This is a genomic window from Micromonospora sp. HNM0581, assembly GCF_012726175.1.
Taxonomy (GTDB): Bacteria; Actinomycetota; Actinomycetes; order Mycobacteriales; family Micromonosporaceae; genus Micromonospora.
In genome coordinates, this window is sequence record NZ_JAASAD010000002.1 from 288,357 (window position 1) to 403,699 (window position 115,343).

102 protein-coding genes and 1 pseudogene (1 of these 103 only partly in view) are annotated in these 115,343 nt (G+C 69.9%); 66 read left to right on the forward strand and 37 right to left on the reverse strand.

Translation table 11 applies throughout. The features are described from left to right. Window positions 1–153 precede the first annotated feature (153 nt). Together tal and tkt are read right to left on the reverse strand one after the other, a co-directional pair. Entirely contained in the window at window positions 154–1,335 is a 1,182-nt protein-coding gene (gene tal, locus HCA58_RS04205) for a transaldolase (RefSeq protein WP_169596412.1), read from the reverse strand. Between the two features lie 17 nt (window positions 1,336–1,352). Then, window positions 1,353–3,491 (reverse strand): transketolase, encoded by a 2,139-nt coding sequence (gene tkt, locus HCA58_RS04210; RefSeq protein WP_169596413.1) that lies wholly within the window; start codon window positions 3,489–3,491, stop codon window positions 1,353–1,355. Window positions 3,492–3,778: 287 nt separating this feature from the next. On the opposite strand from tkt, the gene HCA58_RS04215 reads away from it, so the two are divergent. Together HCA58_RS04215 and HCA58_RS04220 are read left to right on the forward strand one after the other, a co-directional pair. Then, window positions 3,779–4,735 carry a heme o synthase gene (locus HCA58_RS04215; protein ID WP_169596414.1) on the forward strand — a complete coding sequence of 319 codons (957 nt, stop codon included), beginning with the start codon at window positions 3,779–3,781 and terminating at the stop codon, window positions 4,733–4,735. A gap of 194 nt (window positions 4,736–4,929) precedes the next feature. Then, window positions 4,930–5,265, forward strand: a complete 336-nt coding sequence (locus HCA58_RS04220) for a hypothetical protein (RefSeq protein ID WP_169596415.1) — start codon at window positions 4,930–4,932, stop codon at window positions 5,263–5,265. Between the two features lie 166 nt (window positions 5,266–5,431). Here HCA58_RS04220 and HCA58_RS04225 read toward each other — a convergent pair whose 3' ends face one another. Beyond that, on the reverse strand, window positions 5,432–6,382 hold the full coding sequence (locus HCA58_RS04225; RefSeq protein ID WP_169596416.1) for a COX15/CtaA family protein: 951 nt from the start codon (window positions 6,380–6,382) through the stop codon (window positions 5,432–5,434). Window positions 6,383–6,596: 214 nt separating this feature from the next. Here HCA58_RS04225 and HCA58_RS04230 point away from each other — a divergent pair, with 214 nt between their 5' ends. From HCA58_RS04230 to HCA58_RS04270, 9 genes are all read left to right on the forward strand, one after another. Then, window positions 6,597–7,298 carry a transcriptional regulator gene (locus HCA58_RS04230; RefSeq protein ID WP_240955514.1) on the forward strand — a complete coding sequence of 234 codons (702 nt, stop codon included), beginning with the start codon at window positions 6,597–6,599 and terminating at the stop codon, window positions 7,296–7,298. Next, window positions 7,295–8,725 (forward strand): Fe-S cluster assembly protein SufB, encoded by a 1,431-nt coding sequence (gene sufB / locus HCA58_RS04235; RefSeq protein WP_169596417.1) that lies wholly within the window; start codon window positions 7,295–7,297, stop codon window positions 8,723–8,725. The genes HCA58_RS04230 and sufB overlap by 4 nt, the downstream gene beginning before the upstream one ends. 55 nt (window positions 8,726–8,780) lie before the next feature. Continuing rightward, window positions 8,781–9,923: a Fe-S cluster assembly protein SufD gene (gene sufD / locus HCA58_RS04240; protein ID WP_169596418.1), complete on the forward strand. Its 1,143-nt coding sequence runs from the start codon at window positions 8,781–8,783 to the stop codon at window positions 9,921–9,923. Further along, on the forward strand, window positions 9,923–10,267 hold the full coding sequence (locus HCA58_RS04245; RefSeq protein WP_169596629.1) for a non-heme iron oxygenase ferredoxin subunit: 345 nt from the start codon (window positions 9,923–9,925) through the stop codon (window positions 10,265–10,267). The genes sufD and HCA58_RS04245 overlap by 1 nt, the downstream gene beginning before the upstream one ends. Continuing rightward, window positions 10,267–11,040 (forward strand): Fe-S cluster assembly ATPase SufC, encoded by a 774-nt coding sequence (sufC, locus tag HCA58_RS04250; RefSeq protein WP_169596419.1) that lies wholly within the window; start codon window positions 10,267–10,269, stop codon window positions 11,038–11,040. The genes HCA58_RS04245 and sufC overlap by 1 nt, the downstream gene beginning before the upstream one ends. A gap of 27 nt (window positions 11,041–11,067) precedes the next feature. Then, a complete protein-coding gene (locus HCA58_RS04255; protein ID WP_169596420.1) occupies window positions 11,068–12,372 on the forward strand; it encodes a cysteine desulfurase in 1,305 nt (434 codons plus the stop codon). Further along, window positions 12,372–12,848 (forward strand): Fe-S cluster assembly sulfur transfer protein SufU, encoded by a 477-nt coding sequence (gene sufU, locus HCA58_RS04260; protein WP_169596421.1) that lies wholly within the window; start codon window positions 12,372–12,374, stop codon window positions 12,846–12,848. Before HCA58_RS04255 ends, sufU begins: the two co-directional genes overlap by 1 nt. Next, window positions 12,845–13,198: a metal-sulfur cluster assembly factor gene (locus HCA58_RS04265; RefSeq protein WP_308442425.1), complete on the forward strand. Its 354-nt coding sequence runs from the start codon at window positions 12,845–12,847 to the stop codon at window positions 13,196–13,198. The genes sufU and HCA58_RS04265 overlap by 4 nt, the downstream gene beginning before the upstream one ends. An 80-nt stretch (window positions 13,199–13,278) precedes the next feature. Further along, a complete protein-coding gene (locus tag HCA58_RS04270; RefSeq protein ID WP_169596422.1) occupies window positions 13,279–13,941 on the forward strand; it encodes an acVLRF1 family peptidyl-tRNA hydrolase in 663 nt (220 codons plus the stop codon). A 57-nt stretch (window positions 13,942–13,998) separates the two neighbouring features. Here the strand turns inward: HCA58_RS04270 and HCA58_RS04275 are convergent, their stop codons facing one another. Next, entirely contained in the window at window positions 13,999–14,907 is a 909-nt protein-coding gene (locus HCA58_RS04275) for a neutral zinc metallopeptidase (RefSeq protein WP_169596423.1), read from the reverse strand. A 230-nt stretch (window positions 14,908–15,137) separates the two neighbouring features. On the opposite strand from HCA58_RS04275, the gene HCA58_RS04280 reads away from it, so the two are divergent. The 4 genes from HCA58_RS04280 (at window position 15,138) to HCA58_RS04295 (ending at window position 20,027) form a co-directional block, all read left to right on the forward strand. Further along, the gene (locus HCA58_RS04280) at window positions 15,138–16,742 is read left to right on the forward strand and encodes an ABC-F family ATP-binding cassette domain-containing protein (RefSeq protein ID WP_169596424.1); all 1,605 of its coding nucleotides are present in this window, start codon (window positions 15,138–15,140) and stop codon (window positions 16,740–16,742) included. A 146-nt stretch (window positions 16,743–16,888) separates the two neighbouring features. Further along, a complete protein-coding gene (locus HCA58_RS04285) occupies window positions 16,889–17,116 on the forward strand; it encodes a helix-turn-helix domain-containing protein (RefSeq protein ID WP_007072022.1) in 228 nt (75 codons plus the stop codon). A gap of 58 nt (window positions 17,117–17,174) precedes the next feature. Next, a complete protein-coding gene (locus HCA58_RS04290) occupies window positions 17,175–17,942 on the forward strand; it encodes an enoyl-CoA hydratase/isomerase family protein (RefSeq protein WP_169596630.1) in 768 nt (255 codons plus the stop codon). 108 nt (window positions 17,943–18,050) lie between these two features. Then, the gene (locus tag HCA58_RS04295) at window positions 18,051–20,027 is read left to right on the forward strand and encodes an ABC transporter ATP-binding protein (RefSeq protein WP_169596631.1); all 1,977 of its coding nucleotides are present in this window, start codon (window positions 18,051–18,053) and stop codon (window positions 20,025–20,027) included. 85 nt (window positions 20,028–20,112) lie between these two features. Here HCA58_RS04295 and HCA58_RS04300 read toward each other — a convergent pair whose 3' ends face one another. The 5 genes from HCA58_RS04300 to HCA58_RS04320 all read right to left on the reverse strand — a co-directional run bounded on the left by HCA58_RS04300 (window position 20,113) and on the right by HCA58_RS04320 (window position 23,807). Continuing rightward, window positions 20,113–20,874 (reverse strand): SDR family oxidoreductase, encoded by a 762-nt coding sequence (locus HCA58_RS04300; protein WP_169596425.1) that lies wholly within the window; start codon window positions 20,872–20,874, stop codon window positions 20,113–20,115. 15 nt (window positions 20,875–20,889) lie between these two features. Further along, window positions 20,890–21,411, reverse strand: coding sequence for a hypothetical protein (locus HCA58_RS04305; protein WP_169596426.1), 522 nt, complete (start codon window positions 21,409–21,411; stop codon window positions 20,890–20,892). Beyond that, window positions 21,408–22,226, reverse strand: coding sequence for a DUF692 domain-containing protein (locus HCA58_RS04310; protein ID WP_169596427.1), 819 nt, complete (start codon window positions 22,224–22,226; stop codon window positions 21,408–21,410). Before HCA58_RS04310 ends, HCA58_RS04305 begins: the two co-directional genes overlap by 4 nt. Beyond that, window positions 22,223–23,131: a TIGR04222 domain-containing membrane protein gene (locus tag HCA58_RS04315; RefSeq protein WP_169596428.1), complete on the reverse strand. Its 909-nt coding sequence runs from the start codon at window positions 23,129–23,131 to the stop codon at window positions 22,223–22,225. Before HCA58_RS04315 ends, HCA58_RS04310 begins: the two co-directional genes overlap by 4 nt. Window positions 23,132–23,234: 103 nt before the next feature. Beyond that, window positions 23,235–23,807, reverse strand: coding sequence for a TetR/AcrR family transcriptional regulator (locus HCA58_RS04320; RefSeq protein WP_169596429.1), 573 nt, complete (start codon window positions 23,805–23,807; stop codon window positions 23,235–23,237). A gap of 155 nt (window positions 23,808–23,962) precedes the next feature. Between HCA58_RS04320 and HCA58_RS04325 the strand changes: the two genes are divergently transcribed. Both HCA58_RS04325 and HCA58_RS04330 read left to right on the forward strand, forming a co-directional pair. Beyond that, a complete protein-coding gene (locus HCA58_RS04325; RefSeq protein ID WP_169596430.1) occupies window positions 23,963–24,607 on the forward strand; it encodes an HAD family hydrolase in 645 nt (214 codons plus the stop codon). 199 nt (window positions 24,608–24,806) lie between these two features. Next, entirely contained in the window at window positions 24,807–25,736 is a 930-nt protein-coding gene (locus tag HCA58_RS04330; RefSeq protein ID WP_169596431.1) for an RIO1 family regulatory kinase/ATPase, read from the forward strand. 100 nt (window positions 25,737–25,836) lie between these two features. Here HCA58_RS04330 and HCA58_RS04335 read toward each other — a convergent pair whose 3' ends face one another. Then, entirely contained in the window at window positions 25,837–26,085 is a 249-nt protein-coding gene (locus tag HCA58_RS04335) for a DUF2630 family protein (protein ID WP_169596432.1), read from the reverse strand. 711 nt (window positions 26,086–26,796) lie between these two features. Between HCA58_RS04335 and HCA58_RS04340 the strand changes: the two genes are divergently transcribed. Genes HCA58_RS04340 through HCA58_RS04350 form a run of 3 tightly spaced genes read left to right on the forward strand, consistent with a single transcriptional unit; the run spans window position 26,797 to window position 28,190 of the window. Further along, entirely contained in the window at window positions 26,797–27,219 is a 423-nt protein-coding gene (locus HCA58_RS04340; protein ID WP_169596433.1) for a roadblock/LC7 domain-containing protein, read from the forward strand. 4 nt (window positions 27,220–27,223) lie between these two features. After that, window positions 27,224–27,610: a DUF742 domain-containing protein gene (locus HCA58_RS04345; RefSeq protein WP_169596434.1), complete on the forward strand. Its 387-nt coding sequence runs from the start codon at window positions 27,224–27,226 to the stop codon at window positions 27,608–27,610. Continuing rightward, window positions 27,591–28,190, forward strand: coding sequence for an ATP/GTP-binding protein (locus HCA58_RS04350; protein WP_169596435.1), 600 nt, complete (start codon window positions 27,591–27,593; stop codon window positions 28,188–28,190). The genes HCA58_RS04345 and HCA58_RS04350 overlap by 20 nt, the downstream gene beginning before the upstream one ends. Window positions 28,191–28,248: 58 nt before the next feature. On the opposite strand, the gene HCA58_RS04355 is transcribed toward HCA58_RS04350, so the two are convergent. Both HCA58_RS04355 and HCA58_RS04360 read right to left on the reverse strand, forming a co-directional pair. Beyond that, window positions 28,249–31,104, reverse strand: a complete 2,856-nt coding sequence (locus HCA58_RS04355) for an aconitate hydratase (RefSeq protein WP_169596436.1) — start codon at window positions 31,102–31,104, stop codon at window positions 28,249–28,251. A gap of 266 nt (window positions 31,105–31,370) precedes the next feature. Further along, window positions 31,371–32,027, reverse strand: coding sequence for a C39 family peptidase (locus tag HCA58_RS04360; protein ID WP_169596437.1), 657 nt, complete (start codon window positions 32,025–32,027; stop codon window positions 31,371–31,373). Between the two features lie 377 nt (window positions 32,028–32,404). Between HCA58_RS04360 and HCA58_RS04365 the strand changes: the two genes are divergently transcribed. Further along, on the forward strand, window positions 32,405–34,078 hold the full coding sequence (locus HCA58_RS04365; protein WP_169596438.1) for a right-handed parallel beta-helix repeat-containing protein: 1,674 nt from the start codon (window positions 32,405–32,407) through the stop codon (window positions 34,076–34,078). A gap of 6 nt (window positions 34,079–34,084) precedes the next feature. On the opposite strand, the gene HCA58_RS04370 is transcribed toward HCA58_RS04365, so the two are convergent. Further along, window positions 34,085–34,264 carry a hypothetical protein gene (locus HCA58_RS04370; protein WP_240955472.1) on the reverse strand — a complete coding sequence of 60 codons (180 nt, stop codon included), beginning with the start codon at window positions 34,262–34,264 and terminating at the stop codon, window positions 34,085–34,087. Between the two features lie 19 nt (window positions 34,265–34,283). Here HCA58_RS04370 and HCA58_RS04375 point away from each other — a divergent pair, with 19 nt between their 5' ends. Continuing rightward, window positions 34,284–34,943 (forward strand): hypothetical protein, encoded by a 660-nt coding sequence (locus tag HCA58_RS04375; protein ID WP_169596440.1) that lies wholly within the window; start codon window positions 34,284–34,286, stop codon window positions 34,941–34,943. Between the two features lie 37 nt (window positions 34,944–34,980). Next, window positions 34,981–35,370: a hypothetical protein gene (locus HCA58_RS04380; protein ID WP_169596441.1), complete on the forward strand. Its 390-nt coding sequence runs from the start codon at window positions 34,981–34,983 to the stop codon at window positions 35,368–35,370. A 266-nt stretch (window positions 35,371–35,636) separates the two neighbouring features. On the opposite strand, the gene HCA58_RS04385 is transcribed toward HCA58_RS04380, so the two are convergent. Beyond that, window positions 35,637–35,969 (reverse strand): hypothetical protein, encoded by a 333-nt coding sequence (locus HCA58_RS04385; protein WP_169596442.1) that lies wholly within the window; start codon window positions 35,967–35,969, stop codon window positions 35,637–35,639. Between HCA58_RS04385 and HCA58_RS04390 the strand changes: the two genes are divergently transcribed. Continuing rightward, the gene (locus HCA58_RS04390; RefSeq protein ID WP_169596443.1) at window positions 35,953–36,327 is read left to right on the forward strand and encodes a hypothetical protein; all 375 of its coding nucleotides are present in this window, start codon (window positions 35,953–35,955) and stop codon (window positions 36,325–36,327) included. The two genes, HCA58_RS04385 and HCA58_RS04390, sit on opposite strands and share 17 nt — an antisense overlap. A 144-nt stretch (window positions 36,328–36,471) precedes the next feature. Further along, window positions 36,472–37,164, forward strand: coding sequence for a cellulose binding domain-containing protein (locus tag HCA58_RS04395; protein ID WP_346775861.1), 693 nt, complete (start codon window positions 36,472–36,474; stop codon window positions 37,162–37,164). A 290-nt stretch (window positions 37,165–37,454) separates the two neighbouring features. Here the strand turns inward: HCA58_RS04395 and HCA58_RS23325 are convergent. The 4 genes and pseudogenes from HCA58_RS23325 to HCA58_RS04410 all read right to left on the reverse strand — a co-directional run. Continuing rightward, window positions 37,455–38,066, reverse strand: a pseudogene (locus HCA58_RS23325) (Tn3 family transposase); the annotation flags it as partial. A gap of 233 nt (window positions 38,067–38,299) precedes the next feature. Further along, window positions 38,300–39,982: a hypothetical protein gene (locus tag HCA58_RS04400; RefSeq protein WP_169596445.1), complete on the reverse strand. Its 1,683-nt coding sequence runs from the start codon at window positions 39,980–39,982 to the stop codon at window positions 38,300–38,302. Between the two features lie 324 nt (window positions 39,983–40,306). Continuing rightward, window positions 40,307–41,881 carry a right-handed parallel beta-helix repeat-containing protein gene (locus HCA58_RS04405; protein WP_169596446.1) on the reverse strand — a complete coding sequence of 525 codons (1,575 nt, stop codon included), beginning with the start codon at window positions 41,879–41,881 and terminating at the stop codon, window positions 40,307–40,309. A gap of 365 nt (window positions 41,882–42,246) precedes the next feature. Further along, window positions 42,247–43,728, reverse strand: coding sequence for an aminopeptidase P family protein (locus tag HCA58_RS04410; protein ID WP_169596447.1), 1,482 nt, complete (start codon window positions 43,726–43,728; stop codon window positions 42,247–42,249). A gap of 133 nt (window positions 43,729–43,861) precedes the next feature. On the opposite strand from HCA58_RS04410, the gene asnB reads away from it, so the two are divergent. Then, window positions 43,862–45,823 carry an asparagine synthase (glutamine-hydrolyzing) gene (gene asnB / locus HCA58_RS04415; RefSeq protein ID WP_169596448.1) on the forward strand — a complete coding sequence of 654 codons (1,962 nt, stop codon included), beginning with the start codon at window positions 43,862–43,864 and terminating at the stop codon, window positions 45,821–45,823. 57 nt (window positions 45,824–45,880) lie between these two features. On the opposite strand, the gene HCA58_RS04420 is transcribed toward asnB, so the two are convergent. Then, the gene (locus HCA58_RS04420) at window positions 45,881–46,975 is read right to left on the reverse strand and encodes a lytic polysaccharide monooxygenase (protein ID WP_169596449.1); all 1,095 of its coding nucleotides are present in this window, start codon (window positions 46,973–46,975) and stop codon (window positions 45,881–45,883) included. Window positions 46,976–47,375: 400 nt separating this feature from the next. Here HCA58_RS04420 and HCA58_RS04425 point away from each other — a divergent pair, with 400 nt between their 5' ends. Next, window positions 47,376–48,311, forward strand: a complete 936-nt coding sequence (locus tag HCA58_RS04425) for a PfkB family carbohydrate kinase (RefSeq protein ID WP_169596450.1) — start codon at window positions 47,376–47,378, stop codon at window positions 48,309–48,311. 39 nt (window positions 48,312–48,350) lie between these two features. On the opposite strand, the gene HCA58_RS04430 is transcribed toward HCA58_RS04425, so the two are convergent. Together HCA58_RS04430 and HCA58_RS04435 are read right to left on the reverse strand one after the other, a co-directional pair. Next, complete coding sequence (locus HCA58_RS04430; RefSeq protein ID WP_169596451.1) at window positions 48,351–49,184, reverse strand: MBL fold metallo-hydrolase; 834 nt, start codon at window positions 49,182–49,184, stop codon at window positions 48,351–48,353. Continuing rightward, entirely contained in the window at window positions 49,181–49,585 is a 405-nt protein-coding gene (locus tag HCA58_RS04435; protein WP_169596452.1) for a hotdog domain-containing protein, read from the reverse strand. The genes HCA58_RS04430 and HCA58_RS04435 overlap by 4 nt, the downstream gene beginning before the upstream one ends. Before the next feature lie 108 nt (window positions 49,586–49,693). On the opposite strand from HCA58_RS04435, the gene HCA58_RS04440 reads away from it, so the two are divergent. Then, window positions 49,694–50,740, forward strand: coding sequence for a phosphatase PAP2 family protein (locus tag HCA58_RS04440; RefSeq protein WP_169596453.1), 1,047 nt, complete (start codon window positions 49,694–49,696; stop codon window positions 50,738–50,740). Window positions 50,741–50,837: 97 nt separating this feature from the next. Here HCA58_RS04440 and HCA58_RS04445 read toward each other — a convergent pair whose 3' ends face one another. From HCA58_RS04445 to HCA58_RS04455, 3 genes are all read right to left on the reverse strand, one after another. Then, the gene (locus HCA58_RS04445) at window positions 50,838–52,148 is read right to left on the reverse strand and encodes a PH domain-containing protein (protein ID WP_169596632.1); all 1,311 of its coding nucleotides are present in this window, start codon (window positions 52,146–52,148) and stop codon (window positions 50,838–50,840) included. A gap of 245 nt (window positions 52,149–52,393) precedes the next feature. Beyond that, complete coding sequence (locus tag HCA58_RS04450; protein WP_169596454.1) at window positions 52,394–52,924, reverse strand: PH domain-containing protein; 531 nt, start codon at window positions 52,922–52,924, stop codon at window positions 52,394–52,396. A gap of 108 nt (window positions 52,925–53,032) precedes the next feature. Then, entirely contained in the window at window positions 53,033–53,293 is a 261-nt protein-coding gene (locus HCA58_RS04455) for a hypothetical protein (protein ID WP_169596455.1), read from the reverse strand. A 235-nt stretch (window positions 53,294–53,528) separates the two neighbouring features. On the opposite strand from HCA58_RS04455, the gene HCA58_RS04460 reads away from it, so the two are divergent. The 7 genes from HCA58_RS04460 (at window position 53,529) to HCA58_RS04490 (ending at window position 60,664) form a co-directional block, all read left to right on the forward strand. Further along, window positions 53,529–54,635, forward strand: coding sequence for a MoxR family ATPase (locus tag HCA58_RS04460; protein ID WP_169596456.1), 1,107 nt, complete (start codon window positions 53,529–53,531; stop codon window positions 54,633–54,635). Further along, the gene (locus tag HCA58_RS04465; protein ID WP_169596457.1) at window positions 54,614–55,630 is read left to right on the forward strand and encodes a DUF58 domain-containing protein; all 1,017 of its coding nucleotides are present in this window, start codon (window positions 54,614–54,616) and stop codon (window positions 55,628–55,630) included. The genes HCA58_RS04460 and HCA58_RS04465 overlap by 22 nt, the downstream gene beginning before the upstream one ends. Then, window positions 55,627–56,577, forward strand: a complete 951-nt coding sequence (locus HCA58_RS04470; protein ID WP_169596458.1) for a VWA domain-containing protein — start codon at window positions 55,627–55,629, stop codon at window positions 56,575–56,577. Before HCA58_RS04465 ends, HCA58_RS04470 begins: the two co-directional genes overlap by 4 nt. Window positions 56,578–57,210: 633 nt before the next feature. Beyond that, a complete protein-coding gene (fabG, locus tag HCA58_RS04475; RefSeq protein ID WP_169596459.1) occupies window positions 57,211–57,915 on the forward strand; it encodes a 3-oxoacyl-ACP reductase FabG in 705 nt (234 codons plus the stop codon). Between the two features lie 24 nt (window positions 57,916–57,939). Further along, on the forward strand, window positions 57,940–58,707 hold the full coding sequence (gene fabI, locus HCA58_RS04480; RefSeq protein WP_169596460.1) for an enoyl-ACP reductase FabI: 768 nt from the start codon (window positions 57,940–57,942) through the stop codon (window positions 58,705–58,707). 109 nt (window positions 58,708–58,816) lie between these two features. Continuing rightward, window positions 58,817–59,848, forward strand: a complete 1,032-nt coding sequence (locus HCA58_RS04485; RefSeq protein ID WP_169596461.1) for a ferrochelatase — start codon at window positions 58,817–58,819, stop codon at window positions 59,846–59,848. A gap of 36 nt (window positions 59,849–59,884) precedes the next feature. Beyond that, window positions 59,885–60,664, forward strand: coding sequence for an HAD-IIA family hydrolase (locus tag HCA58_RS04490; protein WP_169596462.1), 780 nt, complete (start codon window positions 59,885–59,887; stop codon window positions 60,662–60,664). 74 nt (window positions 60,665–60,738) lie between these two features. Here HCA58_RS04490 and HCA58_RS04495 read toward each other — a convergent pair whose 3' ends face one another. Next, window positions 60,739–61,533: a hypothetical protein gene (locus HCA58_RS04495; protein ID WP_169596463.1), complete on the reverse strand. Its 795-nt coding sequence runs from the start codon at window positions 61,531–61,533 to the stop codon at window positions 60,739–60,741. A 204-nt stretch (window positions 61,534–61,737) separates the two neighbouring features. On the opposite strand from HCA58_RS04495, the gene HCA58_RS04500 reads away from it, so the two are divergent. From HCA58_RS04500 to HCA58_RS04525, 6 genes are all read left to right on the forward strand, one after another. Further along, the gene (locus HCA58_RS04500; RefSeq protein ID WP_169596464.1) at window positions 61,738–62,550 is read left to right on the forward strand and encodes a DUF3097 domain-containing protein; all 813 of its coding nucleotides are present in this window, start codon (window positions 61,738–61,740) and stop codon (window positions 62,548–62,550) included. Window positions 62,551–62,628: 78 nt separating this feature from the next. After that, a complete protein-coding gene (locus HCA58_RS04505) occupies window positions 62,629–63,891 on the forward strand; it encodes an AI-2E family transporter (protein ID WP_169596465.1) in 1,263 nt (420 codons plus the stop codon). A gap of 137 nt (window positions 63,892–64,028) precedes the next feature. Then, window positions 64,029–64,499, forward strand: a complete 471-nt coding sequence (locus tag HCA58_RS04510) for an NfeD family protein (RefSeq protein ID WP_169596466.1) — start codon at window positions 64,029–64,031, stop codon at window positions 64,497–64,499. A 4-nt stretch (window positions 64,500–64,503) separates the two neighbouring features. After that, on the forward strand, window positions 64,504–65,613 hold the full coding sequence (locus tag HCA58_RS04515) for an SPFH domain-containing protein (RefSeq protein ID WP_169596467.1): 1,110 nt from the start codon (window positions 64,504–64,506) through the stop codon (window positions 65,611–65,613). Window positions 65,614–65,860: 247 nt separating this feature from the next. Next, a complete protein-coding gene (locus tag HCA58_RS04520) occupies window positions 65,861–66,670 on the forward strand; it encodes a hypothetical protein (protein WP_169596468.1) in 810 nt (269 codons plus the stop codon). A 279-nt stretch (window positions 66,671–66,949) separates the two neighbouring features. Further along, window positions 66,950–69,145, forward strand: a complete 2,196-nt coding sequence (locus HCA58_RS04525; protein ID WP_169596633.1) for a transglycosylase domain-containing protein — start codon at window positions 66,950–66,952, stop codon at window positions 69,143–69,145. Window positions 69,146–69,162: 17 nt separating this feature from the next. On the opposite strand, the gene HCA58_RS04530 is transcribed toward HCA58_RS04525, so the two are convergent. After that, entirely contained in the window at window positions 69,163–71,010 is a 1,848-nt protein-coding gene (locus HCA58_RS04530; RefSeq protein ID WP_169596469.1) for a thiamine pyrophosphate-requiring protein, read from the reverse strand. Window positions 71,011–71,182: 172 nt separating this feature from the next. Between HCA58_RS04530 and HCA58_RS04535 the strand changes: the two genes are divergently transcribed. From HCA58_RS04535 to HCA58_RS04550, 4 genes are all read left to right on the forward strand, one after another. Beyond that, a complete protein-coding gene (locus HCA58_RS04535) occupies window positions 71,183–71,485 on the forward strand; it encodes a metalloregulator ArsR/SmtB family transcription factor (RefSeq protein WP_346775862.1) in 303 nt (100 codons plus the stop codon). Next, window positions 71,485–71,871 carry a VOC family protein gene (locus tag HCA58_RS04540; protein ID WP_346775876.1) on the forward strand — a complete coding sequence of 129 codons (387 nt, stop codon included), beginning with the start codon at window positions 71,485–71,487 and terminating at the stop codon, window positions 71,869–71,871. The genes HCA58_RS04535 and HCA58_RS04540 overlap by 1 nt, the downstream gene beginning before the upstream one ends. A 92-nt stretch (window positions 71,872–71,963) precedes the next feature. After that, the gene (locus HCA58_RS04545) at window positions 71,964–72,773 is read left to right on the forward strand and encodes an RNA methyltransferase (protein ID WP_169596472.1); all 810 of its coding nucleotides are present in this window, start codon (window positions 71,964–71,966) and stop codon (window positions 72,771–72,773) included. A gap of 117 nt (window positions 72,774–72,890) precedes the next feature. Beyond that, window positions 72,891–74,753 (forward strand): PucR family transcriptional regulator, encoded by a 1,863-nt coding sequence (locus tag HCA58_RS04550; protein WP_169596473.1) that lies wholly within the window; start codon window positions 72,891–72,893, stop codon window positions 74,751–74,753. Between the two features lie 104 nt (window positions 74,754–74,857). Here HCA58_RS04550 and HCA58_RS04555 read toward each other — a convergent pair whose 3' ends face one another. Further along, the gene (locus HCA58_RS04555) at window positions 74,858–76,213 is read right to left on the reverse strand and encodes a hypothetical protein (RefSeq protein WP_169596474.1); all 1,356 of its coding nucleotides are present in this window, start codon (window positions 76,211–76,213) and stop codon (window positions 74,858–74,860) included. Between the two features lie 83 nt (window positions 76,214–76,296). Here HCA58_RS04555 and murD point away from each other — a divergent pair, with 83 nt between their 5' ends. The 3 genes from murD to HCA58_RS04570 all read left to right on the forward strand — a co-directional run bounded on the left by murD (window position 76,297) and on the right by HCA58_RS04570 (window position 80,688). Next, window positions 76,297–77,646 (forward strand): UDP-N-acetylmuramoyl-L-alanine--D-glutamate ligase, encoded by a 1,350-nt coding sequence (gene murD, locus HCA58_RS04560; RefSeq protein WP_169596475.1) that lies wholly within the window; start codon window positions 76,297–76,299, stop codon window positions 77,644–77,646. 250 nt (window positions 77,647–77,896) lie between these two features. Beyond that, window positions 77,897–79,201, forward strand: a complete 1,305-nt coding sequence (locus tag HCA58_RS04565) for an aspartate aminotransferase family protein (protein WP_169596476.1) — start codon at window positions 77,897–77,899, stop codon at window positions 79,199–79,201. After that, complete coding sequence (locus HCA58_RS04570) at window positions 79,198–80,688, forward strand: CoA-acylating methylmalonate-semialdehyde dehydrogenase (protein ID WP_169596477.1); 1,491 nt, start codon at window positions 79,198–79,200, stop codon at window positions 80,686–80,688. Before HCA58_RS04565 ends, HCA58_RS04570 begins: the two co-directional genes overlap by 4 nt. On the opposite strand, the gene HCA58_RS04575 is transcribed toward HCA58_RS04570, so the two are convergent. Then, window positions 80,660–82,024 (reverse strand): acyltransferase, encoded by a 1,365-nt coding sequence (locus HCA58_RS04575; RefSeq protein WP_169596478.1) that lies wholly within the window; start codon window positions 82,022–82,024, stop codon window positions 80,660–80,662. The two genes, HCA58_RS04570 and HCA58_RS04575, sit on opposite strands and share 29 nt — an antisense overlap. 260 nt (window positions 82,025–82,284) lie before the next feature. On the opposite strand from HCA58_RS04575, the gene HCA58_RS04580 reads away from it, so the two are divergent. From HCA58_RS04580 to HCA58_RS04600, 4 genes are all read left to right on the forward strand, one after another. Further along, entirely contained in the window at window positions 82,285–83,271 is a 987-nt protein-coding gene (locus tag HCA58_RS04580; RefSeq protein WP_169596479.1) for a MurR/RpiR family transcriptional regulator, read from the forward strand. A gap of 337 nt (window positions 83,272–83,608) precedes the next feature. Beyond that, window positions 83,609–85,012 (forward strand): N-acetylglucosamine/diacetylchitobiose ABC transporter substrate-binding protein, encoded by a 1,404-nt coding sequence (gene ngcE, locus HCA58_RS04590; protein ID WP_169596480.1) that lies wholly within the window; start codon window positions 83,609–83,611, stop codon window positions 85,010–85,012. A 23-nt stretch (window positions 85,013–85,035) separates the two neighbouring features. Continuing rightward, window positions 85,036–85,977 carry a sugar ABC transporter permease gene (locus tag HCA58_RS04595; protein WP_169596481.1) on the forward strand — a complete coding sequence of 314 codons (942 nt, stop codon included), beginning with the start codon at window positions 85,036–85,038 and terminating at the stop codon, window positions 85,975–85,977. A 172-nt stretch (window positions 85,978–86,149) separates the two neighbouring features. Continuing rightward, window positions 86,150–86,953 (forward strand): carbohydrate ABC transporter permease, encoded by an 804-nt coding sequence (locus HCA58_RS04600; RefSeq protein ID WP_240955522.1) that lies wholly within the window; start codon window positions 86,150–86,152, stop codon window positions 86,951–86,953. A 33-nt stretch (window positions 86,954–86,986) separates the two neighbouring features. Here the strand turns inward: HCA58_RS04600 and HCA58_RS04605 are convergent, their stop codons facing one another. Beyond that, window positions 86,987–87,955 carry a GNAT family N-acetyltransferase gene (locus HCA58_RS04605; RefSeq protein WP_169596483.1) on the reverse strand — a complete coding sequence of 323 codons (969 nt, stop codon included), beginning with the start codon at window positions 87,953–87,955 and terminating at the stop codon, window positions 86,987–86,989. A gap of 273 nt (window positions 87,956–88,228) precedes the next feature. Here HCA58_RS04605 and rox point away from each other — a divergent pair, with 273 nt between their 5' ends. The 6 genes from rox (at window position 88,229) to HCA58_RS04635 (ending at window position 96,302) form a co-directional block, all read left to right on the forward strand. Next, on the forward strand, window positions 88,229–89,662 hold the full coding sequence (rox, locus tag HCA58_RS04610) for a rifampin monooxygenase (RefSeq protein WP_169596484.1): 1,434 nt from the start codon (window positions 88,229–88,231) through the stop codon (window positions 89,660–89,662). Between the two features lie 78 nt (window positions 89,663–89,740). Next, window positions 89,741–91,444, forward strand: a complete 1,704-nt coding sequence (locus HCA58_RS04615) for a bifunctional 3'-5' exonuclease/DNA polymerase (RefSeq protein WP_169596634.1) — start codon at window positions 89,741–89,743, stop codon at window positions 91,442–91,444. Window positions 91,445–91,647: 203 nt separating this feature from the next. Further along, the gene (locus HCA58_RS04620) at window positions 91,648–92,751 is read left to right on the forward strand and encodes a hypothetical protein (protein WP_169596485.1); all 1,104 of its coding nucleotides are present in this window, start codon (window positions 91,648–91,650) and stop codon (window positions 92,749–92,751) included. 146 nt (window positions 92,752–92,897) lie between these two features. Further along, window positions 92,898–94,319 (forward strand): polyprenol phosphomannose-dependent alpha 1,6 mannosyltransferase MptB, encoded by a 1,422-nt coding sequence (mptB, locus tag HCA58_RS04625; protein WP_169596486.1) that lies wholly within the window; start codon window positions 92,898–92,900, stop codon window positions 94,317–94,319. A 92-nt stretch (window positions 94,320–94,411) separates the two neighbouring features. Next, on the forward strand, window positions 94,412–95,563 hold the full coding sequence (locus tag HCA58_RS04630) for a glycosyltransferase 87 family protein (RefSeq protein WP_205807522.1): 1,152 nt from the start codon (window positions 94,412–94,414) through the stop codon (window positions 95,561–95,563). Between the two features lie 145 nt (window positions 95,564–95,708). Then, a complete protein-coding gene (locus HCA58_RS04635) occupies window positions 95,709–96,302 on the forward strand; it encodes an NTP transferase domain-containing protein (RefSeq protein WP_169596488.1) in 594 nt (197 codons plus the stop codon). A 202-nt stretch (window positions 96,303–96,504) separates the two neighbouring features. Here HCA58_RS04635 and HCA58_RS04640 read toward each other — a convergent pair whose 3' ends face one another. The 3 genes from HCA58_RS04640 to HCA58_RS04650 all read right to left on the reverse strand — a co-directional run bounded on the left by HCA58_RS04640 (window position 96,505) and on the right by HCA58_RS04650 (window position 100,897). Further along, on the reverse strand, window positions 96,505–97,314 hold the full coding sequence (locus tag HCA58_RS04640) for a metal-dependent hydrolase (protein WP_169596489.1): 810 nt from the start codon (window positions 97,312–97,314) through the stop codon (window positions 96,505–96,507). A gap of 181 nt (window positions 97,315–97,495) precedes the next feature. Continuing rightward, window positions 97,496–98,824 (reverse strand): glycosyltransferase family 4 protein, encoded by a 1,329-nt coding sequence (locus HCA58_RS04645; protein ID WP_169596490.1) that lies wholly within the window; start codon window positions 98,822–98,824, stop codon window positions 97,496–97,498. A gap of 141 nt (window positions 98,825–98,965) precedes the next feature. Continuing rightward, window positions 98,966–100,897 (reverse strand): amylo-alpha-1,6-glucosidase, encoded by a 1,932-nt coding sequence (locus HCA58_RS04650; RefSeq protein ID WP_169596491.1) that lies wholly within the window; start codon window positions 100,895–100,897, stop codon window positions 98,966–98,968. 86 nt (window positions 100,898–100,983) lie between these two features. On the opposite strand from HCA58_RS04650, the gene HCA58_RS04655 reads away from it, so the two are divergent. The 3 genes from HCA58_RS04655 (at window position 100,984) to HCA58_RS04665 (ending at window position 105,100) form a co-directional block, all read left to right on the forward strand. Beyond that, a complete protein-coding gene (locus HCA58_RS04655; RefSeq protein ID WP_240955476.1) occupies window positions 100,984–103,641 on the forward strand; it encodes a glucosidase in 2,658 nt (885 codons plus the stop codon). A gap of 73 nt (window positions 103,642–103,714) precedes the next feature. Next, the gene (locus HCA58_RS23965) at window positions 103,715–104,299 is read left to right on the forward strand and encodes a TetR/AcrR family transcriptional regulator (RefSeq protein WP_169596493.1); all 585 of its coding nucleotides are present in this window, start codon (window positions 103,715–103,717) and stop codon (window positions 104,297–104,299) included. Between the two features lie 126 nt (window positions 104,300–104,425). Continuing rightward, window positions 104,426–105,100 carry an HAD family hydrolase gene (locus HCA58_RS04665; protein WP_169596635.1) on the forward strand — a complete coding sequence of 225 codons (675 nt, stop codon included), beginning with the start codon at window positions 104,426–104,428 and terminating at the stop codon, window positions 105,098–105,100. Between the two features lie 318 nt (window positions 105,101–105,418). Here HCA58_RS04665 and HCA58_RS04670 read toward each other — a convergent pair whose 3' ends face one another. Beyond that, window positions 105,419–105,688, reverse strand: a complete 270-nt coding sequence (locus tag HCA58_RS04670; RefSeq protein WP_169596494.1) for a hypothetical protein — start codon at window positions 105,686–105,688, stop codon at window positions 105,419–105,421. 47 nt (window positions 105,689–105,735) lie between these two features. Further along, window positions 105,736–106,167, reverse strand: a complete 432-nt coding sequence (locus tag HCA58_RS04675) for a hypothetical protein (RefSeq protein ID WP_169596636.1) — start codon at window positions 106,165–106,167, stop codon at window positions 105,736–105,738. Window positions 106,168–106,694: 527 nt separating this feature from the next. On the opposite strand from HCA58_RS04675, the gene HCA58_RS04680 reads away from it, so the two are divergent. The 4 genes from HCA58_RS04680 to ugpC are packed head-to-tail and all read left to right on the forward strand — an operon-like array spanning window position 106,695 to window position 111,039. Continuing rightward, entirely contained in the window at window positions 106,695–107,984 is a 1,290-nt protein-coding gene (locus HCA58_RS04680) for an ABC transporter substrate-binding protein (RefSeq protein WP_169596495.1), read from the forward strand. After that, window positions 107,981–108,979: a sugar ABC transporter permease gene (locus tag HCA58_RS04685; protein ID WP_169596496.1), complete on the forward strand. Its 999-nt coding sequence runs from the start codon at window positions 107,981–107,983 to the stop codon at window positions 108,977–108,979. The genes HCA58_RS04680 and HCA58_RS04685 overlap by 4 nt, the downstream gene beginning before the upstream one ends. Window position 108,980: 1 nt before the next feature. After that, window positions 108,981–109,814, forward strand: a complete 834-nt coding sequence (locus HCA58_RS04690) for a carbohydrate ABC transporter permease (RefSeq protein WP_169596497.1) — start codon at window positions 108,981–108,983, stop codon at window positions 109,812–109,814. Window positions 109,815–109,824: 10 nt separating this feature from the next. Next, window positions 109,825–111,039 (forward strand): sn-glycerol-3-phosphate ABC transporter ATP-binding protein UgpC, encoded by a 1,215-nt coding sequence (gene ugpC, locus HCA58_RS04695; protein ID WP_169596498.1) that lies wholly within the window; start codon window positions 109,825–109,827, stop codon window positions 111,037–111,039. A gap of 21 nt (window positions 111,040–111,060) precedes the next feature. Here the strand turns inward: ugpC and HCA58_RS04700 are convergent, their stop codons facing one another. Both HCA58_RS04700 and HCA58_RS04705 read right to left on the reverse strand, forming a co-directional pair. After that, window positions 111,061–112,131, reverse strand: coding sequence for a winged helix DNA-binding domain-containing protein (locus HCA58_RS04700; protein ID WP_169596637.1), 1,071 nt, complete (start codon window positions 112,129–112,131; stop codon window positions 111,061–111,063). Window positions 112,132–112,414: 283 nt separating this feature from the next. Next, window positions 112,415–113,005, reverse strand: coding sequence for an HAD-IA family hydrolase (locus HCA58_RS04705; protein ID WP_169596499.1), 591 nt, complete (start codon window positions 113,003–113,005; stop codon window positions 112,415–112,417). A 216-nt stretch (window positions 113,006–113,221) separates the two neighbouring features. On the opposite strand from HCA58_RS04705, the gene wrbA reads away from it, so the two are divergent. Beyond that, window positions 113,222–113,839, forward strand: a complete 618-nt coding sequence (gene wrbA, locus HCA58_RS04710) for an NAD(P)H:quinone oxidoreductase (RefSeq protein WP_169596500.1) — start codon at window positions 113,222–113,224, stop codon at window positions 113,837–113,839. Between the two features lie 95 nt (window positions 113,840–113,934). Here wrbA and HCA58_RS04715 read toward each other — a convergent pair whose 3' ends face one another. Continuing rightward, window positions 113,935–115,343, reverse strand: partial view of an anthranilate synthase family protein gene (locus HCA58_RS04715; RefSeq protein ID WP_169596501.1) — the 3' portion only. Its footprint extends 502 nt past the window's final position; only the last 1,409 of its 1,911 coding nucleotides appear in the window; the start codon falls outside the window, past its right edge; its stop codon occupies window positions 113,935–113,937.

The window sequence follows — 115,343 nt, forward strand, 5'->3', positions numbered from 1 at the left end:
GTATGAGTACGGGCTTTCGGGTACCGGTAGATCAACGTCGACCGTACCGGTTGTCTGAAGAAAGCTACCCACCCGCGAACCGTTCGCGTAGTACCACCGACCGACGCCGCCACCCGGACCGGGTGGCGGCGTCGGTGCTACCGGACGGCACCGTCACGCATTTCCTCCGGCACGCGCGGCGGCGTCGGCGTTGCCTCGGGCGGCGTCGCCGGGGCTGCTGCTGCCCTGGCCGGCCGCGGCAAGCGACTTGCGGACCCCGTCGAGCAGTTCCTGCCAGCTGGCCTCGAACTTCTCCACGCCCTCCCGCTCCAGGGTGGCGATCACGTCGGCCAGGTCCACGCCCACCGACTCCAGGTCGGCGAAGACCCGCCGGGCGTCGTCGTACGCGCCGGTGACCGTGTCCTGGTGCGTCTCGCCGTGGTCGGCGTAGGCGTGGATGACCGGCTCCGGCATGGTGTTCACCGTGCCCGGCGCGATCAGCTCCTCGACGTAGACGACGTCGCGGTAGTCCGGGTTCTTCGTTGAGGTGGATGCCCAGAGCGGGCGCTGCGGGTGGGCACCGGCACCGGCCAACGCCTGCCACCGGTCGCTGCCGAAGACCTCGCTGTAGCGGTCGTAGGCCAACCGGGCGTTCGCCACCGCCGCCTTACCGCGCAGCCCCTTGGCCTCGGCGGAGCCGATCTTCTCCAACCGGGCGTCGACCTCGCTGTCGACCCGGGAGACGAAGAACGAGGCCACCGAGCCGATCGTGCTCAGGTCGTGACCGTTCGCCTTCGCCTGCTCCAGCCCGGTCAGGAACGCCTCCATCACCTGGGAGTAGCGGTCCAGGCCGAAGATCAGCGTGACGTTGACGCTGATCCCCTCGGCCAGGGCCGCGGTGATCGCCGGTAGACCGGCCTCGGTCGCCGGGATCTTGATGAACAGGTTCGGCCTGTCGACAAGCCACCACAGTGCCCGAGCTTCGGCCACGGTGCGCTGCGAGTCGTGGGCCAGCCGCGGATCCACCTCGATGGAGACCCGACCGTCCACGCCCGCGCTGCCGTCGTACGACGGGCGCATCACGTCGCAGGCCCACCGCACGTCGTACGTGGTGAGCATGCGGACGGCCTCTTCCACGTCGACACCCCGGGCGGCCAGATCCCGTAGCTGCCAGTCGTACTCGTCGGCGTCGCTCAACGCCTTGGCGAAGATGGTCGGGTTGGTGGTGACCCCGGCCACGTGCTTGTCCCGGCGTAGCTGGTCCAGCCCGCCGGAGGAGAGTCGTACCCGCGAAAGATCATCGAGCCAGACCGCCACTCCTGCGGCGGTCAGCTCGCCAAGCCTGTCGGTCGTCATGTGCGCCAACGCCTCCCTCAGTTGCCGGTCGTGGAACCGGTGATGTCGCCGACCCGGGTCTGCGCCGCGTGTGCGGCGGCGACGATCCGGTCCGGGGTGAAGCCGAACTGTTCGAAGAGCACGGAGTGCGGGGCACTCGCGCCGTAGTGCTCCAGGCTGACGCTCTCGCCGCAGTCTCCGACGATTCCGCGCCAGGACATCGCGATGCCCGCCTCCACGCTCACCCGGGCCCTTACCCCGCGCGGCAGCACCGACTCCCGGTAGGCCTCGTCCTGCTCGAAGAACCACTCCTGGCAGGGCATCGACACCACCCGGGTGGGGGTGCCGTCGGCCTCCAACCGGTCCCGGGCGGTGAGGCAGAGCTGCACCTCGGAGCCGGTACCGATGATGATGACCTCGGGCTTGCCGTTGGACGCCTCGGCCAGCACGTAGCCGCCCTTGGTGACGCCCTGCGCGCCGGCCAGCTGCGTGCGGTCCAGGGTCGGCAGTGGCTGCCGGCTCAGCGCCAACGCGGTCGGCCGGTCGGTGTGCTCCAGGGCCTGCCGCCAGGCCCAGGCGGTCTCGTTGGCGTCGGCCGGGCGGACCACGTCGAGGCCGGGGATGGCCCGCAAAGCGGTCAGATGTTCCACCGGCTGGTGGGTCGGGCCGTCCTCGCCGAGACCGATGGAGTCGTGCGTCCAGACGTAGACCACCGGCAGTTTCATGAGTGCGGCCAACCGGACGGAGGGGCGCATGTAGTCGCTGAACACCAGGAAGGTGCCGCCGTAGGGGCGGGTGCCGCCGTGCAGGGCGATGCCGTTGAGGATCGCGCCCATGGCGTGTTCGCGGATACCGAAGTGCAGTGTCCGGCCGTACTCGTGGCCGGGGAACTCCTTGGTGGCGTACTGGCTGGGGACGAAGGAGGGTTCACCCTTCATCGTGGTGTTGTTGCTCTCGGCCAGGTCGGCGGAGCCACCCCACAGCTCGGGCAGTACCGGTGCGAGTGCCGCCAGTACCTTGCCGGAGGCGGCCCGGGTGGCGACGCCCTTGGCGTCGGCGGGGAACTCCGGCAGCGCCTCGGCCCAGCCCTCGGGAAGCGTCCGACCGGCGAGCCGGTCGTAGAGGGCGCGTCGCTCCGGGTTGGCCTGCGACCACGAGTCGAAGGCGGCCGTCCACTCCTGCTGCGTGGCCTCGCCACGCCGCAACGCCGACCGGGTGTGGCCGAGAACCTCCTCGCTCACCTCGAACGTGCCGGCCGGGTCGAAGCCGAGGACCTCCTTGGTGGCGGCCACCTCGTCGGCGCCGAGCGCGGAGCCGTGGATCTTGCCGGTGTTCTGCTTGTTCGGTGCCGGCCAACCGATGATGGTGCGCAGCGCGATGAACGACGGGCGGGTGGTCTCCGCCTTGGCGGCGAGCAGCGCCTGGTACAGATCCTCGACGTTCTCGTGGTAGTCGCCCTGCTCTGCGTCGCCGCGCCGCCAGTCGACGGTCTGCACGTGCCAGCCGTACGCGGCGTAGCGGGCCGCGACGTCCTCGCTCATCGCGATGCGGGTGTCGTCCTCGATCGAGATCTCGTTGTCGTCGTAGACCAGGCAGAGGTTGCCCAGCTGCTGGTGTCCGGCGAGGGCGCTGGCCTCGTGGCTGATGCCTTCCTCGATGTCGCCGTCGGAGGCGATGCACCAGATGTGGTGGTCGAAGGCTGACTCACCGGCTTCGGCCTCCGGGTCGAACAGGCCGCGTTCGCGCCGCGCCGCCATCGCCATGCCCACGGCGTTGCCCAGACCCTGCCCGAGTGGGCCGGTGGTCGTTTCCACACCGGGGGTGTGGCCGTGCTCGGGGTGTCCGGGGGTGAGTGACCCCCACTGCCGCAGTGACTTGAGGTCGTCCAGGCTCAGTGGGTAGCCGGCGAGGAAGAGCTGGATGTACAGCGTCAGGCTGGAGTGCCCGGCGGAGAGCACGAAGCGGTCCCGGCCGGGCCAGTTCGGATCTGCCGGGTTGTGCCGCATCACCCGGTTGAACAGCAGGTACGCCGCGGGGGCGAGACTCATCGCGGTGCCCGGGTGGCCGTTGCCGGATTTCTCCACGGCGTCCATGGCCAGGACGCGGACGGTGTCGACGGCACGGCGGTCGAGGTCGGACCAGTCAAGTGCGGGGTGCTCGGGTCGGTTGGCAGCCACGGTGGTTTGTGCTCCTCGGCGAGTTGGGCGGAACCCTCAGTGGTGACCCTATCGAGCGCGGCTAAACATGCGCCCGAGGATCTCAGCATGCTGGTCTGTACGTTTCCGCGGTGTTCTGCGGTTCACCCCGGTCGTCGGTGCGGCACCAGCCTCCGGTGTGACGGCTGGCACCGTTGCCGGGTCGCCCGGGCAGCTAGAACGACGACGCGTAGTGTGTGGTCGGTGTGTGGATCCGAGCCGGTCCCGCCGCCGTGACATCCCCTCCCGACGCCGGAAGGTGGCAATCCGTGAGCATGATCACCGAGCGCCCCGTCAGTAACCCTGCCGGGCAGACGCCGGTGTGCGCGGGCGGGGAGGCCCCAGCAAGTTCCCGGGACCTGCGGGCGGTTTTCGCGGCGTACCTGACGCTCACCAAGCCGCGGATCGTGGAGCTGTTGCTGGTCACCACGGTGCCGGCGATGATGCTCGCCCACGGTGGCCTGCCGTCGCTGTGGCTGGTCGCGGTGGTGCTGGTCGGCGGCTCGCTCGCGGCGGGCGCGGCCAGCGTGCTCAACTGCTACATCGACCGGGACATCGACCAGTTGATGCGGCGGACGAAGCGCCGCCCGCTGCCGGCGCACACCGTGACTCCCCGCAACGCGTTGGTCTTCGGCCTGGTGCTGTCGATGGTGTCGGTCGCGTTGATGGCGCTCTTCACCAATGTGTTGGCCGCCGCCCTCACGCTTGCCGCGATCGTCTACTACGACGTCGTCTACACCCTGTGGCTCAAGCGCACGACGACGGCGAACACCTTCTGGGGTGGTGCCTGTGGGGCAGCGCCGGTTCTCATCGGTTGGGCGGCGGTCACCGGCTCGCTGTCGCCGGTGGCGTGGGCGCTGTTCGGGGTGGTTTTCTTCTGGCAGATGCCGCATTTCTATCCGTTGGCGATGAAGTACAAGGACGACTACGCCCGTGCCGGTATCCCGATGCTTCCGGTGGTCGCCTCGGTCCGGCGGGTGAACGCCGAGATCGTGCTGTTTGCCTGGCTGACCGTGCTGACCTCGCTGGCGGTCTGGGCGTTGGGGCTGAGTGCGGTCTACGGCGTCCCGACGCTCGTGGTCGGCGCGATCTTCCTGATCGAGGCCCACCGGCTCGCAGGTCGGGCCCGCCGGGGCGATGCGGTCAAGCCGATGCGGCTGTTCCACTGGTCGACGTCGTACCTGACCATCGTCTTCGCGGCCGCGGCCCTCGACGCCCTGCTCTGACGGCTTACCGCGGCGTACGTTCCTCCCGTCGGTTGGTCCGTTTGAAGCGTTCTTGTCGCTTCGATTGGCCCGATTCAGGGCTGATAAATGCGGTCGAAACGCCTGCTGTCCTGCTTAAACCTGCAGGTAATGGGTATCACAAAAGGTTGGTGGTTCTCGCCCGTCCGGGTTCGTCTCTGTTTAGTCTTCACGTTATGGCAGATGGTTCCGATACGACGCTGACGGCTGACCAGACCGCCTCCGGGCAGGCCCCCAACGGCCTGGTCGCGGGCATCAGGTCGTTCGCCGCCGAGCATGACGGGGCGAAGGCGGTCATCGAGTACGTCGGCAAGCGCGGCGCCCGCATCGTCCTGGTGGGCTCCGATGGCGCGTGGGGCGACCAGTTCGCCGAGGACACGGTGACCGCGCGTGAGGCGTGTGCGCAGGCCGGGGTCGCCGTGGAGAACGCCTGGGAACGGGAACTGATGGACCAGATGCGCCCGAGCAACGACCTGTGGCGTTCGATGGCCCGGCGCACCATGGCCCGTTGAGATAAGTTGACCGATCACCACCAACCGGCCCGGGGGGAACCCCCGGGTCGCTCTCATCACCTGCACCGAGCTGGCTGGCCTCGACGACGACGAGCCACCCGTCCTCGCCTATCGTGAGCTTGGCGGCGATTTCGTCCTGCTGACGCCAAGCAGGGGCCGGCGGAGGTCAGGCGGGCGTCGGGGCGTGGGGGTGGGGCTGGACGGGTGGATTGGTGACGGGACCGACCGGGCTCGATGACCGGGTCGACCAGATAACCGCGAGGGTCGCGAGCCAGACCAGGCAGGAACCGAGCATGTGCAGGCCGACGAGCAGTGCCGGCAGGTTGGTGAAGTACTGCACGAAGCCGATCACTCCCTGACCCAGTTCGATCAGGAGCAGGGTCAGCGCTGCGCGTACGGTGCGTGCCGGAGCCTTGACTGCCCGTAGTGCCAGCCACAGTCCCACGGTCAGGCCGACCAGCAGGAAAACCAGGTCGGCATGGATCTGGGAGATCGTCTGGGGGTCCAGCCCGTTGCGTACGGCGTCGGCGTCTCCGGCGTGCGGACCGCTGCCGGTCACCGCCACCCCGACGACGATGACCGCCGCGCTCGCCACCAGGGTGACCCAGGCGAGGGACCGCAACGGCGGCGGCACCACCGCGAGCCGGGGGTCGTCCGCCTCGCTCACCCGGCGCCACAGGGCGTACGCGAGCAGCAGCAGCAGCATCGAGACCACGAAGTGGATGCCCACGATCGAGGGATGCAGCTGGGTGCGGACGGTGATCCCGCCGATCACGGCCTGTGCCACGATGCCGAGTACGACGGCCAGCGCCAGCCGCACCGCACCTCGTCGCCGGGGGCGGTGCACCAGTGCGGCGAGCAGCGTCGCTCCGGCGATCAGCACCAGCACGAAGGTGAGCAGGCGGTTGCCGAACTCGATTGCGCCGTGCATGCCCATCTCGGCCGTGGCGGTGTACGACTCGTCGGTGCACCGGGGCCAGGTGGGGCAGCCCAGTCCGGAGGCGGTCAGCCGCACGGCCCCGCCGGTGACGACGATCGCGGTGTTGGCGACGATGTTGGCGAACGCCAGACGGCGCAGCAGGGAGGTGGAGACCAGGGAGCGGTCGGGGCGCTTCACGGGGCGAATCCTACGCACCGTAGTTGTCGCCGATCCGGTGACTCGGCCCCTGCGGTGGTTCGGATCACCGGGGTCACGTTTGCGGGCCCCGATCGAATTACGTAACGTGGACGTTGTGAAAAAGGCCAGTGCGCTCACCGGGCACCAGTCGACGGTCGGTCCGGCCGCCGGCCGGTCGCTGCCCGTCGCGAGCGGCTCGCCTGCCCGGTCTACCCTGCCCGGCACGCCCGTCGGCGAGTCGTCGACCCGGGACCGGGTCACCCTGCTGCTTCTCGAACGCCGTGCCGCCACCGCAGCCCAGTTGGGCGACGCTATCGGGCTCAGCCCGGCGGCCATCCGTCGCCATCTCGACGCGATGCTCGCCGACGGTGACGTCGTCGCCCGGGAACAGTCGGTCCGCGGTCACCGCGGACGGGGCAGGCCGGCAAGGGTGTTCCTGCTCACCGACGCCGCCCGCAGTCGGTGTGGCACCCACCACTACGACAACATGGCCACCGCCGCGCTGCGCTGGATCGCTCGCACCGGAGGTACGCAGGCGGTGGAGCGGTTCGCCGCCGAGCAGGTGGCAGCCCTGGAGTCGCGCTGTCGGGCCGCTCTGGCCGGCGCCGGCGACGATCCGATGGCTCGTGCCGAGGCACTCGCCGCGGCGCTGACCGCCGAGGGTTACGCTGCCAGTGCTTCCACGATCGCCTCCGGCGGCCAGCTCTGCCAGCATCACTGCCCGGTGGCGCACGTGGCCGCCGAGTTTCCACAACTGTGCGAGGCCGAGACCACGGTGATCTCCCGCCTGGTCGGTACGCACGTGCAGCGCCTGGCCACCATCGCGCACGGCGACGGGGTGTGCACCACGCACATTCCGGGCCCGCCGCACGCCCAGTCCGGTAAGACCGTCACCACTGTGAGGACAGATAGATGACCGAGCAGATCGTCCAGCCCCTGACCCAGGAGGAGCAGCTCGCTGCCCTGGGCAACTACGAATATGGCTGGGCCGACCCGGACGTCGCCGGGGCCTCGGCCCAGCGTGGCCTCAACGAGGCGGTGGTACGGGACATCTCGGCCAAGAAGAACGAGCCGGCCTGGATGCTCGACCTGCGCCTGAAGGGCCTGCGTCTGTTCGAGCGCAAGCCGATGCCGGCGTGGGGCGCCGACCTCACCGGAATCGACTTCGACAACATCAAGTACTTCGTGCGTTCCACCGAGAAGCAGGCCGCCAGCTGGGAGGACCTGCCCGAGGACATCAAGAACACCTACGACAAGCTGGGCATCCCGGAGGCGGAGAAGCAGCGCCTCGTCGCCGGTGTCGCCGCTCAGTACGAGTCCGAAGTGGTCTACCACAAGATCCGAGAAGATCTTGAGGAGCAGGGTGTGGTCTTCCTCGACACCGACACCGCCCTCAAGGAGCACGGGGACCTGTTCCAGGAGTACTTCGGCACGGTGATCCCGGTCGGCGACAACAAGTTCGCCGCGCTGAACACCTCCGTGTGGTCCGGCGGCTCGTTCATCTACGTGCCGAAGGGCGTGCACGTGGAGATCCCGCTGCAGGCGTACTTCCGCATCAACACCGAGAACATGGGCCAGTTCGAGCGGACGCTGATCGTCGTCGACGAGGGTGCGTACGTGCACTATGTCGAGGGCTGCACCGCGCCCATCTACTCCTCGGACTCGCTGCACAGCGCCGTGGTGGAGATCGTCGTCAAGAAGAACGCCCGGTGCCGGTACACGACCATCCAGAACTGGTCGAACAACGTGTACAACCTGGTCACCAAGCGCGCCGTGTGCCACGAGGGCGCGACCATGGAGTGGATCGACGGCAACATCGGTTCCAAGGTCACCATGAAGTACCCGGCGGTCTACATGACCGGCGAGCACGCCAAGGGCGAGGTGCTCTCGGTGGCCATGGCCGGCGAGGGTCAGCACCAGGACGCCGGTGCCAAGATGGTGCACGCGGCTCCGCACACCAGCAGCACCATCGTGTCGAAGTCGATCGCCCGGGGCGGTGGCCGGACCTCGTACCGGGGTCTGGTGCAGGTGCTGGAGGGTTCGCACAGCAGCGCCAGCACGGTCAAGTGCGACGCACTGCTCGTCGACACGATTTCCCGTTCGGACACCTATCCCTACGTCGACATCCGTGAGGACGACGTGTCGATGGGTCACGAGGCGACCGTCTCCAAGGTCAGCGACGACCAGCTCTTCTACCTGATGAGCCGGGGACTGAGCGAGGACGAGGCGATGGCGATGATCGTGCGTGGCTTCATCGAGCCGATCGCCAAGGAACTGCCCATGGAGTACGCCCTGGAGCTCAACCGCCTGATCGAGCTTCAGATGGAAGGCGCGGTCGGCTGACCCTGGCCGCCCCAGATCACCTGACACCGTCGTCGTAGACACAAACAAGGACGAGATGACTACCCAGGCTTCCGCGCCGCCCAGCACCAAGTCGCAGGCGCTGCGTTCGTACGATGTCGCCGACTTCCCGGCCCTGACCGGCCTGGAGGAGGAGTGGCGTTTCACCCCGCTCAAGCGGCTGCGGGGGCTGGCCGGTGACGACCCGACCGCTACCGGCACGGTTCGGCACGAGTATGCCGACCTGCCCGAAGGCGTGACCGTGGAGCGGATCGCTCACGACGATCCGCTGGTCGGCAGTGTGCTCACCCCGTTCGACCGGGTCAGTGCGCTGGCGTACGGCGGGGCCGGGCAGGCGTTGCGGGTGCGGGTCGCACCGGACGCGGTGGTCAGTGGACCGGCTGTCCTGCGGGTGGTCGGCGGCGGAGCCGAAGGCACGGCCTTCGGGCACACCGTGGTCGAGGTGGGCCGCTTCGCCGAGACGGTCGTGGTGCTGGAGCACGTCGGCTCGGCCACCCTCGCCGACAACGTCGAGGTGTCGGTGCAGGACGGGGCGAAGCTCACCCTGGTCACCGTGGCCGACTGGGCCGACGACGCGGTGCAGGCGCAGCACCTGAAGGTGCGGTTGGGTCGCGACGCGCGGGTGCTGCACGTTCAGGTCACCCTCGGAGGCAGCCTGGTCCGGCAGTTCACCACGATCGAATACACCGACCGGGGCGGCGAGGCCGAGCTGTACGGTGTCTACTTCGCCGACTCCGGGCAGCACCAGGAGCACCGGCAGCTGGTCGACCACACCGTGCCGGACTGTCGCAGCTATGTGGGTTACCGGGGCGCGTTGCAGGGGGAGAGCGCGCACACCGTCTGGGTTGGTGACGTGTTGATCCGGGCCGAGGCGACCGGCACCGACACGTACGAAATCAACCGGAACCTCCTGCTCACCGACGGTGCGCGGGCCGACTCCGTGCCGAACCTGGAGATCGAGACCGGCGAGATCGCCGGTGCCGGTCACGCCAGCGCCACCGGCCGCTTCGACGACGAGCAGTTGTTCTACCTGATGGCCCGGGGCATTCCGGAGGCCGAGGCACGTCGGCTCGTGGTGCGTGGCTTCTTCGCCGAACTGCTGAACAAGATTCCGGTGGAGCCGCTGCGCGAGCGCCTGGGGGACGCTATCGAGGCTCGGCTGACCAAGGCTGGCGCATGATGATCCGCATCTGCGCCGCCGAGGACGTGCCGAAGGGCACCGCGATCAGCGCCGACGTCGACGGCAACCAGATCGCCGTTGTGCACGGCGGGGACGACCAGTTCTACGCCGTGTTCGACGAGTGCTCACACGCGGCTGTGGCGCTCTCCGAGGGGGAGGTCGAAGGCTGCACGATCGAGTGTTGGCTGCACGGCTCCCGTTTCGACCTGCGTACCGGTGAGCCCAGCGGTCTGCCCGCCACCGAACCCGTACCCGTCTATTCCGTCGAAGTCCGCGACGGTGACATCTATCTTCCCGTGGACGGCGAGGGCCGTCCGCTGCCGAGCAATGGAGTGACCCGATAATGAGCACCCTGGAGATCCGCGACCTACAGGTGTCGGTGAAGCTGCCCGAGGGTGAGCTCAAGCCGATTCTGCACGGCGTCGACCTGACCGTGAAGTCGGGGGAGACCCACGCGATCATGGGCCCGAACGGCTCTGGCAAGTCGACCCTGGCGTACTCGGTCGCCGGCCACCCGAAGTACGAGATCACCGGTGGTTCGGTGACCCTCGACGGCGAGGACGTCCTGGAGATGTCCGTCGACGAGCGGGCCCGTGCCGGCCTCTTCCTCGCCATGCAGTACCCGGTCGAGGTGCCCGGCGTGTCCGTGGCGAACTTCCTGCGTACCGCCAAGACCGCCATCGACGGGGAGGCGCCGAAGCTGCGTACCTGGGGTGGCGAGCTGCGCGGTGCCATGGAGCGGCTGCACATGGATCCGGCCTTTGCCCAGCGCAACGTCAACGAGGGCTTCTCCGGCGGTGAGAAGAAGCGACACGAGATCGTGCAGCTGGAGCTGCTCAAGCCGAAGATGGCGATTCTCGACGAGACCGACTCGGGCCTCGACGTGGACGCGCTGCGGGTGGTGAGTGAGGGAGTCAACCGGGTGCGCGACACCGGAGACACCGGTCTGCTGTTGATCACCCACTACACCCGGATCCTGCGTTACATCAAGCCGGACCACGTGCACGTGTTCGTCGCCGGTCGGATCGTGGAGCAGGGCGGCCCGGAGCTGGCCGACAAGCTTGAGGAGTCCGGATACGAGCGGTACGTGGCCGGAGCCGGCCCGGCGCGGGTCTGATCTGCGAGGGAAGGGCCGGTCACGACGATGACCACCATCGCGATCCCACCGGGGATGCCGCAGCACGACGACGTGCCCCGCTACGACGTGGCAGCGGTACGCGCCGATTTCCCGATCCTCGATCGGGAGGTCAACGGGCACCCACTGGTCTATCTGGACAGTGCCAACACCTCGCACAAGCCTCGGCAGGTGCTCGACGCGTTGGCCGGGCACTACGCCCAGCACAACGCCAACGTCTCCCGTTCGGTGCACACGTTGGGTACGGAGGCCACCGAGGCGTACGAGGGGGCCCGGGCGAAGGTCGCCGCCTTCGTCAACGCGCCGAGCGTCGACGAGGTGGTCTTCACCAAGAACTCCACCGAGGCGATCAACATCGTGGCGTACGCGTTCTCCAACGCGTCGCTGCGTTCCGATGCCGATCCGCGACTCCAGTTGGGGCCGGGCGACGAGATCGTCATCTCGGAGATGGAACACCACTCGAACATCGTTCCGTGGCAGTTGCTGGCGGAGCGGACCGGCGCGACACTGCGTTGGTTCCCGGTCACCGACAACGGCCGGCTGGACGAGTCGGGCCTGACCGACCTGGTCAACGAGCGGACGAAGATCGTCTCGTTGGTGCACATGTCCAACATCCTCGGGACCGTCAACGCCACCGCGCGGATCACCGCCCGGGTCCGCGAGGTGGGTGCCCTGCTGCTGCTGGACTGTTCCCAGTCGGTGCCGCACATGCCGATCGACGTGGTCGATCTCGGCGCGGACTTCATCGTCTTCACCGGGCACAAGATGTGCGGCCCGACCGGCATCGGAGTCCTCTGGGGTCGCAGCGAGCTGTTGGCGGCGATGCCGCCGGTGTTCGGCGGCGGATCGATGATCGAGACGGTGTCGATGGGCGGATCCACCTACGCCGCTCCGCCGGCCCGTTTCGAGGCCGGCACTCCACCGATCGCCGAGGCGGTCGCGCTCGGTGCGGCCGTGGACTACCTGACCGGCATCGGTATGCGGGCGATCCAGTGGCACGAGAAGCAGCTGACCGCGTACGCCCTTGATGTTCTGGGTGCCGTGCCAGGCCTGCGGATCTTCGGCCCGAAGGTGCCGGTGGGCCGGGGCGGCACCATCTCTTTCGCGCTCGGCGACGTGCATCCGCACGACGTGGGGCAGGTGCTCGACGCCCTCGGCGTGCAGGTGCGGGTCGGCCACCACTGTGCCCGTCCGGTCTGCACCCGGTTCGGTGTGCCGGCCACCACCCGGGCCTCGTTCTACCTCTACACCACCACGGAGGAGATCGACGCGCTGGTGGCGGGCCTGGAGCAGGTGCGGAAGGTGTTCGCCTGATGCAACTTGAGTCCCTTTACCAGGAAATCATCCTGGATCACTACAAGCATCCGCACGGCCGGGGGCTCCGCGCTGCCGCCGACCCGGCCGACCGGGTCGGCGAGGCGCACCACGTCAACCCGACCTGCGGCGACGAGATCACCGTCCGGGTGGCGACCGACGGCGGGACGCTGCACGACGTGTCGTACGACGGGATGGGTTGTTCGATCAGTCAGGCGTCCGCGAGCGTGCTGCACGAGCTGCTGACCGGCCGAGACGCGATGGAGGCGTTCGAGGTGCACGAGGCGTTCGTGGCGCTGCTGTCCGGTCGTGGTCAGGTCACGCCGGACGAGGACGTGCTCGGTGACGGGGTGGCGTTCGAGGGCGTCGCCCGCTACCCCGCCCGGGTCAAGTGCGCGCTGTTGCCGTGGATGGCGTTCAAGGACGCCGCGGCACGCGCCGGTGTGGGCGCGAGCCCGACGGAGGTGAAGGCATGAGCGAGAACACCGCGCCGGCCGGCGGCAAGGCCGCTGTCGCCGACATCGAGGAGGCGATGAAGGACGTCGTGGACCCGGAGCTGGGCATCAACGTGGTCGACCTCGGCCTGGTGTACGGCGTGCACGTCGACGACCAGAACGTGGCCACCCTGGACATGACGCTCACCTCGGCGGCCTGCCCCCTCACCGATGTGATCGAGGACCAGGCCCGTCAGGCGCTGACCACCGGCCCCGGTGGTGGGCTGGTCGACGACATCCGGATCAACTGGGTGTGGCTGCCCCCGTGGGGGCCTGACAAGATCACCGACGAGGGTCGGGACCAGCTCCGCTCCCTCGGCTTCAACGTCTGACGACGCCTCCGCTCTTCGCCATTGGTCGTGCACCGGTGCCACCCGAACCGTCGGCGCCGCCTGTGGCGTACGGTCGGCTGATGACCAGTCGACCCGCCGCCGGGGGTGGCCGGTGGGTGGAGGTCGCTCCGGCCCGTACCGCCCGTTGGGTCGCCGGCTTCACCGACCGGCACGGCCCACCCGTCGCCGGTGTGCGGGCGTACGGCCTGCTGATGTCCGCTCCGGACGGGACAACTGCCGAGCTGCATCTACCTCCCGGGGCGCCGCCCGTCGTGAATCTGGCGGGTTTCGTGGCAACGGTGACGGCGCCGCGCCGGATCGGGCTGCTACTGGTGCGTAAGGGCGCGATGGCGATGGGCATCGCGGAGGGAGAGCGGCTGTCGGTCCACAAGGTGGACACCCACTACGTGCAGGGCCGGACCGCTGCGGGCGGGTGGTCGCAGCAGCGGTTCGCCCGCCGGCGGGACAACCAGACAAGGGCGGCGCTGGCCGACGCGGCGGATCTGGCCGTACGCCTGCTGCTGCCGGAGGCCGGACGGCTCGACGCCCTGGTCGCCGGTGGTGACCGGCGGGCGGTGGACTCCGTGCTGGCCGACAGTCGACTCGCTCCGCTCGCCGCGCGGCGCGCCGACCGGCTGCTCGACGTCCCGGAACCCCGGTACGCGGTGCTCGTCGCCGCTGTCGCCGCCGCCCGTGCCGTGCACATCCTGGTACGCGATCCCGTCCCCGATGCCGCCAGCTGACTGGTCAGGGGACGTGGCCCGGTCGTGGTGACCGGGCTTTCGCCGTGTCACGACTGGTCAGACCGCGCCGCTGAAGGTGTCGCAGGAGGCAGGGTCGCCGCTGTCGTAACCCCGGTTGAACCACTGCCTGCGTTGCTCCGACGAGCCGTGGGTGAACTCGTCGGGGTTCACCGGCCGGTCGGCGCGCCTGGAGATGGCGTCGTCACCGATGGCCTCGGCGGTGTCGATGGCCTCGGCGATGTCCCGCTCGGTGATGCTGGTGAAGATCCTCTGGCCGCTGTCGTCGGCGGTGCCGGTGGCGTTCTTCGCCCACGCACCGGCGTAACAGTCGGCCTGCAACTCCAGGCGTACCGACAGGTCGTTGGCGTTGCCCGGGTCGCGCTGCTGCTGACGGCGTACCTGCTCGTTGGTGCCGAGCAGGTTCTGCACGTGGTGGCCGTACTCGTGGGCCAGTACGTACGGCTGGGCGAATTCCCCCTCCGCCCCCAGTTGCGTGGCGAGTACCTCGTAGAAGGAGAGGTCGATGTAGACGAGCGAGTCGGCCGGGCAGTAGAACGGGCCGACACCGGAGTCGGCCTGGCCGCAGGCGGTGTTGACGGCTCGGCTGAAGAAGACGGTACGGGTCGGCTGGTACTGCTCACCGAGGTCCTGCGGCAGGGCGGTGCGCCAGTACGCCTGGATCGAGTTGACGTAGAGGGTGTTGCGGCAGTCCAGCTGCTCCAGGGCGTCGTCGGCGGCGCAGCGCTGCTCCAGTGCGGTGTTGTCGCCCTGCTCCTCGCCACCGGTCATGGCGTTCAGGCCGAAGCCGCCGCCGACGAGGGCCACGAGCACGGCGATGACGATGCCGACGATGCCGCCGCGTCCGCCACCGATCGGGATGGGGATGCCCAACCCACCGCCTGCGCCGCCGCCTCGGCGGTCCTCGACCTGGCTGGTGTCGATCCGGGCGTTCTCGTTCAGCTCCATGGTGACCCCGATCAGTGAGTGTCTCGTGGCCGGTACCGGTCCGGTCGGCGATCCGGTACCCGACGATCTTGGTCGGTAATCCGCGTGGGTCGACAGCCGGAGCCCGGTACACTTGTCGTCGTGCTGCGCTGCGAAGGCTGAACGCCCCGCGCCGACGGGTCACCGGGATCCGCCGGCGCTTTCGTGTGCCCTGAGTCAGCCCTTCGGATCCCCGGAAGCGAGTACCTGAAATGATCACTGCAACCGGCCTGGAACTACGTGCCGGAGCCCGGATCCTGCTCTCCGACACCACGCTGCGGGTGCAGCCCGGTGACCGGATCGGCCTGGTCGGGCGCAACGGTGCCGGCAAGACCACCACCCTCAAGGTGCTCGCCGGTGAGGGCCAGCCGTACGGGGGGCAGGTCGACCGGCGCAGCGCCGTCGGCTATCTCCCACAGGATCCGCGGACCGGCGACCTCGACGTCACCGGGCGGGACCGGGTCCTCTCCGCCCGTGGCCTGGACGCCCTGATGGCCGGGATGAAGGACCTTGAGGCGCGCCTCGCCGAGGACGCCGACGAGCGCCTGGTCCGCCGTTACGGCGCTCTGGAGGACCAGTTCGCCGCCCTCGGCGGGTACGCGGCGGAAGCCGAGGCGGCCCGCATCTGCGCCAACCTCGGGCTGCCCGATCGTGCTCTCGCGCAGACCATCGGCACCCTCTCCGGCGGTCAGCGTCGGCGAATCGAGTTGGCCCGGATCCTGTTTCGGGACGCGGGTGAGAACGGGGGCGGGATCCTGCTGTTGGACGAACCGACCAACCACCTGGACGCCGACTCGATCACCTGGCTTCGGGGTTTCCTCGCCAACCACAAAGGCGGGCTGATCGTGATTTCGCACGATGGTGATCTGCTCGAGTCGGTGGTCAACAAGGTGTGGTTCCTGGACGCCACCCGCAGCGTGGTCGACGTCTACAACCTGGGTTGGCAGGCGTACCTGGAGGCCCGGGAAACCGACGAGCGTCGTCGTCGGCGGGAACGGGCCAATGCCGAGAAGAAGGCCGGCGCGCTGATGGCCCAGGCCGACAAGATGCGGGCCAAGGCCACCAAGACGGTCGCCGCGCAGAACATGGCCCGCCGGGCCGAGCGGTTGATGTCCGGCCTGGAAGAGGTGCGGGTCGCCGACAAGGTGGCCAAGGTGCGTTTCCCGGCTCCGGCGCCTTGCGGCAAGACGCCGCTGACCGCGACCGGCCTGTCGAAGTCGTACGGCTCGTTGGAGATTTTCACCGACGTGAACGTGGCCGTGGACCGGGGATCGAGGGTCGCCATTCTCGGGCTCAACGGTGCCGGAAAGACCACGTTGTTGCGGATGCTCGGCGGCCTGCTGGAGCCGGACACCGGCGAGGTGCGCTCCGGTCACGGTCTGCGGCTGGGGTACTACGCCCAGGAGCACGAGACGCTCGATGTGGAGCGGACGGTCCTGGAGAACATGCGGGCCGCCTCGGTTGACCAGACCGACACCGAACTGCGCAAAATCCTGGGTGCCTTCCTCTTCTCCGGCGAGGACGTCGACAAGCCTGCCGGGGTGCTCTCCGGCGGGGAGAAGACCCGGCTGGCCCTGTCGACCCTGGTCTGCTCCGGTGCCAACGTGCTGCTGCTCGACGAGCCGACGAACAACCTGGATCCGGTCAGCCGTGAGCAGGTGCTCGACGCCATCGCCCGCTACCCGGGGGCGATCGTGCTCGTCACCCACGACCCGGGCGCGGTCCTCGCGCTCAAGCCGGACCGGGCGATCCTGCTCCCCGACGGCGACGAAGACGCCTGGAGTGACGATCTGCTGGAACTGGTCGAGTTGGCCTGATTCCGTTGCGGCATCACCTATCGGGAAGCTGACATTGCATAGCGTGTCGGTTGGCGAATAGTTGATATCTGGCGCATGATCGTTCGAGACGGTCTAATAGGTGGGACCGTATCCGAACCGCACAGTCTGGGACGTGAGGACACAGCATGGCAGCCACTGGCACAGCCACCAGCACTGAGAAGGGTCGCCGGATCGTCGGAGCCGAGCGTCAGACGCTCGCGAAGGACCTCGTCAAGCGGTACACCGGGGGCGAGAGCATCCGGGCGCTCGCGGCCTCGACCGGGCGATCGTACGGATTCATCCACCGCGTACTCACCGAGTCCGGGGTGCAGCTGCGGCAGCGTGGCGGCGCTCGGCGCCGCAAGAAGGCGTGACCCGCCGGTCAGCGGCGTTCAGCAGCACCGCCACCACCACCGTGACCCGGGCCGCCCGGTGACCGCCGAGGCGACCGGGGTCCGGCTGGAATGCGACGGGCCGGTTGCCACGGTCACCCTGTGCCGGCCCGACGTGCTCAACGCGCAGACACCGGCGACGTGGCGCGCGATGAGCGACTTTTCCCGGGAGCTTCCCGGCGACGTGCGCGTGGTCGTGGTACGCGGCGAGGGGCGGGCCTTCTCCGCCGGCCTCGACCTGTCGGTGGCCGCTGCCTCCGGTCCCGGTTCCTTCGCCGCGCTGGCCACCCTGCCCGAGCAGCAGTGCGCCGACAAGATCGCCGACTATCAGGCCGGGTTCACCTGGCTACACCGGCCGGACATCATTTCGATCGCTGCCGTACAGGGGCACGCGATCGGCGCGGGCTTCCAGCTCGCCCTCGCCTGCGACCTGCGGGTACTGGCCGAGGACGCGAAGTTCTCCATGGCTGAGGTCACGTTGGGCCTGGTCCCCGATCTGGCCGGCACCCGGCGCCTGGTCGAGCTGGTCGGCTACTCCCGCGCCCTGGAGATCTGCGCCACCGGGCGGCGGCTGGACGCCGCCGAAGCGGACCGGATCGGGCTGGCCACCCTCGTGGTTCCCGGCGCCGAGTTGGACGACGCGGTGCGTGACCTGACCGCCGGGCTGCTCGCCCACCACCGAGACGCCGTCATCGAAATCAAGGCGCTGCTGGCCGGAGCCGCCGGGCGTACCCACGCCGCGCAGCAGCGCGCCGAGCGGGAGGCACAGACACGACGGCTGCGGGATCTCGCCGGCCAGGGAGAGTAGTAAGTACCGTTCGGGAAGATTCGCGTCACCCGTGTGGTTGTCTCAGTCGTCGGCGAACTGACCGACGGCGAACGACGTATTGATCCGGAGGTGCGCGTGTCCAACCCGATGTCCGCTGGCGGCATGGGCGGCTGGAGCATGCTCCGGTCGATGCGCAGTCAGGACGACATCTCCGCACACCGCCTCAAACGCGGCGTCGCGCGTCGGATCGTCGCGTTCGCCCAACCCTACCGGCGCGACATCGTCGTCTTCCTGCTCACGGTGATCGTCGCCGCGGTGATCGGGGTGGCGACCCCGCTGCTGGCCGGCGACGTCATCGACGCGATCACCCGGGGCGGTCCCGACGCCGGTGCGTCGGTGATCCGGCTGGCCCTGCTCATCGCCGGGTTGGCGGTCGCCGACGCTGGCCTGTCGCTGGCCCAGCGGTGGTATTCGGCCCGCATCGGCGAAGGCATCATCCTCGACCTGCGTACCCGTGTCTACGGACACGTGCAGCGGATGCCGTTGCAGTTCTTCAGCCGGACCCAGACCGGTGCACTGGTCAGCCGGCTCAACAACGACGTGATGGGCGCCCAGCGGGCATTCACCTCGACGCTGTCCGGCGTGGTCAGCAACGTGATCCAGTTGGTTCTCACCGCCGTGGTGATGCTCACCCTCTCCTGGCAGATCACGGCGCTCTCGCTGGTGCTCCTACCGGTGTTCATCATCCCGGCCCGCCGGGTGGGACGGCGGCTGGCCGAGATCACCCGAGAGTCGTACGACCTCGACGCCAAAATGAACGCGACGATGACCGAACGGTTCGGGGTCGCCGGTGCGCTGCTGGTGAAACTCTTCGGCCGACCCGACGCGGAGGCGGCCCGCTTCGTCGCCCGTGCCGAGCGGGTCCGCGACATCGGCATCACCTCGGCGATGTACTCGCGGACCTTCTTCGTGGCGATGTTGCTGGTGGCCTCGCTGGCCCAGGCCCTGACCTATGGCCTCGGCGGCTGGCTCGCGGTGAGCGGTCAGGTCAGCGCCGGCACCGTCGTCACCCTCGCACTGCTGCTCACCCGCCTCTACGGCCCGCTCACCGCGCTGAGCAACGTCCGGGTGGACGTGATGAGCGCACTGGTCTCGTTCGACCGGGTCTTCGAGGTGCTCGATCTGGAGCCGGGCATCAAGGAACGGTCCGATGCGGTACCAGTTCCTCAGGGTGCCGGGCGCGTCGAGTTCCGCGACGTGAGGTTCCGCTACCCGAGCGCTGCCGAGATCTCACTCGCGTCGTTGGAGGAGGTCGCCGCACTGGAACGTACGGTCAGCGAGCCGGTGCTCAAGGGGGTCTCGTTCACCGTCGAGCCGGGCCAGATGGTGGCGTTGGTCGGGCCCTCCGGTGCCGGCAAGTCCACCCTGTCCATGCTGATCTCCCGAATCTACGACGTGACCGACGGACGGGTGCTGGTCGGTGGCGTCGACGTCCGTGACGCCCGGCTCGACTCGCTGCGCGACGAGATCGGCGTCGTCACCCAGGATTCGCACCTGTTCCACGAAACCATCGCGGAGAACCTGCGGTACGCCAAGCCGGACGCCACCGAAGAGGAACTGTGGGCGGCACTGGCAGGTGCCCAGGTCGCCGGCCTGGTCAGGTCGCTGCCCGACGGGTTGGAGACCACCGTGGGGGAGCGTGGCTACCGCTTCTCCGGTGGTGAGAAGCAGCGCATCGCCATTGCCCGGTTGCTGCTCAAGGCACCGTCGATCGTGATCCTCGACGAGGCGACCGCGCACCTGGATTCGGAGAGCGAAGCGGCGGTGCAGCGGGCGCTCTCCGTGGCGCTGACCGGGCGTACCGCCCTGGTGATCGCCCACCGGCTCTCCACCGTCCGGGACGCCGACCAGATCCTGGTACTCGATGACGGCCGCATCGTGGAGCGGGGCCGTCACGACGAGCTGGTCGCGGTCGGTGGCCTCTACGCCGAGCTGTACCGCACCCAGTTCGCGGTGGTCGACTCGCCCAGTCCGTACGCCGACGCCACCGGTCCAGAACCAGTGGTCATCCCCACCCGGGAGTACGTGGCCGACGAGGCCATGCCGCCTGCCGCCTCGAACTGAGGACACCGAGTTGGTGCTGTGATGGCCCGACGACACCGTCCGACACTCGGATCGGTACCCGGTCGGCGGGGCGACCGGTCGGTGGTCACAGCCCGCGTAGCGCGCCGCCGTCGACGGCGACGGTGACGCCGGTCAGGTAGCTGGCCGCAGGGGAGAGCACGAAGGCAGCGACCCGACCGAACTCGGCTGGTTCACCGATGCGGCGTAGTGGGATGGCGGCCTCCGCCTCGGCCCGCGCCTGTGCGGGGTCGCCGGTGGCGGCGAAGAGCTCCCGGTTGCGGTCGGTCAGGATCCGCCCCGGCAGCAGCCCGACAACTCGGACGCCACGCGGACCGTACTCGTCGGCGACATCCTTGGCGACGCCGGCCAGCCCCGGCCGTAGGCCGTTGGAGATGCCCAGCCCGGGCACCGGACCCCGTGCCGAGGTGGAGAGCACCAGGGCGATGGCGCCGCCCTCGGGCAGCGCGGCGGCGACCGTCCGTACCGTGCGGACGGTACCGAGGAAGACAGTCTCGAAGGACTGTCGCCACTGCTCGTCGTCGACCGACGCGGCACTGCCGGCGGGCGGACCACCGACGGAGACCAGGGCACCGTCGACGCGACCGAAGTGGTCCTGCGCGGCGTGCAGCAGCCGTCCGGGCGTCGCCGGGTCCGCCAGGTCGGCGGTGACGCCGATGGCCCGGTCCGGCCCGCCGAGGCCGGTCACGGCGGCCTCGACCGCGTCGACGTGCCGGGCGCAGAGCACCACCCGGGCACCGTCGGCCACCAGGCACTGTGCGGTGGCGTAGCCGAGCCCACGGGAGGCGCCGGTGAGCACGTACACCCGATCGGTCAGTCCGAGATCCATGCCGAAGATCCTGCATCACTTTGCCCGGCGACGGCCATCCGGTCCCGGTGCGGCGGGACATCGTGGGTGTTTGCAGGGTGCCCGGCGGCGACGGAGCAGGTGTATTCGACCGGCTACCTGGAGGGCGAGCGCGTCACCGGCCCGTCCGAGGGCGGGTAAGCGGCGACGGCGCGGTGCCCGCTGCCCGTCGTAGTAGAGATCAGACTCCCGTACGGCCAGTTCCTCCGCACCCAGCGCGGGCAGGGCGGCGCGGGCGTGCAGCGCGCGGGCCAGATCCCAGCCGTCGCGTAACCCGCCAGCACCTGGCCGGCCGGCCGCCCACTCGATGAACACGGTCGGCCAGGCCGGGCCGAGCCCGGTGGCGAGCAGTGGCCAGTGCCGGGCGACCTCACCGGCGCGCTTACGCAGCAGCGCGGCGCGGGCGGCGGCCAACGGGCCGGGCGCGAAGCCGGACGGCGGCGGTCCACCGGCGACCAGGGACGCGACAAGCGCGGCCTGCCGTGCGGCGAGGGAGGTCGGTTCCCCGGCCGGCGTCACGTCACCTCCGGGAAACCGCAGGCGGTGGCGACGGCGTCCAACTCGGCACGTAGCTCCGCCGCCGGTGGGTAGCGCCCGTCGCGTTCCAGCAGCACCGCGGGTGGACGGTGGCGAGCGCACACCTCGGTGAGCAGCTCCAACACCTCCTGCCCAATCGGGTCGGCGTGCGTGTCGTGGTAGAAACCGCCGCCCTCGGCGCCACCCGCGACGTGCAGGTACGCCACCCGTTCCAGCGGCAGCCGGTCCAGTAGCGCCAGCGGGTCGGTGCCCCGGTTACGGGCGTTGGCGTAGACGTTCGCGACGTCGAGTAGCAGCAACGCCGAGGTACGTTCCAGGATTTCGGTGAGGAACGCCGCCTCGTCGAGGTCGTCGTCCGGCCAGTCGAACAGGGCGGCGATCGGCTCCAGCGCTATCGGCACCGGCAGGTCGGCCTGGGCGCGGGAGATGTTGGCGCAGACCGCGTCGATCGCCTCGTGGGTGCGCGGCAGTGGCAACAGGTGACCCGCCTCCAGACCGCCGGCCCGGACGAAGGCGATGTGCTCGCTGACCAGAGGAGCCGCGAGCAGCTGCGCAACCGCTGCGAGGTGAGCCACGCGGTCCGGGTCGACCGGTTCTGCGCTGCCGAGGGAGAGGCGCACGCCGTGGGGTACGACCGCGACGCCTCGGTCGCGCAACTCGACCAGCTCGTGCGGGGCTGGTCCGGCGGTCGGCACCGACTCGGCGATCACCTCGACGAAGCGCAGGCCGGGCAGCCCGGCCACGAACCCGGAGATCTCCGGGCGCCAGCCGATCCCTACACCGTGCGGGGTGCTCATCCGCCGCATCCGCCGCCGCAGCCTCCTCCTCCGCCACAGCTGGTGTCGCCGGCTCCTGACGTGCTGCCGCCACCGCATCCGCCGGTGGAACTCGCGCCGCCGGCCGCTGCTTGGCGTTGGATCTCGGCCTGCTGGGCGAAGGTCGGATCAAGTGCCCAGAGTGACGCGGGTCCGTAGAGGGCCACCCCCATGGCCGCGCCCGCCGCGCCGTAGGTGGCGTACGCCGGTTTCGAGGCGGGTGCCAGGTGCCGGTTGCGCTGGCGGAGAGTCCGGAGCGCGGCATCGGCTGCCCGGGTACGGCGGGGTACCCGCAGGAGCAGCACCGTGGTCAGCACGCCGAGTGTGAGGACGGTGAGCACCAGATACCAGACCGGGCGGTTGTTGGCGAGCCCGCCGACGATCCGGGCGATCCCGATGGCCAGCAGCGCGGCCAGCAGCAGTGGTGCGCGGCGCAACGACGCCCGTCGGTCCGGCCCGATCGTGAGACCGCGTTGGTCGAGCCCGTCGCGCAGCTCGGTGAGGGCGCGCTGGACCCATTCGGTGCGCCGCACGTCCCGGGCGAGGGTGCGCTGCGCCGCGGAGTAGTGGACGGCCCGGTCGAGTGGGGTGGCGTCAGCCGGCAGTGGACCGTCGACGGTCAGCCGGTGGTCCGGGTCGACACCGAGCGCGCCCTGGCTTCGCAGGGTGCCCAGCGAGGTGCAGACGGCAAGGTCGTCGCCGCCGTTGAGGTAGGCCACCTGCTGTGCGCCGAGTTGGTCGGCCGGTGCAGCGGTCCGGCCGTTCAGCAGCGTCCGGCGGCGGACCAGGACGATGGCGACGGCGACCACCACAGCCGCCAGGTAGAGCGTGATGAAGGTGGGACCGGGAACTCCCCAGGTGTCGTAGTCGGCAGCGAAACCCGTCATGGCCTGCTCCTGTCACGGGAGGGAACGCGGCTTCATTGTCCAGCGGCGATGCCAGCCCCAGGCCGCCCAAACAGTTGAGTCATCTTCTCGTCAGCTGTCGGGGTCAGCGGCGGCGTACGGCCTCCTCGACCAGGTCGAGCACCGCCCCCAGGTCTCCGGCGGGTCGCCCCATGGCCAGGTGCAGCACCAGCCCGTCGTAGGCGAGTTCGAGGAACCGCGCCAGCACGTCGATGGGGATGTCCTCGCGGAGCACGCCGGCCTCGCGTTGGCGGGCCAGCCGGTCCCGGGTCGCCTCGGCGATGGCGGCCGACCGCTGTGCCCAGCGGGTGGCGAAGTCGGGGTCGGTACGCAGTCGTCGTGACACTTCCAGCTGGCTGCCCAGCCATCCGGTGGTGTCCGGGGAGACGGCCCGGGCGAGCAGGTCCCGCATCACCTGGACAAGCCCGTTGCGGGCGACGGTCTCCACCATCGTGGCCGCGTCGTCCTCGGCGACGGCGAGGAAGAGCGAGTCCTTGTCCCGGAAGTGGTGGAAGATGGCGCCGCGGGACAGGCCGGTGGCCTCCTCCAGTCGACGTACGGTCGCGCCCTCGTAGCCGTGCCGGGCGAAGCAGGCTCGCGCGGCGGCGAGGATCTCCTGTCGGCGGGCGTCGAGTTGATCCTGGCTTACTCTTGGCACGAGTCGATCGTGTCAGCTCCCCTCGGCCAGCGCAAACCGTACGTACGGCTTGGGAACCTCCGGCCGGGACACCCGCGCGACACCGCTCCTGACCGACATCACTACGTAACCTTCCGCCCTGTCGGCAAGGTGCCCGGTTCCCGTAAGGTGCCCGAGTGCCGCTGCTCCTGCTGGATCTGGACAACACCCTGCTCGACCGGGCCGGGCCGTTCCGCATCTGGGCGCAGCAGTTCCTCGACGAGATCGGCGCACCACCACACGACATCGAGTGGTTGCTGTCCATCGACGCCGACGGTCTGACGGATCGCTGGGACGTGGCGGACGCCATCCGGGACCGCTACCGGTTGCGGATCCCCTCCATCGACCTGGTGGAGGAACTGCACGACGGGGTCGTGCAGTTCACCCGACTGGACCCGCTCGTGGCGTGCGCCCTGCGAATCGCCGACGATGCCGGCTGGACTCCGGTCGTGGTGAGCAACGGCGCGGTCCGGCAGCAGGACGTCAAGATCCGCCGCACCGGGTTGGACCGGTACATCGCTGACTGGGTGATCTCCGAGGAGGCCGGGGTCAGCAAGCCCAACCCCCGCATCTTCGCGCTCGCCGCGCAGCGGGCCGGGATGCCGCTGCGCGGTGCCTGGGTCGTCGGGGACGGCCCGGAGGTGGACATCGGTGGAGCTACCGCCGTCGGCCTGCCCAGCATCTGGCTGCACCGGGGGCGTCCCTGGACCGACGCCCGCTTCGCGCCCACGGCGACGGTCGACACCGTCATCGCCGCCATCGCCGAGATCATGGGTGCCTGACCGAGAGCGAACCGGCTGGTCCGGCACGTCAGCTCGGCGTGCTGGCGCCAATTCGGTTGACCCCGCCGTGAACTCTCGGCGAGCATGGTCCGCGCATCGCGCACCCGGGCGTCCGCCCGGTCGAGGAGAGGAGGCCGATCATGGCCGTCTTCGCAGGTCACTTCCCACCTGTCCACAACTCGACCGAGGAATCCGCATCATGCGCGACAGCGACTCTGCGAACCCCGAGCGCCGGCCTCGCGGCCGACGCCGTTTCGACGACGACGAACCACACTTCCTGAAGCGGGGCCGACCAAACGGCCCCGCCCCCACCGACGACGGGCCGGACCCGGAGACCGACGACACGTGGTCCACCTGGGACGATGCGCTGCACGGTCCGCAACCACACCCGCACTGGCTGGTCACCGAGCTGGCGGCGAAGGACACCGAACTCGGTGTGCTCAAGACCGGCAAGGAAGCCGACGTCCACCTGGTGCGCCGTGGCCTTCCCGGCACCGACCGGTCCTGCCTGCTGGCGGCGAAACGTTACCGGGATCCTCGGCATCGGCTGTTCCACCGCGACGCGGGCTACCTCGAAGGGCGCCGGGTGCGCCGCTCCCGTGAAATGCGGGCGATGACCGGTCGGACCATGTTCGGCCGGCAGATGATCGCCGGACAGTGGGCGGCGGCGGAGTTCGCCGCCCTGAGCCGGCTCTGGGAGATCGGTCAGCGCTACGGCACCGTCACCGTGCCGTACCCGGTGCAGCTGCGGGGTACCGAGCTCATGCTGGAGTTCCTCGGCGACGCGGAAGAGGGAAGAGCCGCACCCCGGCTGGCTGAACTGCGCCCGTCCCCGACGGAACTACGTGGCCTGTGGGGGCAGTTGGTCGACGCCCTGGTCGTACTGGCCCGGGCCGGGTACGCGCACGGCGACCTGTCGCCGTACAACCTGCTTGTCTGTGCCGACCGGCTGGCGCTGATCGATCTGCCGCAGGTGGTCGACGTGGTGGTCAACCCGCAGGGGCGGGAGTTCCTCGCCCGTGACGTACGGATCGTCGCCACCTGGTTCGCCGCCAGGGGCCTGCCGGCAGACGTGGTGGACCCGACGGCGCTCACCGACATGCTGTGTCGCGAGGCCGGCCTGGCCTGACCAGCGGGCTCCGGGTGGCGGTCACCGCACCCGGAGCCCCTCCCGGTTGCACGACCTCAACGTGGCGGCGCGCACCGCCGGAGATCCGGGGCAGCGGCGATCACTGCAGATACCGTTCGACCTCGGCCACCGGGCGGGCACCCTGAGCCTCGGGATCGCCGTGCGCCTGCCGAGCGGCGCGGCGGCGGCGCAGCAGATCCCAGCACTGGTCGAGGGATTCCTCCAACTCACGCAGACGGGTACGGGCCTCGTCGTCGGTGCCCGCCTCGTGGGCCTGCGCCTGTGCGCGTAGCCGGTGCTCCTCGTCGACCAGATCCGAGATCCGGTTCAGGATGGTCTTGTCGTCCATGTCCCTGAGCCTGGCACAGCGGTACCGGCCGCGGCCCGCGTTCGCGTCGGCGGCGTCCCCCGGAAGACCCGGCGCAGCGAACCGGTGGGCCCGGCATGACGTAGATCACCCGGATGGCGACGGGCGAGCCGGGGTGCCCTAGGCCGACCAGGGCATGATCACCGGCGCTATCACCGGCGCTTGAGTTGCTGCGGTGACGTTGTTAGGTTGCGCCGGTGTCGGCGTGCGGGGTGACGTACTCCCGACTGACCGATAAACCAGTTCAGGGCCAGGGACGGTGTAATGGGTTCCCGCAGTAGGGATCTGCGTGCCAAGGTAGTGGCCCGATTGGCCCCGCCGGTGGCACTCTCGACGGTTACCGCCCGGAGCACCGACCGCGATGGAGCCGGCGTCGATGCAGGTCAAGCCTGCCGATCCGGATACGCCAGGTGAGCCCGGCACCGCGATGGCAGGCCGATCCCGAGACTGTGGACGAGGGCGACGACCTGATCCGCGACCCGAACAGGTTCGACACACGATGAGTTCGTACCAGACCGGCACCCGGCGGGGAGACTCCGACGACACACGGCTGCCCGGTGCTGGTGACAGGCCCGGGCCCGACGACGCCGACGAGCAGGTGCCCTGACCGGGGTGCGGCGGCCCGGTGAACCGGGGGATGACGGTCAGGCCCAAGTGAGCCGGCGACGAGCCGGAGGAGAAGAGGACGACGAAGTGGCGCAGAAGACGGCTTCGAGTGCCGACCTGACGTGGTTGCTGGATGATCTGATCGGTCGGGTCAAGCAGGCCGAGCACGCGGTCGCGCTGTCCGCCGACGGTTTGCTGATGGCATCCTCGCAGGGGCTCGGCCGCGACGACGGCGAGCATCTGGCGGCGATGGCGGCCGGCATCCAGAGTCTGGCCCGTGGTGCTGGCAAGCGATTCGGTGGCGGGCAGGTGCAGCAGACGATCATCGAGATGCAGTCGTCCTTCCTCTTCGTCACCGCCGCTGGCCGCAACGCCTGCCTGGCGGTACTGGCCAGCGCAGGCGCCGACGTCGGTCTGATCGCGTACGAGATGGCCATGCTCGTCACGCGGGTCGGCAGATACGTCGTGTCGCCGTCACGGTCAGCCGAACAGACCGGCGGGGAGCAGTAACCGGATGGCGGCGCAGGGAGAATCCGCGGACCACCAGTGGATGGACGACCACGCTGGCCCGGTCGTTCGCCCGTACGCGGTGACCGGCGGCCGGGGCCGCCCGGTCACCGGTACCTTCGACCTGATCTCCCTGGTGACCGCCACCCGCGATGACGTCCCTCCGAAGGCAGGCCTGGGCCCGGAGCACCTGACGATCGTCGGTCTGTGCCAGCGCGTGCAGTCCGTCGCCGAGATCGCGGCGCACCTGGACCTGCCGGTAGGCGCCGTGCGGGTCCTGCTCGGTGACCTGGTCGCGCGCGACCTGGTGCAGATCCGCGAACCACACATCACCCTCGGACCACCCGAACACAGCATCTTCGAGGCGGTAATCAATGGACTACGGGCACTCTGAGCGGCAGGCGGGCGGAGTCGTGCTGCCCACCGCGATCAAGATTCTCATCGCTGGCGGGTTCGGGGCAGGCAAGACCACCCTCGTCGGCGCGGTGAGCGAGACGCGTCCCCTGCGGACCGAGGAGGTCCTCACCGAATCGGGAGTGGGCATCGACGACCTGGAAGGCGTCGAGGCGAAGCGGACGACCACCGTCGCGATGGACTTCGGTCGGATCACCATCAGTGACGACCTGGTGCTGTACCTGTTCGGCACTCCGGGCCAGGACCGGTTCTGGTTCGTCTGGGACGAGTTGGCACTCGGCGCGATCGGCGCGGTGGTGCTGGCCGACACCCGTCGATTGGCCGACTGCTTTCCCGCCATCGACTACTTCGAGGGCCGGGGGACACCGTTTCTCGTCGCCGTCAACTGCTTCGAGGGGGCCCGCAGGTACCGGCTCGACGAGGTGCGGGCGGCACTGAACCTCGACCCGGAGGTGCCGGTACTGCTCTGTGACGCCCGGCAACGGGAGTCGGCCAAGGAGGTGCTCATCATGCTCGTGGAGCACGCCATCAAGATCCGAAACGCCCGTCACGCCGACTGACGGCGCACGACTGTGGGCTCCCACCCCGCCCGGGATGGGAGCCCACAGGTCAGCGCTGTCAGTCGGCGATCATGCGCCGCAGCACGTACTGCAGGATGCCGCCGTGTCGGTAGTAGTCGGCCTCACCGGGGGTGTCGATCCGCACCACCGCGTCGAACTCCACACCTCCGTCGGTGCTGACCTTCACGGTGCGTGGAGTGTCGCCGTCGTTGAGGGCGGTGACCCCGGAGATGGAGAACGTCTCGCTGCCGGTGAGCCCCAACGACTCGGCGTTCTCCCCGGCGGGAAACTGCAACGGCAGCACGCCCATGCCGATCAAGTTCGAGCGGTGGATCCGCTCGTACGACTCGGCGATGACGGCCTGCACGCCGAGCAGCATGGTTCCCTTCGCCGCCCAGTCCCGCGACGAGCCCGAGCCGTACTCCTTGCCGGCCAGGATGACCAGCGGGACACCCGCCGCCTGGTACGCCATGGCGGCGTCGTAGATCGAACTCTGCTCGCCGGTCAGGTGGTTGACGGTGAAGCCACCCTCTACCCCGGGGACGAGCTGGTTACGCAACCGGATGTTGGCGAAGGTGCCGCGGATCATCACCTCGTGGTTGCCCCGGCGGGAGCCGTAGGAGTTGAACTCGTGGCGGGGCACGCCGTGCTCGGCGAGGTACGTCCCGGCGGGTGAGTCGGCCTTGATGGCACCGGCCGGTGAGATGTGATCGGTGGTCACCGAGTCGCCGAGCTTGGCCAGCACCCGGGCGTCGGCGATGTCGGTCACCGGTTCCGGCTGCTGCCGCATGCCCTCGAAGTACGGCGGCTTACGCACGTAGGTCGAGTCGCCGTCCCAGGCGAAGGTGTCCCCGGTCGGCGTCGGTAGGGACTGCCAGCGCTCGTCACCGGCGAAGACGTCGGCGTAGGCGGAGCTGAAGCCGTTGGCACCGATCGCGGAGGCGATGACGTCCTGGATCTCGGCGGTACTCGGCCAGATGTCACGCAGGAAGACCGGGTTGCCTGCGCTGTCCTCCCCGAGCGGTTCGTTGGCCAGGTCGATGTCCATCGTGCCGGCCAGGGCGTACGCCACCACGAGCGGCGGGGACGCCAGGTAGTTCATCTTCACGTCCGGGTTGATCCGGCCCTCGAAGTTCCGGTTGCCGGAGAGCACCGACACGACCGCGAGGTCAGCTTCGTTCACGGCGGCGGAGATCTCTTCCGGCAGCGGTCCGGAGTTACCGATGCAGGTGGTGCAGCCGTAGCCGACCAGGTGGAAGCCGAGCTTCTCCAGGTACGGCGTCAGACCGGAGCGCTCGTAGTAGTCCATGACGACCTTGGAGCCGGGGGCGAGAGTGGTCTTCACCCACGGCTTACGGTTCAGGCCCTTGTCCACGGCGTTGCGGGCGAGCAGCGCCGCACCGATCATCACCTGCGGGTTGGAGGTGTTGGTGCAGGAGGTGATCGCGGCGATGACGACGGCGCCGTGGTCCAGCTCGAACTCGGTGCCGTCGGAGTCGGTGACCCGGATCGGGTTGCTGGCACGTCCACCGGAGCCGACGGCGGCATTCACCAGGTCGCGGGGTGCGTCGGCTGGGTCGTCGATCCCGTTGGCCGGGGCGTCGCTGGCCGGGAACGACTCGGCGCTCGCCTCGTCGGCGTGGCCGGTCACTCCGTACGGTTGCTCCTGCTGCGGGACACCCGACCTGCGCCCCGGGTCGCCACCGGTCTCGTCGGCGGCCACGTAGTCGGTGAGCGCGGAGCGGAACAGGGTTTTGGCGTTGCCCAGCGGCACCCGGTCCTGGGGGCGCTTCGGCCCGGCCAGCGATGGCTCGATGGTGCCCAGGTCGAGTTCCAGCTGCTCGGAGTAGACCGGCTCGTGGTTCGGGTCGTGCCAGAGGCCCTGCTCCTTCGCGTACGCCTCGACCAGGGCGACCTGCTGCGGGTCGCGGCCGGTCAGCTCCAGGTAGCGGACGGTCTCGGCGTCGATCGGGAAGATCGCGACGGTGGAGCCGTACTCTGGGGACATGTTGCCGATGGTGGCTCGGTTGGCCAGCGGCACTGCGCTCACACCGGGGCCGTAGAACTCGACGAACTTGCCGACCACACCGTGCTTGCGCAGCATCTCGGTGATGGTGAGCACCAGGTCGGTGGCGGTGGTGCCGGCGGGCATCTCGCCGGAGAGCTTGAAGCCGACGACCCGGGGGATCAGCATGCTGACCGGTTGGCCCAGCATGGCGGCCTCGGCTTCGATGCCGCCGACACCCCAGCCCAGTACGCCCAGGCCGTTGACCATCGTGGTGTGCGAGTCGGTGCCGACGACCGTGTCCGGGTACGCCTGACCGCCACGTTCCATGACGGTACGGGCCAGGTACTCGATGTTGACCTGGTGCACAATGCCGGTGCCTGGCGGGACCACCTTGAACTCGTTGAAGGCGTTCTGGCCCCAGCGTAGGAACTGGTAGCGCTCCTTGTTGCGGGCGTACTCCAGCTCGACGTTGCGCTCGAAGGCGTCTTCGCGGCCGAACAGGTCGGCGATGACGGAGTGGTCGATGACCAGCTCGGCGGGGGCGAGGGGGTTCACCTTCGTCGGGTCGCCCCCGAGCTCGCGGACGGCCTCACGCATGGTGGCCAGATCGACCACGCATGGTACGCCGGTGAAGTCCTGCATGAGCACCCGCGCCGGGGTGAACTGGATCTCGACGTTCGGGTCCGCGGTCGGGTTCCAGGCACCGAGCTGGCGGATGTGTTCGGCGGTGATGTTCGCGCCGTCCTCGGTCCGCAGCAGGTTCTCCAGCAGGATCTTCAGGCTGTAGGGGAGCCGTTCCTGGCCCTCCACCTTGCTGATCTTGAAAATTTCGTAGCTCGCGTCTCCGACGCGTAGCTGGGTCTTCGCACCGAAGGTGTCGAGGCTCGCCACGTCGTACTCCTTCACACCAGCGACCGTGAGTAGTCCTGAGCAGTCTTTCGTACTGGTCGGGGTGCTGCCGTGGTTAGGCCACACTTACCGCCGGTACGCACCGTCAACAAAACCGTACGTCCGTCTTGCTATTCACGCAACCTGGCGGACGGCATCGTCGAGATGGTGCCGCCTCGTCCGTGCCGACCGGCACCTCTCCAGACAGCGGGCGCGGCGGGACGCGTGGGTACGACGAAGGGCCGCCCCCGGGTGGGGGCGGCCCTTCGCGACGGATCATTCGGTCAGGAGGTGGCGTAGCCGCGGGTGGCGATCCAGTTGGCCAGATCCTCGGTGGTCAGCCAGTAGGAAGCCTGGTTCGGGTCGGCCGAGTCGGCGATCTTCACCTGCTCACCGCCGTCGCGGTAGCCGACGACGCTCACGTAGTGCCCACCCTCGAAGCTGTGGGCGGTGCCGTCGGTGTCGGTGGCGGTGCCGGCGATGTTGGCGACGACGGCCCGTCCGGCGTCCACTGTGTGCACGACATCTTCGCGCAGCTTGTCGGCCTGAGCGGTGTCGGCCTTGGCGCCGGAGATCTCGACGGAGCGGTACACGTCCTCGCCGGTCTCCTTGTTCAGCACCGGGGTGATGTCGTTGATGGAGTCGGTGCCGGCCTCGGTGGTGCCCATGCGTTCGGCCATGTCGTGCTGGTCGATGTCCTTACCCTGCACCGACAGGGCGTTGCGGGTCGCGGCGGGTCCGCAGTAGTAGAAGGTGTCCTGGGCCTGGTACCGCACGTCGAGCTGACGCTCGCCGCCGGGCTTGCGCTCGGCTTGCACCTGGGCGACCGGTGCGGTCGCGGGGGCGGCCTGGGCGGCGACGGCGGGGCCGGCGATGCCACCGGCGGTGGCGGCGGCTGCGGCGATGGTCAGGGCGGTCCTACGCAGGATGGTGGTAGCCATGATGATCTGCACCTTTCGTCCGGGGGTGCGCGTCGGCTCCGGCCCGCTGGGGGATGCGGGTGGCCGTCGCGGGAAAGGGAGATGTGCTACTCGGTCGTCCTCGCGGTTACGCCCTGTACAACCGTCGGACCTGTCCCGCGATTCCGCCAACGCGGTGACCGACGTCACCACACAATACCTTATACCGGACATTCATTGCATATGCGCCCGCCCGCCCGCCGCGCCGCACGCCACCCCGTCTGGCTGTCCGGCTGTCCGCCGGCCCGGTTGCTCGATCTGGTGCCGGGTGAGCCGGTGGGACGTACACGACGAGGCGTTTCCGGCACCGGCGACGGGGAAAGCCGCAGCCGTCGAAAGCCACGACCGAGGGAGGGGCTGTGCCGCAGCAGGGTCGAGTGATCGCCACCCGCGAGCGTCCGTCACCCGTGGCCGGGGCGCCCCTGTGGTGTGACGCGCAGGACTTCGGACTCCGGGGTGACGGCGTAACGAACGATCAACCCGCGCTGTCCGCACTCGTCGACCGCCTCGGTGAGGGATACGCAGCAGACGGCCGGGCGCGCGTCATCTACTGCCCGCCGGGGATCTACTCGATCCGGGACGCCGGCACGATCTGGCGCAGCGGGGTGTCGCTGATCGGGGCGGGGCCAGGCGCGACCCGGTTCATGTTGAGTAACGAGGGCAACCGTGCCGCCCCGACTCCACTCGCCTACTGGACCACGGTGCAGCACGGCGCCGACCGGGAGCGCCACATTGCCGACTGCACCTTCGCCGACTTCGAGATAGACGGCTCAGGTGTGGCGATGGCCGAGTACAGCTATCTGGCCAAAGGGCTCGGACTGCAGTACGTCGTGCGGGGTGTCTTCCGCAACCTCTACATCCATCACACCGGTGCCACCGGCCTCGGCTGCGACTTCCTCCAGGACACCCTGATCGATGGCGTCGTGGTGGTTGGCTGCGGTCGGCTGGACAACGGCGAGGAGATGGGCGGCGCGGGCATCGGCATCGGCATCGGCGGCTGGGGTGCGGTGGAGCGCTGCACCATCAGCAACTGCACCACCCTCGGCAACGGCACCAACGGGATCTTCCTGGAGTTGCAGAAGCCGCACTGGACGCCTCCACGCGGGTACCGCATCGTCGGCTGCCACAGTCAGGCCAACCGGTTCGGCATCTCCGACTGGGGCGCCGACGGGCTGATCGTCTCTGCCTGCACGCTCACCGAGAACCTGGAGGCCGGGTTCGACGTTTCGGCCAACGGCACGGCCGGTATCGCCGGGCGGGGTGGCATCCTCAGCGACTGCGTGATCGACCGTAACGTCCGTGACGGCATCAGCGTGGGCAACACCCCCGGGTCGTACACGATCCGGGGCAACCGGATCAGCGGCAACGGCTGGTACGGGTACCACCAGCACGATCTGGGCAACGGCTACGAGGGTCCGGCATCGGACGTGGTGATTGACAACAACGAGTTCTGGGACAACGGTCTCGACGGGATCCGGGTGGACCGGCCGATGGTCGACGCGACGGTGACGAACAACCGGATCCGGAGCAACGGACGGCAGTGCGCCCCGGCGGCCAGCGGCTCCGGCGAGTCGGTGCGGTACGACCGGCGCGGTGTGTCCGACCGGGCGGCGGTGTGGACGACCGACGGGCACCGCGGGAAGCTGCTCCGAGCGGGGTCCCGACGGGCACTCGTGATCGGCAACACCGGGATGGAGTTGGAGCTTGCCGATCTCCGGCCGGATGCCGCAATCGCGTGGAACGAGGACGTACCGCCACCCGGGACACGCTACGAGTTGCCGGCCGCGGCACCGGTACGGGCCGGGATCACGGTGAACGCCCGTTTCGAGTCCGCGACGGTGCGTGGCAACCGGATCTGGGACAGCCACGACGACCCGACGCAGAGATACGGCATGTGGATCAGCGATCGGGGCGCCTGCGTCTCGTGTCGGATCGAGGACAACGACCTCGCCGGCAACGCCGAGGCGGCGCTGCGGCTGGACACCCGACCGGTCGGCGGCCGGTGGGACCGCAACCACGTCGAAGTGGACTGAGGTAGGTCAGTCGTCAGGGGAGACCGAGTTGGCCTCCGCGTGCCGGACACGCAGCCGGGTCCGGATCTCCTCCGGGGTGTACGCGCGTCGCCGCCGTTCCGCCCGGGCGATCACCACGCCGGAGGCTGCGACACCGGCCAGACCGGCCAAACCGAGGACCTTCCACCACCGCACCCGTCGCCGCATCCGCATAGGGTAGTCCCCTATGAGTATCAGCCTGGACGAGGCGGTGGAGCTGACCCGGACCGGCGATCTGTGGGTCTTCCGTGGCCGCAGCGTGCCCGACCGGGCCATCCAGCTGACCACCAACAGCCCGGTCAACCATGTCGGCATGGCCGTGGTGCTCGACGACATGCCGCCGCTGATGTGGCATGCAGAGCTGGGCCGGTCGCTGCCGGATCTGTGGACCGGCACCCACCAACGTGGGGTGCAACTGCACGACCTGCGGGACGCTGCCTGCGTCTGGGCCAACCGGTACGGCCAACGTGGTTGGCTGCGCCAGCTCGAACCGCCAGCCGACGCGGAGATGGAGCGGTCGGTGCTACGGACAATTGCCCGGCTGGACGGCACACCGTTCCCGTCCACGGCTCAGCTTGTCTGGCGCTGGTTGCGTGGCCGGGTGCCGTCGCCGCGGTCACCGCGGTCGGTGGTCCACCGACCTGCTCCGGCCGCGCGGGAGCTGGCCCTGGAGACCGCGTACTGCGCGGAGGTGGTCGCGGTCACCTACGAGGCGATGGGTCTGTTGCCGGCCGGGCGTCGACCGAACTGGTACGACCCGGGCCGGTTCTGGAGCGGCGACGACCTGGGTCTGCACGGCGGTGTCCGGCTGGGTAGTGAAATCGAGGTGCGGATCCCGCCGCGTTGAGGTTTCGGGCTGATGCGCCCCGGCAATTGCTTGCGGCGTGACCGCTTCCACCGATCTCGACCTGCTCACCGACTTCTTCGACCGGTACGGTGTGGCGTTGATCGTCGGGGACCTGCCGACGATCACCGGTTGTTACGCCCTGCCTGGGCTGGTGGTGGCTGACACCTACAGTTTCTCGTTCAGTTCCGCGGCCGCCGTCGCGTTGTCCTTCGTGGGCGCCGCGCCGGACTACACCGAGCTTGAGTTGGTCGCGGCGCACGCCGGCATCGAGCAGGTACAGCAGGTTTCGTCGCTGCTGGTGGAGGTGGCGGTGCGCTGGGAGTTCCTGGACAGCCAGGGCCGGCAGGTATCCGGTGAACGGTACCGCTACCTGCTGCGCAGCACCGAGCAGGGGCCGGCCATCTGCACCGTCGTGCGAACGGGCTGAACACCGGTACGACGGTGACACCGCCCGGCCACAGGGCGTAGAGGCGTCCGTCATGCCGGCCGGGTCGGACCTCTCTTGCCCCGTCCCCGTTTCGCAGCCGGCTGTGGCCTGACTAGGCTGTCGCGTCGGCGACGACGAGTGGGGACCTCAATGTCAGAGCGGCCGTCCGGTCAAGCGCGTGACGATGTCACGGGGAACCAGATCGGTGATTCCGATGGAGGAGTACCTGCCTCCGGTGACCAGAGTGACGACGCCGCCGGTGGTGGTCACCTGTCCCGGGTCATCGCCTCCGCGCCCTGGGTGGTGGTGCTCGTCGGTGTCGCGGTACTGACGGTGTTGATGGTGGCAGCGCTGCTGTCGTTCCGCGGGCCGGAGCGTCCGGCGGCGTGGACACCGGGCGATCCGATCACCCTGCCCACAGTCACCGGTGGGAGTGCGGAGCCCGTGCCCACGGCACGGCCAAGTGTGTCTCCGGGGGTCTCGATCTCCGCCACGCCGACGGCTTCGGTCACTCCGACCGGCTCATCGACGCCTTCCGGGTCACCGGCACCGGCCGATGACCCGCCGGCCACCACCGCGCCGGTGAGCGACGACGCCACGACCGCTCCCGCCCCGGTGCCGCCGGCGGAGGAGGGTGCGGCCCTGACCGCCAGCTACCAGGTGCAGGACAGCGGCGCGGACTACGTCGAGGCCGGGTTGCTGGTGCGTAACGGTACCGCTCGGTCGGCGGACTGGCAGGTGGAGTTGCGCTTCAACGGCGGGGTCACCGGCATCCGTGCCTCCAGCGGCCCAGGTGTGTCGGTGACCATCAGAGGTAGCGGTTGGTACCTGCTCAGCGGCACCGGACAGTTGGACGCCGGTGCGCAGCAGTCGGTGGATCTGCGGCTCACCAGGTCCGGCGGCGGTGAGCACCCGGCACAGTGCACCGTCAACGGCCTCGCGTGCCGGGTGAACTGATCGGACTGAAAGGACAGTCGGCTATCCGTCGGACTTTCCGCCTCGGCCGTAGATCGTTATCCTTGCCGGGGTCGCCCGCTGAGGAGAGAAATGTCCGGCATGCGTCGCGCTTCTCGTCAATCCCCATTTCCAGGCTCCAATGCGGTGGCGTCTTCACCGTGGATCGTGGTGTCGATCGGTGTCGCCGTCATGCTGGTGCTGTTCGTCATCGCGATCGGCGCGTACCGGGGGCCCGGGCCGAATTTTGAACCGGTGCCGCCGGGAGCACCACCGGTCGCCGCCGCACCGATACCGGAGCGGGCCTCGTCGGCGGGGTGGGAGTTTCCGGTGCCGCCGTCCCTGGCGGTGCCGGGGCTGTCCCCGCGGCGGTCCGACTCACCGAGTCCTACCCCCGACGGGACGCCCGCCCCCGATGCGCCGCCGACCGGAACGGCGTCGGTGGCGGCACCGCCATCACCGGCACCGCCATCACCGGTGCCGGTGCCGTCGGCGTCGACGTCATCGCGTCCGGCGGCGTCCCCGGCATCACTCGATGCGCGCTACCGGATCATGCAGACGTTCCATGGTGGCTTCATCGCCGAGGTGAACATCCGCAACACCTCGCGCAACAACCTGAGCTGGGTGGCCCGCATCGACTATCCGGGTGGCCGGGTGGTGACAGCCTGGTTGGAGGGCGTGCCGCAGGGCACCTTCAACGGCGATGGCGGCGTGCTCACCTACCGCAGCGGGCCGGAGCTGGCACCGGGCACATCCGTGCAGCTGCGTTTCCACATCGAGGCTGGCCGTTCCCGGCCGGCGAGCTGCACCGTTTCGGGACAGGTCTGCGCCGACAGCTGATCGCCTGCTGCCGTCCAGTGTGGGTCGGCCGTGGGCTTCTCCGTCGGTGAAGCGACGTCGGCTGACGCCGCGGATCGCTTGCTTGCGCAAGACACTGCCGCGTAGCGCGGACATTCGCAAGGCATGCAGAGTGTTTCGGCAAGGGCTAGCGTGCGGGCCAATATGGACAGTCCGGCGGCAAGGCAGATCAGGATGAGGGCACGGTCCTCGGCCCCGGCCACCGGGAACGCGGTGGCGTGCGCCTTGGGGACGTCGGCGGCGTGCCGTATCAGGCCCTCCATCATCGCCGCTACCTCCGACGATCCGAACTTCTTCGAGTCGCTGGCGCAGGCGGTGCCGGCGCCCCACCAGCGCGGGTCCCGCTCGCGCAGCGTCGCGCCGACCACCGCGCCGACCACCGCGCCGACCACCGCGGCGATCGCGCGGCGCAGGCCGTCGCGGTTGACGAACAGGTGCCGGGTGCGGCGTAGCCGCGCCTCGGTGACGCCGTGGTCGCCGGAGTGCACGATCCGCTTCACACCGATGTTCGTGCCGAGTGCGAACAGCACCAGCAGCAGCCGCTTGCGTAGCTCGGCAGCTGGCAGGTGGTCACGGGTGGCGATCGACGCGAACTCGGTGTGCAGGCCGGTGAGCCAGTCGGTCTCCTTGAGCACGTCGAGCAGGCTGACCACGCCCCACCGGCGGATCACCTCGTCCTTGAGCGCGTCCAGGTTCGCCGGCACCGGCTGGGCCGGCTGCTTCGACACTGATCCACACCTGGCCCTTGCGGATGCCGATTGTGGTGCCGGCGGCCCGGCCTGCATCGCCTCGGCCCACCTTGCCAGGGACGCATCCAGGCGGGTGCGCAGGGCGGTGACGAACTCGGTCGGGTCGGTCGGCTGCGCGATCGCGGTGTAGTGCATGTCGCGGTGTAGGTCGAAGTCGACCGGCAGGTCCGCCTCCGGGTTGCGCCACGCCCGGGCGCCGACGACCCAGATCTCCCGGCGGCGCAGCGTCGCGGTCTTCGTGCAGCGGTAGTGCCGCGCCGGGAACACGACGCGCACATGCCTCGGCCCCGCCGGTCCGATCCGTGTGGATCGTCCCGGCGGGGCCGAAGTCCCGTCACCTTGGTCCGGCGGAGCCGGCACCGTGTCGATCAGCCGAAGCAGTTCGGGATCGGGGTCGGGATACCGGCGCAGTTGGTCGGCTTGTTGGCCGTGATGGCCGACTTGTCGTCCACTTTCACATTGCTGAGGAAGCTGAACACGCCGCCGGGAGCGAGGGTGGCGAAGTTGTGCGACACCTTCGTCTTCTGCAGGTCGATCTCACCGGCCACGGTGAAGATGCCTCCACCGATGCCCAGCGGGCCGACCGCCCGGTTGCCGCTGATCTCGCTGTGGCGGAAGGTTGCCGCACCGGCGACGTTGAACACGCCGGCACCGAAGAAGCCCGCCTTGTTCTCCACGATCTTGCTTTCCGTGACGTTGGCGATGGCCCGGAAGCCGAGCGCCAGACCGCCGCCGACGCCGGCCGTGGTGTTCTTGGCGACCTCGGCGTGCGCCAGCTCGACGGTGCTGTCGTCGCCCGCGGCGGTGACACCGGCGCCGGCCAGGACAGCGGTGTTGCCGACGATCTTCGTGTACTTCACGGTGGTGTTGCCCTGGATGTCCAGCAGGCCGCCACCGAAACCGAGAGCCTCGTTGCCGGTGATCTCGGCCTTCTCGATCAGGACGGTGCCACCGTCGATGTCCCGCCGGAAGATGAACGCGGCACCGTTGGCCACGCCACCGCCGCCGATGATGGCGTCGTTGTTGAGGACCCTCGACTCGCCGACCCGCAGGACGCCGGCGTTGAAGATTCCGCCGCCGTAGAGGAAGGCGGTGTTGTCGGCGACCGTGGTGTGGTGCAGGCTGGCCTTACCGAAGTTGGCCAGGCCACCCCCGACACCGCCGGCCTGGTTGGCGACGATGTGCGTCTCCTCGAACGAGGCGCTGCCGCCGGGCTGGACGAGTACGCCGCCGCCGTCGTTCGACAACGGGTCGACGAGCGTCGACGGGGCGCTGTCGGCCTTGGCCTTGAGCGCGATGCCCTTCGGCGTGGCCTGGAGCAGCGGCAGGTACTCCTTCTTGGCCTCGGCGGCCTTGGTCGCCTCGACCGAGTTGGAGAACCGTGACCAGACCGCTTCCGGCGTTTCGTTGTTGATCGGCAGTGCCCGGGTCTGGCCGTTCTTGATGGTCAGGCCCTTGACGGTCAGGTTGCCGCCCCGTCCCACGTTGAGGATCCGGAACTCCGCCGCTGTGGCGTCCCGGGTGATCGTGGTGTCGTGTCCCTTGAGGACGACATTCTCGGTGATGACCGGAAGTCCGTTGGGACCGGTGAGGTCGTGGCCGGCGTCGGACCGGGTCAGCTTGTAGGTGCACCCCTTGGCCAGGTTCAGCACCCCGCCGTGGTTCTCGTTGGCGAAGATCAGTGCCTGGATCAGCCTGTCGCTGTCGCAGGGCACATCCTTGCCCTTCTGTGGGGGGACGGGCATCCCCCGGTCGTCGCGGTTGTCCCGGCCGTGGTCGTCGCCGCGGTCGGCCTGCCCGGGTGCGCCCTTCTTGCCCGCAGGTGCTGCGGGTGCCGCGGCAGGCCGGTCTTCGTCCTGGCTGACCTGCTGGGCGGTGGACCACCGCAGGCCATCGGTGCCGACCGCTCCGGCGCCGGTGGCGACTCCGACGGCGGCGATGCTGACCACGCCGGTGAGCCCGGCGACGCCACTGGCCAGCCAGAGCTTACGACGCCGTCTGGGCGTCGCCTCCGGCTCGCTGGCGTTGTTCTTAGCTGCGTAGTTGGACATCGGAGCTCTCTGCCCTCTCGTCGTACCAGACAGGGTCGTCACGCACAGGCGAGCGTCCCCTGCTACAAATCGGTTGTAGCTCCCATAAACACCGTATGAGAGGTTTCCTCGCCTCGGACCCTTATCGGAAAAAAACCCGCATTCGGTACGCGCGCCGTCAGTGGCCCCAGGTCCACGCGCACCGGCACGCCGTGGTGACTTCCGCCCGGAAGGGCGATGAGCGCGGTGACGGAGGGTGGGGCTCCTCCACGCCGCCGTGCGGCACGGAGGAGCCCCTCTATGTGGTGGTGCTGTCCTGTTACCTGTCGCTCGCCTCGACGATGGTCAGCCGAAGCAGCGGTCGGGGACCTGCGGGCTGCCGACGCAGTTGGTCGGCCGGTTACCGGTCACCGCGGACTTCCGGTCGATGTCCACCCGGTCGTTGTCGGTGTGGATGCCGCCAGGTCGGTTGGTGGCCATGTTGTCGGCCACGCTCGTCCGGATCAGCGTGGTCACGCCGCCCAGGTTGGCGATGCCACCGGCGTGGCCAGCCGGCCCCGGCGCCTGGTTGGCCCACACCTCGGAGTCCTGCAGGGTCACCGAGGCTCCGTCGTTCGACAGGCCGCCGGCAGCTCCAGTGGCGGCCACGTTCTCCTTGATGGCGCCGTGGGTGACGACGGCGGTGGAATTCCCGGCGATGCCCAGGCCGCCCGCGTCGTGGGTCGCGAAGTTCCGGGCGACCAGTACGTGTTCCAAACTCAACCGGCTGTCTCCGAGAGCGACCAGGCCGCCGCCGTCGAGGTTGCTGGTGTTGTCGGTGAGTTTGCTCTGGACGGCGGTGGTGTCGCCGCCGTCGACGAAGACACCGCCGCCGAGCGCGCCGGTCCGGTTGTGGCTGATCGTGCTCTTCCAGATCCAGACCGTGCCGCCGGAGCCGTTGATCGCGGAGCCGTTGGCGATGCCGCCGCCCCCGAGTTCCGAGTTGTTGTAGACGATCGTCGACTCCTCGACCCGCAACGTGCCCGTGCTGAACACGCCGCCGCCGAAACCGCCGGCACTGTTCTTCTCCACGGTGCTGTGGCGGATCGTGGTGGTGCCGTAGTTGGCGACACCGCCACCGTTGCGGGCCGCCTGGTTCTGCACGATCCGGGTCTGCTCAAGATCCGCAGTACCACCCCGCTGCACCAGAATGCCGCCGCCGTCGACACCGTCAGCGATGACGGCCGGGACGGTGACGTCCGCTCCAACGGCCCCGGTGCCGGATGCCGGTTCTACGACCGGCGCCGCAGTCACCGTGCTCGGTGCGGTCTGCCCGCCCTTGACCGTCACACCCTTCAGCGTCAGGTGACCACCTCGACCGACGTTGAGGATGCGGAACCGCTCGGCGTTCGCCGCCCGGACGATCCTGCTGTCGTCGCCGGTCAACGTGATCGGCTTGGTGATCACCGGCAGCCCGTTGCCGTCGTGGCTGCGGGTCAGCTCGTACGTGCAGTGCCGAGCCAGGGTGAGTACCGCACCGTGGTTCTGGTTCGCGTGCACGATCGCCTGGATCAGCTTGTCGGTGTCGCAGGGCACCCGGTGGGGCCTGCCCGCGCTGTCACCTCTGCTGTCGTCCTTGCGGCCGACACCCTCACTGCCGGCGCGGGCGTCCGCCGAATCACCGGTGCCCCTCTCGGTCGCGTCGGCCGTCCCGGCGTCGCTGACGTTCTGCCGGGCGTTCGACTGCGCGTCCGTCCGGTCAGACGTGCCGGACCGGTCGTCACGGGCGGCGACTCCGCCCAGGGCGGCCAGACCGACGATGCCGGTCAGGCCGGCGACGCCCGCGGTCAGCCATAGTTTTCGTCGTCGAAGTCCCGGCGGTGCCGCCGGTGGTGGTGCCGGGGGCGGCCCACCGTAGGAAGTGGTCACGTCATCGGACATCAGAGCTTTCCGCCCTTTCTGCTACCAGACTGTCCCGTACAGAGCACCTGGGTGCGAACAGCTACAAATGGGTTGCAGCCTCTGACGACCACCGTATGAGAATGTTCCTCGCTAGAAGGATGAAACAGAAATAACTCCGCATTTGCACCGGATCGGGCATCGCGCTCACCAACCCGGAAGGCCGTGGCCCACACCACTGACAAGGACAAACCACCGGTCCGCAAGACAACCGAAGGCGGACCCCGTACCAGGAGCAACAGTCTGGTCGCTCCGGTGGGATCCGCCCCCTACAGCCGGTTCCGTGGCTCGGACGAGCCACGTGCAACGCGGTCTACACGCATCACCCGATCAGTCGGGCGCCCCGGTCAGCCAGGCAGTCGAGGCCCGGCCTCGCGCTGCTCGGCCAGCCAGGTCTCCACCTCGTCGGCCCGGCGCGGCAGGCCCGCCGACAGGTTCACTGCGCCGGAGGTGGTCACCAGGACGTCGTCTTCGATCCGGATGCCGATGCCGCGTAGCTCCTCCGGCACCAGCTCGTCCTCCGGCTGGAAGTACAGCCCTGGCTCGACGGTGAGCACGTACCCCTCGCCCAGGCTGCCCCCGCGGTACATCTCCTTACGGGCGTTAGAGCAGTCGTGCACGTCGATGCCTAGCATGTGCCCGAAGCCGTGCAACGTCCAGCGGCGGTAGACGGACGAGGACTCGTCCATCGCCTCGTCCACGCTCACCGGCAGCAGCCCCAGATCGGCCAGACCCGCAGCGAGCACCCGCATGCACGTCAGGTGGACGTCCTTGAAGGTCACGCCCGGCTTGATGACGTCGATGCCGGCCTGCTGCGAGGCGTACACGACGTCGTAGACCTGGCGCTGCAACGAGCTGAACCGTCCGTTGACCGGAAGCACCCGCGTCACGTCCGCCGTGTAGAGGTGGCGGCCCTCCACGCCCATGTCCATCAGCAGCAGCTCGCCCGGTCGGGTCGTGCCGTGGTTGTGAACCCAGTGCAGGATCGTGGCGTGCTCGCCGGCGCCGACGATCGAGCCGTAGCCGACGTCGTTGCCGTCGTGCCGGGCCCGCAGCGCGAAGATGCCCTCCAGCAGCCGCTCGGAGACACCCCGGTCAGCCGGCAGCGCCCGGGCCACGTCCTCGAAGCCGCGTACGGTGGCGTCGACCGCCGCCTGGAGCTGGGCGATCTCCCACTCGTCCTTGACCAGCTTCAGCTCCGCCACGGCGCTCGCCAGCTCACGGTCGCGGGTCGGCCGCCCGTCCACCCGCGGTCCGTCCCAGGGCCGCACCGCGGCGTCCACCCGGGCGTCGAAGCCGCGCAGCACCCGGGTACGCGCGGGCGCCAGCTCGGCCAGCACGGCGTCCAGACCGGTCAGGTCGGCGGTGGGTAGGCCCAGCTCGGTCGACTTCTCGGTCAGGGTGTGTCGTCGACCCACCCACAGCTCACCGTGGCGGCTGCGGAAGAACTCGTCGTTCTCCCGTGACGAGCGGGGCCGCATGAACAGCGTGGCGTCGTGGCCGGAGCCGGTCGGCCGCAGCACCAGGACACTGTCCGGGTCGTGGTCACCGGTCAGGTACGCGAAGTCGCTGCCCGGTCGGAACCGGTACTCGGTGTCGTTGGCGCGTACCTTCTCGCCGCCGGTGGGGATCACCAACGTCTCGCCCGGGAAAGCCGCCGAGAGGGCGGCGCGGCGCTTGGCGTAGTTCGGCACCTCCGGGCGCGGTCCGACCGGCAGGGTGGTGTCCCGCCAACCCTGCCGCATGAACGACAGGAACGCCGGTGGGAAGTCCGGGTCGTGCGACTCGGTGCCGTCGGTCGGCTCGCCGTCGGCGCGTTGCTCGGTCATGCCCCGCTCCCTTCGCCTCGTTGCTGGCCCCGACGGTACCGCGAATCCGGGTGCGGGCCAGCCGCCGGTGGCCGTCGCGGTGAGCCTGGCAGTGCCGCGACAGCCGATCAGCACGCGTGGAAAGATGACGGACATGTGCGGACTCCTGGCTTTCTTCAGTGCGCGCGGCGATGCCGCCGCCCACCGCGACAACATCGCCGGGGCGTTGGAATGCCTGCACCACCGAGGCCCGGACGAAACCGGAGTCGAGGTGGTCGGCGACGCCTCCGGCCAGTACGCGGACGGGGTGTTCGCCCACAAACGGTTGGCGATCATCGACGTCGCGCTCAGCCACGAACCGCTGCCCTACGCCGGTGGCCGATACCTGCTGACCTTCAACGGCGAGATCTACAACTACATCGAGCTGCGCGAGGAGCTGATCCGCGACTTCGGAGCCCGGTTCGCCACGAACGGCGACGGCGAAGTCATCGTCGCCGGCTTCCACCACTGGGGCGAGCAGGTACTCACCCGGCTGCGGGGCATGTTCGCCTTCGTCATCTGGGACCGCCAGGAGCGTCGTGCTTTCGGTGCCCGTGACTACTACGGCATCAAGCCACTGCACTATCTGGAGACCGCCGACGGGCTCTACCTCGCCTCGGAGAAGAAGGCCCTGCTGCCCTTCGCCCAGTCGGCGTACGCCGGTGACGCCGGAGTGGACCCGGCGAACCTCAGCCACTACCTGACCTTGCAGTACGTGCCCGAGCCCGGCACTCTGCACCGGGGGATCAACCGGATCGGCTCGGGGGAGTATCTCACCTGGACCCCGGGTGGCCGGCTCGACGTACGGCGCTGGTACCGGCCGGTGTTCCGGCCCGCCCCGATCGCCGACGAGCAGAAGCTCTATCAGGAGATCCGCGAGACGCTGCGCGAGAGCGTACGCATGCACATGCGTTCCGACGTTCCGGTCGGCTCGTTCCTGTCCAGCGGGATCGACTCCACGGCGGTGGTCGCTCTGGCGCGGGAGTTCAACCCGAACATCCTCACCTTCACCGTCGGCTACGACGTGCCGGGCTACTCCGAGATCGACGTCGCCCAGGACTCGGCCCGTCACCTCGACGTCACCACGATCCCGACCAAGATCGGGCCGCAGGACATGATCGAGGCGCTGCCGAAGATCGTCTGGCATCTGGACGACCCGGTCGCCGACCCGGCGCTGGTGCCGCTCTACTTCGTCGCGAAGAAGGCCGCCGAGCATGTCACCGTGGTGCTCTCCGGTGAGGGCGCCGACGAGTTCTTCGGCGGGTACACGATCTACCGGGAGCCGCTCTCACTGAGCGGGGTCAACGGGCTGCCCGACGGGGTGCAGAAGGGCCTGCGGGCGGTCTCCAAGGCCATCCCGCAGGGGGTCAAGGGCAAGAGCTTCCTGGAGCGCGGCACCACCCCGATCGAGCAGCGCTACTACGGCAACGCGCGGATGTTCACCGAGGAGGAGAAGCAGCAGCTGCTTCGCCGCTACGACCCCTCGGTGCGCTACACGGACGTGACCGCGCCGATCTACGCCGAATGCACCGAACTGGACGACGTCACCAAGATGCAGTACGTCGACCTGTACACCTGGCTGCGTGGTGACATCCTGGTCAAGGCGGACCGGATCTCCATGGCGCATTCGCTCGAGGTGCGGGTGCCCTTCCTCGACCGTGCCGTGTTCGACGTGGCAGCGAAGATTCCGGTCGAGCTGAAGCTGCCGCCCCGCTCCGACGCCACCAAGTACGCGATGCGGCAGGCGTTGCAGGGTGTGGTGCCACCAGCCATCGTCAACCGCAAGAAGCTGGGGTTCCCGACTCCTACCCGGGTCTGGCTGCGCGGCGAGATGTACGAATGGGCCCGGCACGTGCTGACCACCTCCGGTGCCGGGGATCTGCTCGATCTGTCGTACGCGCTGCGTCTGCTGGAGGAGCACAAGCGGGAGGAGTTCGACCACTCCCGCAAGGTCTGGACCGTGCTGATCTTCTGCATCTGGCACGCGATCTTCGTTGCGAAGACCCTTGACCCGGGCATCCAGCGCAACCAGTCGGCGCTGCTGACCAAGCCGGTCGTCGGCTCGATGGTGCGCTGACGGCACACACGACGCGGAAGGGGGCCCCGGCCGGGGCCCCCTTCGTGACGCTGCGGGTCAGCTGCTCGAGCAGGTCGCCGTCGGCGTCGCGTTGCTGCCGCTGGCGAGGAAACCGAAACTCGTGCTGCCGTTGGCCGCGACGGTGCCGTTGTACGACACGTTGCGAGCTGTCACCGACGATCCGGACGTGGTCTGGGTGGCGTTCCAGACCTGGCTGATCTGTTGCCCGCCGGGCCAGGTCCACCTGGCGGTCCAGCCGCTCAGCGGCGAGGTGCCGGTGTTCTTGATCTCGACCTCACCCTGGAATCCACCGGACCAGCTGCTGGTCACCTTGACCGTGGCGGTGCAGCCTCCCGGGCCGGGTGGCGGGGTGGTCGGGTTCGGCGGCGGCGTGGTCGGGTTCGGCGGCGGGGTGGTGGGGTTCGGCGGCGGCGTGGTCGGGCTGCCACCGATACCGGTCACCTCACCATTGCCACCGTCGAAGACCACGTCGGAGCAGCCGAAGAAGTTCTCCTGGCTGTCCGAGCGGACCCACCGGGAGTAGATGATGTGCCGGCCGCTCTTGTTCGACGGCAGGTTGCCGGTGAAGTAGTAGTGGCCGTCATTGGTGCCGACCGCACCGCGCTGCGGCGGGTTCGTAACCGTCAGGAACGGCTGGGCCTCCAGGTCGCTCCAGGCCAGCGCCCGGGTCGGGCTCCAGCTGTCCCGGGTGACGTAGAAGTAGAACGTGCCCGGGTGGTGGGCCCAGTTGCTGTACTTGAACTCGATCGACCGGCCCGCCGTCAGGTGCGTCAACGGCCAGTCGTTGCGGGCCAGGTCGTAGCCGCGGAACCCGGTGGCCCCGCCGCTGCACAGCTGCCCGTCCGGGATGAAGCCGGTGGTGCGACCGCCGGCGTCCGAACGCAGCACGCTGAACCAGTTGTAGAGCGAGTTCGTCCCGCTCTGCGCGACGGCGGCGGCGCAGGCCGGGTTGTTCGGCCTGATCTCGCCGGTCTGGGTGAGGCCGTCGCGCCAGCACAGGAAGGTGCGGGCGCCCGGCGTCATCGCCGCGCCGTGCGCGGCGGCCGATTCGGCAGTGGCGGTCACGACGACCGCACCCGCGAGAAGAGTGAATGCCGCGGTGAGCAGCGCGGCCAAACGTGGACGGTGCACTGTGTTCTCCTGACTTGCGGGGCGCGATGCGTGATACGCCCCGCTGAAGGCGCGGGTGACGGGTGCGGTGCCGCCCCCGCTGCTGCGGGCGGATGCGACTACGCGGCGAGCGCGCGGATGGGGACGGATAAGCCCAGCCGGCACGCGGTAGCCAGCGGAGTGTCGACGCGTGATTGCCCTCGCGCGATGTGAAGCCCGGCACCGGTGGACGCGCAGCCCCGCGTCACCTGGCACCACTATCCCACCACGCCGGGTCGCCGCGTGCAATAGTCGCCTCTCGATGTATCGAAGGGTCCGGTGTACGGCGTCCGGGCCGCGCCAATACCGTCGCTCGTACGCCCGGCGCACACCCGCCGTGCCAGCCTGGGCATCACGTACGGCATACGGAAGGGACCTGACGATGGGATACGCGGTGGTGCTCGGCGAAGCACTCGTCGACCTGCTGGACACCGAGTGCGCCGGTGCGCCGGTCTACCGGCAGGCAATCGGCGGTGGACCGCTCAACGTCGCCGTCGGCGTCGCCCGGCTCGGCGGCACGGTGCAGTTCGTCGGGTCACTCGGCGACGATGCGCTCGCCGACCGGATCCGTGCCTTCCTCACCGTCGAACAGGTGGGACTGGCCGGTGCGGTGACCGCGCCGGTGGCGACGACGCTGGCCGTGGCGACCTTCTCCGGCGCGGAGCCGGATTTCCGCTTCTACGGCGAGCCGCCTTCCTACGCACTGCTCGGCCCCGACGAACTCGACGCCACGCTCGTCGAGGGAGCCGACGTGCTCTACTGCGGTTCGATCGTGCTGTTGGCACCGACGACGCTCGCCGCCGCCCGCCGGGCCTGGGCAGCGAGCCGAGGGCTCCGGGTGTTCGATCCGAACGTCCGCCCCCGGCTCCTGACCGGTCCGCGGGCGCTGGCCGGGCTGCGTGAGGTGGTCGCCGAGTTCGCCGCGGGATCCCACCTGGTCAAGCTCAGTGGCGCCGACGCGGAACTGCTCTATCCCGGTGAGCCCGTCGAGTCGGTGGCGGTCCACCTACGGGAACTGGGTGCGGCCACCGTCGTGGTCACCCTCGGGGCGGCCGGTGCCGTGGTGGCCGCCCCGGACGACGACCCGGTACGCGTACCCGCCCCGAAGGTCGACGCTGTCGACGCCACCGGCGGCGGCGACTCGGTGATGGCCGCCCTCGTCGCCGACCTGTTGACCGCCGGTGAGCCGGGTGGACCCTCCGGCTGGCACCAGCGGGTCGGCTACGCCCTGCGCGTTGCCGGACTGGTCTGCGAACGTCCCGGTGGCGCGGTCGCGATGCCGACCCGTGCGGAGGTGAGTCAGCGATTCGGCGACTGACGGACAGCCCGTCCTCACCGGCGACGGTGGTGCAGGGCCTCAGGCGGTGCCGTCGAGTTCGGCGTACCCACGCCGGGCGGCGATCAGCGCCTGACGGGCTGGGAAAGGCGCCTCGGCAGCCACCCGCTCCGGCGGTGCGCCGCCAGTGTGTCCGGCCCGGATCAGCCAGGCCAACTCCACCAGCTGGGCGTGCTGGGCGCGGACGAACTCCGCGTCGACCGGCTCGCCGTGCCCGGGAACGACCACCGTCGACGGTGAGGTCGACCGCGCGAGCTCGGCCAGCGTGTCGGGCCACTGCAACGGGTACGAATCCTCGAACGCCGGTGGGCCGGCCTGCTCCACAAGATCACCGGCGACCAGCAGGTCGGCGTCGGGCACCCACACGACGAGATCGGCATCGGTGTGGCCCCGCCCAGGATGCCGCAGCACCACCGATCGGCCACCGACATCGAGGACCGCCTCGGTACGCACGGTGTGGCTGGGTGCCAGCAGCACGGTCTCCGCCAGTTCGGCGGCCAGCTCCGGATGCCCGGCGTGCAGCTCCGCGTACGCCTCCCGGCGCAGTCGGTCCGCCTCGTCACGGATGGTCGCCGCAGCGAGCTCGTGGGACCAGACCGGGCGGGGCGGATCACCGGCGAGCGTGGCGTTACCGAAGCAGTGGTCGAAGTGGTGGTGAGTGTTCACCAACGTCAGCGCGTCGGTGGTGACCGCCCGTACGGCGACAGCCAGGTCGGCCGCCTGCCCGGCGGTGGACAGGGTATCGACGAGCAGTGCCGCGCCGTCGCCCAGCACCAGGGTGACGTTCACCGCGAGCGCCGGCTCACGCAGCACGAACACCCGGTCGGCGACCTCGACGAACAAGCCCGTCGTCATGTCGCCCCGCCGGCCCGTGCCACGAACCGGTGCCGGTCGACGAGGACCCGCTCCACCCGCCCCTCGGCGATGATCTGCCCGCCCTCGGTGACGGTGATCTCGAACACCAGCCGGCGACGGTCGACGGCGGTGAGCCGGGCATGCGACACGACGGTACGACCCACAGATGTCGCGGCGCGGTGCTCCAACTCCACCCGGGTGCCCACGGTGGTCGAACCGTCGGGCAGGTGGCCGGCGGTCGCGGCGACGGTTGCCGCCTCGGCCAGGGCGAGCACCCGTGGGGTGCCGAGCACCGGGACGTCACCGGAGCCGACCGCCTGAGCGGTGTCGGCGTCGGTGACGGTCAGCTCGACCCGGGCGGTCAGACCCGGGGCAAGGGCTTGCTCCGTCAGCTCCCGCATGGGCACAGCGTAGTGCCCACCGGGACCCGGGCCACGTCACCGGGCAGATGCGCCACGCAGGTGCTCCTGCGTCCGGTCCCGCCCCGGTCGCGGCTAACCTTGTCCGCGATGTCTGCCGTGACCGACCCCCAGCCCTCAGCCTCGACCGAGCCGGCCGCCCGGCCTGACGGTGGCCGCCGCCGTGTGATCGCGATGTCGGTCTGGAGCGTCGCCTTCGTGGCGGGTTGGCTCGTCATCGGCCTGCCCACCGACCCGGTGTACGCGTTCTTCTGGATCTGGGCCGGCACCATCGCCTGGTACTCCAGCCGTCCGTGGCGCAGCCACCTGCAATTCGCCCGGGACTGGGTGCCGGTGGTCCTGCTGCTGGTGGCCTACAACCTCTCCCGTGGGTTGGCCTACCACGACGGGACGGTGCCGCACGCCTACGAACTGATCCTGGCCGACCGGCTGATGTTCGGCTGGGCCATGGACGGCCAGGTACCGACCGTCTGGTTGCAGCAGCACCTCCACCGGCCGGAGGTGCGCTGGTGGGACGTACTCGTCAGCTGGGTGTACTTCTCCCACTTCGTGGCGGCGCTGACCGCTGCTGCGGTGCTCTGGTTGCGCGAGCGCAGCCGGTGGGCGGCGTTCATGCGTCGCTGGTTCTTCCTCTGCGCCACCGGCCTGATCACCTACTTCCTCTATCCGGCCGCGCCGCCGTGGTGGGCAGCGCAGAACGGGCTGATCGAGGAGGTCGCCCGGATATCCACCCGGGGCTGGAAGGCGTTCGGCATGCACGGCGCGGGCAACCTGCTCAACGCCGGGCAGTTGGCCTCGAACCCGGTGGCCGCGATGCCGTCGCTGCACACCGCGTTCGCCCTGTTCGTGGTGCTGTTCTTCCTACCCGGCGTCCGTCGCCGCTGGTGGCCGCTGCTGCTGTCCTACCCACTGGCGATGACCTTCACCCTGGTCTACAGCGGCGAACATTACGTGATCGACGTGCTGGTCGGCTGGGCGTACGTCGGGGTGACCTTCCTGGCGGTCGGTCGGGCCGAGCGCCTCTGGGCCCGCCGCAAGTCCCGTCACATCTCGACCGACCCCGGCGCCCCGCCACCCCCCGCGCCCCAACCCGACCCCGCCGGCCCACCGAAACCTTCCACCCTGTCCACCCGCTGACCGCGCTGGCTCCCCACCGCCCCGCCGAGTCTCGCGGCCCGACCTTCGTCGGCCCGGTCGACACGAGGATGCCGAAGTGCGGGTGGACCGGTCAGGGTCAGCCGACCCTGCGGGCGGCCTGACCTCGGGCGGTCAGCTCCGCCGCCAACTCCCAGGCATCGGCGAGATCCCGGTCCACCGCGGTCGCACCGGCCCCACCCGCGGTGTCGGCGTGTACGGTCGCCAGCCGGAGCAGACGCTGCACCGGCCCCTGCACCACCCGTACGCTCTGCAACCGTGCGTACGGCACGATCGTCAGCTGTCGGGTGAGCAGGCCGGAGCGGACGGCGAGGACCTGCTCGGTCAGGCCGGCACCGAGCACCTGGCGACTCAGCGGGTTGACCCAGCGGGCCCGGGTCGGCGGTGGTCGTAACGGCAGCGACGACAGGGCGACCCCGGGCAGCACCTCGGCGACGATCATTTCGCCGGTCGGTTGGTCACCCACAGGCAGCAACCGGTCCGGCCGGTTACGTTCGTCGGCCTCACCGGCGGCGTAACCGGCGACCTCCAGACGTAGCCGCAGCCAACCCTTCATCCGCCAGAGCAGCGGCCAGGTGACCCGTACGGTCTGCACCCGATGCAACGGGACGGTCTGCGACCTGGTCTCCAACAGGCCGTTGCGGATTCGCAGCCGGTCCTCGTCGCGGGCCAGCTGGAACCGCCAGTCGTCGAGGACCCGCCGGACGGGCTGCAGCAGCACACCGGCCATCGCAGTGAGCGTGCTCGCCACCGCGACGAAGGACCAGGACCCCTCGGACAGGAACTGCGTCGCCACGAAAGCCACCCCGAAGGGCAGCAGGAACGCCTGCGGGGTCAGCAGCTGACTGACCAGCAGATCCCGGTTGTCCACCGCGTGCAGCGGCCGGCCGGGGGGCCGGGGCAGCTCGGCACCGGCCGATGCCGGCTGCGCCTGACCTGCCGGTACCGTGCCGGAGGGCTGACCGGCCAGATGCAGCAGACGCTGCCGCAACGCCGCGGCCTCGGCGACACCGAGATACGCCAGCGGCGCCTCGGTCTTCCCGCCGCCGACCACCTCCAGCCGCAGCTCCGCGAGCCCGGTGAGCTGGGCGAGCAACGGTCGGACCACCTCGACGGCCTGGAGCCGCTCCAGCGGAATCGCCCGACTGCGGCGCCAGAGCAACCCTTCGTGGATGCGCAACTCCCGGCCCACCACCTGGTAGCCGGTGTTGTACCAACTGACCACAGCCAGCACGCTCGCGCCGAGTGCCAGCACGATCACCATGGCGGCGAACCAGCCGAACCCGACCCGCGACAGCGTCGACCACGACAGCCCCGCAATGACCACGACCAACGACTTGGCGCCGTGCAGCGCCGGACTCAACGGATGCAGTCGTTGCCGTGCCGGCATCGCCGTTGCCGGCGGGCCGGCCCAATCGGCGGGCGGCTGCGACGTCAAGGCGGGCGATGGTGACCCGGCTTCCTGGTACGGGCCGAGGAGCGGACCCGCGCCCCGGGGTGCTGTCGCGGTGGGCACCGCCGGCTCGGCTGGCCCCGACAGGCGGCCGGGATCATCGGCACCGGGCGCGTTCTCGACCTCGTCCCGGCCGTCGGCGATCTGTGGGTTCCGGTCCGGTGCCGGGCTGGTGGACCCGCTCACAGCCCTTCCGCCCGGTCCTCGCCGAGCGCAGTCAGGCGGTCCCGCAACCGGGACGCCTCCGCCGGACGCAGTCCCGGCACCCGGGCGTCGCTCGCCGCGGCCGCCGTGTGCAACTGCACCGTCGCCAGGTCGAAGGCACGCTCGAGCGGGCCGGCGCTGACGTCGACGAACTGCATCCGCGAGTACGGGACGATCGACAGCCGGCGTACCAGCAGACCGTGCCGGACCAGCAGGTCGTCCTCACGTTCGGCGTAGCCCCAGGCCCGTACCGCCCGGAAGATGGTCACCGTCCGCCAAAGGGCGAACAGCACGACGGCGCCGAGGGCCGCCCCGAACGTCCAGGAACTGGTCAGCGCCCAACCGACTCCGAGTACCGCCGCGACGACGGCCAGCCCGGCCGCCAACCGGAGCAACTCCACCCAGATCAGATCGGTCGATATCGACTGCCACCGGACAGTGTCCGGCCACGGTTCGAGCGGGTTCGTCGGCGCGGCAGGAAGCGGAACCTCAGCCGCGTCACCGCTCACGGGGCCTGCCTTTCGTTCACGGCTGCGGGGCTCGCGGGCTCACTCCTCGCGCTCACGGGGCCTGCCTTTCGTTCGCGGCTGCGGGGCTCGCGGGCTCACTCCTCGCGCTCACGGGGCCTGCCTTTCGTTCGTACCCGTCCACTCTTCGAGCGTAGGCGATCCCGCCATCGGAGCGACCTCACGGAGGAAGCCCCGTGCGTCGAGGAAAGCGCCGAGCGACGCCCGGTGGGCGGCACAGGCGAGCCACGTCTTGCGCCGTTCGGGTGGGTGCAGCCGGGGATTGTTCCAGCGCAGCGCCCACTGGGCCGGGGCGCGACACCCACGGGCCGAACAGGGCAGCGTCTCTGCGGAGCTGGCGGGGTGGGTCATCCCGCCCAGTCTAGGCCGGCGGGGGAGAGTGAGCGCCGGGCGGCCACGGGGGAAGCCGCCCGGCGACGGATGAATGGTACACACGCTGGGGCGACCTTTGTCCACTGGTGACCGGCGATTCTCCCTCCCGGGACGGCGGGGCGGAAATCGGTCGCTCCCACCGTCGGTACCCAGTCGGGCATGCGAGGCTTGGTACCGCACACGCCGCGACGACTGATCACGCTGTGGAGGACCAGTGGCCCAGCCGACCACGCCCGAAGCCCCGCCGCCCAACGGGGCGCAACCGCAGGCGCCCTCGCCGCCGACCACCCCGGCGCAGGACGCCACCCTGCTGGAGCGGGCGCTGTTCGAGATCAAGCGCGTGATCGTCGGGCAGGATCGGATGGTCGAGCGGATGTTCGTCGCGCTACTCGCCCGTGGGCACTGTCTACTTGAGGGCGTACCGGGGGTGGCCAAGACCCTCGCGGTGGAGACCCTCGCCAAGGTCGTCGGCGGATCGTTCGCCCGGGTGCAGTTCACCCCGGACCTGGTGCCCGCCGACATCATGGGCACCAGGATCTACCGGCAGTCCAGCGAGAAGTTCGACGTCGAGTTGGGCCCGGTCTTCGTCAACTTCCTGCTCGCTGACGAGATCAACCGGGCGCCGGCAAAGGTGCAGTCCGCGCTGCTGGAAGTGATGAGCGAGCGGCAGGTGTCGATCGGCGGTGAAAGTCACCGGGTGCCGAATCCGTTCCTGGTGATGGCGACACAGAACCCGATCGAACAGGAAGGGGTGTATCCGCTGCCGGAGGCACAGCGGGACCGCTTCCTCATGAAGATCATCGTGGGATACCCGACCGACGCCGAGGAACGGGAGATCGTCTACCGGATGGGCGTCGCGGCGCCCGAGCCCACCGCCGTGTTCGACACCGACGATCTGGTCGCCCTGCAACACAAGGCTGACCAGGTCTTCGTGCACAACGCGCTGGTCGACTACGCGGTCCGGCTGGTGCTGGCCACGCGTACGCCGGCGGAACACGGCATGCCCGACGTCGCGCAACTAATCCAGTACGGTGCCAGCCCTCGTGCCTCGCTCGGGTTGGTGCGGGCCACCCGGGCGTTGGCCCTGCTGCGCGGGCGCGACTACGCCCTGCCGCAGGACGTGCAGGACATCGCCCCTGACATTCTGCGGCACCGGCTGGTGCTCAGCTACGACGCGCTCGCCGACGACGTACCGGCTGACCACGTTGTGCACCGGGTGATGTCTACCATCCCGCTTCCGTCGGTGGCGCCTCGGCAGCAGGCCACCCCGCCTGTCGGGGCGGTGGCACCTACCTCGGGGTGGCCTGGGCAGCGGCCGTGACCTCGACCACCCCTCGACCTGGTCAGCCGGACCACGCGGCGGGCACCAACCGAACCGGTGCCGTGCTGTCCCGGCTGCAACTGCTGGTGACCCGGAAACTCGACGGGCTGCTGCAGGGTGACTACGCGGGTCTGCTGCCCGGTCCAGGCAGTGAGGCCGGCGAGTCGCGCGAGTATCGCCCCGGTGACGACGTGCGCCGAATGGACTGGCCGGTGACCGCCCGAACAACCACCCCGCACGTGCGGCGTACCGTGGCCGACCGTGAGCTGGAGACGTGGCTGGCGGTGGATCTGTCGGCGAGCCTGGACTTCGGCACCGGCCGGTGGCTCAAACGGGACGTGGTGATCGCGGCAGCCGCGGCCATCACGCACCTGACGGTGCGGGGCGGCAACCGGATCGGCGCGGTGGTGGGCAGTGGTGCGGATCTGCCCGTGTCGCGGCGCAGCCGGCGCGGCGCAGCCGTGCCGGCGGAACCGGGGCGGCTCGTCCGACTGCCCGCCCGGTCCGGGCGGAAGGAGGCTCAGGGCATGCTGCGCGCCATCGCCGGCACCGAGATCCGGCCCGGGCGCGGTGACCTGGGGGCGCTCGTAGACATGCTCAACCGGCCGCCCCGGCGGCGCGGCGTCGCCGTGGTCATTTCCGACTTCCTCGCCCCGCCGGACCAGTGGGCGCGTCCGCTGCGCAAGCTGCGGGTACGTCAGGACCTGCTGGCGATCGAGGTGGTCGATCCGCGGGAGCTGGAACTGCCCGACGTCGGGGTGCTCCCGGTGGTCGACCCGGAGACCGGCGAACTGCACGAGGTGCAGACCGCCGACCCGAGCCTGCGACACCGCTACGCGGCGGCTGCCGCCGCCCAGCGGGCGGAGATCTCCGCTGCGCTGCGGGCCGCCGGCGCCGCCCATCTGCGTCTGCGTACCGACCGAGACTGGCTGCTGGACGTGGTGCGCTTCGTGGCCGGCCAGCGGCACGCCCGGACCCGAGGAACGACACGATGATTCGACTGCTGCAACCGTGGTGGCTGCTGGCCGTGCTGCCGGTGCTCGCCCTCGCCGCGCTCTACGTCTGGCGGCAACTGCGTCGGCGCGACTACGCGCTGCGGTTCACCAACGTGGACCTGCTGCGAACCGTGGCGCCGAAGGGACTCGGCTGGCGCCGGCACCTACCGGCCACCGCTTTCCTGCTGGCCCTGCTGGTGCTGGCCGGTGCGCTGGCCCGGCCCGCGGTCGACACCCGTGAGCCGCTGGAGCGGGCCACCATCATGCTGGCCATCGACGTGTCGCTGTCCATGCAGGCCGACGACGTACCACCGAACCGGCTGGAGGCGGCCCAGGAGGCGGCCATGCAGTTCGTGGCGGAGCTGCCGGAGACGTACAACGTGGGGTTGGTCTCGTTCGCGAAGTCGGCGAACGTTCTGGTGCCGCCGACCAAGGACCGTCCGGCGGTGACAGGTGCCATCGACGGACTGGTGCTGGCCGAGGCGACGGCCACCGGCGAGGCGGTGTTCACCTGTCTGGAGGCTATCCGGTCGGTGCCGGCCGATGGCGCCTCCGGTATCCCCCCGGCCCGGATCGTGCTGCTCTCCGACGGGTTCCGCACGGCCGGACGGTCGGTGGAGGAGGCGGCGGCCGCCGCCCAGGCGGCGAACGTGCCGGTCTCCACCATCGCCTTCGGCACCGACTCCGGTCATGTCGACATCGGCGGCCAGTTGCAGCGGGTGCCGGTGGACCGGCTCGCCCTGGCCGAGTTGGCCGAAAGCACCGAAGGGTTCTTCTACGAAGCGGCGACGGTGAGCGAGCTGAAGCAGGTGTACCAGGACATGGGCAGCTCGATCGGGTTCCGTACCGAACCGAGGGAGATCACCCAGTGGTACGCCGGCATCGCCCTGCTACTGGCCCTGTGCGCAGGTGCGTCCAGCCTGGTCTGGTCCTCCCGCATGATCTGATCCGGGGCGATGGTGCCGTGCCGGCCGTCGGGTCAATGGTTGCCACTGGCCAGGACGAACAGGACGGCCACCCAGACGGCGGCGAGGGTGAAGCCCAGCGGGGCGACGTAGCGGCTCATGACAGCTCCGACGTGGCGACTCGGCGGCCCGGGCAGAGCGGACCGCGAAAGGGTGGATCAGGACGCGCGCACGTGAAGTCGTGACCGGGCTGCTTCCGGTGTCACCCGACCGGTTCGCCGCCACGGCTCGCGATGCCGGGCGTCGGGGCGGGTGTGCGGAGGAGCGGGCCAGCCAAGGCGGAGCGGGGCTCAGCGTGACTGGCGGTCGGCCCGGCCACGACTGGGAGGATCGCCATCTGGCACAGCGATCACCTCCTGTGGTCGGATTCCGGGGCGACGGGGGCCGCGATACGACCCGCAAACGTGGATGATCGTACACCCGGACGGTGTGCCCTCGGACGCCGGTGAGCGAACCGTGTTCGGGTATCGGTCCACGTCGTTCATCGGCCCCACCGTGCGGGAGAAAACGTGGCCATCCGTGCAGTGGTGGTCCGGTGACGTGCGGCGGGTTAGTGATTACCGTGCGGTAACGCCTAGTCTCCAAGCCGCAGCGATCTTTGGGAGGGGACGCATCGTGTCGCGAACAGTGCTGGTCACCGGAGGCAACCGGGGGATCGGTCTGGCCATTGCCCAGGCCTTCGCCAAGCAGGGGGACCGGGTGGCCGTCACCCATCGGGGCAGCGGGGCTCCGGATGGCCTGTTCGGCGTACGATGCGACATCACCGACAGCGAGTCCGTCGACGCGGCCTTCACGGCCGTCGAGGCGGAGCTGGGGCCGGTGGAGGTGCTCGTCGCCAACGCGGGCATCACCGACGACACGCTGCTGCTGCGCATGTCCGAGGACCAGTTCACCAGGGTGCTGGACACCAACTTGACCGGGGCGTACCGCTGCGCCAAACGGGCCTGCGGGAAGATGCTGCGGGCCCGGTGGGGGCGCATGATCTTCGTCTCCTCGGTGGTCGGCCTGTCCGGCGGCGCGGGCCAGGTCAACTACGCGGCCAGCAAGGCCGGTCTGGTCGGGGTGGCCCGCTCGGTCACCCGGGAACTGGGCGGCCGGAACATCACCGCCAACGTGGTCGCGCCGGGCTTCATCGAGACCGACATGACCGCAGGGCTCACCGACCAGCGCAAGGCCGAGATCCTCTCGTCGATCCCGGCCGGCCGGATGGCCGGCCCGGACGAAGTGGCGGCGGTGGTCACCTGGCTGGCCGGCAACGGCGCCGGGTACGTCTCCGGCGCGGTGATCCCGGTCGACGGTGGCCTGGGCATGGGCCACTGAATCCCGAGCACGGAGGAACAAGAAATGTCCGGACTGCTGGCCGGTAAGCGGCTGCTCGTCACCGGCGTCATCACCGACGCCTCGATCGCCTTCTCGGTGGCCAAACTCGCCCAGGAGAACGGCGCGCAGGTCGTGCTCACCGGGTACGGCCGACTGTCGCTCGTACAACGGATCGCCAAGCGGCTGCCCGAGCCGGCACCCGTCATCGAAATGGACGTGACCGACCCCGAGCACCTCGCCGGTCTGGCCGACAGGGTCCGCGAGCACGTCGACGGTCTGGACGGCCTGGTCCACTCGATCGGATTCGCCCCGCAGACCTGCCTCGGTGGCGGGTTCCTCGACGCTTCCTGGGAGGACGTGTCGACGGCGCTGCACGTCTCGACGTACTCCTACAAATCCCTGGCCGTCGCGGCGCTGCCGCTGATGTCGCCGGGCGGCTCGGTGGTCGGCCTCACCTTCGACGCCACCCAGGCGTGGCCGGTGTACGACTGGATGGGCGTGGCCAAGGCCGGGCTGGAGTCCGCATCCCGCTACCTCGCCCTGCACCTGGGCCGGCAGGGCATCCGCAGCAACCTGGTGGCAGCCGGTCCGCTGCGCACCATGGCCGCGAAGTCCATCCCCGGCTTCGAACAGTTCGAGGAGGCCTGGGCCGAACGCGCCCCGCTGGGTTGGGACCTCACCGACCAGGAACCAGCCGCGCGAGCCTGCCTCGCTCTGCTGTCGGACTGGTTCCCGGCGACCACCGGCGAGATCGTGCACGTCGACGGCGGCTACCACGCAGTCGGCGCCTGAGGTGTCAGGAAGGGCACCTTCCTGACACCTGAGGTACAGCAGGGGCGTAACTGCCCGGCTACCCGGGGGCGTTGCCGGGATGCCGCAGGCCACCGGCAAGAATGGGCCCATGACGTACGACGCGGTGGTGCTGGTGTCCTTCGGTGGCCCGGAAGGGCCCGACGACGTGATGCCGTTCCTGCAGAACGTGACCCGGGGGCGCGGTGTCCCGCCGGAGCGGCTGGCCGAGGTCGCCGAGCACTACCAGCACTTCGGCGGAATCTCCCCGATCAACCAGCAGTGTCGCGACCTGTTGGCGGCCCTCCGTACCGACTTCGCCGCCAACGGGCTCGACCTGCCGGTCTACTGGGGCAACCGGAACTGGGCCCCGATGCTCGCCGACACGGTGGCCCAGATGCGCGACGACGGAGTACGGCGGGCGCTGGCCTTCGTCACCAGCGCCTTCGGCGGGTACTCCTCGTGCCGGCAGTACCAGGAGGACATCACCGCCGCTCGGGCGGCGGTCGGTCCCGACGCGCCGGTGATCGAGAAGCTGCGCCAGTTCTGGGATCACCCGGGCTTCGTCGAGCCGCACGCCGATGCGGTACGCGCCGCGCTGGCCCAGCTCGACCCGGCGCGGCGGGACAGCACCCGGCTGGTCTTCACCGCCCACTCGGTGCCGATCTCGGCAGCCGACAGCGCCGGCCCACACGGCGGCCGGTACACCGCCCAACTCGCCGAGACGGCGCGGCTGGTGCACGCGGCGGCAGCCCCGGACCTGCCGTACGACCTGGTCTGGCAGAGCCGGTCCGGCCCACCCCACGTGCCGTGGCTGGAGCCCGACGTCAACGACCACCTGGAGACGCTCGCCGAACAGGGGGTGACCGCAGTGGTGGTCAGCCCGATCGGCTTCGTCTCCGACCATCTCGAGGTGGTGTGGGACCTCGACACCGAGGCGTTGGACACGGCCAACCGGCTCGGTGTCGACTTCGTCCGCGCCGGCACTCCCGGCCACGATCCCCGCTACGTCACGATGGTGCGGGAGTTGGTGCGTGAACGGATCGATCCGGATGGGGCGGGGCTGCGTCGTCGTCTCGGTCAGCTGCCGATGTGGGACACCTGTCCCACGGTCTGCTGTGTCCCGCTCCGCCGTCCGTCCTGACGCCGCGGCGAACCCGACGACACCCTGGGGATGATCATGCAGGACCGTAGGCCTGTCGAGAGCTGGCTCACCGACATGGACGGGGTGCTGGTACACGAGGGACAGCCGGTGCCGGGCGCGCCCGAGTTCGTCAAGCGGCTGCGTGAGTCCGGTAGGCCCTTCCTGGTGCTCACGAACAACTCCATCTACACACCGCGTGACCTCCAGGCCCGGCTGGCCCGGATGGGGCTGGACGTGCCGGAGCAGGCGATCTGGTCGTCCGCGCTGGCCACCGCCCAGTTCCTGGCCGACCAGCGGCCGGGTGGGACGGCGTACGTCATCGGGGAGGCCGGGCTGACCACCGCCCTGCACGCGGTGGGCTACGTACTGAGCGACTTCGCCCCGGACTACGTGGTGCTGGGGGAGACCCGCACCTACAGCTTCGAGGCGATCACCAAGGCGGTCCGATTGATCAACGACGGGGCGCGGTTCATCTGCACCAATCCCGACGCCACCGGGCCCTCGGTGGAGGGCGCCCTGCCGGCCGCCGGTTCGGTGGCTGCGATGATCTCGAAAGCCACCGGGGTGGAGCCGTACTTCGTCGGCAAGCCCAATCCGATGATGATGCGGTCAGCCCTGAACACGATAAACGCACACTCGGAGAGCACCGCGATGATCGGTGACCGGATGGACACCGACATCCTCTGCGGCCTGGAGGCCGGGCTGGAGACCATCCTGGTGCTGACCGGGATCAGCTCCCGGGCGGAGGCGGAACGCTACCCGTACCGCCCGTCCCGGATCGTCAACTCCGTCGCCGACCTGATCGACGAGGTCTGAGTCGGCACCCGGTCACTGGCGTGCCGGGTCACGGCCCAGGAACTCGGTCAGCACCGGGGCGAGGGTGGCGTGGGTCAGGGACGCAGGGGGGCGTTGCAGGCGGCGACGAGGGCCTGGCGGCAGGCGGCGGTGAGCGGGCGCAGCGCGGCGTCGCGCTGCTGGGCCTCGTAGTTGTTGACCGCGCCGCCGGGTGCCGCGTGCCCGGCCAAGGCGAGGACCCGGTCGAGCACGGCGGCGCGGGCGAACAGCCGGCGGGAGCGCGGATCGAAACCGGGAGGCAGGTCGGTGGTGCCGTCGGGGCGACGCAACGCCTCCAGGGCACCGGCCAACTCCGGACGCCACTGGGCCACGTCGAGGCGGGTGAGTGCGGCGGTGGTGTCGGCCAGGGCGGCGGCCAGCTCAGCCTCCGCTTCGGCTGCACCTGGCAGGGTGAGGCAGGCGGCGGGGGCGTCCGCCGGCAGCGGGTGCGTTCGCCAGAGCACCGTCTCGAAGGTGTCGCCGGAACCGGAGGTGTGTACGCGTACCTCGGGGATCAGCCCCAGCGCGCCGGCTATCACGGCCTCGCCGGCGAGTAGCGCGGCACCGGCGAAGTCACCCGGGCCGGGTAGGCCACGTGGATCACCCGGCGCCGGTAGCACCAGCCGGATCTCATCCGGCGAGAGTTTCGCCAGGGTGGGCAGCGCCTCCCGCAGCGACACGTCCTTCCAGGTGCCCGGGGCGTCGGCGACGAGATGTTCCTCGGTGCCGGCGACCGCGTCGGCGACCTCGTCGAAGGGCACCAGCCCGGCGCGCCATGCGCGCACCCAGGCAACGAACCGGCTCGACCGGCGCGGCGCGAGGATGGCCGCACCCGCAGCGGGGGTGGACATGCCGAAAGAGTACGTGGTGACGCCCGTCCGTGTCTCGACTGCCGCGCCGCCGCCTCCCTGCCGCGCCGATCATGCAGGTGTGGTGGGCGATTGGCTCATCTTCACGACTTTTGTCATTTGCCACGTCTGCATGATCGCGATCGGAAGGAAGGGGCGGGGTGTGTCGGGTCCCGGGCGTGGCAGCGGCGGGTCTAGCGTGGCGGGATGGGGCGGCGGTACGGCGAGGACGTGTTGGCGGGGGACTGGCGGCGACGAAAGGTCACCCCGGAGGTCGACGCCGAAGCGGACCTTGTCGTCGAGGACGCCGAATCCGGTTTCTGCGGGGCGGTCGTCGGCTTCGAATCCGGCGCGGTGGTGCTGGAAGACCGGCACGGTCGGCGGCGCAACTTTCCGCTGCTGCCGGCGGCGTTCCTGCTCGACGGCCGCCCGGTCACCCTACGCCGTCCCACTCGGCCGTCGGTGCCGGCGGCGCGGCGGCGTACCGCGTCAGGGTCGGTCGCGGTGGAGGGGGTACGCGCCCGGGTGGCCCGGGCCAGCCGGATCTGGGTCGAGGGTGTGCACGACGCTGCCCTGGTCGAGCGGATCTGGGGCGACGACCTGCGCATCGAAGGCGTGGTGGTGCAGCCGTTGTCCGGTATCGACGCCCTCGACACCGAGGTACGCGACTTCGGTCCCGGCCCGGGTCGCCGACTCGGTGTGCTTGTCGACCACCTTGTCCCCGGCTCCAAGGAGAGCCGGATCGTGGCCCGGGTCGACTCGCCGCACGTCCTGGTCACCGGTCACCCCTACGTCGACGTGTGGCAGGCGGTGAAACCCGCTGCGGTGGGCATCGCGGCGTGGCCGGTGGTGCCACCAGGACAGCCGTGGAAGGAGGGCGTCTGCGCCGCGCTCGGGGTCGCCGAACCGGCCGACATGTGGCGACGGATCCTGTCCCGGGTGGACAGCTTCGCCGACGTGGAGACACCGTTGATCAACGCGATGGAGCGGCTCATCGACTTCGTGACCGAGCCGGACTGACTCGCCCGGACCCACCGGCGGGGTCGTCGACGGCTACCGTGAACGGCCTGATCCCTACCACCCCCTGGGGGTACGCACGTGAGCCGGTTGGGGCAACTGCGACAGCGGTTGCGTGAGGCGTACGCGGCAGGACGGGAGTCGGCGCGTATCGCTCGTGAACGGGAGAAGGCGCGACGCGACGAGTGGACGGCCGAACAGGAACGGTTCGTCGCCGAACCGGTGGCGCCGACGGCGGACAGTTCCGCCTCCACCGTGAGTCGGGACGACGCTGACGTGCCGAGAGGTCTGCGCATCGCCGCCGCCTGGTCATGGCGGCTGCTCGTCGTCGGGATCGTCGGCTGGGCGTTGTTGCGGATCTTCGGCGCCGTCCGCGTCGTCATCGTCCCGTTGCTCGTGGCCCTGCTGCTCGCCGCCCTGCTGGCCCCGGCTGTCGGGTGGCTGTTGCGCGCCAGGTTCCCGCGTACGCTGGCCACCGCCGTGGTGCTGATCGGTGGGCTGGCCGCGGTGGTCGGCACCCTGACCCTGGTGGTCGACGAGTTCATCGCCGGCCTGCCCGAGCTCAGTGCCAGCGCCGCTGCCGGCATCGGGCAGATCCAGGACTGGCTGCGTGACGGGCCGCTCAATCTCTCCGACGGACAACTCGACCAGTACGTCGAGGCCGGGCAGAACTGGATCAACGAGAATTCGCAGGCGCTGACGAGCAATGCGATCGCCACCGCCGGCACCGTGGTGGAGGTGTTCACCGGTGCACTTCTGGTCCTGTTCGCCCTGTTCTTCTTCCTGCGCGACGGCGACCGGATCTGGCGTTTCCTGGTCGGGACGTTTCCGGCCGCCGCTCGCTGGCGGGTCGACGACGCCGGGCGTGCCTCCTGGCGGACCCTGGTCGCCTACGTACGCGCCACGGTGCTGGTGGCGTTCATCGACGCGGTGGGCATCGGGATCGCCCTGGTGCTGCTCGATGTGCCGTTCGCCTTCCCGTTGACGGCGCTGGTGTTTCTCGGCGCGTTCATCCCGATCGTCGGCGCGACGCTGTCCGGCGCGGTCGCTGCCCTGGTGGCTCTGGTCGACGGCGGCTGGGTCACCGCGCTGATCATCCTCGGCGCGGTGATCGTGGTGCAGCAGGTGGAGGGCAACGTCCTGCAACCGTGGATCATGGGGAGGGCGGTGGCGCTGCACCCGTTGCCGGTGGTGCTGGCGGTGACCGCCGGAGTGGTGCTGGAGGGCATCGTCGGTGCGCTCGTCGCGGTACCACTGATCGCGGTGCTCAATACTGCGGTGCGCCGCCTGTCCCGGGAGTCGCCGACGCCGCAGACGGTGGTGGTCCGCTCCACTGCGAGGTGACGTGCCGGTCGGGCGTGTCGGCGGTGGCCGGACGGTTCCGGACGCGGGGGCATGAATTGTCGTCGCAGTGCTGGTGGTCGCGGCTCTGAGATCATGACAGTTCGATGACGCGTGCGCGGACATGTCACGATCGTTACGTGGATGCCGTGCTGTGGATCGTGCTGGGTGTGGTGCTGGCGGTCGCCGAGATCTTCACGGCGACCCTGTTTCTGATCATGTTTGCGGTCGGTGCGTTCGCTGCCGCGGGCGCTGCCGCGCTCGGGGCCCCGGTGGCTGTGCAGGCGGTCGTCTTCGCGGTTGTCTCCGCGCTCACCGTCTTCGCCGCGCGGCCGGTCATCCAGCGACACAAACAGACCAGCTCCGACAGCGGCGACGCCACCTTCGGGCTGGAGGCGATCGAGGGCTCGACCGCCCTGGTGTTGGAGCAGGTGGACGCCGACCAGGGCATGGTGAAGATCGACGGCGAGGTGTGGAGCGCTCGCGCCTACGACGCCACCCAGGTTTTCGCACCCGGCGAGCGGGTGCAGGTTATCCAGGTCAAGGGAGCGGTAGCCCTGGTCTGGCGGGACGTCACCACTCCCGGTGAGTTACCCGAAGCGGAAAGGTGAGCGGATGGAAGTCGTAGTTCCCGTCCTGCTGATAGCAGTGGCGCTGATCGCGGTGGTCACCCTGGCCAAGTCGGTGCGGATCGTGCCGCAGCAGCGTCAGGACGTCGTCGAGCGGCTCGGTCGGTACAAGCGCACGTTGAATCCTGGCTTGAACATTCTCGTACCGTTCGTCGACGCGGTGCGTACCAAGGTCGACATGCGCGAGCAGGTGGTCAGCTTCCCGCCGCAGCCGGTGATCACCTCGGACAACCTGGTCGTCTCGATCGACACCGTTCTATACTTCAAGGTGGTGGACTCCGTCCGGGCCACCTACGAGATCTCCAATTTTCTCCAGGCGATCGAACAGCTGACCGTCACCACGCTGCGTAACGTCATCGGTTCCCTGGATCTGGAGCGGGCGCTGACCAGCAGGGAGGAAATCAACCGGCATCTCTCCGGCGTGCTGGACGAGACCACCGGCCGCTGGGGCATCAAGGTGACCCGGGTGGAGATCAAGGCCATCGAGCCGCCGCCGAGCATCCGTGACTCGATGGAGAAGCAGATGCGGGCCGAGCGGGACCGCCGGGCTGCGATCCTCAATGCCGAGGGTCACAAGCAGTCGCAGATCCTGTCTGCGGAGGGTGAGAAGCAGGCGGCGGTGCTGCGGGCCGACGGTGACCGGCAGGCGCGCATCCTGCAGGCCGAGGGTCAGGCGAAGGCGATTCGTACCGTTTTCGACGCCATCCACCAGGCCAATCCGAGCCAGAAGGTGCTCGCGTACCAGTATCTGCAGGCTCTGCCGCAGATCGCCAACGGCACGGCCAACAAGGTGTGGATCGTGCCGACCGAGCTGACCAAGGCACTGGAGGGTATGGGCGGCGCACTCGGTGGCCTGGGCCAGATGGTCGGTGACGCGCCGAGCAAGGAGGCCTCCGACGACGCCAGCGCCGTCGAGCGGGAGGCGGCGGAGGCCGCGCAGGCCGCCGCGGCGGCGGCCCAGCAGATCCACGACGAGGTACGCGTGGCCGAGGCGCAGGCCACCGGCGGCAACAGCCCGCAGGGGTTGCCGGCGCCGGAGCCGGTCTCTGCGGGCGCGTTGCTCAACGACACCTCGGATCAACGCGAGCGCGGCTGATCCGATCCGGAACCGGCCCGGACCGCTCGCAGCGGTCCGGGCCGGTTCGGCGTTCGGGGCCGGCTCCTGGCCTGGTCGGCTGTTGCAGGGGCGGTTTTGATTGTTTGGCCCGGACGCGACGTCAAATGCGAAAAACGCTCATGAGCTGGTGTGGCGCCTGCGACCATCGGTCCTAGTGCGGGTGGTGACCAGGCACCGGGACACCTCGACGTGTCCCGGCACCGCCTGCGGGTGAGCGAGGTGACTCATGGAGCCGGTGCGGCGGCTGTGGTCGACGCCGGAGGCGGCCGGCGTCCACGATCCGAAAGGGCCGATCGGGACCCGGCGTACCGGCGGGGGGTTCGGCGTCCTGCCCTTCATCGACGAGCCGGTGCCACCGGGACCCGCCACCAACGCCAGTTGGGCCTGGTCGCTGCGGCGGCTGGCGCGGGCCGCGGTCTGGCTGCTACCGGCGTACGCGATCCTCTACGGTGCGGTGGCGATGGCGAGCGACGGCGGGGTGGGCAACGATCCGTACCCGGCTGACGGCCGCGCGTTGTATCTGATCGGATGGGTCGCCGCGGTCTGGCTCGGCCTGCTGGCCCTGCTCGGCCTTGCCGGTCTGCTCGCCGCGACCCGGAGCCGGCACGCGGCCGTGGCCGGCGTGCTGGTCAGCATCGCCGGTACGGTGCTGATGCTGCCGTTCGCCGGGCTGTCCGAGCAGACTCCGGTCTTCGGCACCACCGCCAGGTCGCTGGTACTCGTCGGTGCCACCTGCTACAGCGCCGGTTGGCTGCTGACCGGGTGGGCGGTGGCCCGTTCGGGGATGTTCAGCATCGGGGACGGGGTGATGTTGATGATCGCGAGCCCGCTGCTCGGACTTGGTGGCGCGTTGATCGGCTCGCTGCAGACCTTCGGGGCGATCTTCGCGTTGATCTCTGGCATCGGCATCTGCTACCGCTCGGGTCGCCTGCTGCCCCGGGAGATCCTCCGCGACGCCACAAGTGCCAGCGTCGCCACCGCTGGTCCGGCTGCTCCGGCGGGACCTGGTGGCGCGGGCCCGCTCGGAACCGCCTGAGGAACTCCGTACCACCCTGCGGCCCGGACCACTCGTAGCGCGGGCACGGAACGGTCGGCGGGCGCCGGGCCGGGCCGTCGACTGCCGGCTGTCGGGTTGCCGACAGGGTGGACTCGTTGGACTGTCCATACACCGGATGCGCCGGATGCCGGCTATCGGGTTCATTCCAGCTATTCGCCGTCGGCCAGCACAGCAGCAGCTGGCAAATGGCGGTGAATTGCCTGACAACTGGCCAATTGTGTTGGCCGGAAGGCGGCTTTCGTGGCAATCCTGGTGACCATGGCCACCCCTACGCCGCTGTCGCGGCTGTTCACCGTCGTGCTGACCGGCGCACTCGCCGGTCTGGTCCTGGCGGTCGCTGTGCTGCCGGGCAACCTGCTGCTCGGGTTCGCCGCGAAGACGGCACTCGGCCACTACGCCGCGCTGCCCGACGCGTTGCGGACCCCGGCCACCCCGCAGCGGTCCTACCTCTACGCCAACGACGGCAAGACGTTGATCACCACCTTCTACGACGTCAACCGCACCGATGTGCCGTTGGCGGAGATCGCCCCGGTGATGCGCGAAGCAATCGTGGCAGCCGAGGACCGGCGCTTCTACGATCACGGCGGGGTCGACCTGCGCGGCATGCTGCGTGCGGTGGTCAGCAACGTCACCGAGGGCACCGGCCAGGGCGGCTCGACGCTCACCATGCAGTACGTACGCAACGTGCTCAAGACCGACCCGAGTCGCAGCGCGGAGGAACGGGCCGCGGCCACCGAGCCGACGATCGGGCGCAAGCTCCAGGAGATCCGGTACGCCAACGCGCTGGAAGAACGTCTCGACAAGGACGAGATTCTGAACCGTTACCTGAACATCGCGTACTTCGGCTCCGGGGCGTACGGAGTGGCTGCCGCCAGCCAGCGCTACTTCTCCAAGGCGCCGGCAGACCTGACCCTCGCCGAGGCGGCGCTGCTCGCCGGTCTGGTGCAGTCGCCGGAGGCGTACAGCCCGATCGACGGTGACGCCGACGCGGCGCTGGAGCGGCGGGGATACGTACTGGACTCCATGGTCGAGACCGGGGCGATCACCTCCGAGCAGGCCGCCGAAGCGCGGTCGGAGGAGTTGACCCTGGTCCCGAGCGAGCAGGCGAACGGTTGCGCCGCCACCGCCAGCGGGCGCGACGGGTGGGGCTTTTTCTGCGACTACTTGCGCCGCTGGTGGACCACCCAGCCGGAGTTCGGCGAGACCGTCGCCGAGCGGGAGCAGGCGCTACGACGCGGCGGCTACACCGTGGTCACCACGCTCGACCCGGAGATCCAGGCCACCGCGCAGCGCGAGGCCACGAGCATCTACGGGTACGACAACCCGCACGCGGTGCCGATCGCCGCCGTCGAGCCCGGCACCGGTCGGATCCTGGGGATGGCTGTCAACCGGCACTACAGCCTCGAAGGCAACCCCGACGGGCAGGTCAACTACCCGAACACCGTCAACCCGTTGATCTCCGGCGGCGTCGACGTCGCCGGCTACCAGGCGGGCTCCACCTTCAAGTTGTTCACCATGCTCGCCGCGCTGGAGTCAGGGCGTACCCTGTCCACCGGCTTCGACGCGCCCAGCCGGCTACCCACCCGCTACCCGGCGGACGGGGACAGCAGCTGCTACGGCCGCTGGTGTCCAGCCAACGCCAACCCGGAGTGGATGGACGGCTACCGGATGATGTGGGACGGCTTCGGTCGTTCGGTGAACACCTACTTCGTCTGGTTGGCCGAGCAGGTCGGTCCCGAGAAGGTGGTCGAGATGGCCCAGCGGCTGGGCATCACCTTCCGCGCCGAGAACGACGCGGCCTTCGCCGAGAACGACGCGGCCGACTGGGGCGCGTTCACCCTCGGAGTGGCCGCCACCACCCCTCTGGACCTGGCCAACGCGTACGCCACCGTGGCGGCCGAGGGGACGTACTGCACGCTGCTTCCGGTGGTGTCGGTGACAGCGCCCGACGGACGACAGCTGGCGGTCGGTGACCCGTCCTGCCGGCAGGTGCTCGACGCCGACGTGGCCCGAGCCGCCACCGACGCGGCACGCTGCCCGGTGGGCCAGCAGTCCGCCTTCGGGCAGTGCAACGGCGGCACCGCCACCGCCGTGAACCGGATCCTCGACGGGCGTCCCGTGGCCGGCAAGACCGGCAGCTCCGACCAGGCCGCCACGGAGAGCTTCGTCGGGTACACCCCGCAGGTCGCGGTGGCCGGCATCGCCGCCAACCCGGACGATCCGAGCGACCCCGTCGGCGCCGCCGTGCAGGCCCGGGTGATCGACGCGGTCGCCAGGATCATCGGCACGGCCGTCGAGGGCCAGCCGGAACAGGCGTTCACCCCGCCCAGCCCGGAGCTGGTCGGCACCCCCCGACGCCCGGTCGAACGAGAACCGCGCACCGAACCGCGTCGCACCGAGGAGGAAGACCCTCTGTCCGACCTCCGCCGCTGGCTCCAGAACCGCCGGGGCTGACCCGCCGCAGGTGCGGGTCAGCGGCGGGGGCGGTAGGTGGCCACGACGCTGGGGACGCTGCGGCGGATGATGCCGGCCCGGTCGCTGTCGCCACGTAGTACCGCGGCGGCGGTGTTACGGGCCTGCTCGGCGGTGAAGTGCGGAGGCATCATCAGCTCGGCGGGGTCGACTAGCGCGTTGATGACCGTCGGGCGGTCGGCGCGCAGCGCCCGGTCCCACACATCGGCCACCTGGTCGGGACGGTCGACGAGTTCGCCGCGTAGTCCCAGCACCTCGGCCCAGCGGTGGTAGGCGATGTCGGGTACCTGTTGACTGTCGGGGAACATCGGGGTCCCCTCGGTCGAACGCTGTTCCCAGCTGACGAAGGCCAACTGCCGGTTGTTTAGCACCAGCACCACGAACCGTGGGTCGGTCCAGCCCTGCCAGTACTTCGCCACCGTGATCAGCTCGTTGACCCCGTTCATCTGCATCGCCCCGTCACCGATCAGCGCGACCAGCGGGCGGTCCGGGTGGGCGAACTTGGCCGCCAGGGCGTACGGCATGGCACCGCCCATCGACAGCAGGGTGCCCGACAGGCTGGCCAGCATCCCCGGACGCACCTTGAGGTGCCGGGCGTACCAGGCGGTGGTGGTGCCACAGTCGACGGCGAGCATCACGTCGTCGGGCAGGCGCTCGTCGAGGCTGGCGAAGAGCAACTGCGGGTTGACCGGATCGGCGTCCTGCTCGGCCAGCTCCCGCTGCGACTGCCGCCACGCGGCGGTGGCCCCGGCGATGGTCTCCCGCCAGCGGGTCGGCCCCGGGCCCGGGCCGAGTGCGGCCAGCAGCGCCCGGAGGGTCGGCGCGGCGTCACCGGTCAGGTTGACCTCCGTCGGGTAACGCAGACCGAGCTGGGTGGCGTCATGGTCGATCTGCACCGCGCGTGCCTGTCCGGGTGACGGATAATACTCCGAGTACGGCATGTTGCTGCCGACGATCAGCAGCCGGTCACACTGGTTCATCAGCTGCCAGCTGGGCCGGGTGCCGAGCAGTCCGATGGCGCCGGTCACCCAGGGTTCCCGGTGATCCACGGTGGCGAAGCCGAGCAGTGCCGTCGCCACTCCCGCCCCGAGGCGGTGGGCGATCTCGCGGACCTCGTTCTTGGCGCCGAGCGCGCCCTGCCCGACGAGCATGGCCACCCGCTGACCGCTGCCCAGCACCTGCGCGGCGTGCCGGATCTCCGCCTCCGGCGGCGTGGTCGGGCCGCTGCTCGGCACGCTGCTGGTGTGGTAGAAGCCGTGCGCGTGCGGTGGGTCAGGCACCGCCGGCAGGTCCTGCACGTCGAGTGGCAGCACCAGCGCGGTGACGGTACGCCGGGCCAGCGCGGTCCGGCACGCCCGGTCGACCAGATGGCCCACCTGGGAGGGGTGATCGAGCTGGGCGAGGAACGCCGCCGCCACGTCCTTGTAGAGGGCGAGCAGGTCCACCTCCTGGTAGTAGCCGCCGCCCTCGGCGGTGAGCGCGGTGTGCCCGACCAGGGCGACCACCGGCTGGTGGTCCAGCTTCGCGTCGTAGAGCCCGTTGAGGGCGTGGATGGCGCCCGGACCGCTCGTCACGAGTACCGCGCCGAGCGGTCCGCCGCCGTACTTGACGTGCGCCGAGGCGGCGAACCCGGCGGTCTCCTCGTGCCGCACCTGGACGAACTGCACCTGCTCGTTGGTGCGTTGCAGGGCGGAGGTCATCCCGTTGATGCCGTCGCCGGGGAAGCCGAAGTAGCGGCGGACACCCCAGCAGGCGAGCCGCTGCACGAGGTGGTCCGCGACGCTGGCCGCACGGGGCAACGGCCACGGATCGGCCGACACGTGGGTGCCGACGTGGTCTGCGCTCATCGGGTACGCCTTCCGGGTCGGGCTGCGAACGCCAGTGGCCCGGCATTCCCGTGCCCGCAACGACGAAACCGGCACCCGTGGCGTGGCGCGGTCGTGAGCTCGGACAGGTCGTCGGGCGACTCACGGGTGGGACGGCCCCGCTTGACATGCAAGTGCTCGCTTGCCTATAACTGTGCCTGTGGACGCGGACCGTGACCTGTTCAAGGCCATCGGCGACGCGACGCGACGCACGATCCTCGACGAGCTGGTCGACCGGGACGGTCAGACGCTCTTCGAGATCTGCGGCCGACTGGCCATGAGGCACAACCTGACCTCCTCGCGCCAGGCGATCTCACAGCACCTCGCGGTGCTGGAACAAGCTGGCCTGGTACACACCCGAAGAGAAGGTCGGTACAAGTTCCACCACCTCGACACGAGCCCGCTGCGCTCGATCTTCCAGCGGTGGCCCATCGACCGAGAGGCACCAAGTTCGTGATCCGTATCCACGTCACCAGCGTGTACGTCGACGACCAAGCCAAGGCACTCGCCTTCTATACGGAGAAGCTGGGGTTCATCAAGAAGACCGACCTGCCCGCCGGGGACGCCCGCTGGCTCACCGTCGTCTCGCCGGCCGACCCCGATGGCGTCGAGCTGCTGCTGGAACCGGCCGGCCACCCGGCCACCGGCCCGTTCCAGCAGGCGCCGGTCGCCGACGGCATCCCGGTCACCTCGTTCGCCGTCGACGACGTGTACGCCGAGGTCGAACGCCTCAAGGGACTGGGCGTCGAGTTCACCCAGGAGGCGACCGATATGGGCCCGGTGGTCACCGCCGTGCTCGACGACACCTGCGGCAACCTGATCCAGCTCGCCGCCATGAAGTGACATCCCGCCCGCCAGTCGATCACGTCGTAGGTGTCCGGTGCGCCGCCGGCACCTGCGACGTCCCGCGTCGGCGAGTCCGGCAGAATCGGCGGGTGCCCGTCCACCTGATCACCGAGCCCGACGACGAGCGGATCGCCGACTACCGGGCGCTCACCGACGTCGAGCTGCGCACCCGCTGGGAGCCTCCGCACGGACTGTTCATCGCCGAGGGGGAACTTGTGCTGCGGCGGGCCCTGCGGGCCGGCTACCCGGCCCGGTCCTTCCTCGTCGACGCGAAGCGGGTCGACCAACTCGCCGACCTCGACACCGGCGACGCCCCGGTGTACGCCGCCACCCCCGACGTGCTGCACGAGGCGACCGGATTCCACGTACACCGGGGCGTGCTCGCCTCGTTCCGGCGCAAGCCGCTGCCGACCGCCGGTGAGGTGCTCACCACCGCCGGTCGCGTGGTGATCCTCGAAGACGTCAACAACCATACGAACCTGGGCGCGATCTTCCGGGCGGTGGCAGGGCTGGGAGTGGACGCCGTGCTGCTCTCGCCCACCTGCGCCGACCCGCTCTACCGGCGCAGCGTACGGGTGAGCATGGGTGAGGTCTTCGCTGTGCCGTACGCGAAACTGGAACCGTGGCCGACCGCGCTGGCCGACGTCCGATCCGCCGGTTTCACCGTGCTGGCGATGACGCCGGCACCGGACGCGGTACCTGTCCAGCGACTGAACCCGGCCCAGCGGTCCCGGGCCGCGCTGCTGCTCGGTGCCGAGGGCGCCGGGCTGACCGGCGCGGCGATGGCAGGCAGCGACGTCCGGGTGGTGATCCCGATGCGACGCGGCGTCGACTCGCTGAACGTCGCTGCCGCCACCGCCGTGGCCTGCTGGGAGCTGGGCCGCGACGATCCACTCTGAGTTGCTGCCGGTGGCCTCGCGCCGACTGCGGCGCATCCCGTCCGGTTTCCGCCTCGACCGGGTCCTGGCAGCCGGAGAGGCACCGTCGAGCACGCGACGCGCGTCACGGACGGTAGCGTGGCGCGGGTGTTCCCTACCGTGCGTGAGGTTCTTGCCCTGGATCCGGTCCGTCACGGCGCGCCTCGCCTGGCAGCCGGGGAGGTCGGGCTGGACCGCCGGGTGCGTTGGGTGCACGTCGCCGAGGTGCCGGACATCGCCACCCTGCTCGGCGGGGGCGAGCTGGTGCTCACCACCGGTATCGGGCTGCCCGGCGACGACGCCGGGTTGCGGGCCTTCATCGGGGACCTTGCCGGCGTCGGCGTCTCCGGGCTGGTCGTCGAACTGGGGCGTCGCTATCTCGACGGCGTACCCCGGGTGATGGTGGCCGCCGCCGAACGTCACGGTCTGCCGTTGGTGGAGCTGCGTCGGGCCACCCCCTTCGTACGGGTCACCGAGGCGGTGCACGCGTTGATCGTGGACGCGCAACTCACCGAGCTGCGCGCCACCGAGGAGATCCACCAGCGGTTCACCGAGCTGTCGGTGGAGGGCGCCGAGGCCGGGGAGGTGGTCCGGCAGGCAGCCGAGCTGTCCGGTTGCCCTGTGGTGTTGGAGAACCTGTCCCGCCAGGTGCTGGCGTACGACCCTGCGGGGGAGAGCGCCGAGCTGCTGCTGGACGGGTGGGAGCAGCATTCCCGGCGGATCCGACCCGAAGGGCGCACAGCGTACGACCAGGATCGGGGCTGGCTGGTCACCATGGTGGGTGCCCGTGGTCAGGACTGGGGCCGGTTGCTGCTGCGCTGGCCGCCCGGCGGTGACCTGACGGGTGGGCAGCCACTGGCGGCGGCCGGCGGGCGGTCCGCACCGGTGCCGGCCCACTCCCCGGCCGGGCACGGCGGCCCGTCCTCGACACCACCGACCCGACTGACGATCCTCGTGGAACGGGCGGCGTCCACGCTGGCGCTCGGTCGACTGATCCGACGCGACGCCGAAGGTCTGGAACGTCAGCTGCACCGAACCCTGCTCACCGCCCTGCTCGACCATTCCCGGCCGGTGGACGAGGTCGCCCTGCGGGCGCGGGCACTGGGGGTGGTGCTGGAACGACGTCAGCTCATCGGGGTGGTGGTCCGCCACCGGGGCGACGACGGCGACACGGACACGCCGCGCCGCCACCGACCAGTGGGCAGCGGGCCGCTGATCGAACCGGGACACCCCGGCGAGGCGCCCGAGAACGCCGACGCCGGTCCGGCCCGGTTGCGTGACCTCGCCGAGGCTGCCGGGCAGGCCCTACGGGAGGCCGGTCTGACCGGGCTGACAAGTGCGGTGGACGACCAGACGGTGGGTGTCCTGCTCGCCCTGCCGGACGCGGCAGCGGAGGAGCGGTCGCTGTCCGCCTTCGCCGCTGCGCTGCGCCGGTCCCGCCCCGACGTGCCGGGCCGCGTCGAGCCGTCCGGCCGCGCCGACGACAAGGCGAGTTCGGCCCGCCCGCCCGGTGCCGGGCTGCTGGTCGCCGCGGGCTCCGGGGTGGGCAGCCTGCGGGAGGCCCGCCGGTCACTGATCGAGGCCCGTCAGGTCGCTGACGCGGCCCGCCGGGACCGGCGAGACCTGCCGATCTTCCGGCTGCCGCACGTCGGGTTGGCCGGGCTGCTGCACCTGCTGCGCGACGAACCCCGGGTACAGACCTTCGTCGAGCGGCAACTCGGCCCGCTTCTGGCGTACGAGGCGCAGCATCCCCGGGAGCAGTTGCTCGGCACGCTGCGGGCCTACCTGGAACAGGGCCGCAACAAGTCGGCGGCAGCCACTGCCGCCCATCTTTCCCGGCCGGCGTTCTACGAGCGGCTGGCCCGCATCGGTCGGATCCTCGACGTCGACCTCGACTCGGTCGACGCCTGCCTCTCCCTCCAGGTGGCCCTTCTCGCTCTCGACGCCATCCGCACTCCCTGACATCCCCTACCCGCCCGGTTGCGCCGATCATGCAGTTGTGGCGGCTGACAGAAGCCGCTGAAGTCATGAAACGACTGCCGTAACTGGTCGGGGGAGGTTGGGGGTCAGAAGGTCAGGGTTTGTAGGGTTTTCTGGTAGGTGGAGGGGATGTGGTGGTTGGCGGCAGCGGGGGTGAAGGTGTCGGAGGTGGCGGCGGTACTCCACGCCCCCTCGGGAACGGCGGCGACCAGGGCGGCCACCACCGGGGCGTCGCGCCAGTCGGCCTGTCGGGCGAGCAGGCTCAGCGCGACCACCGATTCCTCCACCTCGCCGACACACTCGAACGGCTTGTGCCCATCGATGCCGAGAAGTTCACGGTAGCCCGGAATCTGCGTGGAGTCGGCGAGCAGGTCGCCGCCGAAGATGCCGGTGATCCGCTCCCGGGACATGAAGGGAGCCAGCGCCAGGAAGACGAACCGGCACTTGGGGCAGGCTCGGCACCAGCGTGCGCTGGCGTCGCGCAGTTTGAACGCGGCATTGCAGCTGGTGACCACGTCGTCGTAGCGGTCGATGCCGGCGAACAGCCGGGCGATGTGTAGTTCCGACAGCGGGCGAAGCAGAGAAAAGTACGGTTCGGCCAGCCCGGCGTGCTCGGCGAGCGCCGCCCGCAGCATTCCTTCGGCCTCGACGCCCTTGGACCACTGGTGGTTGATCTCGTGCCCGTTCCAGATCAGGTTCGGATCTGACGCCGAGCGTTCGTTCGACATCACCACCGGGCCCAGCCCGTGCAGTACGGCGGTGGCCACCGCGATCAGCGAGTTGATCGCGGTGACCGGGATGTGTCCGTTGCGGGCCCCGGCCGCGTTCAGTTCGAACAGCACCGGGTCGATGCGTCGCCGGGCCGCGAGGGGAGCCAGCCCGGATGCCTCGTTCACCGCGTTGATCACATGGTTCGGGTTGACCGAGAAGGGCACCGGGTCGAGGCCGGCCCGGCGCAGCGCCTCCAGGCTGACGATCGAGTCCTTGCCACCGCCGACCGCCGACAGCGGGCGCCGGTCGGAGCTGTCGTACCCGGGCGCCTCCTGCACCTGCCCGTCGGGCACCTGCGGGCTCAGCTCCAGCACATGCGGCAGTTGGTTGCGGTACGCGTACTCGGCGAGGCCCTTGGTGTAGACGGCCGTGACGAACTCGACGGCGGCCGGGCCGAGCGGTGCCGGCAGTAGCAGTCGACCCGGCGCGGCCGTCTTGTAGTAGCTGACCCCCGCCACCACGTGCAGCAGCTCCAGCACCCGACCCAGCGCCGCCACGGCGGCGTCCGACGGGGACTCCGCCGGTACCGGCAACGTGACCACCTCGGTGAACCGCTGCTCACCAGCAGGTCCGGTCAGGGCGTAGTCGAACAACGCCTCGCCGGTGGACAGGTCGATCGAGTAGGACGGAAAGGTGAAGGCGTCCATCCGCGCCAGCTGCGTGTTGAGCACACGCCATACTAGGCCCTGGTTCGTCCGGCCGCGTCCGGTACGGGTGGACCGTGCCCTGCCGCCGTCGTACCCGAGGAGAGCCTGTGCGCTTGTCTGACCTGCGCGGACGTAAAGTCGCCGTCTGGGGTGCCGGCCGAGAGGGTCGGGCTGCGGTGACGGCCATCGCTGCCCACGGCCCGGCCGACCTCGTTGCCGTCGACGACGGCGCGAACTTCCTCACCCTGCCCTGGGAAGGGTCGCTGGCGGAGGCCGCGCCGCTCGTCACCGGGGAGGAGGGTTTCGCCCGGTTGGCCGCCGCCGACGTGGTGGTCCGCTCCCCGGGTGTGCCGCAGACGCATCCCTGGCTGCTGGAGTTGCGTCGTCAGGGTGCGACTGTCACCCAGGGCACGTCGCTGTGGATGGCCGACCATGCGGCGCGCACCATCGCGGTGACCGGAAGCAAGGGCAAGAGCACCACGTCCAGCCTGATCAGTCACCTGTTGACCGCGGTGGACCGGCCGAATGTCTTCGGCGGCAACATCGGCGTACCGACGCTGGACCTGCCGGAGGCGGAGCTCTATGTCCTTGAGCTGTCCAGCTACCAGTGCAGCGACCTGACCGACTCGCCCCGGCTGGCGGTGGTCACCGCCCTGTTCCCCGAGCACCTCGACGCGCACGGCGGCGAACGGGAGTACTACCGCGACAAACTCAACCTGCTCGCGTACGGCCCGCGCACGGTGGTGGTCAACGGCGCTGATCCGCGGCTGGCGTTCGAGCTGGGCGACCGTGCGGCGGTGCGCGCCGGCACCGCCGATTCGGTGAACGTCGCTACCGGCCCGGACGGTACGCCCTGGTTCCACCGGGTCGACCAGCCGCTCTTCCCTCGGACGGTGCTGCCGCTGGTCGGCCGGCACAACGAGGGAAACCTCTGCGTGGCCCTGGCCGTGCTCGATGCCCTGGGCATCGACCTGGTCGACCGCAAAGACGCCCTGGCCGTGGCGGTCGCCGAGTTCCAGGGACTGGCCCACCGGCTCACCGAGATCGCCGACCCGTCGGGCCTGACCTTCGTCGACGACACGTTGGCGACCAGCCCGTACGCGGCAATTCACGCCATCGACGCCTACGACGGGCGTCCGTTGACCGTCATCGTCGGGGGTAACGACCGCGGGGTCGACTACACGCCGCTGCGCGAGCACCTGGCCGAGCGGGAGATGACCGTGATCGGTATCCCGGACAGCGGTCCGCGGATCGTCGGGGCACTCGACGGGCTGCCGAAGGTGCGCACCGAGCTGGTCGACGACCTCGCCGAGGCGGTGCAACTGGCCCGGCAGGTGACCCCGGCCGGTGGAGTCGTGCTGCTCTCACCCGCCGCACCCAGCTACGGCCGCTTCCGCAACTTCGAACACCGCTCGGAGGTTTTCGCCGAGGCCGTCCGCGTCACCGCCCCTGTCTGACCCGTCAGCGCCGACCGGCGAAGATCCAGCCGGTCGGCGCTGACCGCCGCAGCACCGCACTGCCCCTGCCGGCGTCGGAAAACGCTACGCAGCGACCGGTCTGGCCACCGAAATCGTGGCGATGTCGCAGAATAGCGCCGGAAAGCGTTGACGCGTTGTCAACGTTCGCAGGGCATCGCCGGACAGTCTGGCACTTGTCCGACAGTGACGGTGGTGAAAGCGTTCGGGGACGCGACCGAAGGGGCCGACGATGACCGCCGACGACCTGCTGGCCCGGCACCGGGCTGTGCTTCCGTCCTGGATGACGCTCTACTATGCCGAGCCGATCGAACTCGTCCGTGGCGAAGGCCGTCGGGTCACCGACGCGCAGGGCCGCACCTACCTGGACTTCTTCGGTGGGGTACTGACCAACTCGCTCGGCTACGACATCGCCGAGGTACGCGAGGCGGTGCACCGGCAACTCGCCACCGGGATCGTGCACACCTCGACGCTCTACCTGATCCGTCAGCAGGTCGAACTGGCCGAGAAGGTGGCGCGGCTGTCCGGCATCCCCGACGCCCGGGTCTTCTTCACCACCTCCGGCAGCGAGGCCAACGAGGCGGCTCTGCTGTTCGCCACGAACCACCGACGTTCGCACCAGATCCTCGCGGTCCGCAACAGCTACCACGGCCGGACGTACGCGACGTTGGGCGCGACCGGTAACCGCACCTGGTCGGCGACGTCGATCAACCCGCTCCAGGTGGCCTGGTTGCACTCCGGTGAACGGCTGCGTGGCCTGCTGGCCCGGATTCCACAGGAGGATCGGATCGACGCGGCGGTGGAGGATCTGCAGGAGGTGCTCGCCACGCAGACCAGCGGGGACGTGGCCTGCCTCATCGCCGAACCGATCCAGGGCGTCGGTGGTTTCGTACACGGCCCCGACGGTCTGTTCGCCGCGTGGAAGAAGGTGCTCGACGAGCACGGAATCCTATTGATCTCCGACGAGGTGCAGACCGGCTGGGGGCGCACCGGTGAGCACTTCTGGGGTTACCAGGCCCACGGCGTCACCCCGGACCTGCTCACCTTCGCCAAGGGCGTCGGCAACGGCTTCTCGCTGGCCGGGGTGGTCGGCCGGGCGGAGGTGTTGGAGTCGGTGCAGGGCATCAGCTTCTCCACCTTCGGTGGCAACCCGCTCTGCACCGCCGCCGGCAATGCGGTCCTGGATTACCTGCTGGAGCACGACCTGCAGGCCAACGCCGCACGGGTCGGTCGGATCCTCGGCGACGGCCTGCGCGCGGCAGTCGCCGACCTCGACCGGGTCGGCGAGGTACGCGGCAAGGGGCTGATGCTCGGCATCGAGTTCGTCCGTCCGGGCAGCGGCGAACCCGATGCGGCACTGGCCTCCCGGGTTCACGAGAGGTGCCGGGAGGGTGGGTTGCTGACCGGCAAGGGCGGGTTGTACGGCAACGTGGTGCGGATGGGGCCGCCGTTGACCCTGACCGAGGAGGAGGCCCGGGAGGGCCTGGCCATCCTGGTCGACGCGATCCGTGGCGGTGTGTGGGAGGCGAGCGCGTGAACGTCATCGGTCACTTCGTCGGCGGAAGGCGCTCCCGCGGCACCTCGACGCGGCACGGCGACGTCTTCGACCCGGCCACCGGCAGGCGTACCGCCCAGGTGGAGCTGGCGGGCGGGGACGACGTCGCGGCGGCGGTACAGTCGGCTGAGCGTGCGGCCCGCACCTGGCGTGACGCGTCATTGGCGAAGCGGACGGCGGTGCTGTTCGCCGTCCGGGAACTGGTCAACGCCCGCCGCGACGAGTTGGCCGAACTGATCACCGCTGAGCACGGGAAGGTTCTCGCGGACGCCGCCGGGGAGGTGCAGCGCGGCCTGGAGGTCATCGAGTACGCCTGCGGCGTTCCTTCGGCTCTGCGCGGCGGTTTCAGCGAGAACGTCTCCACCGAGGTCGACTCGTACAGCCTGCGGCAGCCCCTCGGGGTGGTGGCGGTGATCAGCCCGTTCAACTTCCCGGTGATGGTGCCGCTGTGGTTCGTACCGGTGGCGGTGGCCGCCGGCAACGCCGTGGTGCTCAAGCCGAGCGAGAAGGATCCGAGCGCGGCGCTGCTGCTGGCCGAACTGTTCGTCGAGGCCGGCCTGCCGGACGGGGTGTTCAACGTGGTGAACGGTGACGCCGAGGCGGTCGACGCGCTGCTGGACCATCCGGCGGTCCGGGCGGTGTCTTTCGTGGGTTCCACCTCGGTCGCCCGACACGTGTACCAGCGGGGCACGGCGGCGGGCAAACGGGTACAGGCGCTCGGTGGGGCGAAGAACCACATGGTGGTGTTGCCCGACGCCGATCTGGACCTGGCCGCCGACGCGGCGGTCAATGCCGGGTTCGGCTCGGCGGGGGAGCGGTGCATGGCGATCTCGGCGCTGGTCGCCGTGGAGCCGGTCGCCGACGACCTGGTGGCGCGGATCGCGAGTCGCATGGCGGCGCTGCGCACCGGGGACGGGCGGCGTGGCTGTGACATGGGGCCCTTGGTCACGGCCGCGCACGCGGCGCGCGTGCACGCCTACGTCGAGGCGGGCGTGGCCGCCGGGGCGGTGCCGGTGGTGGACGGGCGGGACGTGACAGTCGACGGTGACCCGAGCGGCTTCTGGCTCGGGCCGACCCTCTTCGACCGGGTCACCCCGCAGATGTCGATCTACACCGACGAGATATTCGGGCCGGTCCTGTCGGTGCTGCGGGTCGATTCGTACGACGCGGCGGTGGCGCTGGTCAACGCCAACCCGTACGGCAACGGTACGGCGATCTTCACCAACGACGGTGGTGCCGCCCGCCGCTACCAGCACGAGGTGGAGGTCGGTATGGTGGGCGTCAACGTGCCGATCCCGGTACCGATGGCGTACTACTCGTTCGGCGGTTGGAAGTCGTCGCTCTTCGGTGACCTGCACGCCCACGGCGCCGACGGCGTCGCCTTCTTCACCCGGGGCAAGGTGGTGACGAGCCGGTGGCTGGACCCCCGCCACGGTGGGGTCAACCTCGGCTTCCCCACCCAGACCTGAGCAGGCGCAACGTGCCTGCGCCGGCCAGGTAGGCCAGCAACGCGACCACCGGCCATCCGAGCGGCTCCGGCGCGGTCTTGGCCGCCGCACCGTTGGCGGCCAGCGCGTACACGACGGCGGCGAAGGCGGCGACGGCGAGTGTCGCGCGGGCACCCGCCCACCTGACCGGCGCCCTCAGGTGTCGAGGGTGACCGGTGGACGCCTCGATCGGACCGAAGACGGCGACCAGCACGGCGAGCACCACCGTGAGCATCAGTACCCACGGCAGGCGCCAGGCCAGCCAGGTTGCCGTACCGGCCACGGGGGTGGGGAGCAGGCCGAGCCCGTGTAGCGCGCCGACCAGCAGTACGGCCGCGCTCAGGTGCCACAGAAAGACCGTGAGTACGACCGAGTTGACGGCGATCACCGCCTGCCACGGGCGGTCGTGGTGCAGCCACCGTTCCGCCCGCTCCCGCAGCAGGAGGATCAGCCCGAGCTGGGCGGTGGCGACCGCGAGCAGCGCCACGGTGGGTGGGGCGGCGTTGGCCAGGCGCTGCCCGGGAAGATTGATCATGCTGATCGGGTAGGGGCCGGGACCGGTGAGCAGGGCCGCCACGGCGAGACCACCGAGGAGCAGGGCGATCGCGGACCGGCGGGACATCGGCAGGCACCGGCTGCGTAGCCCGGCCCGGCGGCAGTGTCCCCGCCGGGCGTCGTACCAGGCGAAACCGAGCTGGTGGACGGCCAGCCAACCCAGGAGATGACCGGGCAGGGCCAGTTTGGCCGGTCCGATGGCGCGACCCAGGTCACTGGCGGCGACGAGCAGCGCCAGGGCAGGTGGCACCAACAGCCCGAGGCGACGGTGCAGCGCGTACATGACGGGGGTCAGCGGCACCACGGCCAGGTAGGCGGCGAGAAACCACAGGGGAATGGTGGCGAACCAGACGACCGGGCGGACTTCGTCCGGCTGGGCGCCACCGAGCCGGGCCACCAACGCGCCGCCGGCGAGCACCAGCACCAGGGCGCTGGTCGGGCGCAGCAGGCGTGCGCTGCGGCCGAGCAGCCAACCGACCGTGTCGCCGCCACGGCTCCGGTGCGCGGCCAGTGAGGCGGCGTTGGCGTAGCCGCCGACCAGGAAGAACAGCGGCATGACCTGGACCGCCCAGGTCAGCGGGTGCGCCCAGGGCAGGTCGGGCAGCGCCGAGTGCCCGTCGGGTCGGCCAGTCTCGTCGTACTCGACCACCGCTATCGTCCAGTGCCCGAGGACCACCAGGACGATGGCCAACGCCCGGAGCAGGTCGAGGTAGCGCTCCCGGTCCGGTGGCGTACGGGCGGCGAGGCGGGCCAGGTGGCGCATGACCCGAGCGTAGGGCCAGTACCGGCGCGGGTCGGGCGGATCAGCGGGGCGGTATCGACCCCGGTGGTGTCGACGGACTGTCCACTTCCACTCGGCCGGCGCCGCTGGCATTCGTGCTGGTCAAAGTGATTGATGGGGCCTGTCGTCGGGCTTCGCCCCAGGTAACGGTTTGAAAACTTCACCCATGGTCTTGACACAAGGGGGCTTTTAGTAAGAACTTTTACCACTAACAGTTAACAGTCTTTTCCGAAAGGCGTCCCATGGTCGATCATGAGTCGGACACCTCCGCGGGTACCGCGGTGGCGCAGGCCGACGGGATCGACCGGCGTAGCGCCCCCGACGGGACCGGCAGGCGGGTTGCCATCGTCGCCTCCGGCGGGACGCTGGCCCGGGTCCGCACCGGTGCCACGGAACTGACCGGCGCGCTGCGCCGGGTCGCCGACCACGTGCTCAGCGACCCGCAGGCGGCGGTCCGGGCGACGATCGTCGAACTCGCCGAACGCAGCGGCACCTCACCGGCCACGGTCACCCGGTTCTGCCGGGCGATGGGCTTCGACGGCTACGCCGACCTGCGTCTGGGCATCGCCGCCGAGACCGGCCGGGCCCGCTCGGCCGGGTGGGCCGTCGACATCGGACGGGAAATCCAACCCAGCGACCCGCTGGAACGGGTGTTGGAGCAGATCATGGCCGCTGACACCCGGGCCATGCACGACACGGCCGCGTTACTCGACCTCGCCGAGGTGGAGCGGGCGGCGGTGGCCATCGCCGGAGCCGAACGGGTGAGCATCTTCGGTGCCAGCGGCAGCGCCCTCGTCGGCGAGGAGATGCAGTTCAGCCTGCACCGCATCGGGGTCGCCGCGTGGGCCTGGAACGACGTGCACTCCGGGCTGGCCGCCGCCGCATTGCTGCGCCCCGATGACGTCGCGCTCGGCATCTCGCACAGCGGCCAGACCCGGGAGGCCATCGAGATGCTCGCCGAGGGCGGCAGCCGGGGTGCCACCACCGTCGCGTTGACCGGATTCCGCCGGTCGCCGTTGGCCGAACTGGCCGACATCGTGCTGCTCACCGCCAGCCAGGCCACCACGTTCCGGCCGGACGCCCTGTCCGCCCGGCACCCGCAGCTGGTTGTGCTCGACCTGCTCTACATCGCCGTCGCCCAGCGCACCCACGATCGGGCCCATGCGGCGTTCCGGCGTACCGCCCAGGCCGTCGACGGACACAAGGCCGCGCGGGAGAGCGACGCATGACCAGCGCCCAGGGCCGCAGGCGGGCGGCTCCGTGCCGCCCCTGCAGGCAGCGGTTCGTCGACTTCGCCGACAGCGTGCTGGACGACGGCGCGCCGCACGGCGCCGCACCGCTGCCGCCTGAGGTCGGCGGTGCGGTCCGTGCGGTCTCCTCGATCGTGTCGCCGCCACCGCTGACCGCTGAGGTCGTCCGGCCGTTCCACCAGACCGGAGAGGTACCCCCCGTCTATCTCTCCGCCAACGTCCCCGGTGGGGACGAGCATCACCTCGCCCGCGAGTCGCGGTGTGCCGGGCGATTCCGGCGCACCTCCTGGCCCGACATCACAAGGAGAGTCACACGATGTCCGTTACCCCCGATCTCGACCGCCGGACCCTGCTGCGCCGCGCGGCGGCCGCAGGTCTCCTGGTGACCCCGGCCGTCGGCCTGCTCAGTGCCTGCGCTGGAAGCACGCCGAGCCAGAACGACGAGAGCGCCGGAGAGAAGAGCGACGACAACCCCTTCGGTGTGCAGGACGGCAGCGCCCTGAAGGTGGTCGTCTTCAACGGCGGCTTGGGTGACGCCTGGGCCAAGGAGGACCAGGCGATCTTCAGCGCCAAGTACCCGGACGTCACCGTCAACATGAGCTCCACCCAGAAAATCAAGACCGAAGAGCAGCCCAAGATGGCGACGACGCCCAGCGACGTCGTGATGAACGCCGGCGCCGACATGATGGACATCAGCACCCTGGTCAACGAGGGCGCCATCGAGCCGCTGGACGACCTGCTCGCCGCGCCCGCCTGGGACAGCGAGGGCACCGTGGCCGACACGCTGCTGCCGGGCACCGTCGGTGACGGTACCTACCAGGGCAAGTTCTTCGTGGTGAACGTGGCATACACGGTCTGGGGCAACTGGTACAACTCGGTGCTGTTCGACAAGGAGAGCTGGACGCCGCCGAAAACCTTCGACGACTTCTTCGCCCTCGCCCCGAAGATCAAGGCCAAGGGCATGGCCCCGTACGTGTACGACGCCGTGCACGGCTACTACCCGCGCTGGGCGCTGATGGCGACGGTCTGGAAGTCCGCCGGCAAGCAGGCCGTCGTCGACATCGACAACCTCGAGGAGAACGCCTGGCGTGCCGAGGGCGTCCTACCGGCGCTGGAGGCGTGGGAGAAGCTGGTCAAGGACAAGCTGCTGCTGCCCGGCAAGCTCGACCACACCCAGTCGCAGCAGGCCTGGCTCGACGGCAAGGCCGCCTTCATCCAAGTCGGCACCTGGCTGAAGAACGAGATGGCGGCGACCATCCCGCCGGGCTTCGAGATGAAGATCTCCGACTACTGGGGTCTGGGCGCCACCGACAAGGCTCCCGACGACGTCTACGCCGGTGCCGGCGAGGGCATCGTCGTCCCAGCCAAGGCGCCGAACAAGGCCGCCGCCAAGGAGTTCCTGCGCGCGGTGCTCTCCAAGGCCGGCTCGACGAAGTTCGCCGAGCTGACCAAGTCCCTCGCGTCGACCAAGGGCTCCGGTGACAACGTGCAGGACGCCGCCCTCGCCAGCGCCAACGAGCTGATGAAGAACGCCAGTTCGGACCTGATCTCGATCAAGCTCTGGAACTTCTACGCCGACCTGGACAAGGAAAGCCAGAACCTCTCCGCCGAGTTGATGGCCGGCCGGCTGACCGCCGCGCAGTTCGTCGACAAGATGCAGGCCGCCGCCGACAAGGTCGCGAACGACTCGTCGATCACCAAGCAGACCCGCGACGCCTGATCCGAACGGAAAGAGTGAGTCCCATGCGGCACGGTGTTGCACGTTTCGTCACGGGCTTCCTGGCCCTGCCGGTCGGGCTGTACCTCTTCTACGTGGTGTGGCCCTTCCTTCAGGCTGCCGGCTATTCGCTCACCGACTGGGGTGGCTATTCCGACCGGCAGCAGTTCGTCGGCCTGGACAACTACCTCCGGCTGTTCACCGACGAGCTGATCAGGAAGGCGTTCTGGCACAACGTCTTCTTCCTGATCACCGTGCCGCTGTTCACCATCGCGCTGGCCTTGTTCCTCGCGTTCCTGCTCAACGTGGGCGGACGCGAGGACAAGGCCGGCATCCGGGGCGTGTTCGGCTCCGGCCTCTACAAAGTGATCTTCTTCTTCCCGCAGGTGCTGTCCCTGGTCGTCATCGCCGTGATGTGGCAGCAGATCTACCGCGCCGACGGGCAAGGGCTGATCAATGGCGTACTGATGGGGATCGGGCTGGTCGACGAAGACGACCCGATCACCTTCATGTACGACCCGGAACCGTTCCTCGGCGTCCCGGCGGTGCTCTGGTGGCTGCTTCTGATCGCGGTCTGGAGCGGCGCCGGCTTCTACATGGTGCTCTTCTCGGCGGCGATGCAGTCGATCCCGAAGGACATCTACGAGGCAGCCATCCTGGACGGGGCCGGGCGCTTGCACACCTTCTTCCGGATCACGCTGCCACTGTTGCGGGACACCGTCTCGGTGGCCTGGGTCTACCTCGGCTTCATCGCGCTGGACATGTTCGCGCTCGTCTACATCATGACGCCGAGCCAGGGCGGCCCGAACCACGCCAGTGAGATCTTCGCCTCGGTGATCCATTTCAACGCGTTCCAGAAGGGTCAGTTCGGCTACGCCTGCGCGATCGCGGTGGCGTTGGCGATCTTCACGATCCTGCTGGCAGCGTTCCAGCTGAGGATCACCCGTCGTGAGCGCATCGAGTACTGAGGAGGGCGGGACGATGAGTACGCTGACCCAGACCCCGGGCGGTTCGGCCGGGCCCGGCCAGGCTCCGCCACCGGACCGTACGCGGGGCGGAAGCGCCACCATCGGGGGCAGCCGGGCCGGCGCGAGGTTCTTCAACGGCTTCTCGCACCTGTTCCTCGCCGTCTGGGCGGTCATGGTGATCTACCCACTGGTGTGGGTGGTGATGTCGGCGCTCAAGACCGACTCCGAGGTGATCCGCGAGCCGCTTTCACTGCTTCCGAAGCGGTTGCAGTGGGACAACTTCGCCCGCGTCTGGACCGAGGGAAACATCGGGTCGTTCTTCGTCAACACCGTCCTTGTGCTGACCGGCAGCATCTTCCTCACCATGCTGCTCGGCTCGATGGCCGCCTACGTACTGGCCCGGTACGACTTTCCCGGCAACCGGCTGATCTACTACATGTTCCTGTCCGGGCTGACCCTGCCGATCTACCTGGCCGCGGTACCGCTGTTCAAGGGCGTCTACAACCTGGGCGTGACACTTCCCTTCCTCGGCCCGAACAGTCACCTCATGCTGATCCTGGTCTACGTGGCCTGGTCACTGGCGTTCACCGTTTTCTTCATGCACTCGTTCTTCCGTACCCTGCCCAACGCGATCGCCGAGGCCGGCATGGTCGACGGCGCATCGCACAGCCGGCTGTTCTTCAGCGTGATGCTCCCGATGGCGAAGCCCGGACTGATCAGCATCGGCATCTTCAACGTCCTCGGTCAGTGGAACCAGTGGTACCTGCCGACCCTGCTCATGCAGTCGGTGGCCGGCGAACCGAAGAATCAGGTCATCTCGCAGGGCCTGATCGAGCTGTCGGTCAACCAGGGCTACCGCTTCGACTGGTCGGGCCTGTTCGCCGGGGTCACCATGGCGATGCTGCCGGTGCTGGTCGTCTACCTCGTCTTCCAGCGTCAGGTGCAGTCCGGTCTCACCGCCGGCGTCGGGAAGTAGCCCCGGCGTGACGCCGGGCGGTGGGGTTGGTGGTCAGTGGCCGATCAGCCGGTGCAGCCGGAGGAACGTCTCGGTGAACCCCAGCTTCGGCCAGGCGCGGGAGGAGAGCAGGTTGGTGACCCGCCAGTCGGTGACCACGCTGTCGTAACCGGTCGAGGCCGCCCAGTCGATGACGGTGGTGGCGAGGGCCTGTCCGGCGCCGACGCCGCGGGCGTGCGGCAGGACCGCCGCGAACCCGAGGAACCCGGCGTTCTCTGGGCGGGCCAGGCTCAGATGCGAGCTTGACTTCTCCAGGGCGCAGCCGATGGCGGATCCGATGACCTGGCCGTCCGCTTCGGCCACGAAGGTGGCGTACTCGGGGTTGTCGATGTCGACCGTCCATTCGGCGGTGGCCTCCTCAAGCGTGCCCACCGGGCCGGCTGAGAACGTCGGGGCCTGTCCCTGGTGCAGCGGCAGCTCGAGGTCAAGTCGGGCGAGCGTCGGAATATCCGCCCGGGTAGCCCGACGCACCGACAGCCCGTCCGGTGTGCCGGCTTGCGGCCGGACGGCGGGTCGGATGGCGTGTGCGTGCTGCTGGCCGAAGCCCAGCCGGAACCAGGCCCGCACCAGCTCCGCGTCATGTGCCGGAACGACGACGTAGTGCGCGGTGCGGCCCTCGTCGACCCAGCGGGCGGCGGCGAGCGCGTACAGGTCGCGCATCACCTCGGGGTCGGTGGCCGCCAGCCCGGCAGCCTCCACCCAGATGTTCGGCCCCCACAGCGATGCCGGTTTCGGGGCACCGAGGACGAAACCCACCGGGACGCCGGCGCGACAGGCAACCGCCCCCGACGTGCCTTCCGACTCGTACGCGGCGGTCAGCTCGGCCCGCGCCGCAGCGGTGCCCTCGAATCGGGCGGACAGCAGCGGCTGGGCGGTACGGTGCCGGCGGTGCCGCTCGGCCAGCAACGTGGCGCAGGCAGCCAGGTCGGCGGCCGTGAACGGCCGTAGCTCGGTGCGAGGCATGGCCGGACCCTACGCGCCGCCGCTGTCGTGGTCATCCTGGTTTCGTCGACGTGGGCAGGGCGGCGTCGCTGAGATGGATCTCGTGATGCTTACCGCTCATGCGCAGGCCTACGACAGCACTGCTGCTCCGAAAGCAACTCCGGACCACGGTGGCAGGCAGCTGAATTCCTTGCCACTGTAAACATATACCGCACCCCGGGTATTGCGGCAAGACCCAGGTCGTGGCGCACAATCGTCGACCGAGTGGAAGAACTGGCACACCCGGGGGGATTCATGTTTGATGCGATCATCGTCGGCGGCGGGCCGACCGGCATGATGCTGGCGAGCGAATTGTGTCTGCGGCACGCCAGCGTGCTCGTGCTGGAGAAGGATCCCGAGCCGGCGCCGTTCGTGCGGTCGCTCGGGCTGCACGTGCGCAGCATCGAGGTGATGGACCAGCGGGGGTTGCTGGAGCGGTTCCTGGACAACGGTAAACAGTTCCCGATTCGGGGATTCTTCGCCGGAATCGACAAGCCCGCTCCCGCCGGACTGGACACCGCACACGGATACGTGCTCGGTATTCCGCAGCCGCTGACCGACCGGCTGCTCGCCGAGCACGCGGCCGACGCCGGAGCCGAGATCCGACGCGGCTGTGCGGCGGTCGGGTTGGAGCAGGACGACGACGGGGTGACCGTCCAGCTAGGCGACGGCACCGCGTCGCCGGTGCGTGCGCGGTTCGTGGTCGGCTGTGACGGCGGGCGCAGCACGGTTCGCAAACTGCTCGGGGTCAGTTTTCCCGGCGAACCGTCGCGGGTGGACACGCTGCTGGGCGAGATGGCGGTCATGGCGTCTGCGGAGGAGATCACCGAGGTGGTGACCGAGGTGCGTAGGACCGAGAAGCGGTTCGGCATCGGGCCGTCGGGCACGCCGGGGGTGTTCCGGGCGGTCGTGCCGGCGCAGGGCGTGGCCGAGGACCGGTCGACGCCGCCGACGCTTGCCGAGTTCAAGCAACAGTTGCGGGCGTACGCGGGTACGGACTTCGGTGTGCATTCGCCCCGCTGGCTGTCGCGCTTCGGCGACGCGACCCGCCAGGCCGAACGCTACCGGATCGGACGGGTCTTCCTGGCCGGGGACGCCGCGCACGTCCACCCGCCGTTGGGTGGGCAGGGGCTCAACCTCGGTCTCCAGGACGCATTCAACCTGGGTTGGAAGTTGGCGGCGGCGATCGACGGCTGGGCGCCGGACGACCTGCTGGACACCTACGAGTCCGAGCGGCATCCGGTGGCGGCGGACGTGCTCGACAACACGCGCGCCCAGATGGAGCTGACCACAACTGCGCCCGGTCCGCAGGCCGTCCGACGGTTGCTGACGCGACTGATGGACTTTGACGACGTCAACCGGTACCTGATCGAGAAGATCACGGCGATCAGCGTCCGGTACGACGTCGGGGAGGGACCCGCCCTGCTCGGGCGGCGGCTGCGCAACGTCCGGGTCACGCGCGGGCGGCTGTTCGAGCTGATGCGCGGTGGCGCTGGGCTGCTGCTGGACCAGACCGGGCAGCTCTCGGTGGACGGCCGGCGCGACCGGGTGGATCACGTGGTCGACACCAGCGAGGAACTGGACGTGCCCGCGCTCCTGCTGCGGCCCGACGGGCACGTCGTGTGGGTCGGCGAGGACCAGCAGAGCCTTGAGGTGGCGCTGGCCAGGTGGTTCGGTGGTGTTCACTGACGTGCACGGAGAACGAGGAGGTCGGCAGGACGTACCAGACCCCGCTCGACGCCCATTCGCTACCCGAAGGGTCCCGGTCTGTCGCAGGGGCCGGGCAGAATCATGTTCGTGCTGGTGGCGGTGCTGTCTGACGAGCGGGGCGGGGGAGTGCTGCAACCCCTCGACCCGGCCGGTGCGCCGCTGGGTAGAGCCGAACCGGTCGTCAATCTTCCCGCTGTGGTGGCCGCCCGGGAACGCACCGACAAGCCCCGCTGGGTGTGGGCGTCCGGGGCAGCGCTCTATCCGACCCTGTTACGTGCCGGGGTCGTGGTGCAGCGGTGCCACGACGTGGAGTTGACCGAGGCACTGCTGCTCGGCTACGCGGGCCGGTGGGGCGAGCCCCGCGCCTTGGCGGCGGCTTGGGCGCGGTTGACCGGGGCGCCGGTGCCAGCCGATCCGCCGCCGCGCGTCGCCACTCCGCCCGGCGCCGGTCAGACCGCGCTCTTCGACGCCGTGCCGGGGCCGCCGGGTCCCGGCATTACCGCGCTGACCCGCGTGTACGCCGACCAGCTCTGCCGGGTTGCGATCACCGGTGACCCGGGGCGGTTTCGGCTGCTGGTGGCGGCCGAGTCGGCTGGTGCGTTGGTGGCGGCCGAGATGGGGGCGGCCGGGCTGCCCTGGCGGGCCGACGTGCACGACGCGGTGCTCGCCGATCTGCTGGGTGAGCCCTCGCCGGTGGGTGGGCCGCCGCGCCGGCTGGTGGAGCTGGCCGGGCTGATCGCCGCCGCGTTCGGGGTCCGGCAGGTCCACGCGGACAGCCCGGCCGAACTGCTGAAGGCGTTCGCCCGGGTCGGGGTGGAGCTGCCGAACACCCGGGCCTGGGTGCTGCGCGCGGTCGATCATCCGGCGGTGCCGCTGGTGCTGGAGTACAAGGAGCTGTACCGGATCTGGACGGCGCACGGCCGGGCGTGGCGGGAAGCCTGGGTGCGCGACGGCCGGTTCCGGCCGGAGTACGTTCCCGGCGCGGTGGTGTCGGGGCGGTGGGCCACCCGGGGTGGTGGAGCGTTGCAGATCCCGAAGGTGATCCGGCGGGCGGTGGTGGCCGACCCGGGGTGGCGGTTCGTGGTGGCCGACGCCGGGCAGTTGGAGCCACGGGTGCTGGCCGCCGTTTCCGGTGACGTTCGCTTCGCCGCCGCCGGGGCGACAGGTGACCTCTACGCCGCGCTGGCCCGCGACGCGTTCGGCGGTGATCGGGCCCGTGCCAAGCTCGCCCTTCTCGGCGCGATGTACGGGCAGACCGGCGGTGCTGCGGTGCCGGCCCTGGCGGTGCTGCGACGCAGCTACCCGACTGCGTTCGGCTACGTCGAGGCGGCGGCGCGGACCGGCGAGACGGGTGGGTTGGTGCGGTCCTGGTTGGGGCGGACCTGCCCGCCCGGCACGGCGGGACTCGGTGACGACGGCCAGGTGGACCCGGACGAGCCCGGTGAGGTCCAGCCGTCCCGGGCGCGGGCGATCCGTTCACGGGGCCGGTTCACTCGCAACTTCGTCGTCCAGGCGAGCGCGGCCGAGTGGGCGTCCACCCTGCTTGCGGTGCTTCGCGGTGAGTTGGCCGGTACCCGGGCAGAGCTGGTCTTCTTCCAACACGACGAGGTGATCGTGCACTGCCCCGCGGCGCAGGCCGGGCAGGTCGCCGAGGCCGTCGAGTGGGCCGGTCGACGGGCCACCGCGCTGCTGTTCGGTGACACTCCGGTCCGCTTTCCGCTTGATCTGTCCGTCGTGGAGTGTTACGCCGACGCGACGTGAGCAGCGTCGACGAACGTGGGCGTCGGATGCACCGGCAGGCAACTGTTCACCCGAATGCCGTGGTCTGTACATGTTTCAGACATGGGGAGTTCGTCCACGGCGGAAGGTGTCTCCCGCTGTTCCGGCGTACCTTGCGGTGTGCCACCCTGGCTCCGCGAACGTGACCATTGAGCTCGACATGACGTCGTTGTCCGGGAGGCGGCATGGCCAGACGCGTCTTTCTGCACATCGGTGCGCCAAAGACGGGAAGCACCTACGTACAGAATGTGCTCTGGAAGAATCGTGCCGCCCTGCAGGAGGCGGGAATCCTGCTGCCGGGCAGCGTGGCGGCGCACGACCAAGCGATGGCCGATCTGCGCGCGGCGCCCTGGCGGGACAGCGACGCCTACTGGACGTGGGACCGGCTCGCCGAGCAGGTACGGGACTGGCGCGGCGACGTGATCATCAGCAACGAGGGGCTGGGCGCGGCCACGGAGGCGCAGGCCGCCCGGGCGGTGGAGAGCCTGGAGGCCGCCGAGGTCCACGTCATCGCGGCCGGTCGTGACCTGTGGCGTACCTTCCCGTCCTTCTGGCAGCAGAGCATCCGGGCTCGTGCCGGCTGGCGGTTCGGCGCCTTCATGCGCGCCGTCGAGCAGGGCGGTGCCGAAGCCTTCTGGAACAGCCACACCGCGCCGAGCATGCTGCGCCGTTGGGGCGACCTGGTCCCTGCGACACACCGCTATCTGGTGACGGTACCGCCGTCCGGCGCGCCGCGGGATCTGCTGTGGCGTCGGTTCGCCGGGATCCTCCAGATTCCGGACGGGCTGTGTGAGCTGGCGGAACCCACCTCCAACCCGTCGCTCGGCGCGGCCGAGATCGAACTCCTTCGCCGGGTCAACCTGGCGTTGGGCGACAACTATCCGCTGCGTACGCCGTACCAGAAGGTGGTCCACCGGCACCTGGTCGACGCCGTGCTCAAGAAGCGCGAGGGGGTGAGCTTCGGCGTCGGTCTGGACCGGGCGGACTGGGTGCGGGAAAAGGCGGAGCAGCAGATCAGGGAACTACAGGACTACCCGTGCCAGGTCGTCGGCGACCTCGACGAGCTGCGGCCGACTGCGATGCGGCAGAGCATCAGCCCCGACGAACTGGACGACCACCAGCTGCTCCAGGTCGCCATCGAGACGATCGTCGGCATGCTGGCACACACCGATGCCCTCAGCCAGCGGCCAGAGGCCGAACACGACGACGTCAACGTTCTCAGCCGGCTCCGAACTCGCGCTGGTGGCGTCAGACGTCGGCTGCGCCGGGTCACCCGTCGCGAATCGTAGCCGGGAACGACGCCGGCATGTCCGAACCGGCGAGGGACCGGGCGCGGTGACCCGTCGGCCGGTACCCGCTGAGCGGACACCCGCGAGTTCCCTGTTGACCGAACGGTAGCCGTCTCACGGTCAGCTCGTACTGCCACCATGCCCCGGTGCTGACACCGAGGAGCGTCTCCGCGTACCGGCTTCTGGGCGGGGCGGGAACCGCCCTGCTGGCGGTCGCCGGTTGCGGTGCCGGTGCCCTGCCGGTGCGGGACGTCCTCTGGTGGACGGCCCTCCGCCACGCCGACCGGCCCACGCTGGCTGCCGGCTACGCCGGCCTGACCCTGCTCGCGCTGGCCTGGTGGTGGGCCGGCCGTGACCTGTGTCGTCCCGGCCGCACAACGGACAGCCCCGCCTCCGTGCGCGGTGCGGCCCTCACGCTGGCCTGGTGGGCCGCACCGTTGTTGCTGGCGCCGCCCATGTTCTCCCGTGACGTCTACAGCTACCTGGCCCAGGGTGCGATGGTCCTGGCCGACCTGGACGTCTACCGGGTCGGGGTGGCGCATCTCGGTGGACCCCTCGCCGTCGAGGTGCCGCAGATGTGGCAGCAGACGCCAGCGCCGTACGGGCCGGTCTTCCTGTCCCTCGCCGCCGGAGTTTCCTGGCTCACCGGCGGGCACCTCACGCTCGGTGTGTTCACCTTGAGGCTCGTTGCACTGGTCGGCGTGGCACTGATCGTCGTCAACCTGCCGAGCGTGGCGCAGCACTGCGGCGTCGACCCCGCTGGCGCGCTCTGGCTGGGGGTGCTCAACCCGCTCGTGCCGCTGCATCTGGTCGCGGGTGCCCACAACGAGGCGGTGATGCTGGGACTGCTCGTGTTCGGCCTCCGGCTGGCACTTTCCGACCGGTTCGCCGTGGCGACCGTACTGGTCACGCTCGCCGGGCTGGTCAAGGTGCCGGCGCTGCTGGGTCTGCTGGTGGTGGGCGCGCTCGCCACCCGGCGTCTCGGTACCCGTCCGGCGGCGCTGCGGGTCGTCGGCCTCTCGGTGGCCAGCGGTGTGGCGGTGACCTGGGCGAGCGGAATCGGCTACGGCTGGGTCGGCGCCCTCGCCACACCGGTGTACCGGCACAGCTGGTCCATCTCGACCGCCCTCGGCCGGTGCGCTCAGCGGCTCGCGGATTCGCTCGACCTGGAGCTGGGCGACGCGCCGATGCGCGCCGGGGTTCTGGTGGGTCTGCTGGGTCTGTTCGCCGTCGCGGTGATCGCCTGGTACCAGCGACACCGGATGGGTCCGTCGTACGCCGTCGGCCTGGTCCTACTGGCCGTGGCGCTGCTCGGCCCGGCCACCCGGCCCTGGTACGTGCTGTGGGGGCTGGTGCTGCTTGCCGCGGCGGCACCGGACGGGCGGTTGCGGCAGGCGGCGTCGTTCGCGGTGACGGTGCTGGCGTTCGCGGTCCTGCCCAGCGGTTTCGGTCCGGACTTCGTTCAGGTGGTGCTCGCAGCGGTCGGGGTGTTCACCGGGCTGGCCGCCGCCGCTGTGGTGGGACTTCTCACCCGTCCCGTTGCACTGGCCCTGGTGGGGCGCCGATGACCACCACCGCCGGTCGGTCTAGGGTCGGGACCGCCGCCGCGAGTGGACGTCCCACGGCCAACGGGCCAGCCCCGACGGGGTGGCGGCGGTTCATGCTGGTCGTCGCGCTGGCCACCACCATCGGGGTGGCGATCGCCGTGCTGCCCGGGCATCGGGGCTGGTTCGACATCGGTGTCTACCACGGCGCGGTCCGCCACTGGGCGGGCGGCGGGCAGCTCTACGAGTGGGTGACCTGGAACCAGTACGGCTTCACGTATCCACCATTCGCCGCGCTGGTCATGCTGCCGGTGGCTGCTCTGCCCTGGCATCCGGCGGTCGCGGCGAACCTGGCGTGCACCGTCGTGGCGGCCGGTTTCCTGCTGCATCTGCTGGTCGGTCCTGTGACGCGGCGTGCCGGTTGGCCGAAGTGGTACACCTTCGCGTTGGCGGGCTGCCTGTTCGCCGCCCTGAATCCGGTCCGAGACACGGTCAGTTTCGGACAGGTGAACGTGCTTTTGATGGCCCTGGTCTATGCCGACCTGTGGTTGTTGGAACGTCGGCATCAGCTGGCTGGTGTCGGTATCGGACTGGCCGCCGCGATCAAACTGACGCCGGCGGTCTTCGTCGTGTACCTGCTGGCGACCCGCAGGTGGCGGGCCGCCGCGACGGCCTCGGCGACCACGGCGATCGCGACCCTGCTGGCGGCGGCGGTGGCGCCGAACGCTACCCGTACCTTCTTCACCGAGGCGCTGTGGGACACCGGTCGGGTCGGCAAGCTGGATTACGTGTCGAACCAGTCGCTGCTGGGTCTGGTCGCCCGGCTCGACCCGACGCACCCCGACCGGCTGCTGTGGCTCTGCCTGGTGACTGCGGCGCTGATCGTGTGGTGGGTGCGGGTGCGGCGGGCCACGGCTGACGAGCGCGTCGGGTTCGCCCTCACCGGGATCCTCGGTGTGCTGGTCAGCCCGGTGAGCTGGGCGCACCATCTCGTGTGGCTGGTGCCCGGGTTGGTCGTCCTCGTCGGCGCGACGCTGCCGTGGCCACCGGATCGCCGTGCGCGGCGGCGGCTGCGAGCCGCTGTCGTCGCGTACGCGGTGCTGTGTAGCGGGGTGGTGTGGATTTTCGCCAACGGGTCGGACGGGCCGCACGGATTCCTCGGTGGTAACGCCTATCTGCTGGTGGCGGCGGGAATGCTGGTGTTCCTACCGGCGGGCGGCGACAGGAGCCGACCGGCGTGGGATGAAATGTCCGTACCGCTCGAATAGATACGCAATCTAGGCCAAATGTCCCGCCACTCTCCTTCGGTCACCGTCGTTGCAAACGGTGTGCGTAGGACGGGACCGGTCGGGGCCACGCGGCCCCGACTGCTCCCATGCTGGAGGGAGCGCAGCTCTGAACCGGATCGCAGGAATGATCATCGCTGCGGGGGGTGGCCGCCGCATCGGCGGGCCGGAGGCCCTGCTGCACCAGGACGGCAAACCCCTGGTCGACCAGATGATCGACACGCTGACGGAGGCAGGCTGCGGGCAGATCGTGGTCGTCCTGGGCGCGGCGGCCGACCAGGTCCGCGAAACCGCCGACCTCGGGCGAGCCACGGTGGTGGTGAACCGGGCCTGGGGCACCGGCGTCGGCTCGTCCATCCGGGCCGGGCTCGCCGGGATCGATGACGACCGGGTCGAGGCTGCGGTGGTGGTGCCGGTGGACATGCCCGGGCTCACCGCCGCCGCGGTAAGCCGGGTGACGGCACTGCCCTTCCCCGACGTACTGGTCTGCGCCACCTACAACGGGCTGCGCGGCTACCCGATGCTGTTCGGACGTCGGCACTGGCCGGGCATCGCCACTTTGGCCAGTGCCGACGTCGGTGCCCGCCCATACCTGTTGGCGCACAAAGACCAGATTGTCGACATCGCCTGCGACGCGGTGGCCGACGGCAGCCGGGTAGACACCCCCGAGCTGATGGCCCTCTACGGCCTCACCGTCCCCGAACAACGCGTCGGAGTCTGATCCCACCCCAGTTGCTACCTGTCGGCCAGGACGGCGGCGCCCCTGATTGATCGTCAGCGGCAGGGTGGGGTAGTCGCGGTGCAGGCGTAGCAGCAGCTCGGTCCGACCGGCCGGCTCGATGTCATGGCCGCGGGCGACCAGGTGGTAGCCAGGCGGCCACGGCGGCGAGGAACCGACCATCGCGGCGGCCCGGCGCCCGAAGTCAGATATCGAGGTCGAATCGGTCCAGTACCGAGGGCGCGGCCAGTCCTGTCGCCGCCAGCACCGACACGATCGTCAGCGCGGTACGGACCACGACGATCTCGGTCCTGCCGCCGGCCCGCAACGCGATCCTGTCGGGGAGACTGATCGGCGTCCACATCCGGCGTTTGATCGGAATCGGCCAGAGTATCGGCACGCCGGCCCTGGTGATCATGTCGCCGAGAATGTGTACGAAGCTGCCCACTCCGACGGCCAGCCCGATCATCGGATACCCCCGGTCACCCGGAAGGTTGGCGGCGGTGAAGAAGGCCGCACCCGCCGAGACCAGGGTGACGATGACCCAGCCGGCGCGCTCGGCCCACTCGTCGAACAGGCCGCGCAAAGCAAGGCCGATCATGAAGAACAAGATGCCGATGACCGCCCACTTGCCGTACCGCGCGCACAGTGTGGTGGTGCCCCAACCCACGAGCACGGTGAACGGGATGGTGTGGGTCAGCGTACGGTGACCGTTGCTGCGCTTGGGATCGCGGCTGAGTTTCGTGGCGTAGTAAACGCCGAGCGAGACCTTCTCCACCACCTCGGCGACGAACAGCGAGAAGACGCCGAAGGTGCGGGCGACCGTCGCGCCACCCTGGTTACGGGTGACCTTGCCGGACAGGTCGAGGTCGGGCAGCAACGCCCCACCGGCGCAGACGGCCGTGCCGACGGCCAGCGCCAACGGCGACTGTTCGTAGCCGTAGAACTGCTGTAGCGCCCAGGACCCACTCAGCCATACCGCCGCGCCGGACAGCGCGTGCGACGGTCCCATCATCTCGGCTCGCCCTCCCCAGGGATCTTGAGCGCCCAAAACTACGCCACTGTAGTTCGCAATGACACCGCAGGGGGACCACCCGACGAGTCCACTCAGGATTACGATCGAAGTCGGTCGCTGGGTTGGATCAGTCACCAGGGAGTATGGCAGCGCCCGGGGACCACCCATCCGTCGAATCCACTCAGGACGCTGCGCCCACCGTGAGGAGGTTGCCGTCCGGAATGGCTATCGCCTGTCGGCTCGGCGGCGGCTCGGCGGCGGCGCGCCGGGCGCGTGGCGCGCAGTGTGCGTGGTGGGCAGCGCTGTACGTCTCGGCGGTGCGGGCGGCGATGGTCGCCCAGCCGTACCGGCGCCCGACCATGCTGCGGGCCTGCCGGGCGACCCGGCGCGCGAAAACCTCGTCGCCGAGGAGCTGCCCCACGGCACCGGCCAACGCAGACGGGTCGCTGTGTGGGAAGGTCACGCCGGTGACGCCTGGCTCGACGATCTCGGCGAGCCCGCCGGTGCGGGCCACGGCCAGTGGCGCACCGGCCGCCGCAGCCTCCAACGCCACCATGCCGAAGGGCTCGTAGAGGCTGGGCACGACCGTCGCGTCGGTGGCACCGAGCACCGCCGGTAGCTGCGTGTTGTCCAGGAAGCCAGCGAATCGCACCGTGTCGGACAGCCCGAGCTGACGACTCCGGTCCTCCAATTCGCCCCGGTAGGGGCCGTCCCCGGCGATCAACACCCGCAGCCCTGGGTGCCGTGCGCGCAGTTTCGGCACCGCGTCCACCAGATGCTGCACGCCCTTCTCGTAGACGAGCCGGCCGGCGTACCCGACCAGCGGCCCGTCCCCGGCGAAGCGGGCGCGGGCTGAGGCGACCGCACGGGGTCGGGCCCGCCAGGCGCGGTCGTCGACACCGTTGGGGATCACGTCCACCAGGTGCCCGGGGGTGCCGAAGAGCGTGCAGACCTGATCGCGCATGTAGCCGGAGCAGACGATGGCGCGGGTGGATTCGTTGCTGAGCCAGTGTTCGACGCCGTGGATGGTGCGGTTCATGTCGTCGGGGAGCCAGCCTTGGTGTCGGCCGGCTTCGGTGGCGTGGATGGTGGTGACGAGGGGGATGTCGAGGTGGTCGCGGAGCGTGAGGGCGGTGTGGGCGACGAGCCAGTCGTGGGCGTGGATGACGTCGTAGGTGTCGGTGGTGGTGGCGCGTAGGGCGGTGCGGGTGAGGGTGTGGTTGAAGGCCATGGTCCAGGCCAGCAGTGAGGTGGTGGTGAGGGGGAAGGTGACGGGGTCTTCGGGGGCGCGGAGGATGCGGACGCCGTCGAGGTATTCCTCGTGGGGTGCGCCGTCGGTGTGGCGGGTGACGACGGTGACGTGGTGACCGGCGGTGGCCAGGGCGACCGAGAGGGCGTGTACGTGTCGGCCGAGGCCGCCCACGAGCACCGGCGGGTACTCCCACGACAGCATCAGCACCCGCTGGGAGCGGGCGGGGTTGATGTCGATCACGTCGGCGTTCGGTGACATGCGCGCCCCCTTCGAGTTGTCTCCGCGCACCCGTCGGAAGCCCCCTGGACAGGTGGCGTACGGACAGCGGCCGGATCGGGGCCAATCCTGCTCGCGGCTGGATAACCAGCGGAGACATAACCGTTGCGGCGGTGTAAAGCGCTACCGGCGGACGCGCAGCAACTCCGCGACCGACCAGGCCTGGAAGGGACAACCGGTGGCGGTGTGCGGGGCCACGCCATCGGCGGTTTCGCTCACCGACCCGAGGCCGTACTCGCCCAGGTGCGCCTCCAAGCCGGTGAACAGGTCGTCGACCGGCAGACCGGCCCGCCGGACCGTGTCGGTGTACGGGCCGATCAGCCACGGCCAGACCGTGCCCTGGTGGTACGCGGTGTCCCGCTCGGCGGGCCCGCCCCGGTGCCGGCCCAGGAAGTCGGGACAGTCGGTGGACAGGCTGCGCGGGCCGAGCGGAGTGAGCAGCCCGGCACCGAGGTGCCTCAGCGCCCGGACATCCGGCTCCATCGGCGCGAACGGCAACGACCAGGCCAGCAACTGGTTGGGGCGAAGCAGGTCGTCGTCGTGGACGGCCGCACCACCGAGCGGGTACGCCGGCGCGGGAGCGTCGACCACGTCGTGCAGCCAACCGGCCGGGCTGGGGAACCGGTCCCGGAACGTCTTCGCCGCCCGGTCGTGCAGCCGGTGCAACCCGTCCGCGTCCTGCCCGGCGAGTTCGGTCAGCTCGGCGACCCCGGCCACCCCGTTGACCCACAGGGCGTTGACCTCAACCGGCTTGCCGTGCCGTGGGGTGACCGGCACCCCGTAGACCCGGGCGTCCATCCAGGTCAGTCCGGCCCCCGGGACACCCTGGGTGAGCAGCCCGTCGGCCGGGTCGACGGCGATGCCGTACCGGGTGCCGGCCACGTGGGCGTCGATCACCGCACGCAACGCCGGCAACAGCTCATCGCCGAGGTCGGTGTCACCGGTGACGGTGACATGTCGGCTGACCGCGTGCAGGAACCACAGCGTCCCGTCGACGGTGTTGTACTCGACCCGCCCGGTGTCGGCGGTGTTGGCGAGCATCCCCTCCGACAGCGTCGCCGCGTACGAGCGCAGCAGCTCACGGCCCGTGCCGGCGCGGCCGGTGCGCAGGAACAGCCCCTCGTAGGAGATCATCGTGTCCCGGGACCAGGCGCCGAACCACGGGTAGCCGGCCACCACGTCCGGCCCGGTGGTTGTCCGCACCACGAACGCGTCAGCGGCCAGTGCCAGGGTCGCGCCGACCGCGTCGGCCGGCCTCGCCGCCGCGACCACCTGCCGGTTGCGTTGCCGTGCCGCTGCCACCACCTGAGGCCCCGGCGGCGGCTCCTGCTCCAGGTCCGTGGCCCAGGCCAGCACCGAGAGCGTGTCCCCGGGACGGTGCAGGGTGTCGCGGAACTGGCCCGCGTACCACAGGTCCTCCTGCGGGTGCAGGCCCCGCGCCGCCTCCTCGCGGTGGTACACGCCCCGCCACCAGTGGCCCTGCGGCGACCAACCGGGCCCGGACAGCCGGTACGCGCCCTCGACGACCGCACCACCGTCGACCGGGTCCATCCGCAGCGGCGGCCCGTCGCCGCGCCGCTCACCGTGCGCGTCCCGCCAGGTGCAGGCGGCGGCCAGTTCCAACTCGACGGGGCCGCCGTTGACCAACCGGTGCACCACCGCCACGCAGGAACGGCCCGGCAGCATGGCCAGCTCCCGCTCGATCACGGTGTCGCCGACCCGCCACCGCCAGCGCGGTAGCCCGTCGGCCAGATCGAAGCGCTCCAGCAGTTCGAAGCCGCGCGGATCCACGTCACCGGAGGCCCATTCGTGCGCACCGAGGCGCACCCGGGTGCCTGCGGGCAGCAGCACCGCCGGATCGAGGCTCACCAGTCCCACGTTTCGGGAGGCCGGAGTTTCTCCCGGCACCACCAGCAGTCCGTGGTATCGGCGGGTGCGCAGCCCGCCGACAGTGCCCATGGCGTAACCCCCCAGGCCGTCGGGGACCAGCCACTCGCGGCTGACGGCGCTGGTCAGCTCGCCGCAGACCTGCGAACCGTAGCGAATCTCGATCAACTTTCCTCCACCGCAGCGAGGCGTAACACGACACGACGACAATGGCCGCTGTGGTGAAGTACCCCGGCGGCGTTGAAGATGTTCAGATGATCACTGACGGTTCGCCCCCTGTCCCGGCTCCCGACGTCGAGCGGATCCGGCTCGCCCAGGCCGACGCGGGGGAGCAGGACTGGCGCGCATGGGGTCCCTATCTGTCCGAGCGGGCGTGGGGGACGGTACGGGAGGACTACAGCGAGCACGGCACGGCCTGGGACTACTTTCCCCACGACCACGCGCGGTCCCGAGCCTACCGGTGGTCCGAGGACGGCATGGCGGGCGTGTGCGACGACCGCCAGACGTTTTGTTTCGCCCTCGCGCTGTGGAACGGACGCGACCCGATCATCAAGGAGCGGATGTTCGGCCTCGGCGGCGACGGGGGCAACCACGGCGAGGACGCAAAAGACTACTGGTGGTACGAGGATTCCACCCCCACCCACTCGTGGATGCGCTGGCGTTACCACTATCCGCAGGCCGCCTTCCCGTACGACGAACTGGTGGCGGTCAACGGCCTGCGGGGCCGCGACGACACCGAGTACGAGCTGGTCGACACCGGCATCTTCGACGACGACCGGTACTGGGCGGTGAGTGTCGACTACGCCAAGGCCGGCCCGACCGACATGTGTGTCACGGTGACCGTGGCCAACCGGGGCGCGGAAGCCGACCGGCTGCACGTGCTGCCACACCTGTGGTTCCGCAACACCTGGGCGTGGGGACTGTCAGGTGGGGACCGGGTGCCCCGGATCGTCGGCTCCGGACGGCGGCTGGTCGGCGAACACTGGGTGCTCGGGCAGATCCTGCTCGAGGGTGACGGTGACCCGACGCCGTTGCTGTGCGACAACGACAGCAACGGCGAGCGTCTGTGGGGGCTGCCGAACCGGACTGCGTACCCGAAGGACGGCATCAACGACCATGTCGTCGACGGTGCGGAGACGGTCAACCCGGACCTGGAGGGCACCAAGGGCGCGCTGCACTACGTGCTGGACGTGCCGGCCGGTGAGCAACGGCGGATCCGACTGCGGCTGACCCGTACCGCCCCGCCGCCGGGCGGCGGCGCCCCGCCACCGGCCGACCTGGGTGACGGCTTCGACGCGGTGGTGTGGGCCCGTCGTGCCGAGGCGAACCGGTTCTTCGACACGGTCATCCCTGCCGAGGCCAGCGCCGACGAGGCGCTGATCGCCCGGCAGGCCATCGCCGGGCTGATGTGGGGTAAGCAGTTCTACCACTTCGACGTCAAACGGTGGCTGGAGGGTGATCCCGGCTCGACGCCGCCGGCGGGTCGCCGGTACGGGCGCAACAGCCACTGGTGGCACATGACCAGCTTCGACGTGATCTCCATGCCGGATCCGTGGGAGTACCCGTGGTACGCCGCCTGGGACCTGGCCTTCCACTGTGTGAGTATCGCCCGGGTCGATCCCGGTTTCGCCAAGGAGCAACTGCTGCTCCTGCTGCGCGAGTGGTACCTGCACCCCAACGGGCAGATCCCGGCGTACGAGTGGGCGTTCGGTGACGTCAATCCGCCGGTGCACGCCTGGGCGGCGTTGAAGGTCTTCGAGATCGACGGCAGCCGGGACCACGACTTCCTGGCCCGGATGATGCACAAGCTGATGATGAACTTCACCTGGTGGGTCAACCGCAAGGACACCGGCGGCAACAACGTCTTCGAGGGAGGCTTCCTCGGGCTGGACAACGTGGGACCGTTCGACCGTTCGGCGGCGCTGCCGGTGGCCGGCGTGCTGGAGCAGTCCGACGGCACCGGCTGGATGGCGATGTACGCGCTCAACCTGCTGGACATCGCCATCGTGCTGGCCGAGCACGACCGCACCTGGGTGGACACCGCGACGAAGTTCTTCGAACATTTCGCCTACATCGCGGCTGCCGCCTACGACCAGGGGCTGTGGGACGACGAGGACGCGTTCTTCTACGACGTGCTGCGGTTGGCCGACGGCACGAAGGTGCCGTTGAAGGTGCGCTCGGTGGTGGGCCTGCTGCCGCTGGCCGCGGTGACCCGACTGACCGCGCGGACCCTGCACCGGCTGCCCGAACTGGGTGCCCGCCTGCGCTGGTTCCTCACCAACCGGCCCGAGTACGCCGCGGTGGTCGGCGCGCGACGGCTCGGCCCGGACGGGCGGCAGCAACGGTTGCTGTCCATGTGCGGCCCGGAGCAGGTGGTGCGGCTGCTCGCCCGGATGGTGGACACCGACGAGTTCCTCTCCGAGTACGGGCTGCGGACGTTGTCCCGCGCCCACCTGGACAAGCCGTTCGCGGTGACCCTGGGCGGGCAGGAGTTCTGCGTCGGCTACGAGCCGGCGGAGTCGACGAGCGGCCTGTTCGGTGGCAACTCCAACTGGCGCGGCCCGATCTGGATGCCGACCAACTTCCTGTTGATCAGCGCGTTGCGGGACTACGCTGCGTTCTTCGGCGACGATCTTCAGGTGGAGTATCCGACCCGTTCCGGGGTGAAGAAGACCCTCGACGAGATCGCCGACGATCTGTCGGCCCGGCTGATCGCACTGTTCACCCGCGACGGCTGGGGCCGTCGGCCGATCTACGGCGCGGCGCAGTTGTTCCAGACCCACCCGGACTGGCGTGACCTCATCGCGTTCCCGGAGTACTTCCACGGCGACAACGGCGCCGGCCTGGGTGCCTGGCACCAGACGGGCTGGACCGCTCTGGTCGCCGACCTCATCCTCACCCTGCGCCGCTGACCGGGCCGACGCCTACAGTCGCCAATCCGTCGTGACCGGGTGACTCTGCGTTACGCGGGCTAGCATCGGCGGCGTGTCCGGAGCAGACGAACCAGGCACCGGGCGGGACGGCGACGCCATCGTCACCACCGCCTGGCAGCTGGCCGAGGCCGAGGGCCTGGCCGCGGTGACCACCCGCCGGCTCGCCGAACGCGCCGACGTCGACCTCGGTGCCCTCTACCAGCGCTTCGCCGACCGGGACGCGGTGGTCGCGGCCGTAGCGGTGCGGGGCTTCGCCGACCTGGCCGCCGCACTGACCGGGGCACGCATGTCTGTCGATCGCCCGGCGGGGGTCTGGCCGGCGGTGATGGCGGCCTACCTGGACTTCGCGTACGCCAATCCCGAGGTCTACGACGCGATGTTCGCCCACACGCCGGAGCTGACCCTCGGCGCCGAGCAGGTCCCCGAGACGGTCGCGGCCACCTTCGGTGAGCTGCGCACCGCGCTCACGCCGTTGGCCGCCGGCCGGGACGCCGACATCCTCGCCGAGCTGGGCTGGAGCCTGCTGCACGGCATGGTGATGCTCACCCGTGGCGGCCGACTACGCCCCGAGACACAGGACCACCGCGAACACCTCCTCAGCACCGACCTCTTCAACCCCCGCCCCTCGTCTCGGTGATCAAGAAGTTTGCGAACCGGTGGGGGTGGCGGGGTCGACGGGGCCGCCGTTATGGGGTCGTCGGCGTGCGGGTGTTCGTCTAGTGTCCGTGTGGTGACGCGTGGGGTGGCCATCGAGCCGGGACGGGTGCTGGTCTTCGACGCCGACGACACCCTCTGGGAGAACAACGTCGTGTTCGAGCGGGTGATCGACGACTTCCTGGAGTGGCTGGACCATCCCACCCTCGACCGGGTGCAGCTGCGGGCCGTGCTCGACGACGTCGAGCGGGCCAACGCCGTCGCCCACGGGTACGGCAGCAAGGTCTTCCTGCGCAGCCTGCGGGAGTGTCTGGAGCGGCTGCGTGAGCGTCCCGCCACCGAGGTGGAGCGTCGGGAGATCGACGAGTTGGCGGTGGCCCTGGTGACGCACCAGGTCGAGCTGATGCCGGGGGTGGCCGACGCCCTGGACGAGTTGGCCGGTAGGCACGAGCTGCTGCTGCTGACCAAGGGCGAGCGCGATGAGCAGCAGCGCAAGCTGGACGCATGCGGGCTGTTGCACCACTTCTCCGCCGCGCACATCGTGGCTGAGAAGAACGTCGAGACCTACCGGTGGCTGGCCGGGCGGCACGCCGTGGATCCGGGCCGCGCCTGGATGATCGGCAACTCGCCACGCTCGGACATCCTGCCCGCGCGGGCCGCCGGCTGGAACGCGGTCTTCATCCCCAACGCGAACACCTGGGTGCTGGAGCATGACGAGCTGGATCCGGCCGACGCCGGCGTGCTGCACCTGGACGCCTTCCCGGACCTGCTGCACCACTTCTGATCACGGAGGTGACGCCACTGGACGGCGACGGCGCGACCGAAGCCGTCTGCTCGACGTCGACAACCGTCGGAGGCCGGTGAGGTGTCACGCGGTACTGCCGGGATCGCACGTTGCTGGAAACCGCGCGGCTCGCCGGGGGTGGGCCGCGCGTCGCTGCCCGGACGTGAGGCACCGTGGAGTTGAGTGCGGGCGGGTCGGTTGCCGTGCCGGGCTGGCCGGTCCGTCGTACGGCGCCCAGCAGGCCCGCCGTCCACACCCGGCCCGGGTCAGGACCGGAGCCGGTGGGTCCGTCCTGACCCGGGTCAGGTAGGGCGTCCGTCAGGTGATCTCGCCGCGCACGATGGCGACCGCCACTCGGCACAACTCGTCCATGTCCGGTTCGAAAGCCGCCGCGATGTCGGGGTGCAGGCCGGCGCGGGTCTCGTCGAGCAGCCGTTGGCAGACCTGCTCCACCGGCTCACCGGCGTAGCTGTCGCGCACCCGGTCGGCCGCCACCTGCAGGGCAGAGGTCAGCTGCTCCTCCAGCGGCCCGCGCAGCTTCTCCTGCACCGGGTCGTGTGGATCCAGCGTGACGTGTGGCTCCGACATTGGCGCTCCCTTCGTCGGCGGCTGCGGTACCCCACCGCTGCCGTCGGTCAAACCCCGTCCGGCACGGCGGCAACGCGTACCTGGTACGAGAACTCCTCGGCTGGCTGCTCCAGGTAGGACAGCCGGCGGATCTGCCTGTCGTCGTCGTAGAGTGCGACGTCGACAAGCACGCCGAGGTGGGCCAGCCCGATGTTGGAAACCCGCTTCTTGTCCTGGAGCACCGCACACACCCCACCCAGCAGCGTGCTGGCGTCGGAGGTGCGGTGCCCGGGCGGGCAGCGCAGGATCAGGTCGATCTCGACCGGACCGGACAGGGGCGTCCAGCCGGTCTCCTGCGCAGCCGCACAGGCGGCCTGCAACAGGGCACGTACCCTCGTCGCCTGCCGATGCCCGGCGGCGAAGATGGACAGCGCTTCGGTCTTGACCGGTGGCAGGCCGCTCACCTCGAACGTCAGGGTGAGAGCGCGGGTGTCCTGCACCACGGCGGCACCTCCTCGTTGGGGACGATCCTGCCCAACCGGTGACCGGTGAGGGGCTGTTCCCGCGAGAACCAACCGATCGGGCGGGTCGGGGTCGGCCGGTGGCGTATCGACGGCGACGGCGTACGCGCTGGCAGCGGAGCGTGTTCAACGCTAGTGCACTGAACGGCCGGCCGGTAGCGCCGGACGGTCGGTCGTGGTCGGCGGGCATGTCACTCGGCGCACGGCGGCGAGGACCACGTTGCGCCGCAGACACTGTCGAGCTGATCCGTCCGCGCTGTCGCCGGCGAACGGCGCCACATCTCCCAGGTGTCCGTGCGTCGACGCCCCGGTGCGTGACACGGGCCACACGTCATCGGGTTTAGCGCGTGCCGGCTCGGGCAGGTTTCGCGACTCCGCAGGTCGGGCAGTGTTGCAGCCACGAAACGCAGGGGTGTGAAGCCGCAGGTCAACGCCCTGAACGTCTCGCCGTGCGCCGGGGCGCGGAGACCTCCCCGGCTGATTGGCCGAGAACGAGGGGAGGGGTCATGAGCGGGCGGAAGTATCCGGGCGGCGGTCGGCGTCGGCCCCGCGTACGGGTGGCGGCTGCGGCTGCGGCGCTGACGCTGGTGGCGCCGATGGCAGCCTGTGCCTCTGGCGACGACGCAGGGGAAACGACGATCAACTTGTACTACCCGCCGGAGCAGAACTTCCAGCAGGTGATCGACAGGTGCAACACCGAGGCCGACGGGCGGTACCGCATCGTCAACCGGGTGCTGCCCCGAGAGGCCGACGAGCAGCGGGTGCAGATGGTACGCCGGCTCGCCGCCGAGGACGACGGCATGGACGTGCTCGGTCTCGACGTGACCTGGACGCAGGAGTTCGCCAGCGCGGACTGGCTCCTGGAATGGACCGGGCAGGACCGCGCCGAGGCGGAGGAGGGCACGCTCGAAGGCCCCCTCGAGACCGCCCGCTACGAGGACAAGCTCTTCGCCGCGCCGAAGCACACGAACGTACAGCTGCTCTGGTATCGCAAAGACCTGGTGTCCGAACCACCGGCCACCTGGGACGAGATGATCTCGATGGCGCAGCAGCTACGGGACCAGGGGCAGCCGCACCAGGTGCTCACCATGGGAGCCCAGTACGAGGGACTCGTGGTGCTCTACAACACCCTCGCCGTCAGCGCGGGCGGCAGCATTCTCAACGACGACGGCACCGAGGCAGTCATGGACGACGGTGCCGTACGCGCCCTGGAGGTGCTGCGTGACTTCGCCACCTCCGGAGTGACCTCACCGTCGTTCAGCAACGCCACCGAGGATCCGGTACGGCTGGAGTTCCAGTCCGGTGACGGGGCGTTCCAGGTCAACTGGCCCTTCGTCTACCCGGCGATGCAGGAGTCGGCCCCCGAGTTGGCCGAGAAGGTCGCCTGGGCCCGGGTGCCGGGCGTCGACGAGGGAACTGCGGGCCGGGTCACCATCGGCGGAATCAACCTTGCTGTCAGCCGCTACTCCCCGCATCCGGAGGAGTCCTTCGAGGCGGCCAGGTGTCTGCGCAACGCGGAGAACCAGAAGTTCTCCGCGATCAACGACGGGGTGCCGCCGACCATCGAGAGCGTCTACGACGACCCGGAGATGGACGAGGCGTACCCGATGAAGGAGACCATCCTCGAACAGCTGCGGGACGCCGCGGTGCGACCGCTGACCCCGGCGTACCAGAGCATCTCCACGGTGACCTCGGCGATCCTGTCGCCGCCGGCTTCGATCGACCCGCAGGCCACCGCCGACGAGCTGCGCGATGCCATCGCCGACGCGCTGGAGTCCAAGGGAGTGCTGCCATGAGCGTGAACGCGACCCCGGCCGGCGCGGAGGTCGCCGCCGACGGCACCGACAACCCGGGCGCCCGGCAGGCAACGGTCCCCGGGCAGCGGAACAACCGGCGGGGTAGGGCGGCACTCAGTGAGAACAAGCGGGTCGAGCGTCGGCTGGGCTGGCTGCTGTGCGCTCCGGCGGCGCTGGTCATGCTGGCAGTGACCGCCTACCCGATCCTGTACTCGGTGTGGCTGTCCTTGCAGCGCTACGACCTGCGGTTTCCCGCCGAGCGGGAGTTCATCGGGTTGCAGAACTACGTCACCGTGCTCACCAACGAGTTCTGGTGGACGGCGTTCGGGGTGACCATGCTGATCACGGTGGTCACCGTGGCCGTGGAGCTGGTGCTCGGCATGGGCCTCGCGCTGATCATGCACCGTACGCTGGTCGGGCGGGGGATCGTGCGGACCTCGGCGTTGATCCCGTACGGCATCGTCACGGTCGTGGCCGCCTTCTCCTGGCGGTACGCGTGGACGCCCGGCACCGGGTACCTGGCCAACCTGTTCGCCGACTCCGCGCCGCTGACCGAGCGGGTCAGCTCGCTGGCGATCATCATGCTGGCGGAGATCTGGAAGACCACGCCGTTCATGGCGCTGCTGCTGATGGCGGGCCTGGCGCTGGTGCCGGAGGATCTGCTCAAGGCCGCCTCCACCGACGGCGCGACCGCCTGGCAGCGGTTCACCAAGGTGATGCTGCCGGTGATGAAGCCGGCGATCCTGGTGGCGTTGCTGTTCCGCACCCTCGACGCGTTCCGGGTCTTCGACAACATCTACGTGCTCACCTCGGGAGCCAACGAGACCTCGTCGGTGTCGATGATCGCCTACAACAACCTGATCCGAGGGCTGAACCTGGGCATCGGCTCGACCATGTCGGTGCTGATCTTCATCACCGTGGCGATCATCGCGTTCGTCTTCGTGAAGCTGTTCGGTACCGCTGCCCCGGGCAGCGACGACGGGGAGAGGCGCTGACATGGCTGACACCACCACCAAGGCCAAGGTCCGCTGGGGTCTGCTGGACGTCGCCGTGGTCGTCTTCGCGCTGACTCCGGTGCTGTGGATCATGTCGCTGTCGTTCAAGACACCGGCGACGCTCACCGACGGGAAGTTCATCCCCCGGGAGTGGACGCTGGAGAACTACCGGACCATCTTCGTGACCGACCAGTTCGTCCGGGCACTGGTCAACTCCATCGGCATCGCGTTGATCGCCACCACGATAGCCGTGGTGCTCGGCGCGATGGCCGCGTACGCGATCTCGCGGCTGGACTTTCCGGGCAAGCGGGCGCTTGTCGGTGTATCCCTGCTGATCGCGATGTTCCCGCAGGTGTCGCTGGTCTCGCCGCTGTTCGAGATCGAGCGGCAGTTGGGCCTCTTCGACACCTGGCCCGGCCTGATCCTGCCCTACATCACCTTCGCGCTGCCGCTGGCGATCTACACCCTGTCGGCGTTCTTCAAGCAGATTCCGTGGGACCTGGAGAAGGCCGCCAAGATGGACGGTGCCACCCAGGGGCAGGCGTTCCGGCGGGTGATCGCCCCACTGGCCGCACCGGGACTGTTCACCACGGCCATCCTGGTCTTCATCTTCTGCTGGAACGACTTCCTGTTCGCCATCTCGCTGACCTCCACCGAGCGTTCGCGCACGGTGCCGGTGGCGTTGTCGTTCTTCACCGGGGCCTCACAGTTCGAGGACCCGACCGGCGCGATCTGCGCCGCCGCCGTGGTGATCACCATACCGATCATCCTGTTCGTCCTCTTCTTCCAGCGCCGCATCGTCTCCGGCCTGACCTCCGGCGCCGTCAAGGGATAGGTGAGTACTCATGGCTGACATCGTGCTCGACAAGGTGAGCAAAGAGTTCCCGGACGGCACCACGGCGGTACGAGACGTCGACCTGGAAATTGCCGACGGCGAGTTCGTGATCCTGGTCGGCCCGTCCGGCTGCGGCAAGTCCACCACCCTCAACATGATCGCCGGTCTGGAGGACATCAGCTCCGGTGAGCTGCGGATCGCCGGGCAGCGGGTCAACGACAAGGCACCCCGGGACCGTGACATCGCGATGGTCTTCCAGTCGTACGCGCTCTATCCGAACATGACCGTCCGGGAGAACATGGCGTTCCCGCTGCGGCTGGCGAAGCTGGACAAGGAAACCATCGACCGCAAGGTCGAGGAGGCGGCCAAGGTCCTGGAGCTGACCCCGCTGCTGGACCGCAAACCGGCCAACCTCTCCGGCGGGCAGCGGCAGCGGGTGGCGATGGGTCGGGCGATCGTCCGGCAGCCCAAAGCGTTCCTGATGGACGAGCCGCTGTCCAACCTGGACGCCAAGCTGCGGGTGCAGATGCGTACCGTGGTGTCCCGGTTGCAGAAGCAGCTCGGCACCACCACCGTGTACGTCACCCACGACCAGACCGAGGCGATGACCCTCGGCGACCGAGTGGTGATCATGCGCGGTGGTGCGGTGCAGCAGGTCGGCCCGCCGCAGGAGCTGTACGACCACCCGAACAACCTCTTCGTGGCCGGGTTCATCGGCTCACCGTCGATGAACTTCCTCACCGCCACGGTCGAGGAGGGCACGCTGCGTACCGCCCTGGGCGACGTGCCGATCGGCGACCGGATCCGCCGCGAGCTGGAGAGGGCCGACGCCCCTCGGGAGCTGATCCTCGGCATCCGTCCGGAACACTTCGAGGACGCCGAACTGATCGACGAGGAGACCCGCCGTCGGGGCATGGAGTTCACCGCCCCGGTCGACATCGTCGAGTCGATGGGCTCGGACAAGTACGTCTACCTGAGCGTCGAGGGGGAACGGGCCACCTCCGCCGAGTTGGAGGAGTTGGCCGCCGACGCGGGCGCGGCCGACTTCAGTGGTGCCGGGTCGAACCTGGTCACCCGGCTGTCGGCGGAGTCGAGCGTCACCGAGGGGGAGGACCGGCGGGTCTGGTTCAACCTGGAGAAGATTCACCTGTTCGACCCGTCCGACGGCCGCAACCTCACCCTGCACGAGGGCCGCCTCACCGAGTTCCCGGGCTCGCCAGCCTGACCCCCGTGGTCGCCTGCCGGTTCAGTCGCTCCAATTGACCCGGGGCGGCAGGGCGAGGAAGTCGGCGTACCGGTGCAGCGCCTGGTCGATCTGCTCGCGGCGGGCCGGGCCGAGGTCGGCCAGCGGTTTCACGGTGAGGGTGACGCGGGTCTTGGCCAGGCTGCGTTTCCAGGTGCCGACCACCCGGCCACCGACCACGATGGTGGCCTGGAAGACGCCGTTGCCGCCGGGGACGACGGCCTGCTTGTGCTCCGGGTCGAGCATCAGCGCGCGGTCCTTGTAGCCGAGCAGGTATTCGTCGAAGCCGGGCAGGGTCAGCACGTCGTCGACCACGGCGCGGGGTGCGTCCAGCAGCGGCGTGTGCAGCACCGCCTCGACGCCGTCGACCAGAACGGTGGTCAGGTCCGCACCGGCGGCGGCGATGCCGCGTTTGGCGTCGGCAGCGGTCAGGCCCGTCCAGCCGGCGAAGTCCTGCCGGGTGGTGGGGCCGTGGCTGCGGAAGTAACGCAGCGCCAGGGTGGCCAGCGCCTCGTCGCGGTCGAGCTGTCGCTGGCCGGGAGCCCACTCGTCGAGCAGCGCGAAGGTCTGCTCGGCGCCGACGTTGGGGGCGATGCAGGTGACCCCGCGCTGGGCCGCGTACCACAGCAGGTGGTAGCCGCGCTGGCCAGCACCGTCGATGCCGGCCGCCACCAGCGCGGCCACGCACTCGGTGCGGGTCAGCCGGCCGCCACCGGCGAGAATTCCACCCAGCACGTCGGCCGCGCGGTCCGCCTCCGCCTCGGACAGACCGAGGAACTCACGTCGCTTCGCCGCACCGGCGAGCGCGCGTACGCCGGTCAGCTCCAGCAGCCAGCGGGCGTCAGGGGCCGGCACCAGGTGGATGGTGCCGCGCATCGGCCAGGTCCGCAGTGCCTCCCGGCGCTCCAACGCGGCGTGCACGTCGGCGTGCGTCGACCCGGGCAGCCGTACGCCCAGCGACCACATGCCGCTGGCCAGGTCCTGGGCCTGCATGGCACCGAACCACTGCACCACGTCGGCCACTGTTGTCGGCGGGGCGGCGGTGGGGTGGGGGTGCAGCGAGAGGCTGGTCATCCGCAGCGCGAGGGCCTCGGAGCCGCTCAGCGCGATCGTGCCGGGAGGTGCCACGACATCGGCCGCCTTCCTTTCGGTGGTCGACGGCAGCATAGGCGCGGACACCGACAAAACCGATCGGGCCCGGAACACCGGGCGATCCCCCGTTCAGGTCGACGGGTGCACGGGCGGCTACGGAAACGCTGGCACCGGTGTCACCAGGATGACGTCTTCCTACCTGTGCCGAGAACTGTGGACCACGCGACGTGCGGACATCTTGAGCAAGCCGGTCGAGGGCTCGCGGTCAGCCCCGGCGAGGTTGCGGCACCCGGACGGCGGCCATGCCCGCTGCGGTCGCGGCCGCGATACCCAGGTCCGCGTCCTCGAAGACCAGGCAGGACGCCGGCGGTACGCCGAGCAGTTCGGCGGCGCGCAGGAACGGCTCGGGGTCGGGCTTGGGGCGGCTGTAGTCACCGGCGCAGACCAACACGTCGAAACGGTCGAGGATGCCCAGCGCTTCCAGCGATGCGGTGACCGCCTCCCGGGTACTGCCGGAGACCACGGCGAACGGGATGCGTCCGTGTGCGTCGTCGATGTGCCGTAACACTCCGGGGATGCCGGTGGCGGCTGGCAGTAGCTGCTGGAAACGCGCCTCCCGGTGCGCGACGACCGTCGCCACCGGCATGTCCAGGCCGTGTCGTTCGTTGAGGGCGACGACGATGTCCGTGGTCGGTCGCCCGGCCCAGGCGTAGAAGAGGTCCTCGGGGAAGGCGCAGCCCCACCGGTCGAGGGTGTCCCGCCACGCGGTGTAGTGCTGGGGCATCGAGTCGACGATCGTGCCGTCGCAGTCGAACAGGTAGGCCTGGAATTCGCCGGTCGGCAGGGGCAGTATCACCGGCCCAGGCTATCCGGCGATGCCGCCGGTCGGCGCGCCGCTCGGAGTCGCCGATACCTCACGAGCAGGTCGACGGAGCCTTCGGAGGAGTACCGGAAGCCTTCCGAGGGTCGGGGGTCGCGATCCTGATCTCCATCACCGGACAGCCAGCCCGATGTTTGTCTCCGCAAACATCGGGTAGTCGCCGGAGCTGATCCCGAAAAGGAAGGACGAGCGATGGCGGCACAGGTCAAGGTGGCGGTGATCTACTACAGCGCGACCGGCATCACCTACCAGATGGCGCGGGCGACCTGCGAGGCCGCCGCAGAGGCAGGAGCGGAGGTGCGGCTACGCAAGGTACGCGAGCTGGCACCGGACGAGGCGATTCGTTCCAACTCGGGATGGCAGGCGCACCGGCTCGAAACCCAGGATGTCGAGGAAGCAGAACCAGACGATCTGACCTGGGCCGATGTAGTGATCTTCGGGTCGCCGACCCGCTACGGGCTGATCGCCGCCCAGCTCAAACAGTTCATCGACACCACCGGTCCGTTGTGGGCCCAGGGCGCACTTGCCGACAAGGTCTACTCGGCTTTCACCTCCACCGCCACCGAGCACGGCGGGCAGGAGTCGACCCTGCTGTCGTTGTTCCACGTCTTCTATCACTGGGGCGGGGTCGTGGTCACTCCCGGATACACCGACCCGAGCCAGTTCACCGCCGGCAACCCGTACGGTGCCTCGCACACCAGCAACAACGGTGAGACCCCGCCCGACGAGGTCGCGTTGAGGGCGACCGCGCTGACCGCCAAGCGGGCGGTGCGTGTCGGCGCGGCGCTCAAGCAGGGACTGGCGGCCTGAGTGGTTCGGCCACACAGGACCGGCGGTCCGGGCGGGGGCTCTCAGACCCGCCCGGACCGCCGGTCGTACACAGCGCTACCCCGGGATCGGACCGGCTATGCCTGCGGAACCGGAGACAACTCACCGGCTGGCGTCGGCAGCAGGTCCCGCAACAGGTCGGTCAGGACCGTCACCCCGTCCGGGCTGAGCACCGACTCGGGATGGAACTGCACCCCGGCGTAGCGACGGCCACGCAGGGCGTGCACCGCACCGTCGGTTTCGTCGCGGGCCAGCTCCACCGGCCCGTACGGGCCGTCGAGCTGGTCAGTGGTGGCACGGGCGGTGAAGGTGGCGTAGAAGCCGACCCGACGGGGTGTACCGAAGAGCGTGACCGTGCGTTGCAGCCCCTGGTAGGGCGCGTCACGACGGTGCACGGGCAACCCGAGCAGACCGGCGAGGAGCTGATGGCCGAGACACACGGCGAGCGTCGGGTGCCCGGCGTCGAGCAGTTCCGTGAGCAGGGCGCGCAGTCTGATCATCTTCTCCGCGCCGCCAGTCGGATCACCCGGTCCCGGGCCGACCACCACCAGGTCGTACGCCTGGACCGGCTGCTCGTCCTGCCACCGCCGGACGGTCACCGAGAACCCGAGGGCGCCGAGCTGGTGGGCGAGCATCCCGGTGAAGGTGTCCTCCCCGTCGACGATGACGGCGCGACGGCCGGTGAACGCGGGCAGCGCCAGGGCACCCGGCGGCCGCTGCTCAAGCCAGAACCGGGCCAACGAGGCGTTGCGGGCGGCCAGAGCGGCGCGTACCTGCGGATCGTCGGCCAGCCGGTGCGACGAGTGTGGCCCGGCTGGCGCCTGCGGGCCTAGACCGAGGGCGGCCAGGACACCGGCCGCCTTGGCGTGGGTCTCCGCGACCTCGGCGGCGGGAGTGGAGTGGCGGACCAGGGTCGCGCCGACCGCGACCCGCAACTCGCCGGTGGGGGAGATCTCGGCGGTACGGATCAGGATGGGTGCGTCGAGGGTCTGCCGTCCCGCCTCGTCGTGACCGAGCAGGGCCAGCACCCCGGAGTAGTAGCGGCGTCCGGTGCGTTCGTACCGGGCGATCACCCGACAGGCGTTCTCCATCGGACTGCCGGTCACCGTCGGCGCGAACATGGTCTCCCGCAGCACTTCACGGACGTCCTTGGAACTCCGTCCGGCCAGGAGATACTCCGTGTGCGCCAGGTGTGACATCTCCTTCAGGTACGGCCCGACCACCTGGCCACCACCGTCGGCGACGGTGGCCATCATCTTCAACTCCTCGTCGAGGACCATGTACAGTTCCTCGGTCTCCTTGGGATCGGCGAGGAAACGCAGCAACGCGGCGCGGTCCGCGGCGGCGCCGGTGTGCCGGAAGGTGCCGCTTATCGGGTTCATCATCACCAGACCGCCGTCGACGCTGACGTGCCGCTCCGGGCTGGCGCCGACGAGGGTGCGGGTGCCGGTGTGCACCACGAACGTCCAGTACGCCCCGCGTTCCC

Coding starts and splice junctions, on each gene's coding strand:
- tal (WP_169596412.1), bottom strand. CDS start 1,335: ATGACGACCGACAGGCTTGGCGAGCTGACCGCCGCAGGAGTGGCGGTC.
- HCA58_RS04220 (WP_169596415.1), top strand. CDS start 4,930: ATGGCAGATGGTTCCGATACGACGCTGACGGCTGACCAGACCGCCTCC.
- sufB (WP_169596417.1), top strand. CDS start 7,295: ATGACCGAGCAGATCGTCCAGCCCCTGACCCAGGAGGAGCAGCTCGCT.
- sufD (WP_169596418.1), top strand. CDS start 8,781: ATGACTACCCAGGCTTCCGCGCCGCCCAGCACCAAGTCGCAGGCGCTG.
- HCA58_RS04245 (WP_169596629.1), top strand. CDS start 9,923: ATGATCCGCATCTGCGCCGCCGAGGACGTGCCGAAGGGCACCGCGATC.
- sufC (WP_169596419.1), top strand. CDS start 10,267: ATGAGCACCCTGGAGATCCGCGACCTACAGGTGTCGGTGAAGCTGCCC.
- HCA58_RS04255 (WP_169596420.1), top strand. CDS start 11,068: ATGACCACCATCGCGATCCCACCGGGGATGCCGCAGCACGACGACGTG.
- sufU (WP_169596421.1), top strand. CDS start 12,372: ATGCAACTTGAGTCCCTTTACCAGGAAATCATCCTGGATCACTACAAG.
- HCA58_RS04265 (WP_308442425.1), top strand. CDS start 12,845: ATGAGCGAGAACACCGCGCCGGCCGGCGGCAAGGCCGCTGTCGCCGAC.
- HCA58_RS04270 (WP_169596422.1), top strand. CDS start 13,279: ATGACCAGTCGACCCGCCGCCGGGGGTGGCCGGTGGGTGGAGGTCGCT.
- HCA58_RS04275 (WP_169596423.1), bottom strand. CDS start 14,907: ATGGAGCTGAACGAGAACGCCCGGATCGACACCAGCCAGGTCGAGGAC.
- HCA58_RS04280 (WP_169596424.1), top strand. CDS start 15,138: ATGATCACTGCAACCGGCCTGGAACTACGTGCCGGAGCCCGGATCCTG.
- HCA58_RS04285 (WP_007072022.1), top strand. CDS start 16,889: ATGGCAGCCACTGGCACAGCCACCAGCACTGAGAAGGGTCGCCGGATC.
- HCA58_RS04295 (WP_169596631.1), top strand. CDS start 18,051: ATGTCCGCTGGCGGCATGGGCGGCTGGAGCATGCTCCGGTCGATGCGC.
- HCA58_RS04300 (WP_169596425.1), bottom strand. CDS start 20,874: ATGGATCTCGGACTGACCGATCGGGTGTACGTGCTCACCGGCGCCTCC.
- HCA58_RS04310 (WP_169596427.1), bottom strand. CDS start 22,226: ATGAGCACCCCGCACGGTGTAGGGATCGGCTGGCGCCCGGAGATCTCC.
- HCA58_RS04315 (WP_169596428.1), bottom strand. CDS start 23,131: ATGACGGGTTTCGCTGCCGACTACGACACCTGGGGAGTTCCCGGTCCC.
- HCA58_RS04330 (WP_169596431.1), top strand. CDS start 24,807: ATGCGCGACAGCGACTCTGCGAACCCCGAGCGCCGGCCTCGCGGCCGA.
- HCA58_RS04335 (WP_169596432.1), bottom strand. CDS start 26,085: ATGGACGACAAGACCATCCTGAACCGGATCTCGGATCTGGTCGACGAG.
- HCA58_RS04345 (WP_169596434.1), top strand. CDS start 27,224: ATGGCGGCGCAGGGAGAATCCGCGGACCACCAGTGGATGGACGACCAC.
- HCA58_RS04350 (WP_169596435.1), top strand. CDS start 27,591: ATGGACTACGGGCACTCTGAGCGGCAGGCGGGCGGAGTCGTGCTGCCC.
- HCA58_RS04360 (WP_169596437.1), bottom strand. CDS start 32,027: ATGGCTACCACCATCCTGCGTAGGACCGCCCTGACCATCGCCGCAGCC.
- HCA58_RS04370 (WP_240955472.1), bottom strand. CDS start 34,264: ATGCGGCGACGGGTGCGGTGGTGGAAGGTCCTCGGTTTGGCCGGTCTG.
- HCA58_RS04375 (WP_169596440.1), top strand. CDS start 34,284: ATGAGTATCAGCCTGGACGAGGCGGTGGAGCTGACCCGGACCGGCGAT.
- HCA58_RS04400 (WP_169596445.1), bottom strand. CDS start 39,982: ATGTCCAACTACGCAGCTAAGAACAACGCCAGCGAGCCGGAGGCGACG.
- HCA58_RS04405 (WP_169596446.1), bottom strand. CDS start 41,881: ATGTCCGATGACGTGACCACTTCCTACGGTGGGCCGCCCCCGGCACCA.
- HCA58_RS04410 (WP_169596447.1), bottom strand. CDS start 43,728: ATGACCGAGCAACGCGCCGACGGCGAGCCGACCGACGGCACCGAGTCG.
- asnB (WP_169596448.1), top strand. CDS start 43,862: ATGTGCGGACTCCTGGCTTTCTTCAGTGCGCGCGGCGATGCCGCCGCC.
- HCA58_RS04425 (WP_169596450.1), top strand. CDS start 47,376: ATGGGATACGCGGTGGTGCTCGGCGAAGCACTCGTCGACCTGCTGGAC.
- HCA58_RS04430 (WP_169596451.1), bottom strand. CDS start 49,184: ATGACGACGGGCTTGTTCGTCGAGGTCGCCGACCGGGTGTTCGTGCTG.
- HCA58_RS04435 (WP_169596452.1), bottom strand. CDS start 49,585: ATGCGGGAGCTGACGGAGCAAGCCCTTGCCCCGGGTCTGACCGCCCGG.
- HCA58_RS04440 (WP_169596453.1), top strand. CDS start 49,694: ATGTCTGCCGTGACCGACCCCCAGCCCTCAGCCTCGACCGAGCCGGCC.
- HCA58_RS04445 (WP_169596632.1), bottom strand. CDS start 52,148: ATGCCGGCACGGCAACGACTGCATCCGTTGAGTCCGGCGCTGCACGGC.
- HCA58_RS04455 (WP_169596455.1), bottom strand. CDS start 53,293: ATGACCCACCCCGCCAGCTCCGCAGAGACGCTGCCCTGTTCGGCCCGT.
- HCA58_RS04470 (WP_169596458.1), top strand. CDS start 55,627: ATGATTCGACTGCTGCAACCGTGGTGGCTGCTGGCCGTGCTGCCGGTG.
- fabI (WP_169596460.1), top strand. CDS start 57,940: ATGTCCGGACTGCTGGCCGGTAAGCGGCTGCTCGTCACCGGCGTCATC.
- HCA58_RS04485 (WP_169596461.1), top strand. CDS start 58,817: ATGACGTACGACGCGGTGGTGCTGGTGTCCTTCGGTGGCCCGGAAGGG.
- HCA58_RS04490 (WP_169596462.1), top strand. CDS start 59,885: ATGCAGGACCGTAGGCCTGTCGAGAGCTGGCTCACCGACATGGACGGG.
- HCA58_RS04495 (WP_169596463.1), bottom strand. CDS start 61,533: ATGTCCACCCCCGCTGCGGGTGCGGCCATCCTCGCGCCGCGCCGGTCG.
- HCA58_RS04500 (WP_169596464.1), top strand. CDS start 61,738: ATGGGGCGGCGGTACGGCGAGGACGTGTTGGCGGGGGACTGGCGGCGA.
- HCA58_RS04515 (WP_169596467.1), top strand. CDS start 64,504: ATGGAAGTCGTAGTTCCCGTCCTGCTGATAGCAGTGGCGCTGATCGCG.
- HCA58_RS04520 (WP_169596468.1), top strand. CDS start 65,861: ATGGAGCCGGTGCGGCGGCTGTGGTCGACGCCGGAGGCGGCCGGCGTC.
- HCA58_RS04525 (WP_169596633.1), top strand. CDS start 66,950: ATGGCCACCCCTACGCCGCTGTCGCGGCTGTTCACCGTCGTGCTGACC.
- HCA58_RS04530 (WP_169596469.1), bottom strand. CDS start 71,010: ATGAGCGCAGACCACGTCGGCACCCACGTGTCGGCCGATCCGTGGCCG.
- HCA58_RS04565 (WP_169596476.1), top strand. CDS start 77,897: ATGACCGCCGACGACCTGCTGGCCCGGCACCGGGCTGTGCTTCCGTCC.
- HCA58_RS04575 (WP_169596478.1), bottom strand. CDS start 82,024: ATGCGCCACCTGGCCCGCCTCGCCGCCCGTACGCCACCGGACCGGGAG.
- HCA58_RS04580 (WP_169596479.1), top strand. CDS start 82,285: ATGGTCGATCATGAGTCGGACACCTCCGCGGGTACCGCGGTGGCGCAG.
- ngcE (WP_169596480.1), top strand. CDS start 83,609: ATGTCCGTTACCCCCGATCTCGACCGCCGGACCCTGCTGCGCCGCGCG.
- HCA58_RS04595 (WP_169596481.1), top strand. CDS start 85,036: ATGCGGCACGGTGTTGCACGTTTCGTCACGGGCTTCCTGGCCCTGCCG.
- HCA58_RS04600 (WP_240955522.1), top strand. CDS start 86,150: ATGGTGATCTACCCACTGGTGTGGGTGGTGATGTCGGCGCTCAAGACC.
- HCA58_RS04605 (WP_169596483.1), bottom strand. CDS start 87,955: ATGCCTCGCACCGAGCTACGGCCGTTCACGGCCGCCGACCTGGCTGCC.
- rox (WP_169596484.1), top strand. CDS start 88,229: ATGTTTGATGCGATCATCGTCGGCGGCGGGCCGACCGGCATGATGCTG.
- HCA58_RS04620 (WP_169596485.1), top strand. CDS start 91,648: ATGGCCAGACGCGTCTTTCTGCACATCGGTGCGCCAAAGACGGGAAGC.
- HCA58_RS04630 (WP_205807522.1), top strand. CDS start 94,412: ATGCTGGTCGTCGCGCTGGCCACCACCATCGGGGTGGCGATCGCCGTG.
- HCA58_RS04635 (WP_169596488.1), top strand. CDS start 95,709: ATGATCATCGCTGCGGGGGGTGGCCGCCGCATCGGCGGGCCGGAGGCC.
- HCA58_RS04640 (WP_169596489.1), bottom strand. CDS start 97,314: ATGATGGGACCGTCGCACGCGCTGTCCGGCGCGGCGGTATGGCTGAGT.
- HCA58_RS04645 (WP_169596490.1), bottom strand. CDS start 98,824: ATGTCACCGAACGCCGACGTGATCGACATCAACCCCGCCCGCTCCCAG.
- HCA58_RS04655 (WP_240955476.1), top strand. CDS start 100,984: ATGATCACTGACGGTTCGCCCCCTGTCCCGGCTCCCGACGTCGAGCGG.
- HCA58_RS04670 (WP_169596494.1), bottom strand. CDS start 105,688: ATGTCGGAGCCACACGTCACGCTGGATCCACACGACCCGGTGCAGGAG.
- HCA58_RS04680 (WP_169596495.1), top strand. CDS start 106,695: ATGAGCGGGCGGAAGTATCCGGGCGGCGGTCGGCGTCGGCCCCGCGTA.
- HCA58_RS04685 (WP_169596496.1), top strand. CDS start 107,981: ATGAGCGTGAACGCGACCCCGGCCGGCGCGGAGGTCGCCGCCGACGGC.
- HCA58_RS04690 (WP_169596497.1), top strand. CDS start 108,981: ATGGCTGACACCACCACCAAGGCCAAGGTCCGCTGGGGTCTGCTGGAC.
- ugpC (WP_169596498.1), top strand. CDS start 109,825: ATGGCTGACATCGTGCTCGACAAGGTGAGCAAAGAGTTCCCGGACGGC.
- HCA58_RS04700 (WP_169596637.1), bottom strand. CDS start 112,131: ATGACCAGCCTCTCGCTGCACCCCCACCCCACCGCCGCCCCGCCGACA.
- wrbA (WP_169596500.1), top strand. CDS start 113,222: ATGGCGGCACAGGTCAAGGTGGCGGTGATCTACTACAGCGCGACCGGC.